Origin of the sequence: Streptomyces sp. NPDC094448 (assembly GCF_044763775.1) — a bacterium.
Taxonomy (GTDB): domain Bacteria; phylum Actinomycetota; class Actinomycetes; order Streptomycetales; family Streptomycetaceae; genus Streptomyces.
Genome location: NZ_JBIWGU010000008.1, coordinates 1 through 115343, shown reverse-complemented (window position 1 = coordinate 115343; position 115343 = coordinate 1). Strand labels below are relative to the sequence as shown.

Here is a 115343-nt window from a genome sequence, read left to right as displayed (position 1 = left end):
TGTCCCACTGGGCGGCGTCGTAGTGGGCGGAGTGGTCCGTGCCGGACTCGGGAAGAGCACCGAAGAGCGGGTCGGTGTCGTAGCTGCCGGTGGGGTAAGTCTCGTGGCCGACGTACCCGGCGTGGGCGTGCTGGTCGTTCACCAACTTCTCTCTCGCCTCGGCAACAGGACTGCTGGTCTGGGTCGTCGAGCGGTCGGAACCCAGGGGGAAACCAGTGGCGCGACTGTACCCGGCGGTATACGGCGTCGACAATCTTCCGCAGGTTTTACGCGGTCAGGAAAGGGGCATTCGAGCGTCTTTCGGCGAGGCGGCGGGAGAGCTTTGGCCGTACGTTCGAAATTCGTTCGACAAATCGTCACCGGGTGTGAGGCTCTGCGCCGATCCCGGGTGCGAGAGGAGCGGCGAAGGCCGCCCCGCCCCCTCTCGTCCGTCCCGCTCCGGCCGCGGGCGCGGGGGGGCGGCGGGCTCAGGCGACCGCCACCGGCTCCCCGGCGGCGGACCCAGGGCCGGGCGCGTCCTCCGCCGCGCCGAGAACCTCCCGGATCCGGGCGGCGACCGCGGGATGCACCGGCAGCGCGAGATGCCCGATCCCCGTCACCCGCACATTCTCCGTACGGAGATCGGCGTGGTCGATCAGGGCCGTCTCGACCGGGTCCATCCACTGGTCCAGCTCGCTCCAGAAGCTGGTGAAACGCGTACGGCAGCCGGGCGCCGGACGGCACAGCTCCTCGATGACCGGGGAATCCGGGCGCATCTGGCGCACGATCGGATGGGCGCTGGCGAGCGGTGCGACCCGGGTACCGGAGTGCGGGGTCCCCAGCGTGACCACATTCCGCACCCACAGGTCACCGCCCAGGCACTGACTGTAGTACCGGGCGATCAGACCGCCCAGGCTGTGCCCGACCAGATCCACCCCGTCCCGGCCGCTGCGGGCACAGACCTCCTCGACATGCCTCCCCAGCAACCGGGCAGCCGCCCGGATATCGCAAGTCAGCGGCGAGTAGTTCAGACACTGGAGATCCCGCCAGCCGTGCCGGGCCAGTGAGCGGCGGAGCAGTACGAACACCGACCGATTGTCCGCGAATCCATGAAGCATGATCACCGGCCGGGGCGGGGACCCGGCCGCGGGCGGCGCGGGCCGCTCGTCCGTCAGGCCCGAGGGGTAGAGCAGCAGATGCCCGGCGAGAATCGCCAGCTCCAAGGCGTGCGCCCGCAGGGCCGTTGACGGGAGCCGCAGCTCGCACAGCCCGCGGAGCTGCTCCACCGTGCGGCGGCTGGTGGCGAGAAGGCCGATGGGGTCGGGGCCCGGCAGCGGGCCGAGAGTCCGGGGGATGAAGGGCAGAGCCTGCATGGGCCGACCTCCGTACCGGCCTACGGGAGGCGACGCCGACTCCCGTACGCCCTCACGGAACCGCGTCCGGTCTCCCCGTCCCGCATCCGCGCGAGACCCCGGGCGGCTCCGTCGTACGGCTCTTCTGTGCGGCTCCGTCGTACGGACCCGGAAGCGGCTCCTTCGGCGGCGCGCCCGCACGGGAAGGCATGCGCGCCTTCCGCCGCGGGTACGCCGCATATCGAACGTGTCCCACATGTGATTTCCCCCTCCCGGTCCACCGTGAAACGGCCCCGTGCGGGATGCTGTGGATAACGATCGTTCACTCGGTGGTGCAGTGAGTGTGTGGAGGCGAAGATGGGTGTGACCGGTCCGATCCGCGTAGTGGTGGCCAAACCCGGCCTCGACGGGCACGACCGCGGGGCCAAGGTCATCGCACGGGCCCTGCGGGACGCGGGCATGGAGGTCATCTACACCGGTCTCCACCAGACCCCCGAACAGATCGTCGACACCGCGATCCAGGAGGACGCCGACGCGATCGGCCTGTCGATCCTCTCCGGCGCCCACAACACCCTCTTCGCCCGGGTGCTGGAACTGCTGAAGGAACGGGACGCGGAGGACATCCGGGTGTTCGGGGGCGGGATCATCCCCGAGGAGGACATCGCGCCGCTGAAGGAGAAGGGGGTGGCGGAGATCTTCACCCCGGGCGCGACGACGACGTCGATCGTCGAATGGGTCACCACGACGTTCGCGCCTCCCGCGGGGGCGCCTCCGGCTTAAGGGCTTCGGGGTGCGGGGTGCGCTGTTGGTGGCTTCGGCTGCGTGTCCGGCCGCGGGCCGGTGGGGGCTGGTCGCGCAGTTCCTCGCGCCCCTGAATACCTCCCGTGACGCAGGAGCCGCCCGCACCCCGCGGGAAACGCCACCCCGGGGGACCGGGGCCCGAGGCACCCAGCGGGACGCGCTCCCGCAGGCGGCCCCGGGTCGGAGCCCGAGGCTCACGGCGCAAGCTCGTCCCGCATCGCCGCGCGCAAGCGCAACGTCGAGACCAGGCGGTGGAACGCCTCCGACCAGTACGTGCCCGCTCCGGGAGACGCCGATTCCGACTCGGCGGGCGGGCCCGTGAGGAGGTCGAGGCGGGCGGCCTCCCCGGGGTCCAGGCAGCGTTCCGCGAGCCCCATCACCCCGCTGAAGCTCCAGGGGTAGCTGCCGGCCTCGCGGGCTATCTCCAGGGCGTCGACGACCGAGTGGCCCAGCGGCTCCGCCCAGGGGACCGCGCAGACCCCCAGGAGCTGGAAGGCGTCCGACAGTCCGTGCGCGGAGACGAAGTCCGCGACCCACAGGGCCCGCTCGCCTTCCGGAAGGGCGGCCAGCAGCTTGGCGCGCTCCGCGAGCGACGATGTCCCGGGGCCCGCCTCCGGCGGATTCGCGGGGGCGCCGAGGAGCGCGCGCGACCACTCCGCGTCCCGCTGGCGGACCGCCGCCCGGCACCAGGCCGCGTGCAGTTCCTCCGCCCAGCCGTCGGTGACGGACAGGCCGACGACCTCCTTGGCGGTACGGCGGCCGAGGACCTGGGGCCAGACCGTCAGCGGGGCGGCCTCCACGAGCTGCCCCAGCCACCAGGCGCGTTGGCCACGGCCGGTCGGCGGGGTGGGCACGACGCCGTCGCGCTGCATCTCCGCGCCGCAAGCGGCGGGCGGCTCGACCGCGATGGTGTCCCCGGCGGGTCCGGGGCGTACACAGGCCGCGGCGCGTTCCGCCATCCGCCGGGCGAAGGCCGAGCGGGGCAGCGCGGAGAGCAGTTCTGCGGCGGTGGCACGGACATTGCGGCTGCGGTCCGCGAGGGCCCGTTCCAGGAACATCTCGTCCGTGGGGGACAGCCCGGTGCGGAGGGTGTCGAGGAACATCAGCCGGTCTTCGGCGCGTTCCGTCGCCCAGGTCCCGGAGAGCAGGGCGAGCGCCCCCGCGGGGTCTTGGTGCCGGACCGCGTCCAGCAGTGCGACCCGTTCGGCGAACAGGCCCTCCTCCCAGAGGCGTTCCACCGCGGGGGCGTCGGTGGTGTCCGGGAGCAGTACCCCGCCGCCCGCCGCGCCCCGCAGCGCGAACTTCCACTCGGGGTTGAACCGGGCCAGCCACAGTCCGCGCACTCCGGCGAAGGCCAGTGCCTGGGGCCGCAGGTCGGCCCTGGCGCGGGCGGCGTCCAAAAGGGCGGGGAGCAGGGCCGCCGGGCTGCGGTAGCCGTGCCCGTTGGCGGTGGCGAGCCACTGCGGCAGCAGCTCCGTCAGATCCGGTGCGGCCCCCCGGCGGCCGCCCGTCGACGGTGCGGCCCGGTCCGCGAGGAGCTGTCCCAGTCTGCGGTGTGCCGCTTCGGGCAGCGCGGGCCGGGTGTCGGCGGGTGCGGGCTCCGGCGGTTCGGCCGGATGTGCGGGCCGCAGCCCGGCCCTGCGGCGGACGGTGAGGACCGCCGCCGCGTCGAGCAGGGCCGTTGGCGCGTCCCCGCCGGGCTTCGTCACGGCGGCCGGCGGCGGCCGGCGGTCCGTGCCGAGCAGGGCGGAGGTGACCAGCTCCTCCCAGAGAACGGTGCCGGTGCTGCGCTGCGACATGGGCCTCTCCTGCGGATGCGGAACAACAAGAAGAAAGGGGGTGCGGTCGGCGGGGCGGCCCGTGCGGGCTGTGCAACCGGCGGCGGCCGGATCGCTCCGGCCGTCCGGCCGGGGGGCGCGGGCCGCATGAACCGGATTCCCCCGGCGCGACCGACGGCCGGACTCCGGTGCAGGCAGGGCTTCCCGCCGCGCCGATGCCTCCATGGCCCGGCGCCGAGGAGCCGGGCGCCGGGCCGCCCGGGATGGACCGCCCCCGGTCAGACCAGGGGTATCGGCTCGGGCCCAGCGGCGGGCGACCACGCGGCGAGGGGGGTCGCCCCCGTATGGCCGCATTCGGCGAAGACCGTGACCGGGCCGCCGCCGGAGAGGGAGACGAGCTTCCACAGGCCGGGCCGGGAGAGCGCGGCGGGCGTCAGCGGGACGGCCGCTTCGCCGTTCGCGTCGGCCAGTTGCCAGTGCGGGCCGCTGCCGCCCGGGACCGGTACCGGGACGACGTCCGTGAGCGTCACCGGCCAGGACTCCAGCCAGGGGTCGTCGCACAGGGCCTGCCCGTAGGCATCGAGGGCGGCGGTCACCGAACCGCCCGGCGGCGGGGCGGCCGGGCCACCGGTGAGACCGGACTGCTCGCGGAGTTCGGCCCGGAGCTGTCCGGCGCCCGGATACGGCACCAGCACCCCCGACAGCTCGCCCCCGACCGGGAGTGCGAGCTGCGGCGACCGGCCCGCCGCCCCGAAGGACAGCAGCAGTGCCGTACGCCCCGACTCGGTGCCGTGCACCCAGATACGGCGGGTGGTGACCTTGCCGTCGGAGGAGTCGTACTGCGCGAGGATCCGCCAGCGGTCCCGTACCGGAGTGCCGTCGGCGGGCGCGTTGATCCCCACTCTGCTGCGGACGGTCGCGGCCAGCGGGCCGGGCAGTCGCTCCCGGCCCAGCCAGGCGGTATCCATCAGATGCAGCAACGCGCACTCCTCCAGCAGTCGCACCGGCCAGTCCCGCCCGGAGCCCGGGATCGCCCCCAGCTCCCGGACCCGGGCGGCCAGGCCCGGCGCCTGGGCGTCGACCATCCGGGCCGCCGTCTCCTCCCACAAGCCGTAACCCGCCTGCTCGGCCGAGGCGAGACCGCCGCGCAGCAGATCCGTCAGCCGCTGTTCCAGCTCGGTCGCGCCTGCCGAGATCCGGCCGGCCCGGCGCTCCGCCCGGCGGCGGGCGGCCTCCGCGTCGGCGGCCCCGGCGACGGGCTCCCCGCCGCTCTCGCCGCTCTCGCCGCTCTGGGCCTGCCGCGCCTCGGCGCGTTCGCGCCGGGGCTCCAGCCACTGCCCCGCCCACTCCGGGACGGTCTCGTCGGCCATCGCGCCGGCGTCCCCGGCCCAGAGCAGCAGCAGCCCCAGCGCGTGCTTGCACGGGAACTTGCGGCTGGGGCAACTGCACTTGTACGCCGGGCCCGTCGTGTCCACGACCGTCTGGTACGGCTTGCTGCCGCTGCCCTTGCACAACCCCCACACGGCACCGTCCCCGCTACCGGTGCCGGACCACGGCCCGGCCGTCGCCAGCCTGCCGCCCGCTTTCTTCGACACAGCGTCAGGAGCCAGTGCGAGCACCTGATCCGCCGTCCAACGAACCCCCGGTCCATTCATGTCTCCGACCGTAAGCGCCACCACTGACAATCCCCGGAAAACCCGTCCCGGCCTGCGACGACGGCCCGTTGTCAGTGGGGTGGTGCAGGGTGGAGAACAGCTCGGACCGACCATGCGGAACGAAGTCGAGGGGGAGTCATGTCCGTGTCCCAAGCCGTCGAGGAACCCACCGCGCCCACCAGGCCGGAAGCGCCGTCCGCCGACGTCCTGCGGCCCCATGCGGAACAGGCCTTCGCGGCCGAACTCGCCGCCCTGGCCGCCGCCGACGACCGGCCCCGTCCGGTCAACTGGCGGCTCTCGCCGTGGGCCGTATCGCTGTATCTGCTCGGCGGCACCCTGCCCGACGGCACGGTGATCACCCCGAAGTACGTGGGCCCGCGCCGGATCGTCGAGGTCGCCGTCACCACCCTGGCCACCGATCGCGCGCTGCTGCTCCTCGGCGTCCCCGGGACCGCGAAGACCTGGGTGTCGGAGCATCTGGCCGCTGCCGTCAGCGGGGACTCCACCCTGCTGGTACAGGGCACCGCCGGAACCCCCGAGGAGGCCATCCGCTACGGCTGGAACTACGCCAGACTGCTCGCCCACGGGCCCAGCCGGGAGGCGCTCGTGCCCAGCCCCGTGATGCGGGCCATGCGGGACGGTACGACCGCCCGGGTGGAGGAGCTGACCCGGATCCCCGCCGATGTGCAGGACACCCTGATCACCATCCTCTCGGAGAAGACACTGCCGGTCCCGGAGCTGGGCGAGGAGGTCCAGGCGGTCCGCGGGTTCAATCTGATCGCCACCGCCAACGACCGCGACCGGGGGGTGAACGACCTCTCCAGCGCCCTGCGCCGCCGTTTCAACACGGTCGTCCTGCCGCTGCCCGCGACGGCCGAAGCGGAGGTCGACATCGTCTCCCGGCGGGTCGACCAGCTGGGCCGGTCGCTCGACCTGCCCGCCGTGCCCGAGGGTGTCGAGGAGATCCGGCGCGTCGTCACCGTCTTCCGCGAGCTGCGCGAGGGCGTCTCCGCCGACGGCCGTACCAAGCTCAAATCCCCTTCCGGGACGCTCTCCACCGCCGAGGCGATCTCCGTCGTCACCGGCGGGCTGGCGCTGGCGGCGCACTTCGGCGACGGGGTGCTCCGGCCCGGTGACGTCGCCGCCGGGATCCTCGGCGCCGTGGTCCGCGATCCGGCCGCCGACCGGGTGATCTGGCAGGAGTATCTGGAGACCGTGGTGCGCGAGCGCGACGGCTGGAAGGACTTCTACCGTGCCTGCCGCGAGGCCGCCGTATGACCGGGGCGCCGCCGCCGCGCGGGACCGGTGAGCAGCCCGCCGCGGCCCGGAAACGGACGGCGGCGGGCCCGTCGCCCGCGCCGCCCGCCGTGCCGCTGCTGCTGGGCGTCCGCCACCACGGCCCGGGTTCAGCCCGTGCGGTCGGTGCCGCCCTGGCCGCCGCCGCGCCGGACGCCGTGCTCATCGAGGGCCCGCCCGAGGGCGACGCCCTGCTGGCGCTCGCCGCCCACCGCGGGATGCGCCCCCCGGTCGCCCTGCTGGCACATGCGGTCGACGATCCCGGCCGGGCCGCCTTCTGGCCCTTCGCCGAGTTCTCCCCCGAGTGGGTCGCCATCGGCTGGGCCCTCGACCATGACGTCCCGGTCCGCTTCATCGACCTGCCCGCCGCCCACACCCTCGCGCTCACCGGCGGCGGGGCACCGGCGGCCCCGGAAGCGGTTCCGGGGGGATCCGCATCCGGGGCCGCCGATGACCCCGATCCGAGCTGGGACGCCGTGCCCGGGGAGCCCGCCCACCGGGCCGACGTGAACGGCGCGGACGACGCGGCGGTCCTGCCCGGGGACGGGGACGGGGACGGGGCCGCCCCGGCCGTCGACCCGGAGCGGATGCGGATCGACCCGCTCGCCGTGCTCGCCGAAGCCGCCGGCTACGACGACGCCGAACGCTGGTGGGAGGACGTCGTCGAACACCGCGGCGACGGCGACCCGTTCGCCTCCTTCGCCGTCCTCGCCGAGGCCATGACCGCGCTCCGGGAGACCTACGGCCACGGAGGCCACGACCGGGATCTGATCCGCGAGGCCCGGATGCGGCTCGAACTGCGGGCTGCCCGCAAGGAGTTCGGCGACCGGATCGCCGTCGTCTGCGGCGCCTGGCACGTCCCCGCCCTCGCCGAACGCACCACCGTCGCCGCCGACAAGGCCCTGCTGAAGGGGCTGCCGAAGGTCAGGACCGAGACGACCTGGGTGCCGTGGACCCACCGCCGGCTCGCCCGGATCAGCGGTTACGGCGCCGGAATCGACTCCCCCGGCTGGTACGGCCATCTCTTCACCGCCCGGGACCGGCCCGTCGAGCGTTGGCTGACGAAGGTCGCCGGACTGCTGCGCGACGAGGACCTGCCCGTCTCGTCGGCCCATGTCATCGAGGCGGTACGGCTCGCGGAGACCCTCGCGGTGATGCGCGGCCGCCCGCTCGCCGGGCTCACCGAGACCACCGACGCCGTCCGGGCCGTGATGTGCGACGGCTCCGACATCCCGCTCGCCCTCGTCCGGGACCGGCTCGTCGTCGGTGATGTGCTCGGTGAAGTCCCGGACGAGGCGCCCGCCGTCCCGCTCCAGCGCGATCTGACCCGGCTCCAGCGCAGCCTCCGCCTCAAGCCGGAGGCCCTGGAGCGGGAAGTGGAGCTGGACCTCCGCAAGGAGACGGACACCGCCAAGAGCCGGCTGCTGCACCGGCTGCGGCTCCTCGGCGTCGACTGGGGCGAACCGGCCACCGGCCGCGGCAGCACCGGTACCTTCCGGGAGACCTGGCGGCTCCGCTGGGAACCCGAACTCCACGTCCGGGTCGCGGAAGCGGGCGTCTGGGGCACCACCGTGCTCTCCGCCGCGACCGCCCGCGCCGAACACCAGGCCCGCACCGCCGGCGAACTCATCGCCGTCACCGCCCTCGCCGAGCGGTGCCTGCTCGCCGAGCTGCCCGATGCCCTGCCCGTCGTGATGCGCGCCCTCGCGGACCGGGCGGCCCTCGACACCGATGTCGCCCGGCTCGCCCAGGCCCTGCCCGCCCTCGCCCGCGCCCTGCGCTACGGAGACGTACGGGCCACCGACACCAGCGCCCTCGCCGAGGTCGCCACCGGCCTCGCGGAACGGATCTGTGTCGGACTGCCGCCCGCCTGCACCGGCCTCGACGCCGACGGCGCCGCCGCGATGCGCCGCCACCTCGACGCCGTGCACGGGGCCGTCGGCCTGCTCCCCGGCGACGGCGGGCTCGCCGGCCGCTGGCGGACCGTCCTGCGCTCCCTCGCCGGCCGGAGCACCGCCGCCGGGACCATCCGGGGCCGGGCCGCCCGGCTCCTCCTCGACGACGGCGCCCTCGCCGAGGACGAGGCCGCCCTGCTGATGGGCTTCGCCCTCTCGCCCGGCACCCCGCCGGCCGAGGCCGCCGCGTGGATCGAAGGCTTCGTCGGCGGCGGCGCGGGCGGCGGAATGCTCCTGGTCCACGACGAACGCCTCCTCGGCCTCGTCGACGACTGGCTGACCGCGGTCCCGCCGGAGTCCTTCACCGATGTGCTGCCGCTGCTGCGCCGCACCTTCTCCGCCTACGAGCCGGGGGTCCGGCGCACCCTCGGTGAACTGGTCCGGCGCGGTGCCGCAACGGGCGTCCGGTCCGCCGCCGCCGGGTCCGCCACGGCGAGCGCCGGATCGCCCGGCTTCGGCCCCGGTCTGGACGGCGGGCGCGCCGATGCCGTGCTGCCGGTGCTGAAACTGCTGCTGGGCACCGCCGACGACCGTTTCGACAACCTCCTGGGGGTGGGGGCATGACCACCGACACCACAGCCGCCGATCCGACGGTCACCGGCATGATCACCGGTACGGACACCGGCCCCGCCGCCGGTACGGACACCGTCCCGGCCGCAGGCGCAGGCGCCGGGGCCGGTCCCGGGGCCGCGGCCGAGCGGCTGCGCCGCTGGCGGCTGGTGCTCGGCGGAGACTCCGCCGACGGCACCGGCTGTGCGCTCACCGGCCGCGACCAGGCCATGGACGCCGCCCTCGCCGCGCTCTACGGCAGCGGTGACGGCTCCGCGGGCGGCCGCAGGGGCTCGGGCCGGGGCGCCGGGCTCGGCGCCTCCGCGCCCTCCGTCGCCCGCTGGCTCGGTGATATCCGTACGTACTTCCCCAGCTCCGTCGTCCAGGTCATGCAGCGCGACGCCATCGACCGGCTGGACCTGTCGGCCCTGCTCCTGGAGCCGGAGATGCTGGAGGCCGTCGAGGCCGACGTCCATCTCGTCGGCACCCTCCTCTCCCTCAACCGGGCCATGCCCGAGACCACCAAGGAGACCGCCCGCGCCGTGGTCCGCAAGGTCGTCGAGAAGCTGGAGAAGCAGCTCGCCACCCGGACCAGGTCGACCCTGACGGGCGCCCTCGACCGCTCCGCCCGGATCAGCCGCCCCCGCCACCGGGACATCGACTGGGACCGGACGATCCGGGCCAACCTGAAGAACTACCTCCCCGAGTACCGCACGGTCGTCCCCGAGCGTCTCATCGGCTACGGGCGCGCCTCCCAGGCGGTCAAGAAGGAGGTGGTGCTCTGTATCGACCAATCGGGTTCCATGGCGGCGTCGGTGGTCTACGCGTCCGTGTTCGGTGCCGTCCTCGCCTCCATGCGCTCCCTCGCCACCCGGCTGGTCGTCTTCGACACCGCCGTGGTGGATCTCACCGACCAGCTCGACGATCCGGTCGACGTCCTCTTCGGCACCCGGCTCGGCGGCGGTACGGACATCAACCGGGCCCTCGCCTACTGCCAGGAGCGCATCACCCGCCCGGCCGACACGGTGGTGGTGCTGATCAGCGACCTGTACGAGGGCGGCATCCGCAACGAGATGCTGAAGCGGGTCGCGGCGATGAAGGCGTCCGGGGTGCAGTTCGTCGCCCTGCTCGCGCTCTCCGACGAGGGTGCCCCCGCCTACGACCGGGAGCACGCCGCAGCCTTGGCCGAACTGGGCGCACCGGCCTTCGCCTGCACCCCCGACCTCTTCCCCGGCATCATGGCCGCGGCCGTCGAACGCCGTCCGCTGCCGATACCGGCCCCGGGGCAGCAGCCGGCGGGCTGACGGCCCCGCCGGCCGCGCGCCGCCGCCCGCCCCGCTGCCCCGCGGCCCCCGGAGCGGGGACCGGGACCGCCCGGCCCGCCCTGTCCAGGGCGCGTGAACCCTCCAGTCGTTCGATCTGTGACTGTTCTCACCACCCAGGTGTGAGCTGCGATTTAGGAGGCCGCGTTCAGCGGGGATAACCTGCGAGACGGACATGCCGCGTGCCGGTCTCCGTGTGCGCCTCCCTTGTGACGATCGCAGTCACGTTGCCCTCCGCGGCACGCCCACGCCTACTAGGAACCGCGATCATCAGAAAAGGGACGGACGCGCGTGGACCTGTTCGAGTACCAGGCGAGGGACCTCTTCGCCAAGCACGGTGTACCGGTGCTGGCCGGTGAAGTCATCGACACGCCTGACGCGGCGCGCGCGGCGACCGAGCGGCTGGGCGGCAAGTCCGTCGTCAAGGCCCAGGTCAAGGTCGGCGGCCGGGGCAAGGCCGGTGGCGTCAAGCTCGCCATCAGCCCGGACGACGCGGTCGAGAAGGCCGGTCAGATCCTCGGTCTGGACATCAAGGGCCACACGGTCCACAAGGTGATGATCGCGGAGACCGCGCCCGAGATCGCCGAGGAGTACTACGTCTCGTACCTCCTCGACCGCACCAACCGCACCTTCCTGGCCATGGCCTCCGTCGAGGGCGGCATGGACATCGAGGAGGTCGCGGCCACCAAGCCCGAGGCCCTCGCCAAGATCCCGGTCGACGCCAACGAGGGTGTCACCGCGGAGAAGGCCGCCGAGATCGTCGCCGCCGCGAAGTTCCCGGCCGAGGTCGCGGACCAGGTCGCCGAGATCCTGGTGACCCTCTGGAAGACCTTCGTCGCCGAGGACGCGCTCCTCGTCGAGGTCAACCCGCTCGCCAAGGTCGCCGACGGCCGGGTGCTGGCGCTGGACGGCAAGGTGTCCCTCGACGCCAACGCCGACTTCCGCCAGCCGGAGCACGAGGCGCTGGAGGACAAGGACGCGGCCAACCCGCTGGAGGCCGCCGCCAAGGCCAAGAACCTCAACTACGTCAAGCTCGACGGCGAGGTCGGCATCATCGGCAACGGCGCCGGTCTGGTCATGTCGACCCTGGACGTCGTGGCCTACGCGGGCGAGTCCCACAACGGCGTCAAGCCGGCCAACTTCCTGGACATCGGCGGCGGTGCCTCCGCCGAGGTCATGGCGAACGGCCTGGAGATCATCCTCGGCGACCCGGACGTCAAGTCCGTGTTCGTCAACGTCTTCGGTGGCATCACCGCCTGTGACGAGGTCGCCAACGGCATCGTCCAGGCGCTGGAGCTGCTCAAGGCCAAGGGCGAGGACGTCAACAAGCCGCTGGTGGTCCGCCTCGACGGCAACAACGCGGAGCTGGGGCGCAAGATCCTCTCCGACGCCAACCACCCGCTGGTGCAGCGCGTGGACACGATGGACGGCGCGGCCGACAAGGCCGCCGAGCTGGCCGCGGCCGCGAAGTAAGGGACGAGGTACACCACCACCATGGCTATCTTCCTGACCAAGGACAGCAAGGTCATCGTCCAGGGCATGACCGGTGCCACGGGCATGAAGCACACCCGGCTGATGCTCGGTGACGGCACCAACATCGTCGGCGGCGTGAACCCCCGCAAGGCCGGTACGACCGTCGACTTCGACGGCACCTCCGTACCCGTCTTCGGTACGGTCGCGGAGGCGATGAAGGAGACCGGCGCCGACGTCTCGGTCCTCTTCGTCCCCCCGGCCTTCGCCAAGGCCGCCGTGGTCGAGGCGATCGACGCCGAGATCCCCCTCGCCGTCGTGATCACCGAGGGCATCGCGGTCCACGACTCCGCCGCCTTCTGGGCGTACGCGGTCGCCAAGGGCAACAAGACCCGGATCATCGGCCCGAACTGCCCCGGCCTGATCACCCCCGGCCAGTCCAACGCGGGCATCATCCCGGGCGACATCACCAAGCCCGGCAAGATCGGCCTGGTCTCCAAGTCCGGCACGCTGACTTACCAGATGATGTACGAGCTGCGCGATATCGGCTTCACGTCGGCGGTCGGCATCGGCGGTGACCCGGTCATCGGCACCACGCACATCGACGCCCTGGCGGCCTTCGAGGCCGACCCGGAGACCGAGCTGATCGTGATGATCGGCGAGATCGGCGGCGATGCCGAGGAGCGTGCGGCGGACTTCATCAAGGCGAACGTCACCAAGCCGGTCGTCGGCTACGTCGCGGGCTTCACCGCCCCCGAGGGCAAGACGATGGGCCACGCCGGTGCCATCGTGTCGGGCTCCTCCGGTACGGCGCAGGCCAAGAAGGAGGCCCTGGAGGCCGCGGGCGTCCAGGTCGGCAAGACCCCGACCGAGACGGCGAAGCTCGCGCGGGCGATCCTCTCGGCGTAAGCGAGTCCGCTGCGGTCGGGCGGTCCGCCTCGGGCCGCCGCCACGGCCGCCGGTTCACCACGGGTGGGCCCGTGTCCCTTTCGGGGGCGCGGGCCCACCCGCGTTTCCGGCCGCCCTCGCCGCCGTAGCGCCACCACCGGAGTCCGCCGGGTCCTCTCGCCCGCCGCGCCCGTCCCCGTGCGGCCCGGTCCCGTGCCGTGGCCTACGGAGCGGGCTACCGGGGCAGCGGGACCAGACGGCCGGGGCCCGCGGCCGGTCCGGCGCTGAGCAGCTTCCGGAGGGCCACGTCCCGCGGGGTCAGACGCTGGGGACCGGCATGGCCCGGAACCCCGCCGACCCGCTGGCCGGGCGCGACCTCCGGGACGTACCGGGTCGGCGCCGTCGCCAGCGTCATCCCCGTCGCACTCATGATCACCACGGTCGCGGTGAGCGCCAGCCGGGTCCAGAACCAGGCCCGTCGCTCGCCCGTCGACCGGACGTCCGCCGCCGGAGCGGGCTGCGGCACGGGCCCGCCGTCCGCGAGCAGCACGGCCAGCCGGTCGCGCAGCGCCTCGGGGTCGGCCAGTTCGGGCACCTCGGCGGCGACGGTCTCCCGGGCGTGCAGCAGCCGGTTGGCCGCGGCCGGGGTGCTGGCCTCGGTCTCGGCCGCGGTCTCCGGCAGGTCGAGCCCGAGGCCGTCGTAGAGCAGGACGGTCCTGCGGTACGGCGGCGGCAGACGCAGCAGTACGGCGAGGAGTTCCCGCCCCGCCCGGTCCAGCGGCGGACTGTCGGCGTGCCGGTGCGCGGGCCGCAGCCGGTGCCACGGCGAGAGCGCCAGCTCGTACGCCGCCGAACGCACCCAGCTGACCGGGTCCCGGTCCTGTGCGACGTCCGGCCACTGCTGCCAGGCGATGTGGAAGGCCCGCTCCACCGATTCGTGCGCCAGCAGGAGCCGCCCGGTGAGCAGGTACGTCTGCCGGACGAGCCCCGGTGCGCAGTGCGTGTACAGCACGTCGAACGCCTCGGCGGGGCTCCTGGCCGCGGCCAGCGCAGCGGCCCCGGCGGGCGAAAGCCCGGCGGCCGGTACGCGGCGGGGTGCCGGGGGCGCCGGCTCCGGTTCGGCGGCCGGTGCCTGGTCCGTAGCGGCAGCCGCGCCGGACGGACCACCGTCTGCCCTGTCTGCGCCTCCCGCCCCGGCCGCCCCCGGCCGGCCCGTCCCGCCCACCGCGCCGGTCGTCGCGGCACCGGAAGGCGGGCCGCCGGATCCCGCGGGGGCCGTCAGCGGCGCTTCCCCGCTCTGGTGTTCGTCCTGGGGCCGGGCGGGGGCGCTGGAGGCTTCCGGCGGCGCGAGCAGTTTGGCGTACGCCTCCCGCCGGCGCCCGCGCGGTTCGCCGCGGCCGGTCTCCCAGGCCCGTACCGTCGCCTTGGTCACGCCCAGCGCCCGGGCGATCTGCTCTTCGCTCATCGACCGCTCCTCACGGAGCCTGCGCCGCTCCTTCGGGGCGGGCAGCGGTGTTTGCGAAGGTGGCGGGGAGGGCGGCGGGGAGGAAGGGGACGACGAGGAAGAGGAGGGCGGTCTCCGGGTCATGGACGGCTCCCCGGGCCCGTCGTCGGTCCCCCCGGAGTCCCCACGGCCGTGCACTTTTCATAGAAGTACATAAACGTATATTGGGCGACACTACGGTCAATCTCCTGTTACGACGGGAAAGCGCGTGTCGTTGGGAGCATGGCCGGGTGACCCAGACGACCGATCACGGCCCCGCCCTCCCGCAGACCCCGGAACTCCCGGTCCCGGTGCAGGGCGGCCGGAGAGCGGCCCTCATGGCCTGTCTCGTCCGCGGCGCCACCGCCGCCGGGCTCGGACTCGGGGCGCTGACCGTCCTGGTGATGATGGTGTGGATCAGCTCTCCCTACCCGGACAGCGGACCGGACGGCGCCCTCCATGTCGCCGCCTCCCTCTGGCTGCTCGCCCACGGCACGGAACTCGTCCGCTCGGACACCCTCTACGGCACCGCCGCCCCCGTCGGACTCGTCCCCCTGCTGCTCGTCGCCCTGCCCGTCTGGCTGATCCACCGGGCCACCCGCGACGCCCTCGTCCCGGACGGCACCGGGCTGCGCCCCCGCCCGTCCCCGCGCGGCGCGGTGTGCGCGGTCACCCTCGGCTATCTGCTGGTCGGCACCGCCGCCGCGGTGTACGCCGCGGGCGGCCCGATCGCCCCCGGCCCGCTGAGCGCGGCCTGCCATCTGCCGCTCGTCGCCCTCGCCGCCGCGGCGACCGGGGTCTGGGCCGCGAACGGCCGGCCCCTCGGCCCGCCGCCCGCCCGGCTGCCCGCCCGGCTGCGGGAGCCCCTGATGCGCGCGGCCCTGCCCGGCAGCCGGTTCGAGACGGCCGCCCGGGCCGCGACGGCGGCGACGGCGGTCCTGGCCGGCGGCGGTGCGCTGCTGGTCGCCGCCGCACTGGTCTGGCACGCCGACGCGACCCAGGACTCCTTTCTGCACCTGGCCCGGATCTGGTCGGGACGGCTCGCGGTCCTGCTGCTCGGCATCGCGCTGGTGCCCAATGCGGCGGTATGGGCGGCGGCGTACGGGCTGGGCCCCGGATTCGCCCTCGGTACGGGGGCGACCGCAACGCCCCTCGCCCTGTCCGGGGATCCGGCGCTGCCCTCCTTCCCCCTGGTCGCGATCGTCCCCGCGCAGGGGCCCGGGACCCCGCTGAACTGGTCGTCGCTCCTGGTGCCGGTGGCGGCGGGGCTCGCGGTCGCGGTGTTCGCAGCAGCCCGCGCCGATGCCGTACGGCGCCGTGACACGGCCGCGGACGCCCTGCTCGCCGCCGCGTTCTGCGGCCTCGCGGTCGCGGTGCTCGCGGCGGCCGCGAGCGGTCCGCTGGGCACCGACCGGCTCGCGGAGTTCGGGCCGGTCTGGTGGTCGGCGGGGGCGGCGGCACTGCTGTGGACGGCGGGGATCGGGGTGCCGGGGGCGCTGCTGGTACGGGAGTGGCGGGGGAGGGGCGCAAGCGCGGGCGGGTTGTCGGCGGTACGCGCCGGGGCGAGGGCCCGAAGCGCCACCGCGGCACCGGAACCCCAGCCCCAGCCCCAGCCCCCGCTTCCGGTCCCGGCGAGAACGGCGACCTCGGCGGCTCTCGCGAAACCGGCCGGATCGGCCCCCGCGAAACCGGCCGGAGCAGTCACCCCGAAACCGGCCGGAGCGGTCGCCCCCGCGGCCCCCGAGGACACCGGCCGGCCGGCCGGCCGCGGCACCGCGCCGCCCGATATCCCGAAGGCCCCCGCGCAGGCGAAGGCCCTGGAGGTGCTGGACTCCCTGGACGCGGAGGCGGAGCCGTACGACTATCTGCCGCCGGACGGCTGGGCCGAGCGGCGGAGCCGTCGGACGGCGGACGGGAGCCCCACGCCTCCGCCGGCCGACCCGGCCCGCCCGTGGGCGGCCCCGCCGAGCCCGTGGCCGAGCGCCCCCTCGCCCGTACGGCCGCCGTCCCCCGCGAAACCCCGGAAGCCCGCCGCGCAACCGCCTGCCATCCCCGACGGGGACCCGCCGGGGACCTGACCCGACGAGGACCCGGGCCTGGGATGACCCGCCGGGGACCCCGGGGACCGGGACCGTACGGCGAAGGGGCCCGGCCCGGGATGCGCTCCCCGGGCCGGGCCCCTTCGCCGTACCGCTCCGGTCAGTCCTTGACCCCGTACACGCCCCGCAGCGGCTCCGGCAGCTTGCTGTTGCACGCCGACTGCGCGGTCTTCGTCAGCGCGTCCCGCTCACAGACGTAGAAATCGCGGTAGACGAGCTGAGCCGCGTACATCGAGCCCACCGTCAGCAGGGTGATCACGGACATCACCAGACCGGCGATGGCACTGGTCCGCTGGGTGCGCCGGACGGTCTGCGGCGACAGACCGCCCGCCTGGGACGCGGCGTCCGGCGGCTTCGGCGCCGTCCGCAGCGCGCTGATCGCCCAGTACAGGGCGGGGGCGCCGAGGAGCAGGCCGACCTCCGGGAGGTCGAGGAAGAGCGTGAAGAACAGCGCCCACAGGCCCGCGATCATGGCATAGCGGGCATGCCGCTGCGCCGGGTCGGTGGGGTCCCACCGGGGCCCGGGGCTCTGGGGGCCGTTCTCCGGGGAGTTGTTCGAGCCGGGGCGGCCGCCGAAGCCGCCTCCGGAGGAGCGGCCGGGCTGGCGGCTGCTCCACTGGCTGCCCCAGCCGGAACGGCCACCGGACGAACCGGAGCCCTCGCCGTCGCCGGAGCCGCCGTTGCCGCTGCCGTCGGCGTCCGATCCGCGGCCCTCGTCGGGACGGCGGGGCTGCCAGGGCTGGTCGGGCTTGCCCTCGGGCGGCGGCGCGAAGGGGTTGTTGTCGTCGGTGGACTGGCGCTCCCGCGGCAACAGGAGGTCCGTACGGCGGCGTCGGTCCCGCATCTGGTGAACGTCTTCCCCTCAGACCCGGTGCACCTGGGGTCTTGTCGTGGTCGGGTCTTGTGTTGTCGGGTTCATGTGGTCACCCGTCCGGGGACGGGTGGTTGTCCCCTGACGCTACCTCCCGGGCGCGCCCCCGTCCCGTGGGGGCCTTCCTGTGTGCCGGTATCGTTGCTGACGGTCGACCCTTTCGTAGAGTTCCCCGTATTGAGGGGCGCGATTCGTTTGTACGACCACACAAAGTCGAGCCGTACACGAAAGAGATCCCGCCGTGGCCCCCGCCCCTGCCCGCCCCGCGCGCATCGTCGTCCTCGTCTCCGGTTCCGGTACGAATCTCCAGGCCCTGCTGGACGCCATCGCCGAAGACCCGGACGGCTTCGGCGCCCGCATCGTCGCCGTCGGGGCCGACCGGACCGGAATCGCCGGTCTGGAGCGCGCCGAGCGCGCCGGGCTGCCGACGTACGTCTGCCGGGTCAAGGACTACGCGACCCGGGAGGCCTGGGACCGCGCCCTGGCCGAGGCCACCGCCGCGTACGAGCCCGACCTCGTCGTCTCGGCGGGCTTTATGAAGATCGTGGGCAAGGAGTTCCTCGCCCGTTTCGGCGGGCGCTGCGTCAATACGCACCCCGCCCTGCTGCCCAGTTTTCCCGGCGCCCACGGGGTGCGGGACGCACTCGCGTACGGCGCCAAGGTCACCGGGTGCACCGTCCACTTCGTCGACGACGGCGTCGACACCGGCCCGATCATCGCGCAGGGCGCGGTGGCGGTCCGGGACGAGGACGACGAAGCCGCTCTGCACGAGCGCATCAAGGAAATCGAGCGCGCGCTGCTCGTCGAGGTCGTCGGCCGACTGGCCCGTGACGGCTATCGCATCGAGGGACGAAAGGTTGTTTTCCCGTGACTGTTGAGGCTGCCCCGAGCGGCAAGCGGCCCATCCGGCGGGCGCTGGTCAGCGTGTACGACAAGACGGGTCTGGAGGAGCTCGCCCGCGGTCTGCACGGAGCGGGCGTCCAGCTCGTCTCCACCGGCTCGACCGCCGGGCGGATCGCCGCGGCCGGGGTGCCGGTCGTCAAGGTCGAGGATCTGACCGGTTTCCCCGAGTGCCTGGACGGCCGGGTCAAGACGCTGCATCCGCGCGTCCACGCCGGAATCCTCGCCGATCTGCGCCTCGACGCGCACCGCGAGCAGCTGGAGGAGCTGGGGGTCGAGCCCTTCGACCTGGTCGTGGTGAACCTCTACCCGTTCCGGGCGACCGTCGCGTCCGGCGCCGGCTACGACGAGTGCGTCGAGCAGATCGACATCGGCGGCCCTTCGATGGTCCGCGCCGCCGCCAAGAACCACCCCTCGGTCGCGGTCGTCACCAGCCCCGGCCGGTACGCGGACGTGCTCGCCGCGGTCGCGGACGGCGGCTTCGACCTGGCCGCCCGCCGCGGTCTGGCCGCCGAGGCGTTCGCCCACACCGCCGCGTACGACGTGGACGTCGCCAACTGGTTCGCGGCCCAGGCCCCGGCGGCGGAGTCCGGCGCGGAGTTCCCCGAGTTCCTGGGGGCGGCCTACCGGCGGGCCGGTGTGCTGCGGTACGGCGAGAATCCGCACCAGGGAGCCGCGCTGTACGTCGACGGCACGGGCGGTCTGCCCGGCGCCGAGCAGTTGCACGGCAAGGAGATGTCGTACAACAACTACACGGACACCGAGGCCGCCTGGCGCGCCGCCTTCGACCACACCGAGCCGTGTGTCGCGATCATCAAGCACGCCAATCCGTGCGGGATCGCGATCGGCGCGGACGTTGCGGATGCGCACCGCAAGGCCCACGCCTGCGACCCGCTGTCCGCCTTCGGCGGTGTGATCGCGGTCAACCGTCCGGTGTCGGTGGCGATGGCCGAGCAGGTCGCGGAGGTCTTCACCGAGGTCATCGTGGCCCCGGGGTACGAGGACGGCGCGGTCGAGGTGCTCGCCAGGAAGAAGAACATCCGGGTCCTGCGCTGCGCGGACGCGCCCTCCTCGCCGGTCGAGCTGAAGCTCATCGAGGGCGGCGCGCTGCTCCAGGCCGCCGACCGGCTCCAGGCCGACGGCGATGCCCCGGAGAACTGGACCCTGGCGGCCGGCGAACCGCTGTCGGAGGCCGGGCTGGCGGAGCTGGCCTTCGCCTGGCGGGCCTGCCGCGCGGTCAAGTCGAACGCGATCCTGCTCGCCAAGGACGGCGCGTCCGTCGGCGTCGGCATGGGCCAGGTCAACCGGGTCGACTCGGCGAAGCTGGCGGTCGAGCGGGCGGGGGAGGAGCGGGCCCGGGGTTCGTACGCCGCGTCCGACGCGTTCTTCCCGTTCCCGGACGGGGCGGAGATCCTGATCGCCGCCGGGGTGCGGGCGATCGTCCAGCCGGGCGGCTCGGTCCGCGACGAGCTGGTGGTCGAGGCGGCCCGGAAGGCGGGCGCGACGATGTACTTCACCGGGACGCGCCACTTCTTCCACTGACCCCCGCCACCGGCGGCCGCGCGGCCGGCCGTGGACATACGGAAGGCCGCACACCCCGGGGAGGGTGTGCGGCCTTCCGCTTTCGGGCGCGCGATCCGGCGGCCGCCGTCCGGCGTGCGGCGGTCCGGGGCGAGCGGTGCCCCGGACGGCACGCGGCGGACGGTGCGGCGCCCGGCCCCTCGGGGGCGGTGCGCCGGGCCTTCGGACGCGGTCACCCGGCTTCGGACGCCGTCCGCCCGTACCCGGCCCGACGGCCCTGGCACGGGCCGACGGGGTTCAGGCCTTGATGACGACGGTGGCGCAGACCTTGTCGGCGAAGGTCTGCTTCTTCTCGTCCCACAGCGGCCACAGATAGCCGAGGTAGCAGGGCAGCATGTCCAGGATGTGGGCGAGCTGGCGGACGATGGCCATCCCGAAGCCGATGGTCGCGCCGTCGCTCTGGCGGAGCACCTTGATGCCCACGGCCTTCTTGCCCGGGGTCTGGCCGGTGCTGCCCTCCTGCACCCGGAGCCAGAGGAACATCCCGATACCGACCACGAAGGACGCCGCGATCAGGGCCACCGAGTTGGTGGCGGTACCGACCGTATTGAGGATGACGTACGGGAGCGAGCTGATCAGTCCGTCGATCACCGCGGCACCGAAACGCAGCCCCCAGTGCGCGAACGGCGGCATACCGCCGTAGCCCACGTCCCCGGGGTAGCCGCCGTAGGGCTGGACAGGCGTGGTCGGGGGCTGCGGATAGCCGTACTGCGGCTGGTCGTACGGCTGCGGGGGCTGCTGGCCGTACGGGGACTGACCCTGCTGCGGATAGCCGTAACCGGGCCGGTCGGCCGAGGGCGGGCCGTAATCCGGATTCTGCCCGTAGCCCTGATCCTGCCCGTAGCCCTGACCGGGCTGCCGGCCGTAGGGATTGTTGGGGTCGCCGAAACTCATGGCGGAATTCCTCCGTTGAACAGGCGCCGGGACGGCGCGGTCCGTGCGGGAGGAAGCACGGGCAAGCACATGAAGAACCACGGAGCCCATGACGGGCATGGAGTGGGTTGCGGATATCCCCCCGAATCCGCCGCGACACGTTAACCCCATCATCGTGCTGTTCGTCTCGACGCCTTGTCCAGCCTGATCACCCAGTGTTGTGCAAGTGCAATATCGGTTTCCGGGGCAATCCGGACACGGCGGGCCGGCCGGGCCCGCGCAACGATTCCGTACCGATGCGCCGGGGCCCCGGCGGCCCTCCCGTGCCGGGCGGTGGGGACTCCCTGCCCGCCGCCGGACGCGGAGCTGCCCGTCCCGGGCCGGTACGGGGCGGTCCCGCATGCGCGGGCGGCCGTCCCGTGCGGACACCGGACCGTCCGCTCCCCGGACCGGAATTGGAACCGGGCAGGGTCCATCCGCGAGGATGGGGGTATGACCGCCCAGATTCTCGATGGCAAGGCCACCGCAGCAGCGATCAAGTCCGAACTGACCGCCCGCGTGGCGGCGCTCAAGGAGAAGGGGGTGGTCCCGGGGCTCGGCACCCTCCTCGTCGGAGACGATCCGGGCAGCCGCTGGTACGTCAACGGCAAGCACCGTGACTGCGCCCAGGTCGGCATCGCGTCGATCCAGCGCGAACTGCCCGAAACCGCCACCCAGGAAGACATCGAGGCGGTCGTCCGGGAACTCAACGAGAACCCCGAGTGCACCGGTTACATCGTCCAGCTCCCGCTCCCCAAGGGCATCGACACCAACCGGGTCCTGGAGCTGATGGACCCGGCGAAGGACGCCGACGGGCTGCACCCGACCAGCCTGGGCCGGCTGGTCCTCGGCGTACCCGGGCCGCTGCCCTGCACCCCGTACGGCATCGTGCAGCTGCTGCGCCGCCACGGTGTGGAGATCAACGGCGCGAACGTGGTGGTCGTCGGCCGCGGCATCACCATCGGGCGGCCCATGCCGCTGGTGCTCACCCGCAAGTCGGAGAACGCGACGGTGACGCAGTGCCACACCGGTACGCGTGATCTGTCCGCGCATCTGAAGCAGGCGGACATCATCGTCGCCGCCGCCGGGGTGCCGCATCTGGTGAAGCCGGAGGACGTGAAGCCGGGCGCTGCGGTGCTCGATGTCGGCGTCAGCCGCGACGAGAACGGGAAGATTGTCGGAGATGTCCACCCCGGGGTCGCGGAGGTCGCGGGCTGGGTCGCCCCGAACCCGGGCGGTGTCGGCCCGATGACCCGCGCCCAGCTGCTGGTCAATGTGGTCGAGGCGGCGGAGCGCGCGGCCGGCGCGGGGAACTGAGAGCGGAGGAGACCGGCCATGGCCGTACGGACGAACGACGACCGGGAGACGGGCGCCGGCACCGGCGACGGTGAGCGGCCGCCCGCGGCCGCCGACGGCCCGGCGGGTCCCGCGGACGGGACCTCCGGCGGGGCGTCCGCCGCTGTCTCCGGGAGCGGTACGGATCCGGCTCCCGGCCCGGATCCGGACCGGGACGCCGCTACGGCGGCGGACGGGGACGGGACCTCCGGCGGGGCGTCCGCCGCCTCGGGCGCCGATCCCGATCCGGATTCCGGCTCTGCCTCAGGGGCCGGGGCCGAGACCGGCACCGACAGCGGCGGGGGCGACAGCACCGGCGGCGGTACGGGCTCGTCCCGGCGCCCGCCTGCGCTGACCACGGACACCGCACGGCCGGAGGGCGGCGGCCGGGCCGCACCCGGCGACGCTCCCGCGCCCGCCCGGCAGTGGCCGCTGCTCACGGTGCTCGGTCTTGTCGGTCTGGGCCTGGTGATCGTGGGGACCGACCCGTTCCCCGAGGCCGCCCGGGTCGGCACGCTGCTGATCGGTCTCTCCCTGATCGCCGCAGCCGTGATGCGGCGGATGATCCCGTCGGTCGGCATGCTGGCCGTACGGTCCCGTTTCACGGACATGGCCACATACGGCCTGCTGGGCACGGTCATTTCGCTGCTCGCGCTCATGGTGCAGCCCGAGCCGTGGCTCCAGATCCCCTTCCTGGAGGACGTGGTCCACTTCCTCGTCGGCCGCGAGACCGACTGACCGGAAGCCGCCGCCCGACGCAGCCTTGCGGAGCGGTCCCACGGCGCCCGCCGGCCTCGAACGCGAGGCCGGCGGGCGCCGCCGCGTTCACCGCCTCCCGGACCGTCGCGACCTGTGGCAGGGCCGTGACCGTTGCACCCCGGTGTGATCGTCGGTCCGGGATGGGAGACTGGAGCGCCGGACCGGAGGGCGCGCGGTACGGGGAGCCGCGCCGTCGCCGCGGGCGAGCCGCCGCCCGTTCCGGACCGCTACCGGGCGGGAGTGCCGGGGAGTAGGGGGTAGGACATTGCCTCAGTGGAAGGCGCTGCCGGAGGGGCTCGACCCGGATATCCGGGAGCTGACCGAGCAACTGCGCCGGATCGTCGACGGCAGCGGGCTCGATATGGCCGGGCTCTCCGTGGCGACCGGCTTCGGCGTCACGTCGTGGGAGCGGTATCTCGACGGGCGGATCCTGCCGCCGCAGCGGGCCGTTGCCGCGCTCGCGGAGCGGACCGGAGCCGGGGTCCACGAGCTGACCTCCCTGCGGTCACGGGCCGAGCGGGCCTGGCGCCGGCTGGAGGCGGGCCGCGACCGGGCGACGGAGCAGTTGAGGGTGGCCAGGACCCGGGAGTGGGCCTCGGTCCCCAAGGCCGGGCCGGAGGCGATATCGCCGTCCGTACCCGGGGCCGCCGGGGCGCCGGCCGACCCCGCCCCGGCCCCCGGCCCGACCGGCCCGGATCCACTCGGCCCCGACCCCCTGGGCCCGCGGTACCCCGGCGCGGATCCGCTGGGCGGGGACCCGCTCGGTCCGGGGACTCCCGGTCCGGGTTCCACCGGCCCGGAGTCGGCCGGCCCGGAGTCGGCCGGCCCGGCGACGGCGGCTGCCGCCCCGCCCCCCGCGCGCGCATCGTCCGTCGAGCCTTCCGGGGCTCCGGGGGGTGCCGGTGCGGACTCCGGGCCGTCCCTCTGGAACGCCGTACTGATCGACGACGGCGGGCCCGCGACTCCGCCGCAGCCCTTCGTCGTGCCCGAGGGGGGCGGCCGGGCGGCGGCCCGCCGGGCCCGGCGGGCCGCGGAAGCCGCGGCGGCGGCGGCCGCCGGAGGCCCCCCGCCGTCCGATGCCGAGCCCACCGCGCCCACCGCCTCCACCGGCGACGCCTCCGGTTCCGGTCCCCGGCCGGGCTCCGGCTCCGCCGGGCTCGGCAAACGGCGGATCGTGCTGTTCCTGTCCGGGGTCGCCGGGGCGCTCGTACTGATCGTGGCGGCCGTCCTGTTCACCGATCTCGGGGCGACCGGCGGCGAGCCCACCGCCCGGGACCGCGACCGGACCGAGCCGGTGGCCAAGGTTCCGCCGGCGCCCTCCCGCAGCACCGGCGGCGGCAGCCCGTCCGCGCCTCCGGCGGGCGTCAAGTGCACCGGTGCGGAGTGCACGGGCAAGAACCCCGAGGACATGGGGTGCGGCGGGAACTACGCGCGGACGGTCTCCCAGGCGACCGTGGGCAAGGCCCGTATCGAAGTCCGGTTCAGCCAGGTCTGCCAGGCGGCCTGGGCCCGGCTGGTGGACGCGTCGACCGGCGACTCCGTCAATATCAGCGTCGGCGGGAAGGGCCGCCAGACCGGCACGGTCAACGGCGAGAGCGACGCGTACACCCCGATGACGGCGTCCGGCAGGGGCTCGGACGCGAAGGCGTGCGCCGAGCTGACGAACGGCACCACGGCCTGCACGGTCGTCCAGTAGCCCGGCCGGGGCCGCCGGCTTGCGGCCCCGGCCGGGCCTGCCTGCCGGGGCAGGCCCTTCCCCGGTGCCCTCCGGGTGCGGGTGGGGGCCCGGGGCGGCAGTCCGGGCAGTCCAAGGTAGTTCGGGCAGTCCAGGGGGGTTGCACCCCCGCCCGCTGATCCGGCCTGGTCCACCAGAGACCCCGATCCGGGGCGGAGCCCGACCGGCAGGGAGTGAGCAAGGCAACGAGGGGCTGGCGGATCGCGGCGGCACGGGTCGGATAGCCTGACCGCGGAGATGTCTCTTCACATCAAGATTCGTGCGGAGCGGCCCCGGCGGACCCCGGTCCGGTGCGTGCCGCCGGTGCGGAGAAGGGTGTCGGGGAGGGATCCGACCCAGGGGCAGGACCCCTCACCGCCAGATGTCTTACGGAGATCGCCATGACCCGCACTCCCGTCAACGTCACCGTGACCGGCGCGGCCGGCCAGATCGGCTACGCGCTGCTGTTCCGCATCGCCTCCGGCCACCTGCTCGGCCCGGACGTGCCGGTCAAACTGCGCCTTCTTGAGATCACCCCGGCCCTCGGCGCCGCCCAGGGCACCGCGATGGAGCTGGACGACTGCGCGTTCCCGCTGCTGCGCGGTATCGACATCACCGACGACCCCAACGTCGCCTTCGACGGTGCGAACGTCGCCCTCCTCGTCGGTGCCCGCCCCCGTACCAAGGGCATGGAGCGCGGCGACCTGCTGGAGGCCAACGGCGGCATCTTCAAGCCCCAGGGCCGGGCGATCAACGACCACGCCGCGGACGACATCAAGGTCCTCGTGGTCGGCAACCCGGCCAACACCAACGCGCTGATCGCCCAGGCGGCGGCGCCGGACGTACCGGCCGACCGCTTCACCGCGATGACCCGCCTCGACCACAACCGGGCGATCTCGCAGCTCGCGGCGAAGACCGGTGCCGCGGTCTCCGACATCAAGCGCCTGACGATCTGGGGCAACCACTCGGCCACCCAGTACCCGGACATCTTCCACGCGGAGATCGCCGGCAAGAACGCGGCCGAACTGGTCGACGACGAGGCCTGGCTGGCCGGCACCTTCATCCCGACCGTCGCCAAGCGCGGCGCGGCGATCATCGAGGCCCGTGGTGCGTCCTCCGCGGCGTCCGCGGCGAACGCGGCCATCGACCACGTCCACACCTGGGTGAACGGCACCGCCGACGGCGACTGGACGTCCATGGGCATCCCGTCCGACGGCTCGTACGGCGTCCCGGAGGGCCTGATCTCCTCCTTCCCGGTCACCACCAAGGACGGCCGGTACGAGATCGTCCAGGGTCTGGAGATCAACGACTTCTCCCGCGGCCGTATCGACGCTTCGGTGCAGGAGCTGGCGGAGGAGCGCGACGCGGTCCGCGCCCTCGGCCTGATCTGAGTCTTCCCGCTCGCGAACGGACCCCGGGTCCGGCACCCCTGACGGTGCCGGACCCGGGGTCCGCTGCGTACGGCTCCGCCCCCGTCGCGGCGGCGATCCGGGGCCGTACTTCAGGCCCTGTCCGGGCGATGCACCGCATCCGGGGCCTACCCGGCCGCAGGGCCGGGGGAGCCGCGGGCTGATCCTCGAAGACCGCCCGGACAGGGCTTACGCGCCATAGCCCTCGGGTGCCGGTACGGCGCATTCCGCCGCGCGGCTCGTGGTCTCCCAGGCCCGCCAGGTCTCCAGACGGGCCTCCGTGGCGCTCATGGCCACATCGAACGCCAGGCCGCCCAGCAGCAGCCGCAGCGGCGGATCGTCGGACGCGACCAGCTCCATGACGGCCGCCGCGGCGAGTTCGGGCAGGCTGTCGCGGGAGGCCTCGGCGAACTGCTGCTGGAGTTCGGTACGGAGGTCCGCATAGGCGTCCAGGGGCTCCGTCATGGTCAGGCCCCTGGTGTAGAGGCCGGTCCAGTAGCCGCCGGGTTCGACGATCGTCACCTTGACGCCGAACTGCGCGGCCTCGGCGGCGAGGGATTCGCTCAGTCCTTCCAGCGCGAATTTGCTTGCGCTGTACAGGCCGGTCAGGGGGAAGCCGCCGAGGGCGCCGATGCTGGAGATCTGGAGGATATGCCCGCTGCGGCGGGCCCGGAGCCGGGGCAGGACCGCCTGGCTGACCCAGAGCGCCCCGAAGAAGTTGGTCTCCAGCTGGGCGCGGGCCTGGTCCTCGGTGAACTCCTCGACCATGCCCATCGCCAGGAAGCCGGCGTTGTTGACGACCACGTCGAGCCGGCCGAAGTGGGCGGCGGCGCGGTCGACCGTCGCCATGACGGCGGCGCGGTCGGTGACGTCGAGGGAGAGGGCGAGGAGACGGTCCGGCCCGTACTTCTCGGCCAGTCCGTCCAGCGGTGCGATATCGCGGGCGACGGCGGTGACCCGGTCGCCGGCGGCCAGGGCGGCCTCGGCGAAGGCCCGGCCCAGGCCGCGGCCGGCACCGGTGACGAACCAGACGCGGTCGGGGGAAGTGGTCACAGCGGGCTCCTTCGCGGTTCGCGATCCGATACCGAGACGGGTCGTCTCGTTTCGTGGGGACGACGGTACGCCGCGGTCGGGAAGGATGCAAGACGGAGCGTCTCGTCTCGCCGTACCGGATGGATGTGGACCACTCCCGGGAGGTGAAAGTTCTTTCATCGGGAGGCGGTGAGGGGGTGATCGGGCCGCGCTTTGTGGCCGGTCAGGCCCCCTGGCGTGCCCAAATGCCCCGGGACGGCAGAGAGGTGGGAATCACGGAGTAAAGGTCCAGACCTATTGACGGGTTGGTCTAGTCCTCTTAATGTCTCGTTCACCTCTACGGATCCGGCCCCGGTGCCGTGTGCACCCCGGGGCCAACGAGCCCACCCCCCATGCGAGTTGTGCAAGGCCGAACACCCTGCGTCCCCCCGGCGGGATGCGGGCCCCCCACCAGGAGGATCCGAACGTGCTGTCCCCCCGACGAACGAGAGCGACGCTGTTCGCTGCCGGCGCCGCCGCCGTCGGCGGCCTGCTGGCGACGACGCTCTCGTCAGGCGTGTCCCAGGCCGCCTCACAGGAGAACTGTCGCCCCGAAGGGCTGTACTCGACGCCCGGTGTCAACGTCCCGTACTGCACGGTGTACGACACCGAGGGACGCGAGAAGATGGGCGCGGACCACCAGCGCCGCATCATCGGCTACTTCGCCAACTGGCGTACCGGCCAGGACGGCAGGCCCGCCTACCTCGCCAACAACATCCCGTGGGACAAGATCACCCACATCAACTACGCCTTCGCCGGTATCGACTCCGCCAACAAGATCAACATTGGCGCGGCCGGACCGACGAACCCCAACACCGGGATGACCTGGCCGGGTGTGGCCGGTGCCGAGATGGACCCGGCGCTGCCCTACAAGGGCCACTTCAACCTGCTCAACAAGTTCAAGAAGCTCCACCCGAACGTCAAGACGCTGATCTCGGTCGGCGGCTGGACGGACAGCGGCGGCTTCTACAAGACCACCACCAACGCCGACGGCACGGTGAACACGGCGGGGATCAACACCTTCGCCGACTCCGCCGTCGAGTTCATCCGCACGTACGGCTTCAACGGCGTCGACATCGACTACGAGTACCCGACATCGATGAACGACGCGGGCAACCCGGCCGACTGGACCGTGGCCAACGCCCGCCGCGCCGGGCTCAACAAGAGCTACAGCGTGCTGATGAAGACGCTGCGCGAGAAGCTCGACCGGGCCAGCGCCGCCGACGGCAAGCACTACCTGCTGACCATCGCAGCGCCGTCCTCCGGCTATCTGCTGCGCGGTATGGAGACGTACGAGACCGCGAAGTACCTCGACTACGTCAACATCATGTCGTACGACCTCCACGGCACGTGGAACGAGCACGTCGGCCCGAACGCCGCGCTGTACGACGACGGCAAGGACACCGAGCTGGCGCCGATCTACGGCGCCGCCCAGTACGGCGGCATCGGCTATCTGAACACCGACTGGGCCTACCACTACTTCCGTGGTTCGATGCCGGCCGGCCGGATCAACATCGGTGTGCCGACCTACACCCGCGGCTGGAAGAACGTCCAGGGCGGTACCGACGGCCTCTGGGGCAAGTCGGTCGCGAACTCCTGCCCGCCCGGCTCCGGTCTGACCAAGTGCGGTGACGGTGCCGTCGGCATCGACAACATCTGGCACGACAAGGACACCAACGGGCAGGAGGCGCCGGCGGGCTTCAACCCGATGTGGCACGCCAAGAACCTGGAGAAGGGGATCGTCCCCGACTACCTCCCCAAGTTCGGTCTGCCCGCGAACTCCTCGCTGACCGGCACCTACGTCCGCAAGTACGACTCGACCCTGGTCGCGCCGTGGCTGTGGAACGCCCAGAAGAAGGTCTTCATCTCCACCGAGGACGAGCAGTCGATCGGCGCCAAGGCCGACTACGTCGTCAACAAGGGCCTCGGCGGCACGATGATCTGGGAGCTGGCGGGTGACTACGACTACAACACCGCCAAGGGCCAGTACGAGCCCGGCTCGTCGCTGATCTCGCTGATGTACAACAAGTACAAGGCGGCCACCCCGTACGGGGTGAAGAAGTCCAACACCGCGCTTCCCACCGAGGCGATCAACCTGGGCGTCGAGTTCGGCGGCTTCCAGCTCGGGGACAACAACTACCCGATCAGCCCCAAGCTGAAGATCACCAACAACACCACGGCCACGCTGCCCGGCGGTACGGAGTTCCAGTTCGACTACGCGACCTCCGCGCCGAGCAACGCCAAGGACCAGTCCGGCTTCAACTCCCGGATCGTCAAGAGCGACCACACGGGCAACAACGTGGGCGGTCTGAAGGGTGACTTCCACCGGGTCGCGCTGAAGCTCCCGGCCTGGCAGACGGTGGCCCCCGGCGCCTCGGTCGAGCTGGACTTCGTCTACTACCTGCCGACCTCGACGCCGTCCAACTGGACCGTCACCTTCGGCGGCAAGACCTACGCGATCGCGGCCGACCTGGCGCGCGGGACGACCGTCGTCGACCCGGGCAGCGGCGGCACGACGGGCACCACGGGTACGACCGGTACCACGGGTACCACGGGCACGACCGGTACCACGGGCACGACCGGCACCACCGGTACGACGGGTTCGACCACCGGCGGCTGCACCGCTCCGGCGTGGGACCGGAACACCGAGTACCCCGCCAATTCGCAGGTCTCCCACCAGGGCAAGAACTGGAAGTCCAAGTGGTGGACGAAGGGCGACGAGCCCGGAACCAGCCAGTGGGGCCCCTGGCAGGACCTGGGTGCCTGCTGAACCCCTCCCCGTATGACAACTGAAGAGTTCCACTGATCAGCCCGGCGGCGCAGTCCCTGACCCTGCGCCGCCGGGTCTTTTCCTGCCCGTTTTCCCGGGGCGGGGATCCGGGCGGGAACGGGCCGCCGGAGCCGCACGGAAGGTCAATCATCTGTGCACAAAAAGTCAAGTCCGCGATGCGTATAGTCCGTAGACTGTTTTCCGAACGGATCTCCACTGTTCGCCCGGGGAGTATCGGCCGTTCCCGGTTCCGGTCACCCGTCGACCGGAACCGGTTCCGCGGCCGGTGTTCCACGGTCCCCGTTCTCCGCCGACCGCGTTCGGCGGAGAACGGGCCACCGGGCAGCGGGATCCGGGACAGGGCCCCCGTCCCGGGCGGGGCATCAGCCGGAGAGCACCGACCTGAACTGGTCGAGACCCCAGTCGAGATCCTCCTTGGTGATCACCAGGGGCGGGGCGATCCGGATCGTCGAACCGTGGGTGTCCTTCACCAGCACACCCCGTTCCATCAGCTTCTCCGAGATTTGCCGGCCGGTGCCGTGGGCCGGGGCGATATCGACGCCCGCCCAGAGTCCGCGGCCGCGCACCGCCTCCACCGCGCCGCCGCCGGAGAGCAGCCCCAGCTCGTGATGGAGGTGCTCGCCCAGTTCGGTGGCGCGCTGCTGGTACTCGCCGGTGCGCAGCATGGCGATCACCTCCAGCGCCACCGCGCACGCCAGCGGATTGCCGCCGAAGGTCGAACCGTGCTCGCCGGGGCGGAACACCCCGAGGATCTCCCGTGACGACACCACCGCCGAGACCGGGACGATGCCGCCGCCCAGTGCCTTCCCCAGGATGTACATATCGGGGACGACACCCTCGTGCTCACAGGCGAAGGTCCGGCCCGTGCGGCCCAGACCGGACTGGATTTCATCGGCGATGAACAGCACGTTCCGTTCGCGGGTGAGCCGGCGTACGGTCGGCAGATAGCCCGGCGGCGGGACCAGTACCCCGGATTCGCCCTGGATGGGCTCCAGCAGAACGGCGACGGTGTTCTCCGTCAGGGCGTTCTCCAGCGCGGTCGGATCGCCGTACGGGACGATTTCGAAGCCGGGGGTGTACGGGCCGTAGTCCGCGCGGGCCTCGGGGTCCGTGGAGAAACTGATCACCGTGGTGGTCCGGCCGTGGAAATTGCCGGCGGCCACGACGATCTTCGCCCTGTTGTCGGGGACGCCCTTGATCCGGTAGCCCCATTTACGGGCCGTTTTCACCGCGGTCTCCACGGCTTCCGCGCCCGTGTTCATCGGCAGCACCATTTCCATATCGCACAGTTCCGCCAGGCCGGTGCAGAAGTCGGCGAACCGGTCGTGGTGGAAGGCCCGGGAGGTGAGCGTGACCCGTTCCAGCTGGGCCTTGGCCGCATCGACCAGCCGGCGGTTGCCGTGGCCGAAATTGAGCGCGGAGTACCCGGCGAGCAGGTCCAGATAGCGGCGGCCTTCCACATCGGTCAGCCAGACGCCGTCCGCGGTCGCCACGACGACGGGAAGGGGGTGGTAGTTGTGCGCGCTGTACGCCTCCGCGGTGGCGATGGCGGTCTCCGAAGCGGTCACGGGATCTCCGTTCTCCTGGCGAGCCGGGCGGCAGTACATCCGGACTTCCGGTACATCCGGTGGCGGGTGGGGTCGCCACCCCTCCTTTCTATGGTCGCTCGCCGGTCGCCCCGGGAAACCTTTCGCCGGGGCTGCCCCGCGGCGGCGTCCGCCGGGCCCGGCCGCCGCCGCCCGGCGGGTGCTCCGGCATAGGCTGGCGGTACGCGCGGCGACTGGCGTACGGGGAGCTCACCCCGAGGGAGCCGGGCGCGCAGGAGCATCACGAGGGTGCCGACCGCCTGGGCACCCCGGACCACTCGTGAGCCCGGAGGACACCATGACTCTTCCCCTGCCCCATCCCGCCCTCGCCGCGGCCGATCCGGAACTCGCCGGACTCGTCGCCGACGAGGAACTGCTCCAGGCCGCCACCCTGCGGATGATCCCCAGCGAGAACTATGTCTCCGCCGCGGTCCTGGAGGCCTGCGGCACCGTGCTCCAGAACAAGTACAGCGAGGGCTATCCGGGCCGCCGCTACTACGAGGGCCAGCAGATCATCGACCGGGTCGAACGGCTGGCCGTGGACCGCGCCAAGGCCGTCTTCGGCGTCGACCACGCCAATGTCCAGCCCTACTCCGGCTCCCCGGCCAATCTCGCCGTCTATCTCGCCTTCGCCGAGCCCGGCGACACCGTGATGGGCATGGCCCTGCCGATGGGCGGCCATCTGACCCACGGCTGGGGTGTCTCCGCCACCGGCACCTGGTTCCGCGGAGTCCAGTACGGAGTGCGCCGGGACACCGGGCTCGTCGACTACGACGAGGTCCGCGAGCTGGCCCTCAGGGAACGCCCGAAGATCATCTTCTGTGGTGGTACGGCTCTGCCGCGGACGATCGACTTCGCGGCCTTCGCGGAGATCGCCAGGGAGTCCGGGGCGCTGCTGGTGGCCGATGTCGCCCATATCGCCGGGCTGATCGCCAGTGGGGCGCACCCTTCGCCCGTGCCCCATGCGGATGTGATCTCCACGACGACCCATAAGACCCTCCGCGGTCCGCGCGGGGCGATGCTGATGTCCCGTGAGGAGCACGCCAAGGCTCTGGACCGCGCGGTCTTCCCCGGACTCCAGGGCGGCCCCCACAACCAGACCACCGCGGCGATCGCGGTCGCCCTCCACGAGGCGGCCCAGCCGTCCTTCCGCGACTACGCCCATGCCGTGGTCGCCAACGCCGGGGCGCTTGCCGACGCCCTGCTCGCCCGGGGCTTCGATCTGGTCTCCGGCGGCACCGACAACCATCTGATCCTGATGGACCTGACCGGCCGGGCCGTGCCCGGCAAGGTCGCGGCCAAGGCCCTCGACCGGGCGGGGATCGTCGTCAACTACAACACCGTCCCCTACGACCCGAGGAAGCCCTTCGACCCTTCCGGGATCCGTATCGGTACTCCTTCCCTGACCTCCCGGGGCCTGGGGACCGCGCATATGGCGACGGTCGCCGGGTGGATCGACCGGGGGGTGGCCGCGGCCGGGTCCGGGGACGAGGCCGCGCTGACCGCCGTCCGCGCGGAGGTCGCGGAGCTGATGTCGGCCTACCCCGCGCCGGGCCTGACCGTCTGATCCCGGCCACCCCGTACCGCCGAGGGGCGGCGGGGCACGGCGGCCGTCCGGTTCACGGGCCGGGCGGCCGCCCGCACCCCTTCACGCACAGCGCACGGCGCACAGCGCGCAGGGCCCTGGCCGAGCCTCGGCGGCAGCGCAGCAGCCGACGCGGCCCGTCCCCCCTCCCGTACGGTCACATTTTTGATACACCGGCGGCCGGAGATCGGTTCCACACCTGAGAGAATGAACGGCATGGCATCCGTCCGACCTCGCGCCCTGTCCGGGATCCAGCCCACCGCAGGCTCGTTCCACCTCGGGAACTACCTCGGGGCGATCCGCCAGTACGTGGCGCTGCAAGAGACCCACGACGCCTTCTACATGGTCGTCGACCTGCACGCGATCACGGTCCCGCAGGATCCGGCCGAGCTGCGGGCGAACACCCGGCTCGCCGTGGCCCAGCTGCTGGCCTCCGGCCTGGACCCCGACCGCTGCACCCTCTTCGTGCAGAGCCACGTCCCGGAGCACGCCCAGCTGGGCTGGGTGATGAACTGCCTGACCGGCTTCGGCGAGGCGTCCCGGATGACGCAGTTCAAGGACAAGTCGGCCAAGCAGGGGGCCGACCGGGCCACGGTCGGCCTGTTCACGTACCCGATCCTCCAGGTCGCGGACATCCTTCTCTACCAGGCCGAGGCCGTCCCGGTCGGTGAGGACCAGCGGCAGCACATCGAGCTGACCCGCGATCTCGCCGAGCGTTTCAACGCCCGTTTCGGCGAGACGTTCACCGTCCCCGCGCCGCATATCGTCAAGGAGGTCGCCAAGATCTACGACCTCCAGGACCCGACCAGCAAGATGAGCAAATCGGCCTCCACCCCCAAGGGCCTGGTCAATCTGCTCGACGAGCCGAAGACCACCGCGAAGAAGATCCGGAGCGCGGTCACCGACACCGGGACGGTCATCGCCTTCGACCCCGTCGAGAAGGCGGGCATCAGCAATCTGCTGACCATCTACGCCACGCTCACCGGCCGGTCGATCCCGGAGCTGGTGAAGGAGTACGAGGGCCGGATGTACGGGGCCCTGAAGACGGACCTCGCCGAGATCGTCGTGGACTTCGTCACGCCCTTCCGTGAGCGTACGCAGGCATATCTGGACGATCCGGAAACCCTGGACTCGATTCTCGCCAAGGGTGCGGAGAAGGCCAGGGCGGTCGCTGCGGAGTCGCTGGCGACGGCGTACGACCGGATCGGTCTTCTGCCCGCAAAGCACTAGCGGGCACCGACGGGCAGGTACCGACGGGCAGGTACCGGCGGGCAGGTACCGGCGGGGCCGACCGGCACCGGCCGGCACATGGAGGAAGCGCCGGCCGGCTCGGACGGCCGCCGCCACCCGGGCCGGGTCCGTCGGGACCGGCCCGGGTGGAGCGCGGACGGGCCGGTACGGACGACCGGAAACGGGCCCGGGGACGGGGGCGCCGAGCAGGCGGGGACCGTCTTCGGGGCCGTTCGGCCCAATCGGTGGTGTGTTCTGCGTCTCTGGCCACATCCGCCGCGCACCGGCCACACTGGCGGCGGAAACCACCGTGCCCACAGCGGTACGAAGCAGACACACAGACATACAGGCACTCAGAGACGCAGCCACGCAGTCACGAGGCGACGATGGACGGGAGAAAGACGTGGGGACCGTAACGCTCGGCGTTTCGATCGCGGTCCCGGAGCCGTACGGCAGCCTCCTCCAGGAGCGGCGTGCGGGCTTCGGGGACCCCGTCGCGCACTGCATTCCCACCCATGTCACCCTGGTCCCGCCGACCGTGGTCGACCGGTCCGCGCTCCCCGCGGTGGAGGCGCATCTGCGCGAGGCCGCGGCGGCGGGCCTGCCGTTCCTGATGCGGCTCTCGGGGACGGGCACGTTCCGCCCGGTGACTCCGGTCGTCTTCGTCCGGGTCGTCGAGGGCGCGGCGGCCTGCACCCGGCTCCAGGAGCGGATCAGGGTCGGTTCCGGCCCGCTGGCCCGTGAGCTCCAGTTCCCGTACCACCCGCATGTCACGGTCGCCCATGCCATCGACGATCCGGCGATGGACCGGGCCCACGAGGAGCTGGCCGCCTTCGAGGCGTCGTGGACCTGCGGTTCGTTCTCGCTGTACGAGCAGGGCGGGGACGGGGTCTGGCGTCAGCTCCACGAATACGCGTTCGGCAGCGGCATCGGATCGGTGCCGGCGCAGGGCTCGCCGGTGGACGAACCACAGCACATCGAGCCCGCGTCCAGCTCCTGAATCCAGGGGGGAGGCGGACCGAGCCCCCCGATCACACGGACAGCCGGCGGAACAGCGGTCGGGGTACGTGCCGGAGCGCCGACATCACCACACGGAGCGTCCCCGGCACCCACACCAGCTCCGATCTGCGCCGCAGCCCCTGTTCCACGGCGAGCGCGACCGCTTCGGGCGTGGTCGACAGGGGTGCGTCCGGCAGTCCCGCCGTCATCCGGCTGCGGACGAACCCGGGGCGGACGACCATCACATGCACGCCCGTGCCGTGCAGCGCGTCCCCCAGCCCCTGGGCGAACGCGTCCAGCCCTGCCTTGCTGGAGCCGTAGATGAAATTGGTGCGGCGGGCGCGCTCCCCGGCGACGGACGAGAGCACCACCAGCGATCCGTGCCCCTGGTTCTGGAGCGCGGTGGCGCAGACCAGTCCGGCGGAGACGGCCCCGGTGTAGTTGGTCTGGGCGACCCGGACGGCCGCCGCGGGGTCGCCCTCGTCGTTGGCCTGGTCGCCCAGCACCCCGAAGGCGAGCAGGACCAGGTCGATATCGCCGTCCGCGAAGACCTTGCCGAGGGTCTCCTCGTGCGCCGCCGGGTCCAGGGCGTCGAAGGGGACCGTGCTGACGTCGGCGCCGAGCGCCCGCAGCGAGTCCGCCGCCGCTTCAAGGCCGGGGGAGGGACGGCCGGCCAGCCGGACGGTCCGGGTACGGCGGGCGATCAGCCGCCGGGCGACGGCGAGACCGATCTCCGACGTACCGCCGAGGACCAGCAGGGACTGAGGGGCGCCGAAGGCGTCTTTCACGGGCGTGCTCCTTGAGGTGCGGTGCGCTCTCGTCGGCAAGGACGGTTGTGGCGGGGCTCGGTGAGCGGGTTCAGAGGGAGAGGCGGCGGGACAGGTCGGAGGTGAAGACCCGGTCCGCTCCGGTACGGGCGCGCAGCTCGCGGAAGTCGTCGAGCCGCGGGTACATGGCCGTGAGCGCCTCGGGCCGCAGCCGCGCGTCCTTGGCCAGGTACACCCGGCCGCCCGCGCCCACCACCTCCTCGTCGAGTTCGTCGAGGAACGCGCCGAGCCCCGGCAGTCCGGCCGGGATGTCCAGCGCCAGCGTCCAGCCGGGCACCGGGAACGACAGCCAGCCCGGGTCGGACGCGCCGAACCGCTTGAGTACGGCGAGGAACGACGGGCAGCCGCGGCGCGCGATCCGCCGGACGATCCGGCGCAGCGTCTCCTCCTGTCCGTGTCCGACCACGAACTGGTACTGGACGAAGCCGTCCCGGCCGTAGACCCGGTTCCAGTGCGGCACCCCGTCCAGGGGGTGGAAGAACGCCGTGAGCCGCTGGAGCCGGCCGCTGCCCGCGCGGGGCGAGGTGCGGTACCAGAACTCGTTGAACAGCCCGACGGTCGCCCGGTTCAGCAGTCCGGGCGGTACGGCGGCCGGGGCCGGGGGCAGGGTCCCGGGGCGGAAGGCGAGCGGGGCGCGCCGGGCCCGGGCGGGCAGCGCGGCGCGCGGCGCGTGGTCGCCGCGGGTGATCACCGAGCGGCCGGTGGACCGGCCGCGGGCGAGCAGGTCGATCCACGCGACCGAGTAGCGGTGCCGTTCGGCGTCGGCGGCGAGCCGGGCGAGGACGTCGTCGAGGTCGGTGGCGCGTTCGGTGTCGACGAGCATGTACGAGGTCTCCACCCGGTGCAGCCGGATCACCGCGGCGAGCACCACCCCGGTCAGCCCCATTCCGCCGGCGGTGGCGTCGAACAGGTCGGTGCCCGGGGTGACGGTCCGTACGCTGCCGTCGGGCAGCAGCAGGTCGAAGGCGCTGACGTGCCGGGTGAAGGCGCCGCTGACATGGTGGTTCTTCCCGTGGACCGCGGCGCCGATGGCACCGCCGACGGTGATGTAGCGGGTGCCGGGCGATACCGGTACGAACCAGCCGAGCGGCAGCAGCACCTCCATCAGCCGGTGCAGGCTGACCCCCGCGTCGCAGACGACGGTGCCGTCCGTCACGTCGATGGAGTGGATGCGGTCGAGGCCCGTCATATCGAGGACGCAGCCGCCCGCGTTCTGCGCCGCGTCGCCGTACGCCCGGCCGAGTCCGCGGGCGATCCCGCCGCGCGCGCCCCAGTCGCGGACGGCGGCGGCCGCCTGCTCATGGGTGCGGGGGCGCCAGAGATAGGCCGTGGAGGGGGCGGTGCGGCCCCAGCCGGTGACGGACACGAACGGGTCGTCGGCGTCGGTGGTGGGGGCGGTACGGGTGTCGGCAGCCATACTCGTGACCGTATCGCCGCTTATGCCCGCATATTTGGAGTGCCTCGGGGACTCGCCGGAACGGGTGATTAAACGAGTGTCAGCTCAGATTGACGTGAAAGTCGGCCCGCGGCCCAGAAGAGTCCCCCGTGCCTGCTGCGGCTCACGGGACCAGGAAGACAGGACCACGGGACGAGCGACGGGAAGGGGCGGCGGAGATGCGGTACGGGGACTCCCGGGCGGACGGTACGGACGGTGAGGCGGCCGCGGACCGCGCGGACGGTGGAACGGCCGCGGACCGCAGGCTGCTGGCCGTGCTGCGCGACTGCGGTGACCGGCCGGCCGTCGCCGCCGCGGCCCGCTCCCTCTCCTACGCGGGCGAGCACGCGGCGCTCTGGCTGGCCGCCGGCCTGACCGGCGCCGCGGCCGACCCGGCCCGCCGCTCCGCCTGGCTCCGGGCGACCGCCGCCGTCGCCGGGGCGCATCTGACGAGCATGGCCGTGAAGCGGGTGGTACGGCGGCCCCGGCCGCCCGACGGCGGCGGCCGCCCGGCCCTCGTCCGTACCGCGGGACGGCACTCCTTCCCCAGTTCGCATGCCGCTTCGGCATCGGCGGCAGCGGTCGCCTTCGGGGCGCTGCTGCCCAGGGACGGCGGACGCCGGCTGCTCCCGGCCGCCGTGGCGGCGGCGATGTGCGTGTCCCGGGTCGTCGTCGGTGTGCACTATCCGACCGATGTCCTCGCGGGTGCCCTGCTCGGCGGTCTCACGGCCCGCGTGCCCACCGTCACCCGCCCGCGTACCCGCAGCAGCCGGAACGGGAGGCCCGTGTGACGACCGAACAGCAGGCCGTACCGGTGGCGAGGCCGGAGCCGCCACGCGGCGTACCGGGTCCTTCCGCCCCCCGCGCGCCGGGCGCGCGCACCGGACCCGCCATCGGACTTCTGCGGACCGCGCGCCCCCGCCAGTGGGTCAAGAACGTGCTGGTGGCCGCCGCGCCCGCAGCCGCCGGGCAGCTCGCATCGCCCCGTACCGCCGGACAGCTCGTCATCGTCTTCACCCTCTTCACGGCCGCCGCCGCTGCCGTCTACCTGGTCAACGACGCCCGCGACGCCGAGGCCGACCGGGCGCACCCGGTCAAACGCCTCCGGCCCGTCGCCGCCGGAGAGGTCCCGGTCCCCCTCGCCTATGCCACCGGCGGGGTGCTCGCGGCCCTCGCCGTCACCGGGGCGGCCGCGCTCTGCAATCCGATGACGAGCGCCCTGCTGGTCGCGTACCTCGCCATGCAGCTCGCCTACTGCGTCTGGCTGAAGCATGTCCTCGTCGTCGATATGACCGTGGTGACCACCGGTTTCCTGATGCGGGCGATGATCGGCGGGGTCGCGCTCGGCATTCCGCTCTCCCGCTGGTTCCTGATCACCACCGGTTTCGGCGCGCTGTTCATGGTCGCGGCCAAGCGCTACTCGGAGGCCGTGCAGATGGAAGGGGCGGAGGGCGGCCGGGGGGCTTCGCGGGCCCTGCTGGGCGAGTACACCACCGGCTATCTGCGGTTCGTCTGGCAGCTGGCGGCCGGGGTCGCCGTACTCGGCTACTGCCTGTGGGCGCTGGAGAGCGGCGGGGTCGCGCACTCGGCGCTGCTGCCGTGGCGCCAGCTGTCGGTGATCGCGTTCATTCTGGCGGTGCTGCGGTACGCCGTCTTCGCGGACCGGGGCGCAGCGGGGGCGCCCGAGGACGTCGTGCTGCGGGACCGGGCGCTGGCCGTCATCGGGCTGGTCTGGGCCGCGATGTACGGGCTTGCGGTCGCCGACCTGTGACGGGGTAGGCGTAGCCCATGGATTGGTTGATCAGGCTTCCCGTCATCGGCCCGCTGGTCGTCCGGCTGATGCGGACGCATACGTGGCACACCTACGAGACCCTGGAGCGGGTGCACTGGACGCGGTTGGCCGCTGCCATCACCTTCCTCAGCTTCCTCGCGATGTTTCCGCTGATCAGCCTGGCGGTGGCGATCGGTGCCGCACTGCTCAGCCAGGACCGGCTGACCCGTCTCGAAGAGCGGATCGGCGATCAGGTGCCGGGTATCTCGGAGCAGCTCGACATCGGGGCGCTGGCCGCCAACGCGGGTACGGTCGGGCTGGTCTCCGGTGCCCTGCTGCTGTTCACCGGCATCGGCTGGGTGACGGCGATACGGGACTGCCTGCGGGCGGTGTGGGCGCTCGACGACGAGGACGAGGGCAATCCGTTCGTACGGAGGGCGAAGGACGCCGTCGTCCTCTTCGGGCTCGGCGCCACGGCCCTCGCGTCCTTCGCCGCCTCCGCGCTGGGAGCCTCGGCGGTCGGCTGGTCGGCGGACCGGCTGGGACTCGACGGGGGCGGCCCCGGGGGCGTGCTGCTGCGGATCGCGGCCATCGCGGTCGCGGTCGCCGCCGACTTCCTCATCCTGCTCTATCTGCTGACGCTGCTGCCGGGGGTACAGCCGCCGCGCCGCAGGCTGGTGGTGGCCGGACTGATCGGGGCAGTCGGTTTCGAGGCGCTGAAGCTGCTGATCGGCGGGTACATCAGGGAGGTCGCCGGGCGGAGTCTGTACGGCGCGTTCGGGGTGCCCGTGGCGCTGCTGCTCTGGATCAACCTGACGGCGAAGCTGCTGCTGTTCTGCGCGGCGTGGACCGCGACGCGGGAGCCGGGCGAGGCGGGCGAGGCGGACGGCGCGGACGAGGGCAGCGAGGCAGACGAGGCAGACGAGGCAGGCGAGGCAGGCGAGACGGACGGCGCCGACAAGGGCGCCGACTCGGACGAGGCGGACGGCACGGATGAGCGGGCTGGGCCGGACGAAGGGGCTGAGCCGGACGAGCGGGCTGGGCCGGAGGGGCCGAAGACCTGATCCTCCGGTGGTTCTCCGTCCCCGGGGAGTCCGGTCTCCGGACTCCCCGCGGGCCCGACCGGACCCGTTCAGGCCCGGCGGCGCGGCCAGCGGCGGTTCACCACCAACGCGCCGAAGGCCAGTACGACGAGGACCCCGCCCGCGATCGCCAAGGCCGTGCCCACACCCCCCGACGACTCCTCCTTGGCCTTCGCCTTCTCCGCCGCGGCGGTCCGAGCCCGCTCGGTCTGGTCGGAGTGCTTGTCGGGGCCGGCACCCACCGGCGGTTTGGCCGACCGGGGTGCGACCAGTTCACCGACCGGAGTGACCTTGCCCGCCGCCGCGAAACCCCAGTCCAGCAGGCGCGAGGTCTCCTTGTAGACGGCGTGCCGCTCACCGGAATCCGGATTCATCACGGTGACGAGGAGCACCTTGCCGTTGCGTTCCGCGACTCCGGTGAAGGTCGCGCCCGCATGCGACGTATTACCGTTCTTGACCCCCGCGACACCCGGGTACGGGGCGACTCCGTCACCCGTGAGCAGCCGGTTCGTATTGGCGATTTCGAAGGTCTCGCGCTTTCCGCCGGCCATCCTGCCCGGGAACTCGGCCTCGGAGGTCGCCGCGTACTCCCGGAAGTCCTTCTTCTGCAGACCGCTGCGGGCGATCAGGGTGAGGTCGTACGCGGACGACACCTGGCCCGCCGCGTCATAGCCGTCCGGCGAGACCACCTGGGTGTCCAGCGCCTGGAGTTCCTCGGCGTGCTCCTGCATCTCCTGGACGGTCTTGTCGATACCGCCGTTCATCGCGGAGAGCACATGCACGGCGTCGTTGCCGGAGACGAGGAACACCCCGAGCCACAGATCGTGGACGGAGTACGTCAGCTCCTCCTTGACCCCCACCGCGCTGCTGCCCGAGCCCACACCCTCCAGGTCCTGCCAGGTGACCTTGTGGGTGTCGGTCTTCGGCAGTTTGGGCAGCAGGGTGTCCGCGAAGAGCATCTTCATCGTCGATGCGGGCGGCAGCCGCCAGTGGGAGTTGTGCGACGCGAGAACGTCACCGCTCTCCGCGTCCGCCACGATCCACGACCGGGCGCTCAGCCCGGACGGCAGGACGGGGGCGCCCGCGCCCAGCCTCACCTGGGTGCCCGGCTTGCCGAGAAGGGCGCCGCCGACCGTGGACATCGCGGCCGGGGGAGGGGGCTGCTTCCTGACCGGCTTGCCCTTCAGCCCCTTGCTGCCCTGCTGTCCCGTCCGGTTCTTCTGGTCCGTCCGGTCCATCCGGTCCATCGGGTCCATTGGGTTCGACCGTTCCGAGACGGACCGTTCCCCGACCGCGGCGCCGGCGGCGGAGTGCGCGGTCGCGGACGCCGGAGCGGCGATGAGCGCGGGCAACAGCGTCGCGGCGGCGGCCGTCAGGGCCGTCTTCTTCAGAACAGACACGGACGAGAAGTTACCTGTCAGACGGGAAAATATGCTTGTCGGGCCGGTGAGTCGCCGGTACGGCCCCGGATCCGGCGCACCTGCGCGTGCCACCCGGTCGGGCGCGCCGCGACCCCGGAGGTCCGCCCCGGCGGGCGCTCCGGATACTGGTCGTATGAAGCTCAGCCGCCGCGCCTCCTGGTTCCTGCTCGCCTTCGGCGCGTGGAGCTGGTTCATCTGGGTCTCTTTCGTCCGCAATCTGTGGAAGGACGGCAGCGGGCTCGCCTTTGACGACGCCGGTGATCCCACCGGCTACTTCTGGGTCCATCTGGTGCTTGCCATCACGTCGTTTCTTCTGGGGACGGCCGTGGGAATCATCGGGTTCCGCGGGGTCCGGGCGGTACGGCGGGATCCGGACAGCACCGGAACCGCCGACCGGACCGAGCCCCGGACCCCCGCCGCGGCGCCGTCCGCACCCGGGTCCGGCGACGGCCGCTGACGACGACCGACGGTCCCCGTGCGGCTTCCCGCACGGCCTCCGGTGATGATCATCTTCGGTGATGGCCACCGCCGGGCACCAGAGGCGCCCGCGGCGCGTTGAGATGCCCGGAGGGGCCACCGGAGCCGACCGGCCCCCCGGGGGCCTGCGAAGCACGTCGGAACATGTCGGCACACGTCGGAAAGCAAGGGGAGCAGTCTGTGATCGTGGTCGTCCTGCTCGCGGTGGTCGCCGTGATCACCGTGCTCGCGGCAGCGCACTGGTACGTCTGGCGGAGACTGGTCCGCGATCTGACCACCGGCCGGAAGGCCAGGATCGCCGGGGCGGTGGTGCTGACCGCCCTGCCGCTGATCTCCGTCGCCGCCCAGTTCTCGGCCCGCTCCGGCGTCCCGTTCACGGTGCAGCAGATCCTCGCCTGGCCCGGCTTCCTCTGGCTGGCGGTGCTGCTGTATCTGGTGCTCTTCCTGGTGGCCGGGGAGGTCGTACGGTTCGTCTGGCTGCGGATCGCCGCGCGCCGCGACGCCCGGAGCACGACCGGCGAACCCGCGACCGGCGAACCCGCGACGGCCGAATCGGTGACGGTTGAACCGGTGACCGCCCCGGTCCCGGCCGCCGCCCCCGAGCAGCCCGCCCCCGAGCAGCCCGCCCCCGGGCCCGTCACCACGGCCGCAGCGGTGGAAGCGCCGGCCGCCGGGATCCTGACCGCCGAGGCACCGGCTGCGGCGCCCGCCTCCCCGGAGGGGGCCACGGACCGGTCCGCCGCGCGCCCGGGCGGTGTGTCGCGGCGCATGTTCGTCTCCCGGGTCGTCGGCGGGGGAGCGGCCGCCGCTGCCCTGGGGACCGTCGGCGTCGGTACGTACAGCGTGCTCAACGGTCCGACCCTGAAGCGAGTCACCGTTCCGCTGGCCAAGCTGCCCCGCTCGGCCCACGGCTACCGGATCGCCGTGGTCAGCGATATCCACCTCGGTCCGATCCTGGGCCGGGCCCACACCCAGCGGATCGTCGACACCATCAACTCCGCGAACCCGGATCTGATCGCCGTCGTCGGCGATATGGTCGACGGCAGCGTCGCCGACCTCGGCCCCGCTGCCGAACCGCTGACCCAACTCCGCGCCCGGCACGGATCCTTCTTCGTCACCGGGAACCACGAATACTTCTCCGGCGCCGAGCAGTGGGTGGACCACGTCCGGGAGCTGGGACTGCGGCCGCTGGAGAACGAGCGGGTGGAGATCGCGGCCGGGTTCGACCTCGCCGGGGTCGACGATCCGGAGGGCGAGCGCGAGGGCAAGGGACCCGACTTCGGCCGGGCGCTCGGCGACCGCGACCGCGGCCGTACCGCCGTACTCCTCGCCCATCAGCCCGTCGTCATCCACGACGCCGTGAAGCACGGGGTCGACCTCCAGCTCTCCGGCCACAGCCACGGCGGCCAGCTCTGGCCCGGCGAGTATCTGGCCGCGCTGGCGAACCCGACCGTCGAGGGGCTGGAGCGGTACGGCGACACGCAGCTGTACGTCACCCGGGGCGCGGGCGCCTGGGGTCCGCCGGTCCGGGTGGGCGCCGATTCCGATATCACCGTCGTCCAGCTCGCCTCCCGCCAGGCCTGACGGGGGCGGCGGGGGCCACCGTCACCTGCGGGCCGGTCCTCCGCCGGTACGGGCCGGGGCCGCCGGGAGGGTCACCGTCACCGCCAGGCCCGCTCCTGGGGCGGTCCGGATCCGTACCGTACCGCCGTGGACCTCGGCCACCGCCGCGACGATCGACATGCCCAGACCGCTGCCGGGTCCGCCCGTCCCGGCCCGGAAGAAGCGGTCGAAGATCCGTTCCGCGTCGGCCGGTGCCATCCCCGGGCCGTCGTCCGCCACCACCAGCCGTACCGTGCCGTCCGGACCCGGCCCCGCAACCACCCGTACCGGCGTTCCTTCGGGTGTGTGGACCCGCACATTGACCAGCAGATTCCCGACGAGCTGACGCAGCGACGGCTCATCACCGAGAACCACCGCGCCGCTTCCGCCCCCGGTGGCCACCGTCACCGGCCGCAGCGGCTGCTGGGCCCGGAGATCACCGGCCGCGTCGTGCGCCAGCTGCCCCAGGTCCACCGGCCCGAACCGGACCTCGGGCCGCTGGTCCAGCCGGGCCAGCATCAGCAGCTCCTCCACCAGCTTCGCCATCCGGTCCGCCTCCGTATGCATCCGGGACAGCGCCCGCATCCGGTCCTCCGGCGCCCGCAGCATCCCCCGCTCGTGCAACTGGAGATAACCCCGGATCGACGACAGCGGTGTCCGCAGCTCGTGCGAGGCGTCCGCGACGAACTGCCGCAACTGCGCCGCACTGCGCTCACGCGTCTCGAACGCCGACTCCACCTGGTGCAGCATCGCGTTCAGCGCCGTCCGCAGCTGTTCGATCTCCCCGACCGGATGCCGGCCCGGCGGGACCCGCCGGGTCAGATCGCCCTCCGCGATCGCCGACGCCGTCTCCACCATGTGCTCCAGCGGACGCACCAGATGCTTCGTACTCATCATCGTGGCCAGCGCGAGCACGACCAGCAGCACCGCCCCGGCCGCGGCGTCCACCTTCAGCGCCCGGCGGGTCGCGTCCTTCAGGGACTCGACGTCGGACGCGAAGAGCAGCACGGAATCGTCCGGGAGCCGGGCGGCGACGACCCGGTAGTCGGCGCCCGCGACCTCCACCCCGACGACCCTCTTCTCCGAGGCGAGCCCGGCCGGGTCCCGCACGGCCGCCGCCAGATCCAGCTGACGGCCGGTCGGCGGGTGCCGGGCGAACTTCGTGGGCCGCAGCTCCGGGTCCAGCGCCACCAGAACGGTGTTCGGCACCGGCAGCAGGGAGTTCGACTTCCCGGCCCCGGCCACATGCTCCAGCAGGGTCGACATCTCCTGGAACGACTCGATCTCCGCCCGGGTGAGACCGGTGCTCAGGATGGCTTCCCGGCCGGCCATCAGCTCCTGGTCGACCCGCTGGAGGAGATAGTGCTGCATCGCCAGCAGGCTGACCCCGGTCGCCACCACCACCCCGATCAGCAGCAGACACAGCGTGACCTTGGTCAGCTGGGTGCGCAGGGAGTGCCGCCAGTCGCGCCCGGCCCCGTCCCGGCTCCGCCCCGGCCGCCGCCCGGCGGCCCACCTCCGGACCCGCGCCGGATGCTCTATCCGCTCCCACTGGTCCTCTTCGGGTCCGGTCCTCATGCCAGCCCGTACCCGAGACCGCGCCGGGTGATGATCAACGGCGGTCCGAGCGGCGCCAGTTTCCGCCGCAGATAGCTGATGTACGTCTCGACCACCGTCGACTCCGCCGGATGCTGGTACTGCCACACATGCCGCAGCAACTGCTCCTTCGGTACCACGCGCCCCGCGTTGCGCACCAGGAAGCGCAGCAGGGCGTATTCGGTCGGGGTCAGCCTGACCGTGCGGTCGCCGCGCCGGACCGTGTACGTGGTCTCGTCCAGCTCCAGATCCCGGTAGCGCAGCGGCGGCGGCACCGGCAGCAGATCGGCGGGCCGGGTCCGGCGCAGTACGGCCCCGATCCGGGCGACGACCTCGTCGACGTTGAACGGTTTGGTGATGTAGTCGTCGCCGTACCGCAGCGCGCCCACGATCTCCGCGGACGCGTCACGGGCGGTGAGGAAGAGCACCGCCGTCTCGGGACAGCGGGTGCGCAGCTCGCCGCCGAAGGTCCGGCCGTCGCCGTCCGGCAGCATCACGTCGAGCAGGGCCGCGTCGGGCCGGGTCCGCTCGGTCAGCTGCCGGGCCTGCCGGAGGCTGCCCGCTGCCATCACGGCGAATCCGTGGTGGCGCAGGGCGATCGACAGGACGTCGGCGATGCCCGGCTCGTCCTCCAGGACCAGCACGGTCGCCCCGCCCACCGCCCCCGTCCGCTGCGCGTTCATGCCGTACGCCCCCTTCCGCCGGTACCAACCGCCCTCAGTATCGGCGCGGACGGCCCCCGGCGGGGGCGCACAGTCTTGGAGTTGCTTGAGAGTCGGGGCCGTACGCCGCCGCGGGCCCGCGCTCCGTCCGATGCTGAAGCCACCCGGAGGCCGACAGCGGGCCGACGGGCCAACTGGCCAACGGACCGACGGGGCAACGGACCGACGGGGCAACGGACCGACGGGGCAACGGGAACAGAACGGCGGAGGGAAGAACATCGTGGAGTCTCTGGCACGCTGGTGCTACCGGCACAGGCTGGTGGTTCTGGTGCTGTGGGTGGTGGCGCTGCTCGGACCGGGAGTACTGAGCAGTGTGAAGGGGTCGGACTACACCAACGACTTCAGCCTCCCGGACACCGACTCCCGGCGGGCGTACGACCTGATGGTCTCCGCGTTCCCGCATGCTTCGGGCGATCCGACGACGATCGTCTGGCGCACCGACGAGGGGTCGGCCCGCGATCCCGCGGTACGGGAGAAGCTGGAGCCCGCGCTGGCGGAGATCGCGGGCATGGAGGGCGTCGGCAGGGTCGTCAGCCCCTACACTCCGGCCGGGGCGGGCGCGATCAGTGCGGACGGCCGTTCCGCGTACGCCACCGTGGTGTTCACCGAGCGCGCCGAACAGGTGCCGAAGGAACTCGTCGAAGCCGTCATGGAGCGGGCCGAGGACGCCCGCGGCGACGGGCTGCGGGTCGAACTCGGCGGCCAGCCCATCGTGCACGCGGCCGGACCGCCGGGCGGCACCGCCGAGCTGGTCGGCATCGTGGCCGCCGCGATCGTGCTCTTCCTCGCCTTCGGTTCGCTGTTCGCGATGCTGCTGCCGCTGGTCACCGCCCTGTTCGGGGTCGGCATCGGGCTGATACTCACCGGGCTGATCAGCAACGGCACCGAACTGGCCACCGTCGCACCGCTGATCGGCTCCCTCGTCGGCCTCGGTGTCGGGATCGACTACGCCCTCTTCATCGTCACCCGGCACCGCCGGGGGCTGCTGAACGGGCGGCCGCCGGAGGAGTCGGCGGTCACCGCGCTCAACACCTCGGGCCGGGCCGTGCTGTTCGCGGGCGCCACGGTCTGCATCGCGCTCGCCGGAATGCTGGTCACCGGCATCGGCTTCCTCAACGGCATCGTCATCGCCGCGTCCCTGACGGTCGTGCTGAGCGTGCTGGCCGCCGTCACGCTGCTGCCCGCGCTGCTGGGGCTGCTCGGCATCCGGGTGCTCAGCCGCAAGCAGCGGCGGGCGCTTCAGGACACGGCACCCGCCGCTGCCCGGTCCGCGTCCGGTTCCGCCGGGGAAGAGGCCGAAGAGGCCCCGAGCGGTGGTGCCGCGGCCCGCTGGTCCGCGTTCGTCGAGCGGCGGCCCCGGGCCGTCGGAGCGGTGGCGCTGCTGGTCATGACGGTCCTCGCGCTGCCGGTGCTCTCCCTCCGCCTCGGCGCGACCGACCACGGCAACCACCACGAGAGCACCACCACCCGGAAGGCGTACGACCTGCTCGCCGACGGCTTCGGACCGGGCTTCAACGGCCCGCTCCAGATCGTCGTCGAGGGTGCCGCGCCCGCCGAGGTGACCGAGCTGGCCGAGCGGACCAAGGCGATGAAGGGGGTCGTACGGGCGGAGATCATGCCGGTTCCGCCGGGTACGGGGGTCTCGGTGATCGGGGTGGTCCCGGCCACGGCGCCGCAGGACGAGGCGACCTACCGGCTGATCGACGATTTGCGGTCCGACGTCGTCGCACCGTCCGGGCTGACGGGCCATGTCGGCGGAGTGACCGCCGTCTTCAAGGACTTCGCGGAGATCACGACGGACCGGTTGCCGTACTTCGTCGTCACCGTCGTGGCCCTGGGCTGTCTGCTGCTGCTGATCGCGTTCCGCTCACTGGGCGTACCGCTGCTGGCCGCCGTGATGAACCTGATCGCCGCGGCCGCGTCCTTCGGTGTGCTGGTCGCGGTCTTCCAGTGGGGCTGGGGCTCGGAGCTGATCGGCTTCGGCAAGGAGGGCCCGATCTCCGCCTTCCTCCCCGCGATCATGCTGTCGCTGCTCTTCGGCCTCTCGATGGACTACCAGGTGTTTCTGGTCAGCAGAATGCACGAGGAGTGGGTACGGACCGGGGACAACGCCAGGGCGGTACGGACCGGACTCACCGAGACCAGCCGGGTCATCAACTCCGCGGCCCTGATCATGATCTGTGTCTTCGCGGCGTTCGTCTTCAGCGGTGATACGGAGGCCGCGATGGTCGGTGCCGGACTGGCCGCCGCCGTCGCCCTGGACGCCTTCGTCCTGCGGACGGCCCTGGTCCCGGCCGCCATGCAGCTGCTCGGACGGGCCAACTGGTGGCTGCCCGGCTTCCTCGACCGGATTCTGCCGCAGTTCTCCGTGGAGCCGGCGGAAGACCCGCTTCCGGTGCCGCCGCCGCGGCAGGGGCAGGATGAGGCCGCGGCGGCCGGGCCGATGACCGCGGTGGGCGCCGAACGGCGGTAGCGGACGATCCGGTTCACCGCCGGTACGGGGGGACGGGGCTACGGGGACGGGGGCGCGGCCCGGCCGGGAGCGCCCCCGTCCCCGTACCCCCGTACGGAGGGCCCGGCCCTCCAAGCCCCCGCAGCCCCGTCCCGTACCGCCTCCGCCTCCGCTCCCGCTTCCGTGCTCTCGCCCGTACCCGCTTCCGCCGTGCGCTTCGCTGCCGTCTTCCGCGGCGACTTCTTCCGGTCCGCGGCCTCCCTGCGCGCCGCCACCCCCTGCGCCATCCCCGGCAGCAGATCCGTCAGCATCTCGTGCAGGTCGACCACCAGACCCCGCAGCACCCGGAAACGGGCCAGGACGATCCCCCGCGTGGTCAGCCGCGCCCCCTGGTCCGCCAGCCGCCTGCTCCGCTCGTGGCCCTCGGAGCGGTCGAAGACCCAGCACAGCACCAGGCCCATCTGCGAGAGCCACATCATCTCCGGAAGCAGGTCCTTCAGCTCGGCCGGGATCTTGGTCTTCGCCCCGGCCAGCACCTCCCGGTGGACCGCGATCGCCGCCTCCCGCGCATCCTCGGACTCCGGCGAGAAGGGGCTGAGCGGGGAGTCCGGATCGGCCGCGTTCTTGAAGAACTGGGCCGCGAACTCGTGGTACGGCTCCGCCACGTCCAGCCAGGCGTTCAGCACTCCCGACAGCCGGGCCGCCAGATCGGTCTCGGTGTCCAGCAGCGGGCGTACGGCGGCCCGGTGCTCGGCCCCGATCCGGTCGTAGAACCCCTGGACCAGGTGCTCCTTGGACGCGTAGTAGTAGTACGCGTTCCCCACCGAGACCCCGGCCTCCTTGGCGATGGCCCGCATCGTGGTCCGGTCGTAACCGCGCTCCTGGAAGAGCCGCAGCGCGGTTTCGAGGATCAGGGTGCGGGTCTGTTCGCTCTTGGGCGCGGCGCTGGGGGAGTTCTTCCGGTCGGTCACGCTGCCCGAGCCTAACCGGGTGGCGGACAGCGGTCGTCACAGGGCGACCCCTCGTCCGGGCTCCCGGCAGGCTCCCCGGACGTTCCGCCGAGCCCCCGGCCGGCCGCCCCCGTGGACTCCCGGTAGGCGGAGGCGGCGAGCACGGCGGCCCGGATGAACGGCTTCCCGGCGGGGGACACCAGCCAGGCCGCCTTGTCCCGGTGGTCGGCCAGCGCCCACAGGCAGACCAGGAACGCGGCGTCGTCCGTATAGACCTGCCCCCGGTCGCCGACGACCGTGATCCGGCGCAGGGTGGCCTGGTGGTCGAGGCCGGGGAACAGCTCCCGCGCCAGGGCCGATCCGGCGGGCACCAGGTCCAGCGGTACGAGTTGGCGCTGCCGTGCCAGCCAGTCCCGGACGTGGGCGCAGAGTCCGCACTCCGCGTCGAAGAGGACGGTGAGCCGGTGGACCGGGAGCCGGTGGACCGGGCCGCCCCGGCCGTCCCGGCGGCTCACCGCCCGGCCGGGGGCACCGGCGGCGCGTCCTCGGGTCCGGCCGTGGGCGGCCTGCCCGGGGCCTGGGGCCGGGGCTGCTCCTGCGGTCCGGGCCCGCGGTAGTGCGCGGCACGGCCCGGTGCCGCTCCGGCGGGTACGGGCGGCCCCCAGCCCATGGGCCGGTTGCCGTAGCCCGTCCAGCCCTGGGCGGCGACCGGCGGGACCGAATCGCGTTCCATCAGCCCGCGCCGCCGGATCCTGTTGAGGACGTAGACATTGGTCAGATGCAGCACGCCCAGGGCGAGCAGCACCACACCGAGCTTCACCGACAGGGCGTCGAACAGTTCCCTGGCATCGCGCACGGTCTGTCCGATCTTCAGATAGAGGGCGACGAAACCCAGGTTGACCAGGTAGAAGCCGACCACCAGCAGATGGTTGACCGCCTCGGCCAGCTTCTCGTCGCCGCCCATCACATCCGAGAGGAAGATCCGGCCGTTGCGGCTGAGGGTGCGGGCGACCCAGATGGTCAGCGCGACGCTGATGGGCAGGTAGATCAGGTATCCGACGACGTTGAGGTCCATCCCCCGACCCTTCTGAACGTGTTCAAAATTGCGGACGATGAAAAGATAGCCCTCTTTTTGAACATGTTCAACGCGGAATGAGTGCTTCCGGAAAGGGGGTTGGGAGCGGCCCGGCGGGAGGGCGCAGGACCGCGGTAAATCCCCGGGACCGCGGGCGCGGGCGCCGGGTAGAGTCCGGCGCGATGATCACCTATGACACGGCCGGTGCCCCGGGCTCCGCACAGAACGTCGTCCTGCTGCACTCGACGGTCTGCGACCGCCGGATGTGGGACGCCCAGTGGGCAGCCCTCGCGGCGGCCGGACACCACTTGGTCCGCGGAGACTTCCGCGGCTACGGCGACAGCCCCTGCGCGGACGCGCCCTACAGCGACGCGGAGGACGTACTGGAACTGATGGACGCCGTGGGCATGGACCGGGCCGTCCTGGTCGGCTCTTCCTACGGCGGCCGGACCGCGCTGGAGATCGCGGTCCGCGCGCCCGGCCGGGTAGCCGCCCTGGCGCTGCTCTGCGCCGGACTGCCCGGAGTCCCGGACAGTCCGGAGACGACCCGGTTCGAGGAGCGGGAGGCCGAACTCGTCGAGCGGGGCGATCTGGAGGAAGGCGCCCTCCTGGCCGCCCGGACCTTCCTCGGCCCCGAAGCGGACGAGGCGACCGTCAAGGCCGTGGCGGCGATGCAGGAGCACGCCTATGGGATGCAGCTCGCCTCGGGCAGTGAGCACTGGGGCGCCGGCGACTACGATCCGGGGGCGCTGACGGCCCTGGAGACCCCCGCCCTGGTGGTCTCCGGCGCCCACGATCTGCCCGAGTTCCTGGAGGCGGCGGACCGGCTGACGGCGCTGCTGCCGCTCGTCCGCCGGGAACATCTGCCGTGGGCGGGGCACCTTCCGGGCCTGGAGCGCCCGGACGAGATCACGGCCCTGCTGGCGGGATTCCTCGCCGAGACCGCCCGCCGGACGGACTGAACCCCCGGGCCCGCCGCATCAGGGCGGGGCGGCCGGACCGTCGGTGCCCCGGCCCCCGGCCCCGGTGCCCCGGCCCCGCTGTCCCGGTCAGATCGCGCTGATCGACCGCGCGTAGTTCACCTGGCTCATGACGTGCTGGATGGTGTGGGCGTTGTAGGCCGGGACCACCGTGGCGTGGTGCAGACCGCCGCCGGTGACGGTGGCCTGGATATAGCCGGTGGTCTTCTTCTCCTTGATGAGCAGGAAGAACAGCGACAGCAGACAGGTGAAGAGGGAGAGGACGACGGCCAGCGCGATGGCGTAGGGCGGGATCTTCTCCTCCGTCCGGGACAGGTCCGTGACGTTCCAGACCGAGCCCCGCAGCGGCATGCTCCCCGACGGAGTGACGATCGTGTCGTGCAGGACCGTGATGTCACCGATCGACACCAGGGGCATTCCGGCGCCGGCCATCCCCGCCGCGGCCACCCCGGCGCCCGGGGGCGGCCCGGCCGGAACCGGCATACCGGGCTGCGTCGGGTCGTAGCCGAAGGGGCCCGGATAGCCGTAGCCGGGGGCGGGATAGCCGTAGGCCGGTGTACCGGGTGGGGTGTCCGGACCCCAGTGGTACTCCGGCTCGCCCGATACGGGTGCCGGGCCGGGGTACGGCTGCGGATCCGGGACCGGGCCCGGGTGCTGGTTCGGATCGGGCAGGTTCATGCCGGTTCCCCGCTTCCCAGTGTTCGACTCGGTGAATCCTCTCAAGGCCTCCCCTCCGGGTGAAGGCCGTCCGGGCAACATCGGGGACATTTCCGGGACATTTCCGGGACGGGTACGACGGAAGAGGTACGGCCGAACGGGTAGGCGGACGCGTCCGGCGGGCCCGCCCCCATCGCCCCGACCGGCCGACGCTCCCCCCGCACCGCCCGGCCCGGCACGATCCGGCCGGGATACGGCAGAGGCCCCGTACCGCCCGCGGAAACGGGGGTACGGGGCCTCTGCCCGGACACGCTGTCAGTAGCGGCGGGTGATCAGCGCCCGCTTCACTTCCTGGATCGCCTTGGTGACCTCGATACCGCGCGGACAGGCGTCCGTGCAGTTGAAGGTCGTACGGCAGCGCCAGACGCCGTCCTTGTCGTTGAGGATCTCCAGCCGCTGCTCCCCGGCCTCGTCACGCGAGTCGAAGATGAAGCGGTGCGCGTTGACGATCGCCGCCGGGCCGAAGTACTGCCCGTCGTTCCAGAACACCGGGCACGACGTGGTGCACGCCGCGCACAGGATGCACTTGGTGGTGTCGTCGAAGCGCTCCCGGTCCTCGGCGGACTGGCGCCGCTCCCGGGTGGGCTCGTTCCCCTTGGTGACCAGGAACGGCATGACGTCCCGGTACGCCTGGAAGAACGGCTCCATGTCCACGACCAGGTCCTTGAGGACCGTCAGGCCCTTGATGGCCTCGACCGTGATCGGCTTCTCGGGGTTGATGTCCTTGATCAGCGTCTTGCAGGCGAGCCTGTTCTTGCCGTTGATCCGCATCGCGTCGGAACCGCAGATGCCGTGGGCGCACGACCGGCGGAACGTCAGCGTGCCGTCGAGGTCCCACTTGATCTTGTGGAGCCCGTCGAGGACCCGCTCCTTGGGGTCGATCTCCAGCTCGAAGTCCTCCCAGACCGCGTGCTCGGAGATCTCCGGGTTGAACCGGCGGATCCGGAACGTGACGGTGATGAGGTCCGTGGAGGCCGCCTCCGCCTCCACCTTGTCCAGGGTCGGGGTAGCCATCAGTACTTACGCTCCATCGGCTGGTAGCGGGTCTGGACGACCGGCTTGTAGTCGAGCCGGACGGTCTCGGAGCCGTCCTCGCCGACCTCGCGGTACGCCATGGTGTGACGCATGAAGTTGACGTCGTCGCGGTTGGGGTAGTCCTCGCGGTAGTGACCGCCGCGGGACTCCTTGCGCGCCAGCGCGGACACGGCCATGACCTCGGCCAGCTCCAGCAGGTTGCCCAGCTCCACGGCCTCCAGCAGATCCGTGTTGAAGCGCTTGCCCTTGTCCTGGACGGACACGTTCTTGTAGCGCTCGCGCAGCTCGGCGATCTTCTCGACGGCCGTCTTGATGGTCTGCTCGGTGCGGAACACCATGACGTTGGCGTCCATGGTCTCCTGCAGCTCGCGGCGGATGTCCGCGACCCGCTCGTTGCCCGTGGACTCGCGCAGGCCCTCGATCAGGCCCTCGACCAGTTCGGCCGGGTTCTCCGGCAGCTCGACGAAGTCGGCCTTCGCCGAGTACTCGGCGGCGGCGATACCGGAGCGGCGTCCGAAGACGTTGATGTCGAGCAGCGAGTTGGTGCCCAGGCGGTTGGCGCCGTGCACGGAGACGCAGGCGACCTCGCCGGCGGCGTACAGGCCCGGCACGACGGTGGTGTTGTCGGCCAGCACCTCGCCCTCGACGTTGGTCGGGATGCCGCCCATCGCGTAGTGCGCGGTCGGCTGGATCGGAATCGGGTCCGTGTAGGGCTCGATACCGAGGTAGGTCCGCGCGAACTCCGTGATGTCGGGCAGCTTGGCGTCGAGCTGCTCCGGCGGGAGGTGCGTCAGGTCGAGGTAGACGTGGTCGCCGTCGGGACCGCAGCCGCGGCCCTCGCGGATCTCCGTGTAGATGGAGCGGGAGACCACGTCGCGGGAGGCGAGGTCCTTCATGACGGGCGCGTACTTCTCCATGAAGCGTTCGCCGTCCTTGTTGCGCAGGATGCCGCCCTCACCGCGGGCGCCCTCCGTGAGCAGGATGCCCATGCGCCAGATGCCCGTCGGGTGGAACTGGAAGAACTCCATGTCCTCCAGCGGCAGCCCGCGCCGGTAGCAGGCCGCCTGGCCGTCGCCGGTGAGGGTGTGCGCGTTGGAGGTCACCTTGAAGAACTTGCCGGTGCCGCCGGAGGCGTAGATCACGGCCTTCGCCTGGAAGACGTGGATCTCGCCGGTCGCCAGCTCGTAGGCCACCACACCGGCGGAGTGCTTGACCCCGTCGACCTCGGTGATGAGCTGGTCGAGCACGTAGAACTCGTTGAAGAACTCCACGCCCTCCTTGACGCAGTTCTGGTACAGCGTCTGGAGGATCATGTGGCCGGTGCGGTCCGCGGCATAGCAGGACCGGCGGACCGGGGCCTCGCCGTGGTTGCGGGAGTGCCCGCCGAAGCGGCGCTGGTCGATGGTGCCGTCCGGGGTCCGGTTGAACGGCAGGCCCATCTTCTCCAGGTCGAGGACGGCGTCGATGGCCTCCTTCGCCAGGATCTCGGCGGCGTCCTGGTCGACCAGGTAGTCACCGCCCTTGACCGTGTCGAAGGTGTGCCACTCCCAGTTGTCCTCCTCCACGTTCGCCAGCGCGGCGGCCATACCGCCCTGCGCGGCGCCCGTGTGGGAGCGGGTGGGGTAGAGCTTGGTCAGCACCGCCGTACGGCTGCGCTTGGTGGCCTCGATGGCCGCGCGCATGCCCGCGCCACCGGCGCCGACGATGACGGTGTCGTACTTGTGGATCTTCATGAGGTGTCGTCAGCCCCGGCTCTAGCGGATGTTCGGGTCGAAGGTGAAGATCACCAGCGTGCCCAGCAGGATGGTGAACACCGTGGCGGTGTACAGCAGGCCCTTGAGCCACAGTCGCGTGTTCGGGCGCTCGGCGTAGTCGTTGATGACGGTACGCAGGCCGTTGGCGCCGTGCAGCATCGCGAGCCAGAGCATCAGCAGGTCCCAGACCTGCCAGAACGGGGACGCCCAGCGGCCCGCGACAAACGCGAAGCCGATCTTGGAGACGCCGCCGTCGAGGACCAGCTGGATGATCAGGTGGCCGATGACCAGGACGACGAGCACCACGCCGGACAGGCGCATGAACAGCCAGGCGGCCATCTCGAAGTTGCCGCGGGTGGAGCGCGGGGTCCGCCCGGTCCGCTTGCGCGGCGGTTCGATCAGCGGCGCCGGGTTGTCGACGTCGTACCCGTCGGACTGCGGACCGGTCTCGACGGGACCGATCGCGGAAGAGGTGTCAGCAGACATACCGGCGTCAGCCTCCGAAGACTTCGCGTGCGGCGTGACCGAGGACGGGGTACAGGGCGCCCGCCATCAGCACGATCCAGATGCCCATCACGGTCCAGAGCATCTGCTTCTGGTAGCGCGGACCCTTCGACCAGAAGTCCACGGCGATGACCCGGAGGCCGTTGAGCGCGTGGAAGAGGACGGCGGCCACCAGGCCGTATTCGAGCAGGGCGACGATCGGCGTCTTGTAGACGGCCACGACCTTGTCGTAGTCCTCTGGCGAGACGCGGACGAGAGCGGTGTCCAGCACATGAACGAACAGGAAGAAGAAGATGAGGACGCCGGTGACTCGATGAGCCACCCAGGACCACATTCCTTCCCGGCCGCGGTACAGCGTTCCAGCCGGCACGGAAGAACCCTCCGGGAGCGGGGACTGGGGCCTGCCGGCTTGGGTTGTCGGTCTGGCCCGGCCGGGTACGGTCCACCGGCCCCGGCCATCGTAGCGACGCTTTGTCGGTTCGTTCGCGCGGGGTCCTCCGGTGTGATCAAACCGGCAATCAAAGAGCCACGGACGGACTACGCAGGAGGGGGGTGCGGAACGGCCCCGGAAGCCCTCTCCGGGCGGGTGGCCGGGGGCGCGGGGCCGCGCCGGACGGCGGGTTGCCGGACACCTGCGGCCCGGTCGGGCGGAGTGCGTCCGTCCGGGGGAGGGGCAGGGGCGGACCGGTCCACCGGGCGCGGCGGGTTGCCGGCGGGCACTGGTGCACCGGGCGCGGCAGATCCACCGGACTCGCCACTCGCGGGGCTTATGGAACTCACCGGACTTATGCGGCTCAAGGAACCAATGCGACTTACCGGGCGCGGCGGCCCGGTGCCGCGGGACCGTTCCACGGCCGCGGCTCCGGTTCCGTACCCACGGCGGCGAGCTGCCGCAGCCGCGTCCGGGCGAGTCTGCGGAGCTGCTCGGCTGCGATCTCCCGCTCGTGTTCCGGTTCATGGGTCAGCCGCAGCCGGATGTCCGCGAGGACCTGGTCCACCTGCTCGTCCGGCCGGTAGCCGTCGAAGCTGATCACGAACGTGTGCCCGAACCTGGCCTCGTAGGCGTCCTGCGCGGCGGCCAGCGCCCTCAGGACGTGCGGACCCGGGGCGGCGTCCGGATGCGGGCCGGCGGGGTACTCGTCGGCCAGCGCCTCGGTCAGATCGCCGGGGCCGAGGTCGTAGCTCGCCTCGTCGGCGGCGGCCAGCAGGGCGCCGGTGTCCGGGTACGGGCGGTGGGCGGCCACCCGCTCGGCCCAGCGGGTGCTGCCGCAGCAGGCGAGCAGCGCGGCGACGGCCTCCTCCTGCGGTGCCTGGTTGAGCCGGGTCACCCCCGCCGGGGTCCGGTGCCCGTCCGGCGCGCTCTCCGGTGGCCGTACGCCCCCGGCCGTCCGAATCTGGTGCGGAGCGCCGCCCGTGCACCGGGGCGCCCCGGTGTCCCGCGGTCCGCCCGTGGCCCGGGGGCTGCCGGTGGCCTGGGCGGGTAAGACCGCCCGGGGCCCCCGCAGGGCATCCGGCAGACCGGTCCCGGTTTCGGCGTCGCTGAACAGCGTGGGCTCCTCGGGGCGGAGAACGGCAGGGGGTGCCGTGAGCGTCATCGAGTGCTGGTGAGGGAGGGGCGAATGGGACACAACGCTATCCAGGTGTACGAGTGGACGTCCGACGGATGCGCGATTTTCACCCGGACGGGAGGGTTTCAGACCATGTGATGGACGGAACATGGGCAGATCTTGACGCTCCTGACCGAATGGGCGACGAGGAATGAACGGTCGTGGGACGCACGGGCGACCGGACGGCCGAGCGGGGTGCGGACGGATGAGGCAGGAGGCGGCGGAGTGATAGGCAACGCGGTATCCGTGGAGCGACGGCGGGGCCGACCGATCCGGGACACGGCCCTCGGGGCCGTACTCCTCGCCCTCGCCTTGGGCGGGTGCACGGAATCCGGGGCAGGCGGCCCGGATTCCGGTGCCGGATCCGCACGGCCCTCCGTTTCACCGTCCCCGTCGCCGACCGTGCCGGGGCCGCCGTCGCCCGGTACGGACTCCCGCCGGCCGCTGTCGACGGCGCCCGCGACCGTGCCCGCGGTCGCCCGGCACGACCCCGGCCGCGGCCCCGGCTGGAAGCCCGGCCCCGGCTCCCGGGTCGTCGTCGCCCCGGGGGCCGGGCGGCTCGCCGACGAGGCCGGACTGCTCGCCCGGGAGCTGGGGATCCCCTACGCGGGCACCGCCCCCGTACGGACCGGTGATATCGAACTCGCGGTGGACGCGGGAGCCGCGGGCGGACCCGAGTCGTACACCATCACGACCGGCAGCGGCCGGACCCTGATCACCGGCCGCGACGAGGCCGGGGTCTTCTACGGCACCCGGACCGTGAAACAGGCGCTGCGCTCCGGGGGAGTGGTCCCGGAGGGCACCGTCACCGACGCTCCTGCCCGGCCCCAGCGCGGGCTGATGGTGGACATCGCCCGCAAACCGTTCAGCGCGCAATGGATAGAGGACCGGCTGCGCGAGGCGGCGGATCTGAAGATCAACCAGTTCGGGCTCCACTTCTCCGACGACCAGGGGTTCCGTATCGAGTCCACGACCCACCCCGAGGTCGTATCGGCGGAGCGGCTGATCAAGGCCGAGGTACGCCGGATCCTGGCGCTCGCCGCGTCCCTCCACATCACCGTGATTCCGGAGATCGACTCCCCCGGCCATCTCGGCGCGGTGCTGAAGGCCCATCCCGGACTCCGGCTCAAGGACGCGGCCGGACGGCCGGTGCCCGGGGCCGTCGATATCGGGAACCCGGCGTCCGCCCGGCTCGTCGACGAACTCCTCAGGGAGTACGCGGAGCTGTTCGACGGCCGCTACTGGCATCTCGGCGGTGACGAATACCAGGCGCTGACCAGGAAGAACCCCGAGGCGTCCTTCCCGGCGCTGGCGGCCCTGGCCCGGGAACGGTACGGCCCGGCGGGACGGGTGGCGGATCTGGCCACCCAGTGGGTGAACGACCGGGCGGCCGTGGTGCGCTCCCTCGGCCGGGTGCCCAAGGCGTGGAACGACGGCTTCTTCCGCGGCGGCCGGGTCGCCGTCGACCAGGATGTCCAGGTCGAGTACTGGACGGGCAAGGAGATCGGGGCCCGGCCGCCGGAGGAGTATCTGGAGGAGGGACGTCCGGTGGTGAACCTCAACGACGAGTACCTCTACTACGTCCTCGGCGAGCCCAACGACTTCACCTATCCCACCGGCCGCCGGATCTACGAGGAGTGGACCCCGCTGGTGCTGCGCGGCACCCGGCCGGTGCCCGGACGGTACGAGGAGCGGATACTCGGCGCCCGGTTCGCCGTCTGGTGCGATCTGGCGGGCGCGCAGACAGCGGAACAGGTGGCCCGCGGAATCGCGCTGCCGCTGGCGGCGACCGCCCAGAAGGTATGGGACGAGCGGGCCCCGGCACGGAGCTGGCCTGAGTTCGAGGCACTGGCCCGACGCGTGGCCGGATCCTGACACTGCCGCGGTTGTCGGTTCTGTTTTCATGCGCCTCCGAGGGCGGCCGCGTTCTCGGGAGGCACCGGTCCCGGGCCGCCGTATCACGGCGCGGCGGGGATTCCGTTTGGACGCCGAGCCGCTCCGGGGCGTACCGTCCGCACACGCCCGTGGCCGGAAGACAGCGTGTCGTCCGGGGGAAACGGCCTTGGCGTTCGGCTGGTGCCGTCCGCGTACCGCTCCCGTTCCCGGCGCTCCTTGTCGTACCGCTGTTGCTCTCTGGGGGGCCGGAGCCATGACTCTCTGTTCCATCTGCCAACGGAATACCGCCGCGACCGGGCAGGGGTTGTGCGCGCAGTGCGCGGCCGGCGCCACGATCGCCGGACAGTCCGGCCCCGCGCAGCCGGGGCCCGGCTACGGCGGCGCTCCCGTGCCGCCCCCGCCCGCGGCCCCCGGATACGGCGCTCCGGCCTACCCCGCCCCGCCGCAGTACGGAACCGCCCCCGCCTTCGTCCCGCCGGCCCGCCCGGTCAAGGCGCCCTGGGGGCTCGCGTACGCGGTGATCGTGCTGCTCTGCATCGGCGCCCTCGTCGACCTCTTCGCGATCGGTGCCTCGTTGGGCATGCAGGAGCTGGCGGACGACTTCCGGAGTTCGCCGTTCTCCGTCACCCAGGCCGAGGCCGACGACGCGGACGACATGATGATGATCGCGACCCTGCTCAAGGGGCTGGCGCTCCTGGTCACCGGTGTTCTCTTCATCATCTGGTTCGCCGTGGCCCGCGGCAACGCGGCCGTCTTCGCACCCGATGACACGAAATGGGGCCGTGGCTGGGCGGTCGGCGGCTGGTTCATCCCCTTCGCCGGCCTGGTGATTCCGCGTCTGGTCGCGGGAGCCGTCTGGAACGGGAGCCGGCGGAGCCTGCCCGAGGGCGGCGCCGCGCAGCGGCCCACGATTCTCACCGTCTGGTGGATTTTCTATGTGCTCGGACTGCTGACCTGGCAGGTCGGCTTCCAGCGCTACGACGAGGCGAAGACGCACGACGAACTGGCCTCCGGCGCCGGATGGCTGATGACCGCCGACATCGTCAATATCGCCGCGGCCGTCCTGGCGATCCTCGTCGTACGGAAGATCACGGGTATGCAGGCGGAAAAGGCGGCCGCGGGAGCCATGGCTCTGCATTCCCCTATGCCGCCGGTGCCGCCGATGCCCGGGATGCGCTGACGCACCGCCGCGAGGCCGGGGCGGGCCCGGCAGTGCGGGCCCGCCCGGGGGAGTGCGGGCCCACACCGCGTCCCCGGGGGCTCGAACGGAGTGTCACAAGGCATCCGCAAGCCACTCTCCGGGTGGCCCGAATGTAACAGAGGCCCGGCGTAAGTGTGTACGATCCGGGCCGAGTTGGCGGAGGAGCAGCGGGGTACGCCATCACCCCGCCCCCGCCGGACGACCGCCCCGGCCCGTTCGGGCCATGGCTTTTCCCCCTCCGGAGAGAGTAGTTTGCGCCACCAGTGCGCTGATGGAGTGAGCGGCCGATGCCGCGATGGGAGGCGTCCGGTGACGTCCGAAGACCTGAGTGACCTGAGAGAACTCATGGTGCGTGCCGATGAACGCGCCCTGGCCGCGAGCGGGGTGGCCTGTCTGGAACGCTGCCTTCCGCTCCTCGGTGACGAGGTCGCGGGTCCGGAGGCGCTGCGCCCGCTGTGGGCCGGCCTCGCCAACGGCCCGGCCCACTGGGCCGTACGCCTCGCGGAAGCGCGGGAGCTGCTGAAGGGCCCGCCGGAGCGGGACACCGGGGCCGGTGCGGACCCGGCGGAGGCGGACGGCGCGGCGGGTCTCGACGCGGCCGACGCCGTACGCGCCATGCTGGACACCGCCCCCGCGGCCTGGTCGGCGGCCCCGCTGCGGGCCTGGGCGGGCGACTGCTCCGTCACCGCCCTCGCCCTCCACCGCCGCCTCGGCGCCGGCCCCCTCGACGACCCCGCGACCCCGGCCGTCGACCCGCTCTCCACGGGTGAGCTGCGGCGGCAGATCCGGATGCTGGAACTGCTGGCCGCGGGCGAGGGCCCGTCCGGACTCCGCCAGGCCCTGAACGCGGCCACCGAGGGCCGCCGCGTCCTGTCCGCCGCCCTCTCCCGCCGCGCCCGCGGCACCGGCCGCGCCTGAACCGGAGCGGGGTGCGGGATTCCCAAGGCTGGGACTGGCTCCCGGCGAGTAACTCCAGTACGACGGAATCCGTCTAAGTCCACTTCGACGGAATCCGTCGCAGTCGATGTGTACAGAAGAGTCAGGGAGGCCTGCTGGGTAAGCCGGATGACGTCGATGGGCCTCTTACCGGCCTGGTCGACCGCAGTGACGACCTCCTCGTCGTCGATCTCTTCACCCTCTGCAGCATCTGATTCACAGCTCTCTGCGGTGCCTGAGCCAGGCTTGGGCCGCTGCGTCTACCCGTGCTGTCCAGGGGTCGGACTCCCCGGCGGTGATCTCGGACCAGAGGTTGGCGTTGGCCACGGCGAAGGCAGTGACGGCAGCATCCGGTGCATTACGGAACGCGGGAATCCGCTGGGCCGTCCGTTCCGCCGCGAATGGTCGGTGTCGGCCAGCCGCGATGAGCCAGATGACCCAGTACGCGGCATCCAGCCAGGCGGCTCCGCGGGTGGCCCAGGCCCAGTCGACCAGTCGGGCCCGTCCATCGGCGACGATGACGTTCTCGTTGTTGAGGTCGGTGTGGCACAGGGTGTTCCCGCGGAAATATTCGAGGTCCGAGGTCGATTCCACGTAGCTGCCGAGCCGTTGCTCGGCGAGACGCAGCTCAAGCCCCTCGTCGGCCTGCACGGTGGACAGGTGGGTCAGGAGACGAGCCACCAAGGGGAGGTCGACCGAGCCTGGACGGTAGTCGGCATGGTGTCCGTCGATCGCGTCGAAAACGTTCAGGTCCCAGCCGTCCGCGACCTCGCGCCAGCGGAGGGTCGGCCCGGCCGATTCGGCAACCAGTGAATTGACCGACGCTTCACGGGCCTGGGTCCATACCCGTGGATGGTCCGTACGCATTCCCTTGACATAGAAAGCGCCTTGGGATGTGAGGACGCGGGCAGCGACATCGGAGTTGAGCCCGCCCGAGGCGTTGGTGATGCCGATGATGGGCCCGAGCCGCTGGGCGAGCGCGGTCACACGGCCGGCGGGCAGATCTTCGAGAGGGATGCGCGCGGTAGCCACAGAGGCACCGTGTCATAAAGAGGGGCGCCGGGCCCGCCTTCCTGACGGGCCCGGCGCCGGTTGTCACATTTCAGTTGTAGGGGTTGTCGTCGCCACAGCCGGTGGCCGCGTCGGAGGCAAGAGCTTCGAGATCGTCGACAACGACGGCCTCAAGCGGTTCTCCGGCCGGGGCCGGAGAAATGCTGATCTCGACGGGGAACGTCATGCTTGGTTGTCCTTCCTTCCGTGTTGGCAGTACCTTTCGAGTGGTGCCTTCGCTGCCTGGAAAGCCTTGGCCATGGGGCGGCAGACCCGGCAGGTTCCCGAGAGCGTGCAGCCCCGGCACTCTCCGGTGCGAAGCATTTGGGCATCAGCGATGCCGGGAAGGCGCATGAGGCCGTGGACGCCTTCGCACATGAGGTCGATCGGATTCTCGCGTCCGACCTTGCACATGGTGGCCTTGCCCCAGGGGTCGGCATGGAAGAAGGTGCGCCCTGCCGGGCAGCCGGTGAAGACGGGAGTGCGGTCTCCATGACCGGGAGCCTGAGTAGCCAGCGGATCGGGTCGGCCGTCGTAGGTCGGCGAAATGCTCGCGTACTCCTTGTACGACCGTGCGTATTCATGGGCGATCTTGCGCATGGCATCGAGTTCGTGGGTGTTGTCCTTGGTGACGACGAGCGCGATCTCGACGGCGATGCCCGCGTTCCGTACTGCGCTCAGCCCGCGCATGACCAGATCGAACGCTCTGGGTGTGCGGGTGACCGCTCCTGCGGATTCCTTGCTCGCGCCGTAGAGGGAGACCACGACCTTCTGCGGAGGATGGGAGCACAGGAGGTCGATGATCCTTGGATCGTGAAGCCGCGATCCATTCGTGAGCAGGTCAAGGAGCAGGCCGAGCCGAGACGCGTACGCCCAGGCGCGGTGGAAGTCACGGTCGATGGTGGGTTCGCCGCCGGTGAACTGGAGCCATAGGGCTCCCGAGTCCCGAATGATGTGCAGGAGCCGCTTCTTGTCGTCCCAATTCAGGCCCTCGAAGGTGCGCTGCGCGAGATAGCAGTGCTCGCAGTTGAAGTTGCAGCCCTTGTTGATCTCCCATGTGGCCCGGCTGTACCCGAGCATGGAGACGGGCCGGATGAGGACGGTCTCGACGGTTGCCTGCCCGCCGATGTCGAGTCCCCAGGCGGCCTCGGCCTTGTCGCACAGCCATGCCGGGACCGGAGCCCGGCTCTCCGCTGCTGACTTCAGCGTGTGGAACTGTGCGGCGGGAATCAGAACACCGCCGGGCGCTCCGGGGCGAGCCACGATGTACCGAGGGCCCTGCTGGGCCGCTATGAGCTGATGCACCGTTCGGACTTCCTCTCGTGCGGGTACGGGCGGTTACACGTTGCTGCACGCAGGTTCGGAAACTGTGGTGGCAGGGGATGGGGTCAAGAGTCGAGGGAATCGGTGCGCTCGACCTCGCGGTCCACCATGAACTCAATTTCGGCAATGCAGTGTCGGCATGCGTACATAGCGGATGTCCTGCCTGCTGCAGACACGGGACCTATCCAGATCACGGGTACGTCCGGACGGCGGCAATAGAGCCAGCAAAGTCCTGATTCCCAACGGCGGCCGTCGAAGTTCCGAGAATTGCCCGGCGGATCCAGGGCGGTTGCTTCCAGTTCCTTCGAGCTGTCGTGAGGCGGCACGATCAGCTTTCATGCTCAGTGGTAGGGGACGCGACCAGATCCGCCCACACGATCTTTCCCCAGTGCTTCTTCTCGCAGCCCCAGGCGCGGCTCAACTCACCAATGATGCGGAGGCCGCGGCCTGTCACATCGGTCTCGCAGGAGGGGCGCTCCTTCGGTAGAGCGTGGGACTCGTCGGCCACGCCGATCCTTACGGTGTCCCCGCCACGCCGTTCCACGCCGAGTGTCAACTGAAGGCATCTCGTGTGACGGACGACGTTCGCCACGAGCTCGGTAACGACTTGCGTCCCGTCTTGCTCCAGCCCTGACAGACCCCATGCGCTCAAGGCGGTGGAGACCAGGGAACGGGCCTGGTGCGCAACGGCCGGCGAGAGGGGAAGGCGCCGGGTGTAACCGTGAGTGCCCACCGCTTTGGCGCGGATGGAGTCGGTGGCCCCCTCGCCTAACGGTGTCAGTGGGGTGCTGCTTTGGCGTGTTGTCATGTCGGCCTCGGAAAGGGTCGAAGGGGTTTTCGCTCTCAGATGCGGCCGGGACCAGGGCCTGCCGGGAGGGCACCCGGGATGCGGGAGGTTGCCCACGCAGGGGAATCCGGCGATTCCGCAGAGTTACGGACCGTCATGACGAGTGTGCATGCGCAGAACGAAGGTTGCAAGCTTGGGGTGTCAATCCCCAAGTGAAGTATGGTTGTTCGCATTCATGGGGTGCCCGAATGGTCGAGCTCCCCACCCGAGTGGGAGAGTGCCGACCCCGATTGCCCGTCGCCCGCACCCGGATGAGGACGTTCCACACCCTCAAGGGGGTGCGATACACCCGCCGGTTGAGAGACCATCAATCAAGCGAGAGAGTGAGTCCGCGATGCCGACCATCCCCCTGGTTCCAACTGTTCGCAGGCGAAGGCTCGGAAGCCAGGTTCGGCGCTACCGCAACGACGCCGGCATGAGCGCAGAGGCGGCGGCCAGGGCCATGGGCTGGGACCCGGGCAAGCTGTCGCGGATCGAGCATGCCAAGGCGGCGCTTCAGCCGAAGGATGTTGCACCTCTGCTCGCGCTCTACGGGGTGACCGAGGAAGCGGCGGTTGTCGCATTGGTGGCAATGGCGAAGGATGCAGGCAGAAAGGGTTGGTGGACCTCGTACAGCGATGTGGTGGCATCGTCCTATGCGGACCTCATCGCCCTGGAGGCGGATGCCGAGGGCATTCGAGAGTGGTCGCCCTATCTCGTGCCCGGGCTACTCCAGACCCCTGCTTACGCTCGCGAAACCATTGCGGCGCACGCTCTCACCCGGACTCCGCAAGAGGTTCATGCCCTCTCGGAGGTCCGAGTGGCCCGGCAATCGGTCCTCAGCCGTCCGGGCGGCGAGCCCCTGCGCTACGTTGCGGTCATCGGTGAGGCGGCCCTGCATCAGAGGTTTGCCAGTCGGCCGGAGACGATGCGAGACCAGATCCGGCGCCTCATCGAAACGACCGAGGTCCCCGGAATCACCCTTCAGGTCATGCCGCTCGATGCCACGCCGCACCCGGGTGGAGCGGGCGGCTTCAGTCTCTTCGGGTTCGCCCAGCCCCTGCCCGGGGTCGTGCAGATTGAGAATCTGAAGGGAACCAGCTACGCCGAAGGTGACGAGATCCGGTTGTTCGACGACGCCTTCGGACGCATCGTTGGTGCCGCGTTGTCAACCGATGATTCGCTGGCTTTTCTGCAAGGAATGGAGAAGAGGTACTACAGATGAACAAGTCCAGGCCGGTGCTCCTCGCGAAGGATTTCCCCGGAGTCAAGTGGCGCAAGGCGAGTGCCAGTGCCGGTGAGGGAAACTGTGTGGAGGTTGCGGAGTGTTCGGCAAGCGGCATCGACCTGAACGGTGTCATAGTTCGCGACTCGAAGAATGCGACCGGCCCTGTGCTTCTTTTTGATTCCGTCGCCTTCTCGGCCTTCATTGCCGGTTTCGCTCAAACCGACTGCTGCTCGGTTCCGCGCTCGTAGACCGTCCGGTTCGTCGCCGAGGCTGCTGGTGGTGCACCCGTGATACCGGGTGGGCCACCGGCAGCGGCATCACGCGGTGCAAGCCGACCGGTCCGTGCCGGGCGGCATCGCCGGACCGTCCGGCGGGGAGAGCTGAACCATGCTCAGACGAACCCTCCTTGCCACCTCCGGCGCCGCCGCCTTCGTGGCCGTCGTGCCCTCTGCCACCGCGAATGCCGCCGCGCCCCCGATCAGCCCGGAGCTCACCACCCGCGACCCCCAGGCATCACTGAACGCCCGCGCCGTGTACGCCCACCTGGTCGCCTCGGAGAACGCCGCGCGCGCCGGAAACGCACCGAGGACGATCATCGGGCAGCACATAGAAGCCCAGAACGAGCTCTACAACCCGCAGTACGGCGACACCGGCGGTGCCACCTTCGTCGGCTACTACTACAACAAGGCGCGGGCCGTCACCGGCAAGCTGCCGGGTTTCGTCGAGATCGACCTGGGACCCGGATACGGCAGCGGCAACGGCTGGGGCATCCACACCCCGCGCTCCTACAACCAGCACCTGGACCTCCCCTCGGGGCAGCGGCAGTGGCGGTACGTCGACGACGCCGTCGACCTCGCCTTCGGCATCTGGAAGGGCCTGCCCCGCCCCGCGGACGGCACCTACAACCCCAGCGGCACCATGACCGGTGTCGACGGCCGGGCCTTCCAGATCGCCAACGGCGGGGCCGCGGCCGGAATGGTCGGACTCAGCTTCCACCAGCCCTATCCGGGTTCGTCGCTGAAGGACTTCAGCCAGGTCCTCACCCAGGTCGCGGGCCGGCGCCCCGGCGACGTCGCCGGCTACCCGCCCGCCACGATCACCACCGACCAGGCGTGGTTCGACCTGGTCGTCGACTGGGCCGCCGACACCCCGCAGTACCGGGCGCTCCTGGCCGACCTGGAGATACTCGCGGCCAACCTCTCCTACTTCGCCGCTTACGACATCCCGGTGCTGCTGCGCCCGTACCACGAGATGAACGGCGCCTGGTTCTGGTGGGGCGGCAAGACGCCGGCCTCGTACAAGAAGCTGTGGGCGATCACGTACGACTACCTCGTCAAGACCAGGGGCCTCCACAACCTGATCTTCGTATGGTCCCCCAACGCCTGGACCCCCAACGGCAGCAACGTGCCCTGGAGCTACTACCCGGGCGCGGATCGGGTGGATGTCGTCGCCGTCGACGACTACAACGCCCGGTACGGCTCCGGGGGCGGTACGCCCGAGAGCCCGGACTACACCAACATCTACTACCGGGGGCTGGTCGACTACGCCAAGCCCCGCATGCTCGCCGAGACCGGATACGTCCCGATCACCGCCCGTACGGACACCGCCCCCGCCACCAACGCGCTCGACGCCAGCCCATGGGTGATCTGGAACGTCTGGGGGGATCGGCTCACCTCAAGGAACTCGAACGCGGACGTCAAGGCCACCTACTACGCCGGCGGCCAGGTCTGGACCGGGGGGTCCGGCACGGGCTACGGCCAGAACTTCGACTGGGGTTCGATCCACGGCCACTGACCCGGTCCGGGCGCCCGTACCCGTGAGACACCCCTCACGCGGTCGCGCCGCCGAGCGCCCCCCGGGGATCGCGTCGGGCGCGGTCGGGAGCAGCGGTCCCGGGAAGGCCGCGGACAGCGCTCGGCGCACGGGCCACACGGTTGTCGCCGGGCCGCCGGACAGGGCATCGCCGCAGCTCGCAGCCGTAGAAACACGGAGACGACCGGGACCACCACCCCCCACAGGAGAGGCCCCGGCCGTCGTCCGCAGGGTCCGCGGTACGGCCCCGTAACCCACTCTGCGCCGGGCGGGCCATTTCTGTCACAGCCCTTCCGTACAGACTCGTCCGGAATATTGTTGCAAGTTGTACAAACCATGGACGGGGCGCCTTGCCACGACGTAGCGTGCTGGTCTCGTAGGAGTGCTCAGGGCAGAGCGGTACAGCACTGACCAGCGAATCCGAACAGGTACAGGTAGAGGTTGTGCTGGGGGACGACGCGGAGCTGACCACCGCGGTGCTCGCGGCACAGAACGGGGACGAGTGCGCGTTCCGTTCTGTGTACCGTGCGGTGCACCCGCGGCTGCTCGGTTATGTACGGACGCTCGTCGGCGAGCCGGACGCCGAAGACGTGACATCCGAGGCATGGCTCCAGATAGCCCGTGACCTCGGACGGTTCAGCGGCGACGCGGACCGGTTCCGCGGCTGGGCCGCGCGGATCGCCCGCAACCGGGCGCTCGACCACATCCGGATGCGGGGCCGCCGCCCCGCCGTCGGCGGCGACGAGTCCGAGCTGACCGGCCGGGCCGCCGAATCCGACACCGCCGGCGAGGCGATGGAGGCGCTCTCCACCGGGACCACCATGGCGCTCATCGCCCAGCTGCCCCAGGACCAGGCCGAGGCGGTGGTGCTGCGGGTCGTCGTCGGGCTCGACGCCAAGAGCGCCGCACAGACCCTCGGCAAACGCCCGGGGGCCGTCCGTACCGCCGCTCACCGCGGGCTGAAGCGGCTGGCCGAGCTGCTCGGCGCCGACGATGCGGAGGGCGTCAGTCCGGACCCTTCGGGGCAGTCGTCCAGTCCGCCCCGCCACCCCGGGAGACCGTCCCGCGGCGCCGCGCGCGCTCCCGCGGACCCGGCCGGGGCCGACGGGCTGAGCGACTCGGCCCGCCCCGCGCCCGGCCCCGCCGACCGGGCTGCCCGCAGCCTCGACGGCGTACCTCCGCAGCGCAGCCGGGACCAGGGGGCCACGGCGTCCGCCGGTGTGACGCATTCCTGGTGGCGGACGCAGAAGGACATGTGATGGCCGACGACCGGAACGAGTGGCTCGACCAGGTGACGGCGGAGCGTCTGATGCGCGGCGAACCGGTCTGTGACTTCGGCGAACTCGGCGAACCCGCACGTGCCGAGGCCGCCCGGCTGGCCGGGGCGCTGCGTTCGGTCGCCGCCCCGGAGGCCGGAGGCGCACAGCATCCCGGGGGCGAACTGCCCGGTGAGGCCGCCGCGTTGGCCGCCTTCCGTGCCGCGGCCGCCGGTGGGGCCTCCGAGCCGGGAGTCGTCCGGCTGGCACGCCGAGCCCCCGGGGCCGTCCGGGAATCGCGCCGGCCCCGCAGGGGTGGATACCGGGGGAAGCTGAGCGCCCCGTTCCGGCTCGGGGTCGTGGCCGTCGTGGCCGGATTCGCCTTCGGCGGGGTCGCCGTCGCGTCGGGCGCGGACTTCCTGCCCTCCCCCTTCGACGGAGCCGGTCCTTCGGCGACGGGTACGTCCGTCTCCGCCGGTCCCGGCGAGCTGCCTGACGCCACCCCCCGTACTCCCGCCGGCCCGGCACCCGAGGTGGCGCCGCCCGGTATGACCGGAACACCCAGTTCATCCTCCGTGCGGCCGGTCGAGGGCACAGGCATCGGCGCCCCGCCGAAGCCCGGGGTGAAGGGTGTCTTCCCCCAGCGGCTGTTCAAGGCCTGCCGCGAGTACCGGGCCGGGGCGCCCCGGCCCCAGGTGCGGGCGCTGCTGGAGCGGATGGCCAAGGGCCCGGCGCAGGTGCCGGCGTACTGCGGGGCGGTACTGGGCGCGGGCACGGATACCCATCCGGGGGCGGGCGGCGGAGTGAGCCGCGGCAGCCAGGGCCAGGCCAACGGCGCCGGAAACGGGAAGGGCAAGGGGAACGGAGCCGGTAACGCCAACGGCGGCGGTACGGGCAAGGGCAAGGGGAACGGGAAGGGCAAGGGCAAGGGGAACGGCGGTCCGGGCGGTGCCCGGGGCGGCCTCCAGGGAATCCAGGGCGGTGGCGTCGGCGCCCAGGACTCCCGGCCCGGACTGGGCAACGGAAACGCCAACGGACACGGCCGCGGCGGACCGCCCCACCACCGCGGCGGCGATCTCAAAGCCGGGCAGGGCCGGGGCGCACAGAGCACCACGGAGCAGTGGGGCAGGATCCCCGGCCGGACGGACACGACGAGCGGATCCGGTACCGGTACGGGCGCGACCGGCAGCACCGGCATCACCATCGCCCCCGCCGAACTGCCGCCGACGATGCTGGTCTGACGGTCCGGGGCGGCCGCGCGCGACGGCCGCCACCCCCGGGCAGGACCCCAACAGCCCCACTCCCCAACGGGAGTGATCGCCCCTCCCGCCCGCCCCGGAGCTGCGATTTTCCGATGATGTTCGTGGTGCTGTGACATTTCCGAGCACCGTGGCGCTGTAGAGAGTGAGCCGACTGGTCATCGGCGAGCGCCATAAAGCCGGGGGTTCCCCCCGTACCTACGGCTTGGCGCACCGGCGCGGGCGGGACACGTTCCCCCGGTCCCGCCCGCGCCCCTTCTTCCGCCTCCCCGGCCGACGGTCACCGGTTGTTCGTCACCAGTGGACGACGACCTTGTCACCGGTGCGGACCTGGTCGAAGAGCGCGGCGACGGCCGCCCGGTCCCGGACGTTGACGCAGCCGTGCGAAGCGCCCCGGTAGCCGTCGGCGGCGAATTCGGCGGAGTAGTGGACCGCCTGGCCGCCGCTGAAGAAGAGGGCGTACGGCATCGGGGTGTCGTACAGGGTCGAGACGTGGTCGCGGGACTTCAGGAAGACGCTGAACACGCCTTCACGGGTCGGGGTGTACTGCGAGCCGAAGCGGACGTCCATCGTCGACCGGACCGCGCCGTCCACGATCCACGACAGGGTGCGGGTCGTCTTGCTGATGCAGAGCACCCGGCCGTCGAGGCAGCGCGGGTCCGGTTTTGCCTTCGGCTTGTCGACGGTCCTGCCGTCGAGTTCGGCCCGGGTCGGCCGTTTGGTCATACCGAGCAGCCTGTCCCAGGTGACCGTGGTGACGGAGCCGGTCGACGGCAGTCCCCGCTTGTCCTGGAAGCCGCGGACCGAGGCGGCGGTGACCGTTCCGTAGAAACCGCTGGGGTTGGTGTCGAACCAGCCGATCTGCGCCAGCCGGGCCTGAAGCTCGCGTACCCGCTCACCCTGGTCGCCCTGCCGCATCAGCACCGCGGCGCCCGACTCCCGTACCTCCGCTTCCCCCTCCTTCTCCTTCGCCCCTTCCTCCTCTTCCTTCTCTTCCTTCTTCACCTTCGTCGTCCCGGGGGCCGGAGCGGGCCGTTCGGACGGTGCCGTGCGCTCGTCTCCGGTGCGGCCGTCGTCCGACGGTGACGGTACGGCGGAGACCGCGTCGCCCGGCCCGGGGCCGGCCGCACCGGGTGACCGGTCCGCGGCCCGCGCCGAGCAGCCTGTGGCGAGCGCCAGTACCGCGGCCGCGGCCAGTGTCCTGCGTACAACGGCCCTGCTCGTCATCCCGTCCCCCTGCGTCGCCGTACCCGCCGTACCCCTGGGTTTTCCTCTTCCGAGGATGCCCGCCCGGCCTGCCGGGTTGCGGGTTCCTCAGCATCATGGGGACGACGGGACGAAAACGACACCCCGCGACCACTGAGGAAGCGACTCCGACCGAATCCATTCGGAATTCGATCGCATCAGGACGGTGGCGGTGGTGAACGGACGACCGGACCGGAGGCGAGACGGACCATGGCACCTGCACGCGAATCGGAGTCCGGGCTGCCGTTCGAGCCGGTGTACGGCCCCGAGGACCTGGCGGACTGGGACCCGGCGGCCAGACTCGGCGTTCCGGGCGGCTACCCCTTCACCCGCGGGGTGTACCCGACCATGTACACCGGCCGCCCCTGGACCATGCGGCAGTACGCGGGCTTCGGCACCGCCGCCGAGTCCAACGCCCGCTACCGGCAGCTGATCGCCGACGGCACCACCGGCCTGTCCGTCGCCTTCGACCTGCCCACCCAGATGGGCCATGACTCCGACGCCCCCCTCGCGCACGGCGAGGTCGGCCGGGTCGGGGTCGCCGTCGACTCCCTCGACGATATGCGGGAGCTGTTCGCGGGCATCCCGCTGGACCGGGTCTCCACCTCCATGACGATCAACGCCCCGGCCGCACCGCTGCTCCTGCTGTACGAACTGGTCGCGGAGGAGCAGGGCGTGTCCGGTGACCGGCTCGACGGCACGGTCCAGAACGACGTGCTCAAGGAGTACATCGCCCGGGGGACGTACATCTTCCCGCCGGAGCCTTCGCTGCGGCTGACCGCCGACACCTTCCGCTACTGCAGCGACCGGCTGCCGCGGTGGAACCCGATCTCGGTCTCCGGCTACCACATGGCGGAGGCCGGGGCCTCGCCCGTACAGGAGGTGGCGTTCACCCTGGCCAACGCCGTCGCCTACCTCCGTACCGCGCTCGACGCCGGACTCACCGCGGACGGGCTCGGACCCCGGCTGTCGTTCTTCTTCGTGGCCCGCACCACCTTCTTGGAGGAGGTCGCCAAGTTCCGGGCGGCCCGCCGGATCTGGGCCCGGATCATGCGGGACGAGTTCGGCGCCCGGCAGCCGAGGGCCTGGACGCTGAGGTTCCACACCCAGACGGCGGGCGTCCAGCTCACCGCCCAGCAGCCGGAGGTCAATCTGGTACGGGTCGCGGTCCAGGCGCTCGGGGCCGTACTCGGCGGCACCCAGTCGCTCCACACCAACGCCTTCGACGAGGCCATCGCCCTGCCCACCGCCCACGCGGCACGGCTCGCACTCCGGACCCAGCAGGTGCTGGCGTACGAAACGGACGTGACCGCCACGGTCGACCCCTTCGCCGGCTCGTACGCGGTGGAGAGCCTCACCGACGCGGTGGAGGAGGCCGTCGTGGCCCTGATGGGCCGCGTCGAGGAGCTGGGCGGGGCGGTCGCGGCCCTCGGACAGGGCTTCCAGACCGGGGAGATCGAGCGGAACGCGTACCGCATCGCCCGCGAGACCGACAGCGGGGAACGGGTCGTCGTCGGCGTCAACCGCTTCCGCGTCGGGACGGCCGACGAGGAGCGGTCGTACGAGCCGCTGCGCGTCGACCCGGCCATCGAGACCCGGCAGAAGGCCCGGCTGGCAGCGCTGCGGGCGGCCCGGGACGGCAGGGCGGTCACGGAGTCCCTGACGGCGCTGCGCGCGGCGGCGGAAGGTTCCGCGAACGTGCTGTACCCGATGAAGGAGGCGCTGCGGGCGCGGGCGACGGTGGGGGAGGTCTGTGACACGCTCCGGGAGGTGTGGGGAGTCCACCGCCCGGCCGCCGGGTCCTGAGCCCGGGTCCTGAGCCCGGATCCTGAGCCCGGGTCCTGACTTCGGATCCTGCCCCGGAGCCCGCTCCCGACCAGCCCCCGACCAGTCCGAAGAGAGTTGTCCACAGCCCTGACCGAATTTCGGACCCGTGTGCGAAACTGCTCGGCATGCTGGGTGTAACCGATCTTCCGACCTTCCTGGCGGGACTCGTCCTGATCGTCCTCCTCCCGGGGCCGAATTCGCTGTACGTGCTCTCCGTCGCGGCCCGCCGGGGCGTGCGTACGGGCTACCGCGCCGCGGCCGGAGTCTGGGCCGGGGACGCGGTGCTGATGGTCCTCTCGGCGGCGGGCATCGCGTCCCTGCTGAAGACGAACGACCTGCTGTTCGGCATCGTGAAGTACGCGGGCGCGGGCTATCTCACCTGGCTGGCGTTCGGCATGCTGCGGGCCGCCTGGTCGATGTGGCGCGGCCGCTCCGAGGCTTCTCCGGAGGAGACCCGCGAGGAGGCGTCCCCCCAGCCCGCGGAGCGCCCGTTCCGCCGGGCCCTGCTGATCAGCCTGCTCAACCCCAAGGCGATCCTGTTCTTCATCGCCTTCTTCGTCCAGTTCGTCGACCCCGGCTACGCCTATCCGGCGCTCTCCTTCGCGGTCCTCGGGGGACTGGTGCAGATAGCCAGCTTCCTCTACCTCACCCTCCTGATATTCACCGGCACCCACCTGGCGGACGCCTTCCGCCGCCGCCGCAGACTCTCCGCGGGCGCCACCTCGGCGGCGGGCGCACTCTTCCTGGGCTTCGCGGTGAAGCTGACACTGAGCAGCGCCTGACCCGGAGGGCCGGTGGAGGTCCGGCCTACGGCGAGTGCGGTCCGGCCGCTGTCCCGGCCGCCGCTCGCGTGGCGGGGTCCGGTGGGCGCCGGAGCAGCCGCCCTCGGGACTGCGGTCGTCTCGCGCAACGGCATCTGTTCCCCCTGTCGGTGGTGGCGCACTGTGAGCGTGAGGCACAGGAGAAACACGGACGGGGGAGCCGGGAACAAACGAACGGCGGGAAGCCGGTCAGCCGTCGAGGCGGGCGCCCAGGTGGAGGACCTGATCCGGGAGGTACGGCGAGGAGACCGGGACCCGCCAGCCCATCCGGCGGACATGGCAGACCAGGGCCAGTGCGTCGAGGTCGAGCACCGCGTGGTTCGTCCCGGCCCGGTCGCCCGTCGTATGACGCTCGCGATGCGCCTCCAAGGTGTCCGCGAGGGCCAGGGCAAAGCCCTCGCGGTCGCCCTCCACCACCTGGGAGAGCAGGACCACGGGCGGTGCGGCCCAGTGGTACGGGGCGTGGCCGCCGGACGACAGGGCCCGGTCCATCGCCGGGACCGGGTCCGCGCCCCGCAGATAGTCGTGGAGCGCGGCCCCGTACGCCGCGACCGCCGTCACGGGCTCCGCCCCGGTGAGGAACCCGGGCTCCACCAGCACACAGGCCGCCAGCGCCGCACGGTCGCCCGTGACCAGCGCCAGCGCCACCGCCTGCTTCCAGAACGCGGGCTCCCCGGCCGCGTCGGGCCGGGCGGGCAGCAGCCGGGTCGTCCCCGCGACGGTGACCGGCAGTTCGCTCCCCTCCGGCGCCCGCGCCAGCCGGAACGCCGCCGCGCCCGCCTCCGCCGCGATCCGCAAGGCCCCCGGAAGACCCGGATGCCGGCCCGAGGCGTCGGCCGCGACCCGGTGCAGGAAGACCGAGAGGAAGCCGTGCGTCAGATGCTTCAGCACCTGTGCCGCCTCCGCCGGATGCTCCCGGGGGTCGCGGAAGCGGGCCAACTCCCGCCCCAGATAGTCCTCGAAGGCCGAGATGTCCTCGTTCCGCGCGTACGGATGCTCCGGCCGGTCCACCACCAGGGGCCCGGCGGCCAGTGCCGCCACCGTTTCGGCACCTTTGTCCCGCCCGTACGCCGCCACCCGCCCCCGCCGCGGTCGGAAGCCCGAAACCGGCCCGTACGGCAGATAGGCCGAGTCCACCCCGGGCACCCAGCCCTTCCGGCGGACCGCCATCGCCGCGAGCGCGATCGCCTCCAGCGGAAGCAGCCCGGCGAGCGTGGGGCTCGCGTACGACGCCTCCACCGCCCGGTGCTCCAGCAACTGCGCCGCCAGCGCCCGGCCGAACCCCGCCTCGTCGTCCGCGGCCAGCGCCCGCAGCGTCACCAGCGCCGCCCGGTACTGACGGCCGAGGGCGGGGTCCGGATCGAGCCGGTCGCAGAGCGCGGCGACCAGCCGGGCCCGCTCCGGTCCGGGTCTCGCCTCCGGCCCGCCCTCCACCTGCCCGTGGACATGGATCAGCAGGGCATGGGCCAGCGCCACGTCCGGCCGGGCCTCGTGACCGGCCAGCGGGGCGGCAGTGGCGACGAAGAGCGGGCCGTGCTCGTCGGCGGTGCCCGCGATGTACGAGAGCAGGAACGCCGTCAGCCAGGCACCGGGCCGCACCGCCGCCGGGCGGCCGAGACCGGGAGCGGGAGCCGGGCCGGGTCCGGGTCCGGGAGCCGGATCCCCGATCACCGAACCCGTGTAGCCGATCCGGAACCCGCCGCCCCGGCCCGAGGCCAGCGCGACCGACCCGACCGCCGCGGCCGCCGCCGACTCGAAGGCGGACCGGGCGTCCCGGTCGGTCAGCCCCGGATGGGCGACCGAACGCGCCGCCGCATAGCCGAGCAGCGATCCGGCGACCAGCCGCCAGCCGTCCGCCGGACGCGGACCGTGCTCCACCGCCTCTGCCTCGCGGGCTATCCGCTCGGTGAACCCGTTGAGCACCCCGGCCACCGCCGCCGGCTCGACCTCATGACGCTCGATGCGCATGGCCGCCGCCCCCCTGGCCTCCCGGCCCTCTGCCCCTGTGCGTGCCGTGCTGCCCGCCGCGCTTAGTGGATCTTGGTCAACAGCATAGGAAAGCAGCCGGATCCGGTCTCATCACGGGTGGTTCCACGGTCCGCACCGGCCCCTCCGGTCGCGGTCCGGGCACGATTCGGCCGCAGGTCGTACGGGCGTCACCACGGCGCTGTCCGGACCCGGACAGCCGGGTCATCCTGGGCGTTCCGGTGCGAGCGTCGAGGAGGACGGTATGAAGGTACGGCGGGGAATCGCCGCACTGTGCCTGGTCATCGGGGTGGGACTGACGGCGGGCGGCTGCTCGGGGCCGTTCAGGTTCCTGGTCGCCGTGTGGATCGGCGAGGACGGCAAGCCGGTTGCGGAGATCCGGCCGTGCGAGGGGGACCGGGCGTACGCCCTGGGCCTGAAGGGCCGTCCTGCCGCCGATCCCGCCACGGCGGGAAAGCCCTCCCGGCCGGTCCCGGACACCCTCAGGGAGACGTCCTGGCAGGTGGACCACCGGGACGGCGTCACCGCCGCCGTCTTCCCGCTGTTCTCGCCCCCGGCCGCCTGGCAGGTGACCGCGCGAGGGCCGCAGGAACTGCGGCCGGGCTACCGCTACTCCCTGGACTTCCGGACCGTCGAGGGGCGCGAGACGAGGTACGAAGCCGGAGCCCGCTTCACTGCCGAAGACCTCGCCACGCTGAAGCCGGGAGAAGTCTGGGACGGCGACGCGGTCACCCGGAAGGAATTCGATGAGCGGGCCGAGGAGTCGTGCTGACCGACCCCGCTGCCGGACCCGCCGACCGGCCGTCCGGTCCGCTCCCGCCGGTATCACGTGATCACCGGCCCGTGGAGCCACCCACCGCCCGCAGCCGTGTCACACTCCGGCCCCGCCCGGCGGCTGCCGGGTTCCGGTCCGAGCAGAGAAGTCCGAGCAGAGAAGAGTGAGAAACATCGCCGGACCCGCCCTCAGCCCTCCTGCCCGGCCACACCCCACCCCACCGCATCCACCAGCGTCGCGTTCCCCCCGCACACCACCAGGCCGATCCGGGCCTCCGCGCCGACACGGTCGACGACCCGGCGGGCCGCGGGCAGCAGACAGCCCGCCGCCGGCTCCGTCCACAGCTTGGCGTGCTCTGCCATATCGGCGACGCCCCGCACCGCTTCCGCGTCGGAGACCACGATCACGTCCTCGACCAGCGCGGCCGCATGGTCGTAGGTCAGCCGGGAGACCGAAGGCGCGCTGAGCGTCGTCACCAGCGACGACAGCTCGACCGGCACGGGGCCGCCCGCCGCCAGCGCCCGGGACATCGACTCGGCACCCGCCGTCTCGACGCCCCATACCCGGACCTCCGGCAGCAGCGCCTTCAACGCCACCGCGACACCCGAGATCAGCCCGCCGCCGCCGATGCTCACCAGGACGTCCGTCGGGGCCTGCGCACCGCTCGCCGGAAGGTCCTCGGCGAACTCCAGCCCGACCGTGCCCTGGGCCGCGATCACCAGCGGATCGTCGAAGGGGTGCACCAGGGTCATCCCCTCCGTGCGCAACCGCTCCATCAGCGCGAAGGCCTCCGGCATCGTCTCCGTGAGCCGGATCTGCGCGCCCGCCGCCTCCGCGGCCGCGACCGAGCGGGCCGAGGCCGTACGGGCCATGCAGACCGTTGCCTTGATATCGAGCATCCCGGCCGCCACGGCCACCGCGACCCCGTGGTTGCCGCCGCTGACCGCGACCACACCCGCCGCACGCTGCGCGGCATCCAGGGACAGCAGCTTCGCCAGTGCCCCGCGTGCCTTGAAGGAGCCGGTGCGCTGGAGGAGTTCCAGCTTCGCGACGACGGGGACCCCGAGCAGATCCGAGAGCCCGGGGGAGACCAGGGTCGGCGTGCGGACCAGACGCCCCTCGACGAGCCGGGCCGCCGCGCGTACATCCTCGATGCCAATCATGGCGCCATCCTCGCACCGTCCATCTGAACGGAACCTGTCCGTCCGGGGCAAGCGGGCCGTTACCGGGCATTCCGGGGTACTTCGAGGCCGTTCCCGAGCCGCTTACCGGACCATGCCCGTACCGTCCCGTTCCCGGCGCATTCCCCGAGGGCCGCGAGGGCCCCGTACCGCCCCCTGACCGTCTCCGGAGGCGGTACGCCTCGCCCCCCGGTACCTTCGGAAAGAGGCGTGACCTTACCCATACGAGTGCGTAACCATGCGCGCGCGACTGTTTTTTCTTCCCCTAACAGGTTGAACTTTTGTTGATCAGTGGTCAGTTGACCCCCTGCTGGGCCTACTCTTCAACAGGTGAACCAACTGATGTCCCGAGAGTCCGAAGCCGATCTGCCCGGGAGCGTCTCACTGCCCGGCACGCTGCCCGAAGCCCTGCGCGCCGAGCTGATCGCGTTCCGCCGCGACCTCCATATGCACCCCGAGCTGGGCAACCAGGAGTTCCGCACCACCACCGCGATCAAGAACCGGCTGGAACAGGCCGGACTTGCGCCGCGCGTCCTGAGCATGGGCACCGGACTCGTCTGTGACATCGGCTCCTGGGACGGCGTGACGCCGATGCTGGCGCTGCGCGCGGACATCGACGCACTGCCGATCCCCGATACCAAGACCTCGGTGGCGTACCGCTCCACGGTTCCGGACCGGGCCCACGCCTGCGGCCACGACGTCCACACCACGACGGTCCTCGGCGCCGGGCTCGTCCTCGCCGAACTGGACCGCGCCGGGCTGCTGCCCGCACCGGTCCGGCTGCTCTTCCAGCCCGCCGAGGAGGTACTGCCGGGCGGTGCGCCGGACGCGATCGCCTCCGGGGTCCTGGACGGCGTCGGGCGGATCATCGCGGTCCACTGCGATCCCAAGGTCGACGCCGGATACATCGGTCTGCGGCCCGGACCGATCACCTCCGCCTGCGACCGGCTGGAGATCACCCTCGACGGGCCCGGCGGCCACACCGCCCGCCCCCATCTGACCACCGACCTGGTCACCGCCGCCGCGAAGATCGTCACCGAGGTTCCGGCCCTGGTGGCCCGCCGGATGGACGCCCGCTCCGGACTCGCCGTGACCTGGGGCCGGATCGAGTCCGGCCATGCCTGCAATGTGATCCCGCAGCACGCCGAGCTGTCCGGAACCGTACGGTGCCTGGACCTCACGGCCTGGCGGGAGGCGCCCGATCTGGTGCACGCGGCGATCGACGAGGTCGCCACGCTCCACCGGGCCAAATCGCAGATCGACTACATCCGCGGGGTCCCGCCGGTGGTGAACGACCCGGCGGTCACCGACCTCCTCCGGGCCGCCCAGTCCGCCCGCCGCGGCGCCCACACGGTCGAGGACACCGAGCAGAGCCTCGGCGGCGAGGACTTCTCCTGGTATCTGGAGCACGTACCGGGCGCGATGGCCCGCCTCGGCGTCCGCCGCCCCGGCGATACGGTCCGCCGCGATCTGCACCGGGGCGACTTCGACGTCGACGAGGAGTCGATCCGGGTGGGCGTCGAGCTGTTCACGGCGGCGGCCCTGCTGAACGCGCGCGGGGACAAGGACGAGGAGAAGGACGCGGAGAAGGGCTGAGAGCAGGACGAGGAGAAGGGCTGAGAGAAGGGCGAGGAGCAGGAGGAGCAGGGGCGACCGAGCCCCGCCGGGGAGGCCGGAGGTCGTCGATTTCCGGACACATCGCGATGTGCGTACCACCGGCCCCACCGGCCCCCGGGACCCGTACACCCCCTGTCACTCCCCGGGCGCTCGCCGCTCCCCCGTACCCCGCTCCGTCACCGCTCCGTCACCCTCCAGACCGGTGAACGCGACGATCCGATAACGACTCATGAACGGGTCTTTAACTGACATCTACGCGCGTTACGATCGCGGCGAAACCAGCGCCGGAAGAGGCGCTTTCGGTCAGTCTCGAAGGGACCCTCCTCTTGCGCCGGGTATCCAAGATCACCGCCGCGGGCATCACGGCCGCGGCCCTCGCCCTCACGGCCACCGCGTGCGGCGAGTCCTCCACCGATTCCAGCTCCTCCAGCTCGTCCTCCAGCGGGACCGCGGGCAAGCTGAAGGTCGGCGCGGCGTACGACGTCGGCGGCCGCGGTGACAACTCCTTCAACGACTCCGCCGCGCGCGGTCTGGACCAGGCCAAGGCCGATCTGGGCGCCGAGGTCAAGGAGCTGACCGCCAAGCACGGCGAGACCCCCGCCGACCGCGAGGCGCGTCTGGTTTCGCTGGCCGAGGGCGGCTTCAACCCGGTCATCGCCGTCGGGTTCGCCTACAAGGACGCCGTCGACAAGGTCGCCGCCAAGTTCCCGAAGACCACCTTCGGTCTGGTCGACTCGGTCTCCGAGGCCAAGAACGTCGACAGCATCGTCTTCACCGAGGAGCAGGGCTCCTACCTCGCGGGTGTCGCCGCGGCGCTGAAGTCGAAGGACGGCAAGGTCGGCTTCATCGGCGGTGTCGACCTTCCGCTGATCAAGAAGTTCGCGGCCGGCTTCGAGCAGGGCGTCAAGGAGACCAAGCCGAGCGCCTCGGTCCAGATCCAGTACCTGACCACCGGCACCGACCTCTCCGGCTTCGGCAGCCCGGACAAGGGCAAGGCCGCCGCGCAGGGCATGCTCGACAAGGGCATCGACGTGATCTACGCGGCCGCGGGCGGCTCCGGCGCCGGCGCCATCGAGGCCGTCGCCGCCAAGAAGGGCACCTGGGCCATCGGCGTCGACTCCGACCAGGCCAAGGACCCGGCCCTGTCGAAGTACGCCGGTTCCATCCTGACCTCGGTCGTCAAGAACGTCGACACCGGTGTCTTCGAGCTGGCGAAGTCCGTCAAGGACGGCAAGCCGCTGGTCGGCGTCCACACCTACTCCCTCGCGGAGAACGGTGTCAGCCTCACCACCACCGGTGACCACCTGAAGGACATCCAGGCCCAGCTCGACGCCGCGAAGAAGAAGATCGTCGACGGCCAGATCAAGGTCAAGACCACCATCTGACCGAAGCCGTCCGATCAGGGTCCGGGGGATGCGGCCGTACCGTTCCTCCGGGCCCTGATCCACGCGGTGTCCCATGATCTCCACGGTGCTTCCGGCCCCTCCCGGGAGCACCGCCCAGGGGCCCTCGGCGATGTGATGGCGCTACGCGCGTAGCATCGACCGGCCGCCGGGAAACACGATCGACCGGCCGCCGTGAGGCAGTGCGATCGACCGGCCGCCGTAAAGCACGGTAGTTTTCGCCACCACACCCCCGCCCGTCCCGCCCCAGCTCCTCCTCCGCTCCTGCCCAGGGAGAGTGCGCCATCAACGCGTCCAGCAGCCCCCATGCCGTAGAGCTCCGCGGCATCACCAAACGATTCCCCGGAGTCGTGGCCAACCACGACATCGACATCACCGTGCGCCGCGGTACCGTCCATGCCCTCGTCGGCGAGAACGGTGCCGGAAAGTCCACCCTGATGAAGATCCTCTACGGCATGCAGAAGCCGGACGAGGGCACCATCACCATCGACGGCGAGCAGGTCTCGTTCCACAGCCCCGGCGACGCGATCGCCCGCGGTATCGGCATGGTGCACCAGCACTTCATGCTTGCCGACTACCTGACCGTGCTGGAGAACGTGGTCCTCGGCTCCGAGAAGCTGTACGGCATCGGGGACCGGGCGCGTGCCAAGATCAAGGAGATCTCCGACGCCTACGGCCTCGGGATCCGCCCCGACGCGTATGTCGAGGACCTCGGCGTCGCCGACCGGCAGCGGGTGGAGATCCTCAAGGTCCTCTACCGCGGCGCCCGCACCCTCATCCTCGACGAGCCCACCGCCGTCCTGGTGCCGCAGGAGGTCGACGCGCTCTTCGACAATCTGCGGGAGCTGAAGGCCGAGGGCCTGACCGTCATCTTCATCTCGCACAAGCTGGGCGAGGTGCTCTCGGTCGCCGACGACATCACTGTCATCCGGCGCGGCACCACCGTCGGCACCGCCGATCCGGCGAACACCACCTCCAAGCAGCTCGCGGAGCTGATGGTCGGCAGCGAGCTGCCGTCGCCGGAGACCCGGGAGTCGACCGTCACCGACGTCCCGATGCTCACCGTGGACGGGCTGCGGCTGACCGCCACCGACCCGGACGGTGTCGTCCGTGCCGTCCTCGACGGCATCGGCTTCACCATCCACAAGGGCGAGGTGCTCGGCATCGCCGGGGTGGAGGGCAACGGCCAGTCCGAACTGGTCGAGGCGGTCATGGGCATGCGGACCGCCGACACCGGCACCGTCACCCTCGACGGCGCCGATATCTCCCACACCCCGACCCGCAAGCGGCGCGAGGACGGCATGGCCGTCATCCCCGAGGACCGCCACCGCCACGGACTGCTCCTCGAAGCACCGCTGTGGGAGAACCGGATCCTCGGCCATGTCACCGAGAAGCCCAACAGCAAGGGCCCCTTCCTCGACCTCAAGGCCGCCCGCGCCGACACCGAGCGGATCGTGCGCGAGTACGACGTCCGTACGCCCGGTATCGATGTCACGGCCGCCTCCCTCTCCGGCGGCAACCAGCAGAAGCTGATCGTCGGCCGCGAGATGAGCCACGACCCCAAGCTGCTGATCGCCGCCCACCCCACCCGTGGTGTGGACGTCGGTGCGCAGGCCCAGATCTGGGACCAGATCCGGGCCGCCCGCCGGGAGGGCCTCGCGGTGCTCCTGATCTCCGCCGACCTGGACGAGCTGATCGGCCTCTCCGACACCCTGCGGGTGATGTACCGCGGCCGGCTCGTCGCCGACGCCGACCCCGCGACGATCACGCCGGAGGAGCTGGGCTCGGCCATGACCGGTGCCGCCACCGGCCGTCTGGAGCACTCCGAAGACGGCGGCGACCAGACCCCCGCCGACGACACCCCCAGCGCCGGGCGCGACACCGACGGGGGAGAGGACCGATGAAGAAGTTCGACAAGGAGCGGGTGCTCCTGGGGCTCGCCGCCCCCCTGCTGGCGATCGTGGTCGCCTTCCTGGTCACCGCGCTGGTGCTGGCCGCGACCGGCAAGGAGCCGTTCAACGCCTTCAGCATCATGTTCGACTACGGCTCGAAGTCGGACAGCCAGGTCTACATCATCAACAAGGCCACGACGTACTACCTCGCGGGCATCGCGGTCGCCGTCGGCTTCCGGATGAACCTGTTCAACATCGGTGTCGACGGCCAGTACCGCCTCGCGGCCTTCTTCGCCGCGGCCCTCGGCGGCGCCCTGACCCTGCCGGGTCCGGTGCAGATCCCGCTGATCATCCTCTGCGCGATGCTCGTCGGCGCCATGTGGGCCGGTATCGCCGGTCTCCTCAAGGTCACCCGCGGCGTCAGCGAGGTCGTTTCGACGATCATGCTGAACGCGATCGCCACCGCGATCATCGGCTATCTGCTCCAGCAGGGCCGGCTCGGCCACCTCGACCAGGCCGGTACCAAGGTCTCCACCAAGCCGATCCCGGAGTCCTCCCGTTTCTTCGAGTTCCCGACCCAGCCCGCACCCGTATGGGGCTTCATCGTGGTCGCCGTGATCGTCGGTGTGGCGTACTGGTTCACCCTCGCCCGTACCCGCTTCGGCTTCGACCTGCGCACCGTCGGCCAGTCCGGCTCGGCCGCCCAGGCCAGCGGTGTGAACGTGAAGAAGATGGTCATCACGTCCATGCTGATCTCCGGCGCCGCCGCCGGTCTGGTCGGTATGCCGACGCTGCTCAACGACAGTCACGAGTACAGCGGCGACTTCCCGGTCGGCATCGGCTTCACCGGTATCGCCATCGCCCTGCTCGGCCGCAACCACCCGGTCGGCATCGCGCTCGGCGCCCTGCTCTGGGCGTTCCTGGAGCGCGGCAGCGGCCAGCTGGAGTTCCAGGGGTACGACAAGGAGATCGTCGGCGTCATCCAGGGCGTCATCGTCCTGTGCGTGGTCATCGCCTACGAAGTCGTACGGCGCTACGGCCTCAAGCGCCAGCAGCGGCAGGTCGGCGCCAAGCTGGCCGCCCAGGCCCGGGCCAACGGCACCGGTAACAACGGCAACGGCAACACCGACAAGCAGGAGGTGTCGGCGTGACCGCCACGGCGACCACGACTCCGCCGCCCGCCGCCCCCCGGGTGAGCGGCGGCAAGGGCGGGCGCACCCGCCTCTCCTTCCCCATGATCCTGCTGATCATCGCGGGCGCGCTGGTCGCGATCTCCGCGGTACGGGTCATCACCGGGGCCGACGACATCACCTCCTCCGGCCTGATCAGCGCCTCCCTCGCGCTCGCCGTCCCGATCGGCCTCGCCGGTCTCGGCGGACTCTGGGCCGAGCGGGCGGGCGTCGTCAATATCGGCCTCGAAGGAATGATGATCCTCGGCACCTTCTTCGGTGCCTGGGCCGGCTGGCAGACCGACCCGTGGATCGGCGTCCTCGCCGGTGTGCTGGGCGGAATGTTCGGCGGACTGCTGCACGCGGTCGCCACCGTCACCTTCGGCGTCGACCACATCATCTCCGGTATCGCGATCAACATCCTGGCGCTGGGCATCACGACCTACTTCGCCAAGCTCTGGTTCAACAGCGGCGAGGCCGCGGCCAAGGGCGGCAGCCCCAAGCAGTCGCCGCCGTCGGACGATATCGCCACGGTGACCCTTCCCGGCCTCTCGGACCTCTTCAAGAACATCGAGAACCACGAGTGGTTCTTCGTCTCGGACGTGGCGGGCATCCTCGGCGGTCTGGTCACCGATGTGTCGCTGCTGACGATCGTCGCGATCCTGCTCTTCGTCGGCACCTTCGCGGTGCTCTGGAAGACCGGCTTCGGACTCCGTCTGCGCTCCTGCGGCGAGAACCCGATCGCGGCCGAGTCCCTCGGCGTCAACGTCTACAAGTACAAGTACATCGCCGTGATCATCTCCGGTGGTATGGCCGGTCTCGGCGGCGCCTTCCTCTCCCTGGTCACCTCGCACATCTACAACGAGGGCCAGACCGGCGGCCGCGGCTATATCGGCCTCGCGGCGATGATCTTCGGCAACTGGCGGCCCGGCGGGCTCGCCATGGGCGCCGGTCTCTTCGGCTACGCCGACGCCCTCCAGCTCCGCAACGGCGGCCAGTCCGTCCACGCGCTGCTCCTGCTGCTCGTGGTCGTCCTCGTCGGCCTCGCGATCTGGAAGTACTACCGCAAGGCGTTCGTCCCGGCCGCGGTCAGTGCGGTGATCGGCGCGGCGGTCCTGGTCTGGTACCTGGGTACGGACACCGTCCCGACCGAGTTCGTCACCGCGACCCCGTACATCGTGACGCTGCTGGTCCTCTCGCTCTCCGCGCAACGGCTGAGAATGCCCAAGGCGGACGGTATGCGCTACCGCAAGGGGCAAGGCAAATGACGGCCCCGGCCGCCGGGCCGGACACCTTCGACTGGGAGCCCCTGCGGGTGCGGGCGCGTGAGGCGATGGCCCATGCGTACGTCCCGTACTCGGACTACCCGGTCGGTGTGGCCGCCCGCGTCGACGACGGCCGCACGGTCACCGGCTGCAATGTCGAGAACGCCTCCTACGGCCTCTCGCTCTGCGCCGAGTGCGGGCTGATCTCCCAGCTCCAGCTCGGAGGCGGCGGCAGACTGACCCACTTCACCTGCGTCGACGGCCGGGGCGAGAGCCTCGTACCGTGCGGCCGCTGCCGTCAGCTGCTGTACGAGTTCGGGGGCCCGGAGCTGCTGCTCGACACCCCCGGGGGCATCGTGACCATGGCCGAGCTGCTGCCGCAGCCGTTCGGCCCGGCCCATCTGGCCTGAAGGCGGGCGCGGCCCCTTCCCCGGAGAACCGGAGAAGGGGCCGCGCGGCCTTTCCGGCCCGTACCGACGCCCGTGACATCCGGCCCCCACACCCCCGGCCGTCCATCACGGGCGGAACCCCACCTCCCCCAACACCCTCGCTCCCCCCGCACCATCCGCACCACAGGAGGAACACCATGGACGCCATCTCCGTCATCCGCACCAAGCGCGACCGCGGCGAACTCTCCGGTGAGCAGATCGACTGGGTCATCGACGCCTACACCCGCGGTACGGTCGCCGACGAGCAGATGTCGTCCCTGGCGATGGCGATCCTGCTCAACGGCATGAACCGGACCGAGATCGCCCGCTGGACCGCCGCCATGATCGCCTCCGGCGAGCGGATGAGCTTCGACTCCCTCAGCCGCCCCACCGCCGACAAGCACTCCACCGGCGGCGTCGGCGACAAGATCACCCTGCCACTGGCCCCGCTGGTCGCCGCCTGCGGCGCCGCCGTACCGCAGCTTTCGGGCCGCGGCCTCGGCCACACCGGCGGCACCCTGGACAAGCTGGAGTCCATCCCGGGCTGGCGGGCGCTGCTCTCCAACGAGGAGATGCTCCGGGTCCTCGACTCCACGGGCGCGGTGATCTGCGCGGCCGGCGACGGGCTCGCCCCCGCCGACAAGAAGCTGTACGCGCTCCGCGATGTCACGGGCACCGTGGAGGCCATCCCGCTGATCGCGTCCTCCATCATGTCCAAGAAGATCGCCGAGGGCACCGGCTCCCTGGTCCTCGATGTCAAGGTCGGCTCCGGCGCCTTTATGAAGAACCTGGACGACGCCCGGGAGCTGGCGTCCACCATGGTCGCCCTCGGCACCGACAGCGGTGTCCGCACGGTCGCCCTGCTCACCGATATGTCGACCCCGCTGGGCCTGACCGCGGGCAACGCCCTGGAGGTCCGCGAGTCCGTCGAGGTCCTCGCGGGCGGCGGCCCGGCCGATGTCGTCGAGCTGACCCTCGCCCTGGCGCGGGAGATGCTCACCGCCGCCGGACTGCCCGACGCCGACCCGGCGAAGGCCCTGGCCGACGGTTCCGCGATGGACGTCTGGCGCCGGATGATCAGCGCCCAGGGCGGTGACCCGGACGCGGAGCTGCCGGTCGCCCGGGAGCAGCACATCGTCACCGCCCCCGCCTCGGGCGTCCTCACCCGTCTCGACGCCTACGACATCGGCCTCGCCGCCTGGCGTCTGGGCGCGGGCCGCGCCCGCAAGGAGGACCCGGTGCAGGCGGGTGCCGGTGTGGAGCTGCACGCCAAGCCGGGCGACACCGTCACCGCGGGGCAGCCGCTGCTGACCCTGCACACGGACACCCCGGAGAAGTTCGGCTGGGCGCTGGAGCCCCTGGCGACGGCGTACGACATCGCCCCGGCGGGCACGGCCTTCACCGCGGGCCCCATCGTGCTGGACCGCATCTCCTGACGGCCGATGAATCCGGGCACGGTCTCCGGTCCATACCAGCGTGAAAGCGCCGGCTATCGACGGATCGGGGACCGTGACCCATGTGCCCAAGCACCTCCACCACCAGCAGCGCCGAAGGCCCGGTGACCGTGCGGATCGCCGGGCGGGTGCTCCCCGCCGACGTACCGAGGCTCTGTACGGAGCTGAGCACGAAGCTCGGTGACGGGACGGCGGGGGAGGCGGTGTGCGACGTACGGGAGCTGACGGGCGCCGATCTGACCACGGTCGACGCCGTCGCCCGGCTCCATCTCACCGCCCGCCGCCTCGACTGCCGGCTGATCCTGCGGGGCACCCCGGCCGAACTGCGGGCACTGCTGCACCTGGTCGGCCTGGGCGCCCTCGCGGAGACGGTCTAATCCTCCTGCGCGGGCTCCGGCTCCAGCCGGGCCGGGAGGTCGAAGAGGGGGAACCAGCGGTCGGTGTCGAGGAAGGAGTTGATCCCCGCGATCTTGCCGTCCCTGATGTCCATGACCATGAGCGCCCACGGCACATGCCCGCTGCCGTCCTCCGCCTCGTGGTAGTGGGCGAAGGCGGGCATGCCGTTGGCCACGGTCGGAACGAGCCGGGAGCCGCGGCAGACCGAGCCGACACCGAGCATCCAGCCCACGATGTTCTCGTGGCCCTGGAGCCAGAGGTCGTACGGCGGCATGGAGAGCGTGGCGTCGTCGTGGAGGACTGCGGTCAGCGCCTCCATGTCGTACCCCTCGAAGGCGGCGACATAGCGCTCCAGCAGCTCCCGCTGCTCCTCGTCGAGCGGGTCGGCGGGATCGGAGGCCGCGGGCGGGGATTCGGCGAGTGTGGCCCGGGCCCGCTGGAGCGCGCTGTTCACCGAGGCGACCGAGGTGCCGAGCAACTCGGCGACCTCGGACGCCTTCCAGGACAGCACTTCGCGCAGGATCAGCACGGCACGCTGCTTGGGCGGCAGATGCTGGAGGGCGGCGACGAACGCCAGCCGGATCGTCTCCCGCTCGACGGCGGTGTCCGCCGGGTCCCCGGCGGCGGGCAGCACCCGCCCGTCCGGCACCGGCTCCAGCCAGGTGGCTTCGGAACGGGCGGTGAGCTGCGCCTGGGCCACGGGCGTCGGACCCGACAGGTCCATCGGCCGGGCCCGGCGATTGCCCGCGTTCAGCATGTCGAGGCAGACGTTCGTCGCGATCCGGTACAGCCAGGACCGCAGTGACGAACGTCCTTCGAACTTCCCGACGCTCCGCCAGGCGCGGACCATCGTGTCCTGGACGGCGTCCTCCGCCTCGAAGGAGGAGCCGAGCATGCGATAGCAGTAGCCGGTCAACTCCCGGCGGTACCGCTCCAGATCCGCTTCCAGGGTCTCCGTCCCACCCCGGGAGCTCTCTCCGTCGCCCTTGTCCGTCGTTGCCAGATTACTCATCGGGTCCACCCCTGTACCCATCGGCTCCAGTACTGCGGAACCTACAGGAGGGCACCGACATCGCGGCTCAGGTTCCGGGCTTCTTGCCCCAGACGAAGACGTCGTCGCCGTTCCTCAGCATGGTCCAGTACTTCTTCGCGGCGGCCGGGGTCATATTGACGCAGCCGGCCGAGCCGGGCGGGCTGTGGACCGGCTTGGTGACGGAGTGGAACGCCTGCCCGCCGTCGAAGAACTGGGCGTACGGCATCGGCACCTTGTAGAGGCTGGAGAAGTGGTCGATGTTCCGCCAGTAGATCTTCTTCAGACCGGTACGGGTCTCGGCGCCGTCCCGGCCGGTACGGATCGGAACCGGGCCGTACGCCAGCTTCTTGCCGTCCTGGATCCAACTGAGCTGACGGGTCAGGTCGACACAGGCGATCCGGCCCTTGTTGGTCGGGCAGGCACCGGCCTTGTTCGGGTTGCTGCCCGCGGTCTGCTGCGCCAGCATCGTGCTCATCGTGCGCCAGGTGACCGGGCCCGCGACCCCGTTGTTCGGGGTGATCCAGTGCTTCTTCTGGAAGGCGGTGATCGCCTTGCAGTCCGCCGACGACTGCTTCCCGTCGACCTTCAGCTTGAGGAACTTCTCGACCTGCTTCTGGTACGGCCCCGGCTTCGTCGAACACGAAGCGGCCTGGGCACTGCCGGTCCCCATCACCATCGTCAGCGGAACGATCATTCCCGCGAGTCCCAGTGCGACGCCCGCGCGCCTGCGTGTCCGGGCCATGGTTGGTCCCCCTCGAAATCCTTTGCAGCCGGCCTTTGTGGGCGGCTCGCCTGGTATGACGAGGACCAAGGGGCAGTAGTTGTAGGGAAAATGTCTCGGTTCGGGTACAGCGGGAGGTTTGGGCCCGGCTGCTGCGTCCACGGCCCGCCGGGCCGACGCCCGTTCACCGCCCGTTCAGCACCCGCTCAGTGCCGGTCAGCGCCCGCCGCCTGCGACCACCAGCGTGCGCCGGGTGGCCACCCGCGCCGCCCAACTGCCGTACGCGGTGAGCGAGACGACCCCGGTGACCGCGAGCAGCCCGAGGGCGACCGTGCCCGCCCAGCCCCCGGAGTGGAAGGCGATCGCACCCAGGGTGCCGCCGACGCTGCTGCCCAGGTAGTACGCCGACTGGTAGAGCGCCGACGCCTGCGCCCGGCCCGTGGTCGCGGTCCGGCTCACCGCGGACGAGGCGACCGCGTGGCCCGCGAAGAACCCGGCGGTGATCAGCACCAGCCCCAGCAGTACCGCCGCCGGCGAGGCGGAGAGCGAGAGCAGCAGCCCGCCCGCGGTGGTGACGACCGCGAGGTACAGGGCCCCGCGCCGCCCCAGCCGGGCGACCAGCCGTCCGGCGCCCGCCGACGAGACCGTACCGACGAGATAGACCAGGAACACAGAGCCCACGACGCCCGGCGGGAGACCGAACGGCTCCTCCGTCAGCCGGAAGCCGATCATCGTGTAGACCGCGCCGAACACGGTCATGAAGAGCGCGCCGATCACGTACAGCCGCAGCAGCAGCGGGTTCGCCAGATGCCCGCGGACGGTCGACGCCAGGATCCTCGGACTCACCGGGGACGGGGTGAAGCGCCGCGGCCGGGGGAGCAGCACCCGGAAGACCACCGCGGCGATCAGCGCCAGTACGCCCACCGCCGCGAGTCCGGCCCGCCAGCCGCCGAACTGGGCGGCCCAGCCGGTCACGATCCGGCCGCTCATCCCGCCGATGCTGTTGCCCGCGACGAACAGCCCGATCGCGCCGATCAGCGCCCGGGGCCGTACCTCCTCCGCCAGATAGGCCATCGCGGCGGCCGGAACACCCGCCAGCGCGGCGCCCTGGAGGGCCCGCAGCGCCACCAGCACCTCCAGGCTCGGAGCCAGCGGCACCAGCAGACCGAGGACGACGGCGACCGTCAGCGAGACGGTCATCAGGGTGCGCCGCCCGAAGCGCTCGGAGAGCGCGCTGAGCGGCAGGACGAAGAGGGCGAGCGCGCCGGTCGCGGCCGAGACCGTCCAGCTCGCGGCCGACGCCGTCACGCCGAAGTCGGCGGAGACGGCCGGCAGCAGTGCCTGCGTGGAGTAGAGGAGTGCGAAGGCCGCGACCCCGGCGGCGAAGAGCGCGAGGCTCATCCGGCGGTAAGCGGGCTCTCCGGGGGAGAGGGGCTCGGGGGACGGCGGCTTCGGGGGCGACTGGGGGTCGAGGGCGCCCGCTACGGGAGCGGACGCCTCGGTACTGGCAGCAGGCATGCCCCGAACCTACGGCCGTGGATTTCATGCGTCCAATGCATGAAACACCGATAATCGTTCCTATGGTGCATGACCGCAGTTCAGAGCAGTGGCTGTCACAGGGCAGTGACACAGACGACATCTCGACGCTACTCGTCCGGCTGGTGCCGAGACTCGCGTACTTCGCGGAGGTCGCCCGCCACGAGCATGTGACCCGGGCCGCGCAGGAGATCGGCGTACCGCAGTCGACGCTGTCGCGGGCGGTGGTCCGCCTCGAACACGATCTGGGCGTCACGCTGTTCGCCCGTACCGGCCGCACGGTCTCCCTCACCCCCGCCGGGCGGACCTTCTTCTCCTCCGTCGAACGGGCCCTCGCCGAGGTCGAGCGGGCGGCCGAGTCGGTACGCGCCGACGCCGACCCCCGCGCGGGCAAGGTCGCCTTCGGCTTCCTCCACACCATGGGCTCGGAGACCGTACCCGGCCTGCTCCGGGCCTTCCGCGCCGACCATCCGATGATCCGGTTCACCCTGGTGCAGAACTACGGCGAGGCGATGCTCGGCGGGCTGCGCACCGGCGAACTGGACCTCTGTCTGACCTCCCCGGTACCCGACGCGCCCGATCTCGTCAGCCGCCGCCTCGACGAACAGCGGCTGCGGCTGGTCGTCCCCGACGACCACCGGCTGGCGGGCCGCCGCCGGATCCGCCTCGCCGAGGCCGCGGACGACGTCTTCGTCACCCTCGAACCGGGGTACGGGCTCCGCCGGATCACCGACGACCTCTGCGCGCAGGCCGGGTTCACCCCGAAGGTCGCCTTCGAGGGCGAGGAGGCCGAAACCCTGCGCGGTCTGGTGGCGGCGGGCCTCGGGGTGGCCCTGCTGCCGCCGCCCGCGGTACCGCGCCCGGGTGTGGTCGAACTGACGGTCACCGCACCGCGCGCGGCCCGCGAGATCGGCCTCGCCTGGCTGGACGGCCACCCGGACACCCCGCCGGTGGCCGCGTTCAAGAAGTTCCTGCTCTCCCGCCGCGGCCGCCTCATCCCGACGACGGAACCGTGACAGCCCCGGCGCCCGGGGGGCGTTATGGGGGGCGCTGGGGGTATAGGGGCGCGAGGAACTGCGCGCTCAGCACCGGGCGGCCGGCGGTCCGGTACGAAACCGGTTCCGGCAGACGTGACCGCCGCAGCGCAGGGTGCTGGGGGGTATAGGGGCGCGAGGAACTGCCCGATCAGCACCGGGCGGCCCGCGGCCCGACCCGAGGCCGACCCCGGCAGACGCGACCGTCCCCGGAGTCCCCGGCGCCCCGGCACGGCACGGCGCCCCGGCACGGCGTGCCGCACACACGGGGGCCGTGGGCCCGAGGCCCGTACCCCCTCCGCCGCCGGAGGCTACGGTCGCAGCGATTTGCCGAAGCCCGCCGCCAGCGGCATCCGCAGGCCCAGCGGCGGCGGAGCCGCCAGCGCGTCCGCGACCGGGCGCGAGTACGGCTGCGGGAACAGCGACCCGATCACGAAGTCCACCGCCAGCGCCAGCACCTCCGCATGGTGCTGCCGCAGCGCATGCCCGTCCGTATGCACCTCGAACCGGCATATGTCCCGGTTCACCTTCTTCGCCCGCTCGGCGAGCCGGTACGACAGATCAGGGCACGACCGCTCGTCGTTCGTCCCGTGCACGATCATCACCCGCCGCCCCACCAACTGCTTCACCGGCTCGGGCTCCGGCGTCGCGCAGGATTCCGCAACCGGCAGCCACGGTGCCATCGCCAGCACCGAGGAGACCGCGGAGTGCCCCGCCGCCCGCAGCGCCGCCCGCCCCCCGAGCCCGTGCCCCACCAGGCACACCGGTACGTCCCCGTACTCCCGTACCACCTCGTCCGCCGCCTGGGCCGCGTCCACCGCCAGCCCCGCCCGGTCACCGTTCCAGCCCCGGCAGCCGTAGCGCACCGGCAGCACCAGCAGCCCCTCCGCCCGGCCCGCCCCGGCCAGCGCCCGGCCCAGCGGCAGCGTCGACAGCCGCGCCCACGGCGAGTGGCCGCGCTCGGACTCCGGAACGCCGTCGGGCAGGACCAGCGCCACCCCGCCGACCGTCGGGGGGACGGCCCGCCGTCCCCCGTACGCCCGGCCGAGCCGCGCCGTCCGCCTCGCCGCGGCCGATTCACGGCCGCCCGTGAGCCCCCGCTGGAGGGGCTGTGCGTGGTGTGTCACGGCAGAACAGTCTCAGAAGCCCAGGTGTACGCCACCCGTCCGCGCGATCACTGTTACATATCGGCCCGCAGGCCTCTACGCGCGTAGGACATCAGGCCGTACAGTGCCTGGATGACGAGCCAGCCCCTTACCACGCCCACCGCGGACCAGATCCGCCGCGCTCCGAAGGTGCTCCTCCACGACCACCTCGACGGCGGGCTGCGTCCCGGCACGATCATCGACATCGCCCGGGAGACCGGCTACACGCAGCTCCCCGAATCCGAGCCCGACAAGCTCGGCACCTGGTTCCACGAGGCCGCGGACTCCGGCTCCCTGGAACGCTATCTGGAGACCTTCGCCCATACCTGCGCCGTCATGCAGACCCGGGACGCCCTGGTCCGCGTGGCCGCCGAATGCGCCGAGGACCTCGCCGAGGACGGCATCGTCTATGCGGAGGTGCGCTACGCCCCCGAACAGCACCTGGAAGCCGGGCTCAGCCTCGAAGAGGTCGTCGAAGCCGTCAACGAAGGCTTCCGCCAGGGCGAGCGGACCGCCCGCGCCGCCGGACGGCGGATCCGGGTCGGCGCCCTGCTCACCGCCATGCGGCACGCCGCCCGCGCCCTGGAGATCGCCGAACTCGCCAACCGCTACCGCGACCACGGCGTCGTCGGCTTCGACATCGCGGGCGCCGAGGCCGGCTATCCCCCCACCCGCCACCTCGACGCCTTCGAATACCTCAAGCGAGAGAACAACCACTTCACCATCCACGCCGGAGAGGGCTTCGGACTGCCGTCGATCTGGCAGGCCCTCCAGTGGTGCGGCGCCGACCGGCTCGGCCACGGCGTACGCATCATCGACGACATCAAGGTCGAGGCCGACGGCACGGTCCAGCTCGGCAGGCTCGCCGCGTACGTCCGCGACAAGCGGATCCCGCTCGAACTCTGCCCCTCCTCCAACCTCCAGACCGGCGCCGCGGCCTCCTACGCCGAGCACCCCATCGGACTGCTCCGCCGACTTCAATTCCGCACCACCGTCAATACGGACAACCGGCTGATGTCCGGCACCAGCCTGAGCCGCGAATTCGAGCTGCTGACCGAGGCATTCGGATACACGCTCGACGATCTCCAGTGGTTCACCGTCAACGCGATGAAGTCCGCGTTCATCCCTTTCGATGAACGCCTGGCGATGATCAACGACGTCATCAAGCCCGGCTACGCCGAGCTGAAATCCGAATGGCTGTTCCGGCAGACCGCCACGACCAGCGAATCCGCCCCCGGCACCGACTGACCCGGCCTCGGACCCGGCGGCCGGACCCGACCGCCGACAGGGTGCCCGCCACTCGCCGCACGGCATAACCAGGCCGCGGAGCCGCTCGTTCTCGTCGGCGTGCGGAACGACCGGAACGACCGGGCCCAACCGCCCGGCCCCACCCGGCCGGCCGCACATCCCCGTACATCCATCGCGAGGACACCCCAATGAAGCAGTCCGCCGTCAAGACCCTCGGTGCCGCCGCGCTCGGCGTCGCCTTCGCCGCGGCCGCCGCGGGCACCGCCTCCGCGCAGCCCGCACTGTCCGACTCGGCGACCTCCCTCGACAGCATCACCGGCACCCTGCCGGTCCAGGAGGCCCTCACCAAGCTGCCGACCGGGGCGCCCGAGTCCCTCAGCGGCGCCCAGGGCGCCCTCACCGAGAGCGCGAGCACCCTCCCCGGCACCCTCCAGGGCGCGGGCCAGCGGGTCCTCGCCGGGGACATCGTCGGCGGCGACCCGCTCTCCGGCCTCCTCGGCGGTCTGCCGATCGGCAAGGCCCTGCCCGGCGGCGGCCTCCCCGGCCTCAGCTGACCGGACCGCCACCCTCCGCCCGCCTCTTCCCCCTCGTACGGCGCGGCAACAGGGGCGCACCTTCCGCCACGGCGGAGGTGCGCCCCTGAGGTTTGTCACCAGGAGGTGGTGGCCGACGCCTTCGAACCCGGCAGGAACAGCCAGAGCGCCAGATAGACCAGGATCTGGGGGCCGGGCAGCAGACACGACGCCACGAAGATCACCCGCATGGTCGTCGCCGAGGTACCGAAGCGCCGGGCCAGCCCCGCGCACACCCCGCCGATCATGCGGCCCTCTCGCGGGCGGACCAGTGCGGACATGGTGGGCTCCTTCACAGCCGGAGAACGTTCCTTCTGCTCACCATCGTCACCCGGCAACAGGGACAAAGCGTCGCTCTACGGGGCGATCCCGACCCTGGGAATCTTCGGGGTCGCCCCCTGCTGGGCCTCCTCCACAGGTACCGGAGCCCCGACGGCCGGCCGCCGGGCCGCCGCCCGCTCCCGCCGGCGCCGCAGCCCGGCCCGGCACGCCGGAACCACCAGCAGATGCGCCAGCGCCACTCCCGCGGTGTTCAGCAGCAGCGAGTCCACGTCCATCACCCGGCCCGCAACCCCCGTCTGGAGCAGCTCGATGCCCAGCGAGATCAGCGCCCCCGCGGTGACGGTACGGATCAGCGACCCCAGGGTCGATGCGGTGATGCTGCCGCCCGCCATCGGGAGCAGCACGCCCAGCGGCGCGAGCAGCAGCAGACCGCCGCCGATCCGGCGGGTGGCCTCGGCAGCGCCCAGCTCCAGATCCGCCCTGATCCCGGCGAACACGTCCAGGTTCGCGGCGGCGACGAAGGGCACGTCGAGCGGGCGCAGAGCCAGCCAGCCGACGATCAGCAAATGCGCGACGAGGAGGATGCCTCCTGCGACACGAACGCGAACCCCGGCGCTACCTTGACGCTCCACACCTCCCAAGACGCGCACACCCCGCGCAACGGTTCCCCGCCAAGGGGGGGCCTCGGGGTGCGGGGTGCGCCGTTGTTGGTTTCGGTTGCGTGCCCGGCCGCGGGCGGCGTGTGGCTGGTCGCGCAGTTCCGCCCCCTATGCCTTCGGCAATGGGGGGACCCCCAGCGCCCCTAAAACCCCCCCCGTGACGCGCGACTTCACCAGAGGGTTCGCGGCCTGATCATGCTGGGATCACGTGGGAGGGGGGTGCAGGGTCGCCCCCGCTGGGGGTACCCCCAAAGGCAGCTTTGGGGGAGTTTGAGGCGCAGGAGCCGCCCGCACCCCGCGGGCAACGCCCACCCCGGGCCGGGGCCCGGGGACTCAGCGCCCCTCAGCGGGAGGCGACCCCGCGTGAGGCGACTCCGGGACCCGGCCCGGGGCCGGGGTCTTCGGGTGGGACTTCGTCGTCGCCGCGCAGTCGTACACCCGCGGCGCGTACCCGCCCGGCCCGCCCAGGACCACCCCGCCGTTCCCCGCCGCCGCCCGGCTCTCCGCCAGGGTGCACACGAGCTGCGACAGCGCCTCCGGAGGCAGATCCTCCGGCAGACGGTTCAGCCGGTACGTGCCCTCGGGGTCGCCGTCCCGCGGCGCGGAGACCGTGACCTGCGGCCGGACGAAGGTCTGGAAACCCGCATCCCGTTCGGCCTGCGACGGTTCCTTCTGCAACTCCGCCACCAGCGCGCGCGCCACCTGGAGCCCGCTGTCCGAACTTCTCGCCGTGGGCAGTTCCGCGGTCCGGTCGACGGCGACCAGCTGGGAGGCGCAGACCAGGTAGATCCGCACCGGCACGGACTGCGGCCGGGTCTGCGAGCTGCCTTCGCCGGTGACGGCGCACGGCATCCGGGAGGGGGCCGGCCCCCCGTCCACCGGCACCTGGGTGGGCCGGATCCCGCAGCCGCCGAGCAGCAGCGCGACCGTCATGGCGGCGAGGAGGGCGGTGGTGCCCCGCCGGGTACCCGTACGCGTCACCGTCCGCCGTCCTCTCCCGTGTCCGTACCGTCCGCGCGCTCCGGCGCGGCGCCCGTCGTCTCCGACGCATCCCTCGGCAGCCGCAGCACGAACACCGCGCCGTCGCCGTCCGGCGAGTTCGCCGCGGTGATCGTGCCGCCGTGGATATGCGCGTTCTCGACGGCGATGGACAGCCCGAGCCCGCTCCCTTCGGATCTCGGCCGGGACGCGCTCGCCTTGTAGAAGCGGTCGAAGACGTGCGGCAGGACGTCCTCGGGGATACCGGGCCCGTGGTCGCGGACCTCGAAGACGAGTTCCGCGCCGGTGCCGTCGGGGACTTCCGCCCCGGACCCGGGGTCGACGGTGCGGATGGCGACCCGGACGGGCGATCCGCCGTGTTTGAGGGCGTTGCCGATGAGGTTCGCGAGGATGACGTCGAGCCGCCGCGGGTCGAGCCGGGCCATGATCCCGCGCTCGGCGTCGAGTTCGACGGCGTCCAGCCAGGCGCGGGCGTCGATGCAGGCCGTGACCTGGTCGGCCACATCGACCAGATCGAGGACGACCTTGACCGTACCGGCGTCGAAGCGGGTCACCTCCATGAGGTTCTCCACGAGGTCGCCGAGCCGCCGGGTCTCGCTGACGACCAGGTTCACGGCGGGCGCGATCATCGGGTCGAGGCTGTCGACCTCGTCCTCCAGCACCTCGGTGACGGCGGTCAGCGCGGTCAGCGGGGTGCGCAGTTCATGGGACATATCGGCGACGAACCGCCGGCTCGACTCGTCCCGCGCGCTCATGTCCGCGACTTTCTTCTCCAGCGATTCCGCGGTCTTGTTGAACGTCCGGGCGAGTTCGGCCAGCTCGTCCGAGCCCGATACTTCGAGCCGGGTGTCCAGTTTGCCCTCGCCGAGCCTGCGCGCCGCGTCGCCGAGGCGCCGTACCGGCTTGAGCACCGTCGTCGCCGCGGCCTGCGCCAGCAGTGCGGAGCCCACGAGTGCGAGTGCGGTGGCGATCCCCAGCGACCAGGCCAGGGTGTTGAGGTCCTTGCTCTCCGATTCGAGGGATTTCAGCATGTAGCCCGTCGGCCCGCCGTTGGCGATCCGGCTGCCGCCGACCAGATACGGCTTGCCCTCGTGGACGATCCGCTGCCAGTACAGGTGGTACTGGGTGGTGCTGCCGCTCGTCGTCTGACGCTTGTTGACCTGCTCCCGCAGCCGTTCGGGTACGTCCTCGTAGGCGAAGACGCCCGGATCGGAGGCGCCCACCAGCACCGGGTCGCCGTCGCCCCCGGAGACCAGCAGCACGCTGTAGCCGGCCTTGCCCTGGCTCATCTGCTCGGCGGTGCGCCGCAGATCGGGCTGGCCGGCGTGGAGCGGCAGGGAGGCCGCCCGGCTCTGGAGCTGTGCCCGGAAGTCGTCGATCGTGGAGTTCTGCGTACGGCTCAGTACGGCCTCGCGGTTGAGCCAGTACGCGATGCCCGACGCCGAAACCGCCGCGGTCAGGGCGACCACGGCGAAGACGACGACCAGGCGCAACCGCAGACTGGTCCAGCGCAGACCGGCGACTATCGCACGCTTCGCGGCACCGGTCACCGCGCGGTACCCCCGCTCACCGGCGTCACTGCGGGGCGTCCAGCCGGTAGCCGACGCCCCGGACGGTACGGATCAGCGTCGGCGAGGACGGTACGTCCTCCACCTTCGCCCGCAGCCGCTGCACACAGGCGTCGACCAGCCGGGAGTCCCCGAGATAGTCGTGCTCCCACACCAGCCGCAGCAGCTGCTGCCGGGAGAGGGCCTGCCCCGGCCGCCGGCTCAGTTCCAGGAGGAGCCGCAGTTCCGTGGGGGTGAGCTGGAGGTCCTGACCGTTCTTGGTCACGGTCATCGCGGAGCGGTCGATCACCAGCGACCCGAAGGTCGCGGAGTCCGTCGACTCCCGCTCTCCGCGCCGCAGCACCGCCCGGATCCGGGCGTCCAGCACCCGGCCCTGGACCGGCTTCACCACATAGTCGTCGGCTCCTGACTCCAGTCCGACCACCACGTCGATATCGTCGCTGCGCGCGGTGAGCAGGATGATGGGCAACTGGTCGGTGCGGCGGATACGGCGGCACACCTCGAAGCCGTCGATCCCGGGCAGCATCACATCCAGCACGATCAGATCGGGCCGCTGCTCACGGAGCAGTTTCAGGCCGTCCTCGCCCGTCGCCGCGGTGGCCACACGGTGGCCCTGGCGCGTCAGGGAGAGTTCGAGGGCCGTGCGGATGGCGTCGTCGTCCTCGATCAGCAACAGGAAAGGCACCGGGCCATTCTGGCCCATGGCGGTCCCGGAGTTCGACCGGCACCGTACGCCCCCGCTTCCGGACCCGCGCCCCTGCTCCCGTCCGGGCCTCCGTACGCCCTCGGACGCGCCGTCGGCGCCCCCGTAACCCCTGTGACAGGCCTGTGACAGTCGACGGACACCCTGATGAAGTCGCCTGGGCAAGCTTGTGCCCATCGGACGGAAGCCCGATCAGCGAACGGAACACTGACTCCATATCGACGGGGGGCGCGAGATGACGGCACTGCACGGAAGCACCGCCAGCGCAGTCACGACGCGCCTGCACGACGTCGTGATCCGGAGCGGTGAGAAGACCGGCGCGGTGAACGGACGGGGGTGTGTTCGCGGCGCCGGACGGCAGCACAAGCCGTCGTATATGACGGTCGTGGGGGACACCGCGCCCGCGGCGAGCGGCCCCTCCCTGTCGGAGGCCGAGTTCACGGCGTACGTACAGGAGCGCCGCTCCTCCCTCTACGCCACCGCCTACCACCTGACCGGTGACCGCTTCGAGGCGGAGGACCTGCTCCAGAGCGCGCTGTTCTCCACCTACCGGGCGTGGGACCGGATCAGCGACAAGGCCGCGGTCGGGGGCTACCTCCGCCGCACCATGACCAATCTCCACATCAGCGCCTGGCGCCGGCGCAAGCTCAACGAGTACCCCACGGAGGAGCTGCCGGAGACGGCGAGCGACACCGACGCGATGCGGGGCACCGAGCTGCGGGCCGTGCTCTGGCAGGCGCTGGCCAGGCTCCCCGAACTCCAGCGCACGATGCTGGTCCTCCGCTACTACGAGGGCCGCACCGACCCGGAGATCGCAGACATCCTGGACATCAGTGTCGGCACGGTGAAGTCCAGCATCTGGCGGTCGCTGCGGCGGCTGCGCGAAGACCAGGCGCTGAGCTTCGGCCGTGACGAGGAAGAGTCCTTCGGCGAGCTGGTGGCCTGAAGGCACGGGGGAACGAGGGGGGGCCGCCGGGTCGGGGGACGCGGCGGTGCCGGGGGGCCGCGGAGCCGGGGGGCTCTGCGGAGATACGGGGTACGGGGGTACCACGGGGGAGAGCGGGGCGTCGTGAAGAGCCCCGGAGCAACGGGATCGGACAGGCCGGGGGGTCTTGTCCGGTCCCGTTCGCGCGTTCCGGCGCCCCCGGACCGGGGAAGACCGGCCGGGCCACCCCTGTACAGGTCGCTACGCGCGTAGATATGCTCTGGTGGTGACCATGCCCCGTATCCATCCCGCCCTCGCCGACGTCACCGCGTCCGACCAGGCGCTCCGCAGGTTCCTGCACGGGCTGCCCGGAGTCGACCCCGTCGGGCTCGAAGCGCGCGCCGCCGCGCTCGGGACCCGGTCCATCAAGACGACGGCCAAGGCGTACGCCATCGACCTGGCCATCTCCATGATCGACCTGACGACCCTGGAAGGCGCGGACACCCCGGGCAAGGTCCGGGCGCTGGCCGCCAAGGCCGTCCGTCCCGACCCGACGGACCGCGGGACCCCCGCGACCGCCGCCGTCTGCGTCTATCCGGACATGGTGGCCACCGCCAAGGCCGCGCTGAACGGTGCCGACGTCAAGGTCGCCTCCGTCGCCACGGCCTTCCCCGCGGGCCGTGCCGCCCTCGAAGTGAAGCTCGCGGACACCCGGGACGCCGTCGCCGCCGGGGCGGACGAGATCGATATGGTCATCGACCGGGGCGCGTTCCTCTCCGGCCGGTATCTGAAGGTCTTCGAGGAGATCGTCGCGGTCCGGGAGGCCTCGGGCCCGGCCCGGCTGAAGGTGATCTTCGAGACCGGTGAGCTGTCGACGTACGACAACATCCGCCGCGCCTCCTGGCTGGGGATGCTCGCGGGCGCCGACTTCATCAAAACCTCGACGGGCAAGGTCGCGGTCAACGCCACCCCGGCGAACACCCTCCTGATGCTGGAGGCGGTCCGCGACTTCCGCGAGCAGACCGGTGTGCAGATCGGGGTGAAGCCCGCGGGCGGCATCCGCACCACCAAGGACGCGGTCAAGTTCCTGGTCCTGGTCAACGAGACCGCGGGACCGGACTGGCTGGACCCGCACTGGTTCCGCTTCGGTGCCTCCAGCCTGCTCAACGATCTGCTGATGCAGCGCCAGAAGCTGGCGACCGGCCGCTACTCCGGCCCCGACTACGTAACGGTGGACTGAGCCCGATGACGAACCCCTTCAGCTACGCACCGGCTCCCGAGTCCCGGTCGATCGTCGATATCGCCCCCTCGTACGGCCTGTTCATCGACGGCGAGTTCACCGAAGGCTCGGGCGAGGACCGCAACAAGACCCTCTCTCCGGCGACGGAGGAGGTGCTCGCCGAGTACGTCCAGGCCAATGAGGAGGACGTCGACCGCGCGGTGCGCGCCGCCCGCAAGGCGTTCGAGAAGTGGTCGGCGCTGCCGGGCGCGGAGCGCGGCAAGTACCTCTTCCGGATCGCCCGGATCATCCAGGAGCGCAGCCGTGAGCTGGCGGTCCTGGAGACCCTGGACAACGGAAAGCCGATCCGGGAGACCCGGGACGCCGATCTGCCGCTGGTCGCCGCGCACTTCTTCTACTACGCGGGCTGGGCGGACAAGCTCGGCCACGCGGGCTTCGGCCCCGACCCGCGGCCGCTGGGCGTCGCGGGCCAGGTCATCCCGTGGAACTTCCCGCTGCTGATGCTGGCGTGGAAGATCGCCCCGGCGCTGGCCACCGGCAATACGGTCGTCCTGAAGCCGGCCGAGACCACCCCGCTCTCGGCGCTGTTCTTCGCGGACATCTGCCGGCAGGCCGGGCTGCCGAAGGGCGTCGTCAACATCGTGACGGGCGACGGCCGTACCGGGGCCGCGCTGGTGGACCACCCGGGCATCGCCAAGGTCGCGTTCACCGGTTCGACCGCCGTCGGCAAGGCGATCGCCCGCCGGCTCGCCGGGACGGAGAAGAAGCTCACGCTGGAGCTGGGCGGCAAGGGCGCCAACATCGTCTTCGACGACGCCCCGATCGACCAGGCCGTCGAGGGCATCGTCAACGGCATCTTCTTCAACCAGGGCCAGGTCTGCTGCGCCGGATCCCGGCTGCTGGTGCAGGAGTCGATTCAGGAGGAGCTGCTGGACTCCCTGAAGCGGCGGCTGGCCACGCTCCGCCTCGGCGACCCGCTGGACAAGAACACCGACATCGGCGCGATCAACTCGGCGGAGCAGCTCGCCCGGATCACCGCGCTGGCCCGGACCGGCGAGGCGGAGGGCGCGGAACGCTGGAGCGCGCCCTGCGAGCTGCCCGCGTCCGGCTACTGGTTCGCCCCGACCCTGTTCACCGGGGTCACCCAGGCGCACACCGTGGCCCGGGACGAGATCTTCGGCCCGGTGCTGTCGGTGCTGACGTTCCGTACCCCCGACGAGGCCGTCGCCAAGGCCAACAACAGCCAGTACGGCCTGTCGGCGGGGATCTGGACGGAGAAGGGGTCGCGGATCCTGGCGGTCGCGAACAAGCTCCGGGCCGGGGTCGTCTGGGCCAACACCTTCAACAAGTTCGACCCGACCTCGCCCTTCGGCGGCTACAAGGAGTCGGGCTTCGGCCGCGAGGGCGGTCGCCACGGCCTGGAGGCTTACCTCGATGTCTGACCGTCTGAGCGTTTTCAAGACCTACAAGCTGTACGTCGGGGGCAAGTTCCCCCGCTCCGAGAGCGGCCGGGTGTACGAGGTGACCGACGCAAAGGGCAAGTGGCTGGCGAACGCCCCGCTCTCCTCCCGCAAGGACGCCCGGGACGCGGTCGTCGCCGCGCGCAAGGCGTTCGGCGGCTGGTCGGGAGCCACCGCGTACAACCGCGGCCAGATCCTCTACCGGGTCGCGGAGATGCTGGAGGGCCGCCGGGAGCAGTACGTCCGCGAGGTCGCGGAGGCGGAGGGCCTGTCGAAGTCCAAGGCGGCGGCCGTCGTCGACGCGGCGGTCGACCGCTGGGTCTGGTACGCGGGCTGGACCGACAAGATCGCCCAGGTGGTGGGCGGGGCGAACCCGGTCGCGGGCCCCTTCTTCAACCTCTCCACCCCGGAGCCGACCGGTGTGGTCGCGGTCGTCGCCCCGCAGGAGTCGTCGTTCCTCGGGCTGGTGTCCGTGATCGCGCCCGTGATCGCCACCGGCAATACCGCGGTCGTGGTGGCGAGTGAGAAGGCCCCGCTGCCCGCGCTCTCCCTCGGCGAGGTGCTCGCCACTTCGGATCTGCCGGGCGGCGTGGTCAATATCCTCTCGGGCCGTACGGCGGAGCTGGCGGCGCCCCTCGCCGCCCATCAGGACGTCAACGCCATCGACCTGACCGGCGCGGACGCGGCGCTCGCGAAGGAGCTGGAGATCGCGGCCGCGGACAATATGAAGCGGGTGTTCAGGCCCGGTCCGGCCGATTTCACGGCCGACCCGGGCACGGGCCGGCTCACGGCCTTCCTGGAGACCAAGACGGTCTGGCACCCGACGGGTTCGCTGGGCGCCTCGGGCTCCGCGTACTGAGCCGGGCAGGGCCCCGGCACCAGCCGGGGCCCTGCCCGTGTGGTTCAGAGCGGCAGGACCTTGACCAGCTTGCCGACGATGGGCAGGTCCTGGAGTGCGGCGCCGTCGGCCAGCGGCCCGGTGACCAGATCCGTACCGATCGGCTTGAAGTCGGCGATCTGGGTGGCGACCCCGTTCGCCAGCGGGTCGGTGCCCGTGCCCGCCAGCGGGTTGAGCTGGTGCTCTTTCAGATAGGCGATGCCCTGGACGGAGTTGGTGAGCGCGTCGGTGACCCCGGCGCCGGGTCCGGACAGGGCGCTGCCGAGCGCCTCGCCGCCGACGGGAAGGGTCACCGGGGCCGCCTGGGCGGCGCTGCCCGTGCCGAGCGCGGCTGCGAATGCGGCGACGGTCAGCCCGGCGCTCACGGCGAGGCGCCGGGAGGTGGTCGAGTGGGGGGTCTGGGATGTCATGGATTCCTGCCTGCGATCGCCTTGGGTGACGGTATCAGCACACAGCGTATTTGAAGGTGTGATTCCGGTTCCACCGCCCGCCCCGTGGGTCCCCTTCCCGGGGCAATGCTTCACACTGGTGTTCCGTGACTGCCATCCCCGCCCAACCCTCGCCGACCACCCGGGTCCTGCTGCTCGCGGGCCCTTCCGGCTCCGGTAAGTCGTCCCTGGCCGCCCGGACCGGACTGCCGGTCCTCCGTCTCGACGACTTCTACAAGGACGGCGACGACCCCACCCTCCCGCTCGTCGAGGGCAGCGACGACATCGACTGGGACTCGCCCCGGTCGTGGGACGCGGACGCGGCGGTGGCCGCCATCCGGGAGCTGTGCCGGACGGGGCGGACGGCCGTACCCGTCTACGACATCTCCATCAGCGCCCGGGTCGGGCAGGACGCCTTCTCCGTGGGCCGGACGCCCCTGTTCCTCGCGGAGGGCATCTTCGCGGCGGATATCGTGGCCCGCTGCCAGGACCTCGGCCTGCTCGCGGACGCGATCTGCCTGCGCGGGCGCCCCTCCACGACCTTCCGCCGCCGGCTGCTGCGCGATCTTCGCGAGGGCCGGAAGTCGGTGCCGTTCCTGCTGCGGCGGGGCTGGCGGCTGATGCGCGCCGAGCGGGGCATCGTCAGCCGCCAGTCGGGGCTCGGCGCCCACCCCTGCGGCCGGGACGAGGCCCTCGGGCGGGTCGCCGCGGCCGCCGCGGGCCGCCACCGCCCGGCGGCGGGCCCCGCCGGAAAGGCCGGTGCGCCGGTTCCGCCGCCCGCGGGCGCCGCCCTCACCCCTCGTACGGCAGAATCGGACGTATGAGCAAGTCCGAGACTCCGACGCCCGCCGAGCCGACCTACGCCGACCGCGTCTTCCGGTCGCCCGCGGGCCTGGCCGGCGGGGTGCTGCTGCTGGCGCTGACGGGCTGGCTGGGCGTCGACGCCGTGATCCGGGGCTCCGGGCTGACACCGCTCTTCGCCATCGCGGTCGTCCTCGTCATCGTCCCGGTGGTCGTCGCCTTCACACTGCGCCCCGCGGTCTTCGTCAACGACGACCGGATCCGGATCCGGAACCCGTTCCGGACGGTCAACGCGCCGTGGGGGCAGGTGGAGGGGGTCCGCTCCTCGTACTCCACGGAGATCGTCACCAAGGACGGCACCAAGTACCCGATGTGGGCGGTGCCGGTCTCGCTGCGCCAGCGCAAGCGCGCCACCCGCCAGCAGGAGAAGCGCGACCGCGATCTGAGCCGCGGACGCTCGGTGGACCCGGCCAACCCGGTCACTCCCGCCCAGGCCGACCGCACGGTCGCGGAACTCCGCGATTTCGTCACCGCCCGCGGTGCCGCGCCGACCGCCCAGGGCGAGACCTCGGTGACCTGGGCCTACGAGCTGCTCCTCCCGCTGGCGGCGGGCGCGGTGATGCTGGTCGTCCTGTTCGCGGTGCGGTAGCTCTCCCACCTGTACGGCGAGGTCCCCGTCCGGTCCTCCGGGCGGGGACCGTGCCTTTTCCCGTGCTGCTTCTCAGGCGCCCTCCGGCTGGGCGTGGCGGTGGGGCTTCCGGACGCCGGCCCGCCCCCGGTCGGCCGCCCAGACGGCCAGCGCGCAGGCCGCGAATCCGGCGCCGAGGAGGCTGGAGCCCGGCCAGCCGTGGGCGGTGAAGACCGCGGTGGTCGCAGCCGCGCCGAGGGCGGAACCGAGTGCGTAGAAGACCATGTAGCCGCCGATGACGCCGCTGAGGCGGTCCGGATGCGCGGCCGTCAGCAGATGCTGGTTGCTCACATGCACGGCCTGGACCGCGAAGTCGAGGAGCACGACCCCGGCGACCAGGAGCCACAGCGACCACGGCAGTTGCGCGATCGCCGCCCAGGAGAGGACGAGCAGGGCGAGCGCGAGCCCGGTGACCGGCGCCGCCCGGCCCGCGTCCGCCCACCGTCCCGCGCGTGCCGCGCCGAGTGCGCCGACGAGACCGGCCAGGCCGAACAGCCCGATCCCGCTCTCGCCCAGCCGCCACGGCGCGTCCGTCAGCGGCAGGGACAGCCCGCTCCACAGGGTGCCGAACGACGCGAACAGGAAGAACGCGATGAGCCCGCGGCTCAGGAAGACGCGCTCCCGGAACAGTCCGCCCAGTGAGGCGACGGCCCGGACGTATCCCGTGGGCCGTCCGGGGCGCTCCTCCGGCGGCAGTACGGCGAGGACGAGGGCGGCGAGCCCGAGCGACAGGGCCGCCAGTACGGCGTAGACGCTCCGCCAGCCCCAGGCCTCGGCGAGCCCGCCGGTCACGAACCGGGCGCCCAGGATGCCGACCACCACGCCCGAGGTGACGACGCCGATGTTCCGTCCGCGTTCGGCGGGCGGTGAGACCGAGGCGGCGTACGCCACCGTGGTCTGGACGACGACCGCGAACAGCCCGGCCGTCGCGAGCCCCGCGAACGCCGTGCGGGCGCCGGGCGCCGCGGCCGTCAGGGCCAGGCCCGCCGCGGTGACCGCCAGATGTACGGCGATCAGCCGCCGCCGGTCGGTCGTATCGCCCAGTGGCACCAGCAGGATCAGCCCGGCGAGATAGCCGAACTGGCCGGTCGCGACGATCCACCCGGTGAACTCCGCCGGTACGCCCAGATCGCGTCCCATCGGCCCCAGAACCGGCTGCGCGGCATAGATGCTCGCCACCGCGACACCGCACACCACCGCGAGCAGCAGTCGCCGCCATGCGTCCATGTGCCCACCCCCCAAATCAGTAGCAGAATGCAACTCATTGACCGTAGGGCATGATGGTTTCAATCCGCAACCGACCTGTGGTTCGTCCGCGGCTCGGCCGCGGCTCGTCCGCGACCCGACGGGAGTGTCATGCCGACCGACGGCACACGTGCCTCGAACCCCGACTGGACCGACCCCGACTGCCCCGTCGCCCGCACCCTCGACCTCGTCGGCGACCGGTGGAGCCTGCTCGTCGTCCGTGACGCGATGGACGGGGCGCGGTCGTTCACCGAGTTCCAGCGGCGCACCGGCATCGCCCGCAATATCCTCAGCGACCGCCTCCGCAAGCTCACCGCCCACGGGCTGCTCACCCAGCGCACCGCGCCCTCGGGCCGCCGTCAGGAGTATGTGCTCACCGAAGCGGGACGCGACCTCTTCCCGGTCGTCCTCACCCTCCGGCAGTGGGGGGAACGCCATGCCTTCGCCCCTGGCGAGAGCCGCTCCACCCTGGTCGACCGGCACGGCACCCCCGTGCCGGAATTGGTGCCGGCCGGCGCCGACGGCACCCCCCTCGACGCCGGCACCACCGAGGTGCGGAAGGCCCGGTAAGGGGGAGACGGAGCACCGGCTACGGCGGGCCCGGCCAGATCAGCAGCATGTAGGCGCTCAGCCAGGTCGACAGCAGACCCGCCGAGACCAGGACCACCACCAGCCGGGCGCGCGTCGCGCGGGCCAGGGAGACCGCCAGGGGCAGCAGCAGCGGGAAGGCCGGGAGGAGGAAGCGGGCGCGGGGGAAGTAGACGCCCGCACTGCCCAGCACGACCACCAGCATCCCGCCCGTGAAGACCAGCAGCGCCAGAGGCTGACGGTCCGCCAGAGAGAGGGCGTACATCACCACCGCCAGCACCAGGCAGGCCGAGACCGCCAGCACGAACAGCTGGGGGCGGGGCTCGTAGACGAGCTGCTGGCGCAGTTCCAGCAGGGTCGCCCGGCCGCCGTCCCATTCGTTCTTCCAGAGCCGCTGGACCGCGAAGTAGCCGTCGGGGCGGCCGACCCGGGCACCCACCCAGGCGACAAAGCCCAGCCACCCCACGGGAGCCAGGAGCGCCCCCGCGAACGCCCGTGAGCACCGGGCGCGGCGGGCCGCCAGCAGGCCCGTCAGGGTGATCGCCGCCGCCAGGGCGATGCCCGTGGGGCGGGTGAGGCCCGCAAGGGAGGCGAGCAGCCCGGCGGCGACCCAGCGGTCGGTCAGCGCGGCATACAGCGACCAGGCGCACAAGGCCGTGAACAGCGACTCCGTATAGCCCGTCCACTGCACCGCCGCGACCGGCAGCAGCCCCCACAGGACCGCCAGAAGCGTGCCCGTCCGATGGCCGTGCAGCCGTGCCCCGACCTCGTACACCCCCCATACGGCGACGAAGGAGCAGCCGACCGCCAGCAGCAGTCCCGCCGATGCCGGGGAGCCGGGCGCGACCGCCGCGAGCCCCTTGACCAGCAGCGGGTAGAGGGGGAAGAAGGCGAGGTTGTTGGAGTTGACCGCGGTGCCCAGCTCGTCCGCGTAGCCGTGCGCCGCGATGCCCAGATACCAGTTGGAGTCCCAGGACGCCGCCAGCGTCGGCCACACCCCGTGCCCCTTGGCGTGCGCCAGCTGTGCCAGGAACGCCAGCCCCACCAGCCGTACCAGCAGATATCCCGCGAGCGCCGGAGCCGCCGCCCGCAGCGAGCGGAGCACCGAACGCAGCACCGGACCGCCGCGGGCCCCCGGCCCGGGGCCGCGGCCGGGCGCGGGCGGCGGGCGGGAGGCGGGGACGTACGCGCGCGCGGTCGCTGCGGAGGACAACGGCACTGCTCCTGGTGGCTCGGCGCGCCCCGGCGGACGCTACCGGCCCACCATTGCCCGGAGCGCGCCGACCCGGGTGCGGTCCGCCGCGACGGCATAACAGGAATCACCCGTGCGGGGCAGCACGGGTGATTCCTGTACGAAATATGTTCCCTTACGGGGTCCTTGACGGGGTCCTTGACCGGTCAGATGCCCGCGGCCGTCGCAAAGTCCGCCTTCAGCGCCGCCAGCACCTCCGCCGCCCGCTTCCGTGCCGAGTCCAGGCTGTCGTGGTCCGCGACCGGGACCACGACCTCCAGGTAGCACTTCAGCTTCGGCTCCGTACCGCTCGGGCGGACGATCACCCGCGCCCGGTAGGCGCCGTCGAGGTGGTAGCGGAGCCCGTCCGTCGGCGGCAGCGCCTCGCTGCCCACGGCCAGATCCTCCGCCCGGGTGACCGCCAGACCGGCCAGCTCCGCCGGGGGCGCCGTCCGCAGCCGGGCCATCGCGTCCGCGATCACCCCGAGGTCCTCCACCCGGACCGAAAGCTGGTCCGTCGCGTGCAGCCCGTGTTCGACCGCCAGATCGTCCAGCAGGTCGGTGAGGGTGCGGCCTTCCTCCTTGAGGACGGACGCCAGCTCGGTGATCAGCAGCGCGGCGGTGATGCCGTCCTTGTCGCGGACGCCCTCCGGGTCCACGCAGTAGCCGAGGGCCTCCTCGTAGCCGTACCGCAGACCGTCCACCCGGGCGATCCACTTGAAGCCGGTCAGCGTCTCCTCGTAGGGCAGCCCCGCCGCCTCGGCGATCCGGCCCAGCAGCGACGACGAAACGATCGACTCGGCGAAGGCGCCGCGCGCGCCGGAGCGGACCAGATGCGCCGCGAGCAGCGCCCCGACCTCGTCGCCGCGGAGCATCCGCCAGTCGCCCTCATGGGGGACGGCGACGGCGCAGCGGTCGGCGTCCGGATCGTTGGCGATCACCAGATCGGGCCGCTCCCGGCGGGCGGCCGCGAAGGAGAGATCCATCGCGCCCGGCTCCTCCGGGTTGGGGAACGCGACCGTCGGGAACGCCGGGTCGGGATCGGCCTGCTCGGCGACGGGTACGGGGGCGGGGAAGCCCGCCCGCGCGAACGCCGCCTCCAGCACCGGCCGGCCCACGCCGTGCATCGCCGTGTAGACCGTCCGGGCGGTGCGCGGCGAGCCGGGCGTCAGGACCGCGTCCGTACGCTCCAGATACGCGGCGAGCACCTCGTCGCCCAGGGTCTCCCAGCCGGAGCCCGCGAGCGGTACGTCGTGCAGGCTCGCCACCGCGTCGATCCCGGCCGCGATCCCGCTGTCCGCGGGCGGCACGATCTGCGAACCGTCGCCCAGGTACACCTTGTAGCCGTTGTCGCGCGGCGGGTTGTGCGAGGCCGTGACCTCCACCCCGGCGACCGCGCCCAGCTGCCGTACGGCGAAGGCGAGGACGGGCGTCGGCAGCGGCCGCGGCAGGACGGCGGCCCGCAGGCCCGCCCCGGCCATCACGGCCGCCGTGTCCCGGGCGAAGTCGGCGGACTTGTAGCGGGCGTCGTAGCCGACGACGACCAGCCCGTCGCCCTGCCCCTGCCCCCGGAGGTACGCGGCGAGACCGGCGGCCGCGCGGATCACGACCGCCCGGTTCATCCGCATCGGCCCGGCGCCCAGCTCGCCCCGGAGCCCGGCGGTGCCGAACTGGAGCGTGCCGGAGAAACGCGCCGCGAGGGCGGCCGGGTCGCCGCCCTCCCTGACGCCGTCGACGAGCTTCGCCAGCTCCTCGCGGGTGTCGGGGTCGGGGTCCTCGGCGAGCCACCTCTCGGCCCGCCCGATCAGGTCCTCAAGGTCCCGGTCGAGATCCTGCTGCACGGTCGGATCAGCCTCTCGTCGCGTCGGTCGCGTCGGTCGTATCGGTCGGGCTCAGATCCGGGACAGGACCCGGGTCAGCAGCTCGCCCATCCGGGCCGCCGAGTCACGGCCTGCCTGGAGGACCTCCTCGTGGTTGAGGGGCTCGCCCGACATACCCGCCGCCAGATTGGTGACCAGGGAGATGCCCAGCACCTCGGCGCCCGCCTCACGGGCCGCGATGGCCTCCAGGACCGTCGACATGCCGACCAGGTCGCCACCGATCGTCCGGACCATCCGGATCTCGGCGGGGGTCTCGTAGTGCGGGCCGGTGACCTGCACATAGACACCTTCCTCCAGAGAGGGGTCGATCTCCTTGCAGAGCGACCGCAGGCGCGGCGAGTACAGGTCGGTGAGGTCGACGAAGTGCGCGCCGACGATCGGGGAGGTGGCGGTGAGGTTGATGTGGTCGCTGATCAGGACCGGCTGGCCGGGGCGCATGCCCTCGCGGAGCCCGCCGCAGCCGTTGGTCAGGACGACCGTCTTGCAGCCCGCGGCGACCGCGGTCCGCACCCCGTGGGCGACGGCGGCGACGCCCCGGCCCTCGTAGTAGTGCGTACGGCCGAGGAAGACGAGGGCGCGCTTGTCGCCGATGCGGTACGAGCGGACCCGGCCGCCGTGCCCCTCGACGGCGGGCGGCGGGAAGCCCGGCAGCTCGGTGACCGGGAACTCGGCCTCCGGCGCGCCGAGCGCCTCGGCCGCCGGGGCCCAGCCGGAGCCCATCACGAGGGCCACGTCGTGGGACTCGGCACCGGTCAGCTCGCGCAGCCGCGCGGCGGCGGCGTCCGCCAGATCGTGGGGGGCGGCGGCACCGCCGTTGAGGTCCGGATTCACATGTGCGTTCACGCGAATGAGGGTAGCCGCAGATTCCCTACGCGCGTAGATGATGGAGGTACGGACACCCGGATCGTTGTCTTGTCGTTTCCGACGAACGGACGACGAACGGACGGCGAACGGGTGCCGAACGGGTGCCGGGGCGGCGGCGAACGGGGGACGAACAGCCCCCCGGCCGTCAGCAGGGGCGCTTGCGCAGCTCCATCACATAGTCGTGCGGCGCGCCCGCCGACTCCGCGGCATCCGCCAGCTCCCCCAGATAGCGGGCCGACGGCAGACCGCCCTCGTAGCCGTTGAGCACATAGATCCAGGCCGGCTCCTCGCCGTCCAGGGTGTGCACCCGCACCCGCATCCGCCGGTAGATGTCGAGGCCGACGCCCTCCCAGCGGTCCATCGAGTCCTCGTCCATCGGGGCGATGTCGTAGAGCGCAACGAAGACCTGGGACCGCGGGGCCTCCACGATCGTGGCCAGCGCCCCCTCCCAGCCCATCTGCTCGCCGCCGAACGTGAGCCGCCAGCCGTTCAGCCAGCCCGTACCGCGCAGCGGGGAGTGCGGGGCGCGGCGGGTCATCAGCCGCGCGTCGAGGTTGCCGGCGTACGCGGCGTAGAGCGACATGGGTTCGAGGGTACGGGAGGGGCGCGGGTGGCCGCTTTTCCGAACGGGCACGGGTTTTCCCGGACGGCTTCCCGCACTGGAGTCCGGGCGGGGTTCCGGGCGGGGTTCCGTGGAGGCCCGGGGCCCCCGGCCCCGCCGCGCCGCCGGGCCTTTCCAGGGCGTTCCCGGGCCTTTCCGGCAGTCGGGGGAGCGCTGGCGGGACAACCCGTGGCCCGGGCACGGAGCTGGTTGAAGCGTGCGGGACAATGGGGTACGTACTCCAGTCCGGCGGGACGCACCACGGGGCCCGCCCGGCAGGCGCACCGGCCCACCCACCCGTACCCGGCAGCAACGAGAGCGCGAGGCGTAACCCCAGTGACCCGGATCGTGATCATCGGCGGCGGACCCGGCGGATACGAGGCGGCCCTGGCGGGCGCCCAACTCGGCGCGGAGGTGACCGTCGTCGACTGCGACGGCCTCGGCGGCGCGTCCGTCCTGACCGACTGCGTGCCTTCGAAGACCCTTATCGCGACCGCCGAGGTGATGACCACCTTCGACTCGTCGTACGAGGAACTCGGCATCATCATCGCCGACGACACCCCGCCCATGGAGCAGTCCGCGCGGGTTACCGGCGTCGACCTCGGCAAGGTCAACCGGCGGGTGAAGCGCCTCGCGCTCGCCCAGTCCCACGACATCACCGCCTCCGTCACCCGCGCGGGCGCCCGGGTGCTGCGCGGCCGGGGCAAGCTGGAGGGCCGGCAGGCCGCGGACGGCTCCCGTACCGTCGTCGTCACCGCGGCCGACGGCAGCGAGGAGCGGCTCACCGCCGACGCCGTGCTGATCGCCACCGGCGGCCACCCGCGCGAGATCCCCGACGCCCTCCCCGACGGCGAGCGGATCCTCAACTGGACCCAGGTCTACGACCTCGACGAACTCCCCGAGGAACTGATCGTCGTCGGCTCCGGTGTCACCGGCGCCGAGTTCGCCGGCGCCTATCAGGCGCTGGGCTCCCGGGTCACCCTGGTCTCCTCCCGCGACCGGGTGCTCCCGGGCGAGGACCCCGACGCGGCGGCCGTCCTGGAGGACGTCTTCCGGCGCCGCGGTATGAACGTCATGGCCCGCTCCCGCGCCGAGTCCGCCAAACGCGTCGGCGACCGGGTGGAGGTGACCCTCGCCGACGGCCGGGTCATCTCCGGTACGCACTGCCTCATGGCGGTCGGCGCCATCCCCAACACCGCGGGCATGGGCCTGGAGGAGGCGGGCGTACGGCTCAAGGACTCCGGCCACATCCTGACCGACAAGGTCTCCCGTACCAGCGCCCCCGGCGTCTACGCGGCCGGCGACGTCACGGGCGTCTTCGCCCTCGCGTCCGTGGCCGCCATGCAGGGCCGGATTGCGATGTACCACTTCCTCGGGGACGCGGTGCAGCCGCTGAACCTGAAGACCGTCTCGTCGAACGTCTTCACCGACCCCGAGATCGCGACCGTCGGCTACACCCAGGCGGACGTCGACGCCGGGCTGATCGACGCCCGGGTGGTCAAGCTGCCGCTGCTGCGCAACGCCCGGGCGAAGATGCAGGGCATCCGGGACGGCTTCGTCAAGATCTTCTGCCGGCCCGGCACCGGGATCGTGGTCGGCGGCTGTGTCGTCGCCCCCCGCGCCAGTGAACTGATCCACCCGATTTCGATCGCGGTCGACAACAATCTGACCGTCGAGCAGATCGCAAATGCGTTCACCGTCTACCCCTCGCTGTCGGGGTCGATCGCCGAGGTCGCGCGCCAGCTCGCCACCCGCAAGGTGTCGGGCGAGAGCTGACGGCCCGCCGTCACGGGCAGGTGCCGGGCCCTCCGGGGCCCGGTTCCGCCCCCGGCGCCGATCAGCTTCCGACCAGCGGGCGGTCAAGTGCGGGCCGCCCTATACCACTTATCGGCACAGCGCGAGCGCAATACTTGGCAATCGGTGCATAGAGCTGAAAATCGTCGGCGCGGCACGTTACTGTCAGTTCTGTGTTCGCTGCTGAACGTCGCCAACTGATCCTTGAAATGGTGCGGGCCAACGGAGCCGTGTCGCTCCGGGAACTCGCCCGGGTCGTCCAGACCTCCGAAGTCACCGTCCGCCGGGACGTCCGTGCGCTGGAGGCCGAGGGCCTCCTCGACCGCCGCCACGGCGGAGCGGTACTGCCGGGTGGATTCACCCGCGAATCCGGCTTCCCGCAGAAGTCCCTCTCCGCCACCGCCGAGAAGACGGCCATCGCCGATCTCGCCGCGAGCATGGTCGGCGAGGGCGAGGCGATCGTCGTCGGCGCGGGGACCACGACCCAGGAGCTGGCCCGGCGGCTCGCCCGGGTACCGGGGCTGACCGTCGTCACCAACTCCCTGCTGGTGGCCCAGTCGCTGGCCCACGCCAACCGGGTCGAGGTCGTGATGACCGGCGGCACCCTGCGGGGCTCCAACTACGCGCTCGTCGGCAGCGGTGCCGAGCAGTCCCTCCAGGGGCTGCGGGTCTCCCGGGCGTTCCTCTCCGGCAGCGGTCTGACCGCCGAGCGCGGGCTGTCCACGTCCAATATGCTCTCCGCCAGCGTCGACCGGGCGCTGGTCCAGGCGGCGGCGGAGGTCGTGGTCCTCGCCGACCACAGCAAGCTCGGTGCCGACACCATGTTCCAGACCGTGCCGACGGACGTCATCACCCGGCTGGTCACGGACGCACCGCCCGAGCACGACGAACGCGCCGCGACGGAGCTTCAGGCGCTGGCGGACCAGGGCGTCCAGATCGCGGTCGCGGGCTCGCCGTCCGGCGCGGGCACCGACACCGAACGCGGCCCCCGCCGTGATGTTCCGCTCCCCGGCCAGCGCAGGACGCGCGGCGGCGCGGGCCCGACGAGGTTCACGGCGGCGGCGCTGGAGCGGGATGCGCTGGGCGGGGGCGGGGGAATGGAACGCAGCGCACGCGTCGCCGACCTGCGCCGCCGTTAGGGCCTTGGGGGTTCGGGGCTGCGTCTGCCGGGTGCGGCGCGGTTGTGGTCCGTGGGGGTTCGGCGCTGCGTCTGCCGGGTGCGGTCCCGTTGCCGACCGCGCGCCGTCGGTGCTTGCTCGCGCGGTTCCTCGCGCCCCTGGTGTGGCTGACCTTGCGTCTTGTTCTTACGCCGGGTCTTGTCTTACGCCGTAAGGCGGTGCCCCGCAGACGAACGACTCGGGCAAGTAGATCAGGGGCGCGAGGAACTGCGCGACAAGCCATCCGCGGTCCGGGGACAGGGACGGCCCCAGCCACGCCCCCACCTTTCCCCCGGTACGGGAAGAGCCCGCCAGGTCGCATGAACCGACGCTGTTGGCGAATTCTTCGGGCCTTGGCTTCGCCCCGCTGGTTATCCGGCGGGGCGAAGTGCTGCCAGGTGGGAGGTTCGGGTGCGGGCT

General features: G+C 72.0%; 98 protein-coding genes and 2 pseudogenes (1 of these 100 running past the window's edge). 55 read left to right on the top strand and 45 right to left on the bottom strand.

All coding sequences use genetic code 11. From position 1 onward, the window contains the following. Together ACIQ9E_RS17035 and ACIQ9E_RS17030 are read right to left on the bottom strand one after the other, a co-directional pair. Positions 1–142, bottom strand: the 5' portion of a protein-coding gene (locus ACIQ9E_RS17035) for a M23 family metallopeptidase (protein ID WP_403707602.1). The gene continues 1448 nt to the left of window position 1, outside the view; the window shows 142 of its 1590 coding nt (coding positions 1–142); its start codon is at positions 140–142; its stop codon lies off the left edge, out of view. Positions 143–467: 325 nt separating this feature from the next. Then, positions 468–1352, bottom strand: coding sequence for an esterase/lipase family protein (locus tag ACIQ9E_RS17030; RefSeq protein WP_403707600.1), 885 nt, complete (start codon positions 1350–1352; stop codon positions 468–470). A 336-nt stretch (positions 1353–1688) separates the two neighbouring features. Between ACIQ9E_RS17030 and ACIQ9E_RS17025 the strand changes: the two genes are divergently transcribed. Next, a complete protein-coding gene (locus ACIQ9E_RS17025; RefSeq protein ID WP_403708130.1) occupies positions 1689–2111 on the top strand; it encodes a cobalamin B12-binding domain-containing protein in 423 nt (140 codons plus the stop codon). A gap of 215 nt (positions 2112–2326) precedes the next feature. On the opposite strand, the gene ACIQ9E_RS17020 is transcribed toward ACIQ9E_RS17025, so the two are convergent. Both ACIQ9E_RS17020 and ACIQ9E_RS17015 read right to left on the bottom strand, forming a co-directional pair. After that, positions 2327–3931 carry a DUF5691 domain-containing protein gene (locus ACIQ9E_RS17020; protein WP_403707598.1) on the bottom strand — a complete coding sequence of 535 codons (1605 nt, stop codon included), beginning with the start codon at positions 3929–3931 and terminating at the stop codon, positions 2327–2329. A 257-nt stretch (positions 3932–4188) separates the two neighbouring features. Next, positions 4189–5565 carry an SWIM zinc finger family protein gene (locus tag ACIQ9E_RS17015; protein ID WP_403707597.1) on the bottom strand — a complete coding sequence of 459 codons (1377 nt, stop codon included), beginning with the start codon at positions 5563–5565 and terminating at the stop codon, positions 4189–4191. Positions 5566–5703: 138 nt separating this feature from the next. On the opposite strand from ACIQ9E_RS17015, the gene ACIQ9E_RS17010 reads away from it, so the two are divergent. From ACIQ9E_RS17010 to sucD, 5 genes are all read left to right on the top strand, one after another. After that, a complete protein-coding gene (locus ACIQ9E_RS17010; RefSeq protein ID WP_403707595.1) occupies positions 5704–6843 on the top strand; it encodes an AAA family ATPase in 1140 nt (379 codons plus the stop codon). Beyond that, positions 6840–9380 (top strand): DUF5682 family protein, encoded by a 2541-nt coding sequence (locus ACIQ9E_RS17005; RefSeq protein ID WP_403707593.1) that lies wholly within the window; start codon positions 6840–6842, stop codon positions 9378–9380. The genes ACIQ9E_RS17010 and ACIQ9E_RS17005 overlap by 4 nt, the downstream gene beginning before the upstream one ends. A 38-nt stretch (positions 9381–9418) precedes the next feature. Further along, complete coding sequence (locus ACIQ9E_RS17000; protein ID WP_403708127.1) at positions 9419–10669, top strand: vWA domain-containing protein; 1251 nt, start codon at positions 9419–9421, stop codon at positions 10667–10669. Positions 10670–10978: 309 nt separating this feature from the next. Further along, a complete protein-coding gene (gene sucC, locus ACIQ9E_RS16995; RefSeq protein WP_403707591.1) occupies positions 10979–12160 on the top strand; it encodes an ADP-forming succinate--CoA ligase subunit beta in 1182 nt (393 codons plus the stop codon). A gap of 21 nt (positions 12161–12181) precedes the next feature. Further along, the gene (gene sucD / locus ACIQ9E_RS16990; protein ID WP_403707589.1) at positions 12182–13066 is read left to right on the top strand and encodes a succinate--CoA ligase subunit alpha; all 885 of its coding nucleotides are present in this window, start codon (positions 12182–12184) and stop codon (positions 13064–13066) included. Between the two features lie 214 nt (positions 13067–13280). On the opposite strand, the gene ACIQ9E_RS16985 is transcribed toward sucD, so the two are convergent. Beyond that, entirely contained in the window at positions 13281–14633 is a 1353-nt protein-coding gene (locus ACIQ9E_RS16985) for a sigma factor-like helix-turn-helix DNA-binding protein (RefSeq protein WP_403707587.1), read from the bottom strand. Positions 14634–14779: 146 nt separating this feature from the next. Here ACIQ9E_RS16985 and ACIQ9E_RS16980 point away from each other — a divergent pair, with 146 nt between their 5' ends. After that, positions 14780–16606, top strand: a complete 1827-nt coding sequence (locus ACIQ9E_RS16980; RefSeq protein WP_403707585.1) for a DUF6350 family protein — start codon at positions 14780–14782, stop codon at positions 16604–16606. Positions 16607–16727: 121 nt separating this feature from the next. Here ACIQ9E_RS16980 and ACIQ9E_RS16975 read toward each other — a convergent pair whose 3' ends face one another. Beyond that, positions 16728–17471 (bottom strand): hypothetical protein, encoded by a 744-nt coding sequence (locus tag ACIQ9E_RS16975; protein ID WP_403707583.1) that lies wholly within the window; start codon positions 17469–17471, stop codon positions 16728–16730. 268 nt (positions 17472–17739) lie between these two features. Between ACIQ9E_RS16975 and purN the strand changes: the two genes are divergently transcribed. Then, on the top strand, positions 17740–18369 hold the full coding sequence (gene purN, locus ACIQ9E_RS16970; protein WP_403707581.1) for a phosphoribosylglycinamide formyltransferase: 630 nt from the start codon (positions 17740–17742) through the stop codon (positions 18367–18369). Further along, complete coding sequence (purH, locus tag ACIQ9E_RS16965) at positions 18366–19940, top strand: bifunctional phosphoribosylaminoimidazolecarboxamide formyltransferase/IMP cyclohydrolase (protein ID WP_403707579.1); 1575 nt, start codon at positions 18366–18368, stop codon at positions 19938–19940. Before purN ends, purH begins: the two co-directional genes overlap by 4 nt. Positions 19941–20216: 276 nt before the next feature. On the opposite strand, the gene ACIQ9E_RS16960 is transcribed toward purH, so the two are convergent. Continuing rightward, positions 20217–20873, bottom strand: a complete 657-nt coding sequence (locus ACIQ9E_RS16960) for an RDD family protein (RefSeq protein ID WP_403707577.1) — start codon at positions 20871–20873, stop codon at positions 20217–20219. 471 nt (positions 20874–21344) lie between these two features. On the opposite strand from ACIQ9E_RS16960, the gene ACIQ9E_RS16955 reads away from it, so the two are divergent. From ACIQ9E_RS16955 to ACIQ9E_RS16940, 4 genes are all read left to right on the top strand, one after another. Continuing rightward, positions 21345–22208, top strand: a complete 864-nt coding sequence (locus ACIQ9E_RS16955) for a bifunctional methylenetetrahydrofolate dehydrogenase/methenyltetrahydrofolate cyclohydrolase (protein WP_403707575.1) — start codon at positions 21345–21347, stop codon at positions 22206–22208. 18 nt (positions 22209–22226) lie between these two features. Then, positions 22227–22964 carry a DUF3017 domain-containing protein gene (locus ACIQ9E_RS16950; RefSeq protein ID WP_403707573.1) on the top strand — a complete coding sequence of 246 codons (738 nt, stop codon included), beginning with the start codon at positions 22227–22229 and terminating at the stop codon, positions 22962–22964. A gap of 286 nt (positions 22965–23250) precedes the next feature. Next, positions 23251–24681: a DUF2690 domain-containing protein gene (locus tag ACIQ9E_RS16945; protein WP_403707571.1), complete on the top strand. Its 1431-nt coding sequence runs from the start codon at positions 23251–23253 to the stop codon at positions 24679–24681. A 419-nt stretch (positions 24682–25100) separates the two neighbouring features. Continuing rightward, positions 25101–26090, top strand: coding sequence for a malate dehydrogenase (locus ACIQ9E_RS16940; protein WP_403707569.1), 990 nt, complete (start codon positions 25101–25103; stop codon positions 26088–26090). A 207-nt stretch (positions 26091–26297) separates the two neighbouring features. Here the strand turns inward: ACIQ9E_RS16940 and ACIQ9E_RS16935 are convergent, their stop codons facing one another. Next, a complete protein-coding gene (locus ACIQ9E_RS16935; RefSeq protein WP_403707567.1) occupies positions 26298–27161 on the bottom strand; it encodes an SDR family NAD(P)-dependent oxidoreductase in 864 nt (287 codons plus the stop codon). Between the two features lie 445 nt (positions 27162–27606). On the opposite strand from ACIQ9E_RS16935, the gene ACIQ9E_RS16930 reads away from it, so the two are divergent. Beyond that, on the top strand, positions 27607–29949 hold the full coding sequence (locus ACIQ9E_RS16930) for a chitinase C-terminal domain-containing protein (RefSeq protein WP_403707565.1): 2343 nt from the start codon (positions 27607–27609) through the stop codon (positions 29947–29949). Between the two features lie 383 nt (positions 29950–30332). Here the strand turns inward: ACIQ9E_RS16930 and rocD are convergent, their stop codons facing one another. After that, positions 30333–31577, bottom strand: coding sequence for an ornithine--oxo-acid transaminase (gene rocD, locus ACIQ9E_RS16925; protein ID WP_403707564.1), 1245 nt, complete (start codon positions 31575–31577; stop codon positions 30333–30335). 277 nt (positions 31578–31854) lie between these two features. On the opposite strand from rocD, the gene glyA reads away from it, so the two are divergent. The 3 genes from glyA (at position 31855) to ACIQ9E_RS16910 (ending at position 35371) form a co-directional block, all read left to right on the top strand. Beyond that, complete coding sequence (gene glyA / locus ACIQ9E_RS16920) at positions 31855–33123, top strand: serine hydroxymethyltransferase (protein WP_403707562.1); 1269 nt, start codon at positions 31855–31857, stop codon at positions 33121–33123. Positions 33124–33357: 234 nt separating this feature from the next. After that, positions 33358–34371, top strand: coding sequence for a tryptophan--tRNA ligase (gene trpS / locus ACIQ9E_RS16915; protein WP_403707560.1), 1014 nt, complete (start codon positions 33358–33360; stop codon positions 34369–34371). Between the two features lie 403 nt (positions 34372–34774). Next, a complete protein-coding gene (locus tag ACIQ9E_RS16910) occupies positions 34775–35371 on the top strand; it encodes a 2'-5' RNA ligase family protein (protein WP_403707558.1) in 597 nt (198 codons plus the stop codon). 31 nt (positions 35372–35402) lie between these two features. On the opposite strand, the gene ACIQ9E_RS16905 is transcribed toward ACIQ9E_RS16910, so the two are convergent. After that, positions 35403–36158 (bottom strand): decaprenylphospho-beta-D-erythro-pentofuranosid-2-ulose 2-reductase, encoded by a 756-nt coding sequence (locus ACIQ9E_RS16905; protein ID WP_403707556.1) that lies wholly within the window; start codon positions 36156–36158, stop codon positions 35403–35405. Between the two features lie 70 nt (positions 36159–36228). Continuing rightward, positions 36229–37614 carry an FAD-binding protein gene (locus tag ACIQ9E_RS16900; RefSeq protein ID WP_403707554.1) on the bottom strand — a complete coding sequence of 462 codons (1386 nt, stop codon included), beginning with the start codon at positions 37612–37614 and terminating at the stop codon, positions 36229–36231. A 197-nt stretch (positions 37615–37811) separates the two neighbouring features. Between ACIQ9E_RS16900 and ACIQ9E_RS16895 the strand changes: the two genes are divergently transcribed. Genes ACIQ9E_RS16895 through ACIQ9E_RS16885 form a run of 3 tightly spaced genes read left to right on the top strand, consistent with a single transcriptional unit; the run spans position 37812 to position 40467 of the window. Continuing rightward, positions 37812–38423, top strand: a complete 612-nt coding sequence (locus ACIQ9E_RS16895; RefSeq protein WP_403707552.1) for a phosphatase PAP2 family protein — start codon at positions 37812–37814, stop codon at positions 38421–38423. After that, positions 38420–39403, top strand: coding sequence for a decaprenyl-phosphate phosphoribosyltransferase (locus tag ACIQ9E_RS16890; protein ID WP_403707550.1), 984 nt, complete (start codon positions 38420–38422; stop codon positions 39401–39403). Before ACIQ9E_RS16895 ends, ACIQ9E_RS16890 begins: the two co-directional genes overlap by 4 nt. Before the next feature lie 17 nt (positions 39404–39420). Then, complete coding sequence (locus ACIQ9E_RS16885; RefSeq protein ID WP_403707549.1) at positions 39421–40467, top strand: YhjD/YihY/BrkB family envelope integrity protein; 1047 nt, start codon at positions 39421–39423, stop codon at positions 40465–40467. Positions 40468–40535: 68 nt separating this feature from the next. Here the strand turns inward: ACIQ9E_RS16885 and ACIQ9E_RS16880 are convergent, their stop codons facing one another. Further along, positions 40536–41885: a D-alanyl-D-alanine carboxypeptidase family protein gene (locus tag ACIQ9E_RS16880; RefSeq protein ID WP_403707547.1), complete on the bottom strand. Its 1350-nt coding sequence runs from the start codon at positions 41883–41885 to the stop codon at positions 40536–40538. A gap of 154 nt (positions 41886–42039) precedes the next feature. On the opposite strand from ACIQ9E_RS16880, the pseudogene ACIQ9E_RS16875 reads away from it, so the two are divergent. Together ACIQ9E_RS16875 and ACIQ9E_RS16870 are read left to right on the top strand one after the other, a co-directional pair. Further along, positions 42040–42270: pseudogene (locus ACIQ9E_RS16875) on the top strand (SCO4848 family membrane protein); the annotation flags it as partial. 293 nt (positions 42271–42563) lie between these two features. After that, the gene (locus tag ACIQ9E_RS16870; protein WP_403707546.1) at positions 42564–43967 is read left to right on the top strand and encodes a metallophosphoesterase; all 1404 of its coding nucleotides are present in this window, start codon (positions 42564–42566) and stop codon (positions 43965–43967) included. A 21-nt stretch (positions 43968–43988) separates the two neighbouring features. Here the strand turns inward: ACIQ9E_RS16870 and ACIQ9E_RS16865 are convergent, their stop codons facing one another. Both ACIQ9E_RS16865 and ACIQ9E_RS16860 read right to left on the bottom strand, forming a co-directional pair. Further along, positions 43989–45563, bottom strand: coding sequence for a sensor histidine kinase (locus ACIQ9E_RS16865; protein WP_403707544.1), 1575 nt, complete (start codon positions 45561–45563; stop codon positions 43989–43991). Continuing rightward, positions 45560–46264: a response regulator transcription factor gene (locus ACIQ9E_RS16860; RefSeq protein ID WP_403707542.1), complete on the bottom strand. Its 705-nt coding sequence runs from the start codon at positions 46262–46264 to the stop codon at positions 45560–45562. Before ACIQ9E_RS16860 ends, ACIQ9E_RS16865 begins: the two co-directional genes overlap by 4 nt. A 259-nt stretch (positions 46265–46523) precedes the next feature. On the opposite strand from ACIQ9E_RS16860, the gene ACIQ9E_RS16855 reads away from it, so the two are divergent. Further along, positions 46524–48776 carry an MMPL family transporter gene (locus tag ACIQ9E_RS16855; RefSeq protein ID WP_403707540.1) on the top strand — a complete coding sequence of 751 codons (2253 nt, stop codon included), beginning with the start codon at positions 46524–46526 and terminating at the stop codon, positions 48774–48776. Positions 48777–48814: 38 nt separating this feature from the next. Here the strand turns inward: ACIQ9E_RS16855 and ACIQ9E_RS16850 are convergent, their stop codons facing one another. From ACIQ9E_RS16850 to ACIQ9E_RS16840, 3 genes and pseudogenes are all read right to left on the bottom strand, one after another. Next, positions 48815–49726, bottom strand: coding sequence for a TetR/AcrR family transcriptional regulator (locus tag ACIQ9E_RS16850; RefSeq protein ID WP_403707538.1), 912 nt, complete (start codon positions 49724–49726; stop codon positions 48815–48817). An 11-nt stretch (positions 49727–49737) separates the two neighbouring features. After that, on the bottom strand, positions 49738–50220 hold the full coding sequence (locus ACIQ9E_RS16845) for a thiol-disulfide oxidoreductase DCC family protein (protein ID WP_403707536.1): 483 nt from the start codon (positions 50218–50220) through the stop codon (positions 49738–49740). A gap of 125 nt (positions 50221–50345) precedes the next feature. Next, positions 50346–50780: pseudogene (locus ACIQ9E_RS16840) on the bottom strand (hypothetical protein); the annotation flags it as partial. A 182-nt stretch (positions 50781–50962) separates the two neighbouring features. Between ACIQ9E_RS16840 and ACIQ9E_RS16835 the strand changes: the two are divergent. Beyond that, on the top strand, positions 50963–51742 hold the full coding sequence (locus ACIQ9E_RS16835; RefSeq protein WP_403707534.1) for an alpha/beta fold hydrolase: 780 nt from the start codon (positions 50963–50965) through the stop codon (positions 51740–51742). An 87-nt stretch (positions 51743–51829) separates the two neighbouring features. Here ACIQ9E_RS16835 and ACIQ9E_RS16830 read toward each other — a convergent pair whose 3' ends face one another. The 6 genes from ACIQ9E_RS16830 to ACIQ9E_RS16805 form a co-directional block, all read right to left on the bottom strand. Next, on the bottom strand, positions 51830–52438 hold the full coding sequence (locus tag ACIQ9E_RS16830; protein ID WP_403707532.1) for a hypothetical protein: 609 nt from the start codon (positions 52436–52438) through the stop codon (positions 51830–51832). 294 nt (positions 52439–52732) lie between these two features. Continuing rightward, the gene (locus ACIQ9E_RS16825) at positions 52733–53491 is read right to left on the bottom strand and encodes a succinate dehydrogenase iron-sulfur subunit (protein ID WP_403707530.1); all 759 of its coding nucleotides are present in this window, start codon (positions 53489–53491) and stop codon (positions 52733–52735) included. Then, a complete protein-coding gene (gene sdhA, locus ACIQ9E_RS16820) occupies positions 53491–55245 on the bottom strand; it encodes a succinate dehydrogenase flavoprotein subunit (protein ID WP_403707528.1) in 1755 nt (584 codons plus the stop codon). The genes ACIQ9E_RS16825 and sdhA overlap by 1 nt, the downstream gene beginning before the upstream one ends. A gap of 21 nt (positions 55246–55266) precedes the next feature. Continuing rightward, positions 55267–55752 carry a succinate dehydrogenase hydrophobic membrane anchor subunit gene (locus ACIQ9E_RS16815; RefSeq protein ID WP_006347092.1) on the bottom strand — a complete coding sequence of 162 codons (486 nt, stop codon included), beginning with the start codon at positions 55750–55752 and terminating at the stop codon, positions 55267–55269. A gap of 7 nt (positions 55753–55759) precedes the next feature. Continuing rightward, positions 55760–56140, bottom strand: coding sequence for a succinate dehydrogenase, cytochrome b556 subunit (gene sdhC / locus ACIQ9E_RS16810; RefSeq protein WP_078902167.1), 381 nt, complete (start codon positions 56138–56140; stop codon positions 55760–55762). Between the two features lie 442 nt (positions 56141–56582). Continuing rightward, positions 56583–57365 carry a 2-oxo-4-hydroxy-4-carboxy-5-ureidoimidazoline decarboxylase gene (locus ACIQ9E_RS16805; RefSeq protein ID WP_403707526.1) on the bottom strand — a complete coding sequence of 261 codons (783 nt, stop codon included), beginning with the start codon at positions 57363–57365 and terminating at the stop codon, positions 56583–56585. 258 nt (positions 57366–57623) lie between these two features. Here ACIQ9E_RS16805 and ACIQ9E_RS16800 point away from each other — a divergent pair, with 258 nt between their 5' ends. From ACIQ9E_RS16800 to ACIQ9E_RS16790, 3 genes are all read left to right on the top strand, one after another. Next, positions 57624–59252, top strand: a complete 1629-nt coding sequence (locus ACIQ9E_RS16800; protein ID WP_403708124.1) for a glycoside hydrolase family 20 protein — start codon at positions 57624–57626, stop codon at positions 59250–59252. 274 nt (positions 59253–59526) lie between these two features. After that, positions 59527–60453: a DUF4328 domain-containing protein gene (locus tag ACIQ9E_RS16795; protein WP_403707524.1), complete on the top strand. Its 927-nt coding sequence runs from the start codon at positions 59527–59529 to the stop codon at positions 60451–60453. 330 nt (positions 60454–60783) lie between these two features. Beyond that, complete coding sequence (locus tag ACIQ9E_RS16790; protein WP_403707522.1) at positions 60784–61392, top strand: hypothetical protein; 609 nt, start codon at positions 60784–60786, stop codon at positions 61390–61392. 234 nt (positions 61393–61626) lie between these two features. On the opposite strand, the gene ACIQ9E_RS16785 is transcribed toward ACIQ9E_RS16790, so the two are convergent. The 4 genes from ACIQ9E_RS16785 to ACIQ9E_RS16770 form a co-directional block, all read right to left on the bottom strand. Continuing rightward, positions 61627–62442, bottom strand: a complete 816-nt coding sequence (locus tag ACIQ9E_RS16785) for an aminoglycoside phosphotransferase (protein WP_403707520.1) — start codon at positions 62440–62442, stop codon at positions 61627–61629. 70 nt (positions 62443–62512) lie between these two features. Next, on the bottom strand, positions 62513–62647 hold the full coding sequence (locus tag ACIQ9E_RS16780) for a hypothetical protein (protein ID WP_403707518.1): 135 nt from the start codon (positions 62645–62647) through the stop codon (positions 62513–62515). Beyond that, on the bottom strand, positions 62644–63765 hold the full coding sequence (locus tag ACIQ9E_RS16775; protein ID WP_403707516.1) for a radical SAM protein: 1122 nt from the start codon (positions 63763–63765) through the stop codon (positions 62644–62646). Before ACIQ9E_RS16775 ends, ACIQ9E_RS16780 begins: the two co-directional genes overlap by 4 nt. Before the next feature lie 346 nt (positions 63766–64111). Further along, positions 64112–64291 (bottom strand): hypothetical protein, encoded by a 180-nt coding sequence (locus ACIQ9E_RS16770; protein ID WP_403707514.1) that lies wholly within the window; start codon positions 64289–64291, stop codon positions 64112–64114. Between the two features lie 673 nt (positions 64292–64964). Here ACIQ9E_RS16770 and ACIQ9E_RS16765 point away from each other — a divergent pair. From ACIQ9E_RS16765 to ACIQ9E_RS16745, 5 genes are all read left to right on the top strand, one after another. After that, complete coding sequence (locus ACIQ9E_RS16765) at positions 64965–65834, top strand: helix-turn-helix domain-containing protein (RefSeq protein WP_403707512.1); 870 nt, start codon at positions 64965–64967, stop codon at positions 65832–65834. Next, the gene (locus tag ACIQ9E_RS16760) at positions 65831–66085 is read left to right on the top strand and encodes a DUF397 domain-containing protein (RefSeq protein ID WP_403707510.1); all 255 of its coding nucleotides are present in this window, start codon (positions 65831–65833) and stop codon (positions 66083–66085) included. The genes ACIQ9E_RS16765 and ACIQ9E_RS16760 overlap by 4 nt, the downstream gene beginning before the upstream one ends. Before the next feature lie 139 nt (positions 66086–66224). Further along, on the top strand, positions 66225–67631 hold the full coding sequence (locus tag ACIQ9E_RS16755; RefSeq protein WP_403707508.1) for a glycoside hydrolase family 26 protein: 1407 nt from the start codon (positions 66225–66227) through the stop codon (positions 67629–67631). Between the two features lie 461 nt (positions 67632–68092). Next, on the top strand, positions 68093–68908 hold the full coding sequence (locus ACIQ9E_RS16750) for an RNA polymerase sigma factor (protein ID WP_403707506.1): 816 nt from the start codon (positions 68093–68095) through the stop codon (positions 68906–68908). Continuing rightward, a complete protein-coding gene (locus tag ACIQ9E_RS16745) occupies positions 68908–70146 on the top strand; it encodes a hypothetical protein (protein WP_403707504.1) in 1239 nt (412 codons plus the stop codon). Before ACIQ9E_RS16750 ends, ACIQ9E_RS16745 begins: the two co-directional genes overlap by 1 nt. Positions 70147–70458: 312 nt before the next feature. Here the strand turns inward: ACIQ9E_RS16745 and ACIQ9E_RS16740 are convergent, their stop codons facing one another. Beyond that, positions 70459–71391: a L,D-transpeptidase family protein gene (locus ACIQ9E_RS16740; RefSeq protein ID WP_403707502.1), complete on the bottom strand. Its 933-nt coding sequence runs from the start codon at positions 71389–71391 to the stop codon at positions 70459–70461. A gap of 228 nt (positions 71392–71619) precedes the next feature. On the opposite strand from ACIQ9E_RS16740, the gene ACIQ9E_RS16735 reads away from it, so the two are divergent. Continuing rightward, positions 71620–73215, top strand: a complete 1596-nt coding sequence (locus ACIQ9E_RS16735; protein ID WP_403707500.1) for a methylmalonyl-CoA mutase — start codon at positions 71620–71622, stop codon at positions 73213–73215. A gap of 146 nt (positions 73216–73361) precedes the next feature. Further along, entirely contained in the window at positions 73362–74018 is a 657-nt protein-coding gene (gene leuE, locus ACIQ9E_RS16730) for a leucine efflux protein LeuE (protein WP_403707498.1), read from the top strand. A gap of 228 nt (positions 74019–74246) precedes the next feature. On the opposite strand, the gene ACIQ9E_RS16725 is transcribed toward leuE, so the two are convergent. Next, positions 74247–76025, bottom strand: coding sequence for an Imm49 family immunity protein (locus tag ACIQ9E_RS16725; protein ID WP_403707496.1), 1779 nt, complete (start codon positions 76023–76025; stop codon positions 74247–74249). 262 nt (positions 76026–76287) lie between these two features. On the opposite strand from ACIQ9E_RS16725, the gene ACIQ9E_RS16720 reads away from it, so the two are divergent. After that, positions 76288–76815, top strand: coding sequence for a hypothetical protein (locus tag ACIQ9E_RS16720; RefSeq protein ID WP_403707494.1), 528 nt, complete (start codon positions 76288–76290; stop codon positions 76813–76815). Between the two features lie 191 nt (positions 76816–77006). On the opposite strand, the gene ACIQ9E_RS16715 is transcribed toward ACIQ9E_RS16720, so the two are convergent. After that, positions 77007–77981 carry a pyridoxal-phosphate dependent enzyme gene (locus tag ACIQ9E_RS16715; protein WP_403707491.1) on the bottom strand — a complete coding sequence of 325 codons (975 nt, stop codon included), beginning with the start codon at positions 77979–77981 and terminating at the stop codon, positions 77007–77009. Between the two features lie 360 nt (positions 77982–78341). Here ACIQ9E_RS16715 and ACIQ9E_RS16710 point away from each other — a divergent pair, with 360 nt between their 5' ends. The 8 genes from ACIQ9E_RS16710 to ACIQ9E_RS16675 all read left to right on the top strand — a co-directional run bounded on the left by ACIQ9E_RS16710 (position 78342) and on the right by ACIQ9E_RS16675 (position 87604). Beyond that, positions 78342–79595: an amidohydrolase gene (locus tag ACIQ9E_RS16710; RefSeq protein ID WP_403708122.1), complete on the top strand. Its 1254-nt coding sequence runs from the start codon at positions 78342–78344 to the stop codon at positions 79593–79595. Between the two features lie 347 nt (positions 79596–79942). Further along, the gene (locus tag ACIQ9E_RS16705; protein ID WP_403707489.1) at positions 79943–81001 is read left to right on the top strand and encodes a BMP family protein; all 1059 of its coding nucleotides are present in this window, start codon (positions 79943–79945) and stop codon (positions 80999–81001) included. A gap of 302 nt (positions 81002–81303) precedes the next feature. Then, the gene (locus tag ACIQ9E_RS16700; protein ID WP_403708119.1) at positions 81304–82923 is read left to right on the top strand and encodes an ABC transporter ATP-binding protein; all 1620 of its coding nucleotides are present in this window, start codon (positions 81304–81306) and stop codon (positions 82921–82923) included. Next, positions 82920–84062 carry an ABC transporter permease gene (locus ACIQ9E_RS16695; protein ID WP_403707487.1) on the top strand — a complete coding sequence of 381 codons (1143 nt, stop codon included), beginning with the start codon at positions 82920–82922 and terminating at the stop codon, positions 84060–84062. The genes ACIQ9E_RS16700 and ACIQ9E_RS16695 overlap by 4 nt, the downstream gene beginning before the upstream one ends. Beyond that, the gene (locus ACIQ9E_RS16690; RefSeq protein WP_403707485.1) at positions 84059–85348 is read left to right on the top strand and encodes an ABC transporter permease; all 1290 of its coding nucleotides are present in this window, start codon (positions 84059–84061) and stop codon (positions 85346–85348) included. The genes ACIQ9E_RS16695 and ACIQ9E_RS16690 overlap by 4 nt, the downstream gene beginning before the upstream one ends. Beyond that, a complete protein-coding gene (locus ACIQ9E_RS16685; RefSeq protein WP_006347067.1) occupies positions 85345–85755 on the top strand; it encodes a cytidine deaminase in 411 nt (136 codons plus the stop codon). Before ACIQ9E_RS16690 ends, ACIQ9E_RS16685 begins: the two co-directional genes overlap by 4 nt. Before the next feature lie 176 nt (positions 85756–85931). After that, positions 85932–87209: a thymidine phosphorylase gene (locus ACIQ9E_RS16680; protein WP_403707483.1), complete on the top strand. Its 1278-nt coding sequence runs from the start codon at positions 85932–85934 to the stop codon at positions 87207–87209. Between the two features lie 80 nt (positions 87210–87289). After that, on the top strand, positions 87290–87604 hold the full coding sequence (locus ACIQ9E_RS16675; RefSeq protein WP_403707481.1) for an STAS domain-containing protein: 315 nt from the start codon (positions 87290–87292) through the stop codon (positions 87602–87604). Here the strand turns inward: ACIQ9E_RS16675 and ACIQ9E_RS16670 are convergent. The 3 genes from ACIQ9E_RS16670 to ACIQ9E_RS16660 form a co-directional block, all read right to left on the bottom strand. After that, a complete protein-coding gene (locus ACIQ9E_RS16670) occupies positions 87601–88635 on the bottom strand; it encodes a sigma-70 family RNA polymerase sigma factor (protein WP_403707479.1) in 1035 nt (344 codons plus the stop codon). The genes ACIQ9E_RS16675 and ACIQ9E_RS16670 overlap by 4 nt on opposite strands. 67 nt (positions 88636–88702) lie before the next feature. Continuing rightward, a complete protein-coding gene (locus tag ACIQ9E_RS16665; protein ID WP_403707477.1) occupies positions 88703–89398 on the bottom strand; it encodes a L,D-transpeptidase family protein in 696 nt (231 codons plus the stop codon). Positions 89399–89593: 195 nt separating this feature from the next. After that, positions 89594–90895 carry an MFS transporter gene (locus ACIQ9E_RS16660; RefSeq protein WP_403707475.1) on the bottom strand — a complete coding sequence of 434 codons (1302 nt, stop codon included), beginning with the start codon at positions 90893–90895 and terminating at the stop codon, positions 89594–89596. A gap of 62 nt (positions 90896–90957) precedes the next feature. On the opposite strand from ACIQ9E_RS16660, the gene ACIQ9E_RS16655 reads away from it, so the two are divergent. Further along, the gene (locus ACIQ9E_RS16655) at positions 90958–91929 is read left to right on the top strand and encodes a LysR family transcriptional regulator (RefSeq protein WP_403707473.1); all 972 of its coding nucleotides are present in this window, start codon (positions 90958–90960) and stop codon (positions 91927–91929) included. Positions 91930–92258: 329 nt separating this feature from the next. Here the strand turns inward: ACIQ9E_RS16655 and ACIQ9E_RS16650 are convergent, their stop codons facing one another. Then, complete coding sequence (locus tag ACIQ9E_RS16650; protein WP_403708116.1) at positions 92259–92945, bottom strand: alpha/beta hydrolase; 687 nt, start codon at positions 92943–92945, stop codon at positions 92259–92261. 240 nt (positions 92946–93185) lie between these two features. Between ACIQ9E_RS16650 and ACIQ9E_RS16645 the strand changes: the two genes are divergently transcribed. Together ACIQ9E_RS16645 and ACIQ9E_RS16640 are read left to right on the top strand one after the other, a co-directional pair. Then, positions 93186–94340, top strand: coding sequence for an adenosine deaminase (locus tag ACIQ9E_RS16645; protein ID WP_403707471.1), 1155 nt, complete (start codon positions 93186–93188; stop codon positions 94338–94340). 188 nt (positions 94341–94528) lie between these two features. Beyond that, complete coding sequence (locus ACIQ9E_RS16640) at positions 94529–94894, top strand: ATP-binding protein (RefSeq protein WP_403707469.1); 366 nt, start codon at positions 94529–94531, stop codon at positions 94892–94894. 95 nt (positions 94895–94989) lie between these two features. Here ACIQ9E_RS16640 and ACIQ9E_RS16635 read toward each other — a convergent pair whose 3' ends face one another. The 5 genes from ACIQ9E_RS16635 to afsQ1 form a co-directional block, all read right to left on the bottom strand. Continuing rightward, positions 94990–95193 (bottom strand): PspC domain-containing protein, encoded by a 204-nt coding sequence (locus tag ACIQ9E_RS16635; protein WP_403707467.1) that lies wholly within the window; start codon positions 95191–95193, stop codon positions 94990–94992. A 75-nt stretch (positions 95194–95268) separates the two neighbouring features. After that, positions 95269–95826 (bottom strand): VanZ family protein, encoded by a 558-nt coding sequence (locus tag ACIQ9E_RS16630; RefSeq protein ID WP_403707465.1) that lies wholly within the window; start codon positions 95824–95826, stop codon positions 95269–95271. A gap of 360 nt (positions 95827–96186) precedes the next feature. Further along, positions 96187–96834 (bottom strand): hypothetical protein, encoded by a 648-nt coding sequence (locus ACIQ9E_RS16625; RefSeq protein WP_403707463.1) that lies wholly within the window; start codon positions 96832–96834, stop codon positions 96187–96189. After that, complete coding sequence (locus ACIQ9E_RS16620; RefSeq protein WP_403707461.1) at positions 96831–98402, bottom strand: ATP-binding protein; 1572 nt, start codon at positions 98400–98402, stop codon at positions 96831–96833. The genes ACIQ9E_RS16625 and ACIQ9E_RS16620 overlap by 4 nt, the downstream gene beginning before the upstream one ends. A 25-nt stretch (positions 98403–98427) precedes the next feature. Continuing rightward, positions 98428–99105 (bottom strand): two-component system response regulator AfsQ1, encoded by a 678-nt coding sequence (gene afsQ1 / locus ACIQ9E_RS16615; RefSeq protein WP_006347054.1) that lies wholly within the window; start codon positions 99103–99105, stop codon positions 98428–98430. A gap of 253 nt (positions 99106–99358) precedes the next feature. Here afsQ1 and ACIQ9E_RS16610 point away from each other — a divergent pair, with 253 nt between their 5' ends. The 4 genes from ACIQ9E_RS16610 (at position 99359) to ACIQ9E_RS16595 (ending at position 103607) form a co-directional block, all read left to right on the top strand. Beyond that, positions 99359–100069, top strand: a complete 711-nt coding sequence (locus ACIQ9E_RS16610) for a SigE family RNA polymerase sigma factor (protein ID WP_403707459.1) — start codon at positions 99359–99361, stop codon at positions 100067–100069. Positions 100070–100340: 271 nt separating this feature from the next. Beyond that, entirely contained in the window at positions 100341–101288 is a 948-nt protein-coding gene (gene deoC / locus ACIQ9E_RS16605) for a deoxyribose-phosphate aldolase (protein ID WP_403708113.1), read from the top strand. A 5-nt stretch (positions 101289–101293) separates the two neighbouring features. Beyond that, entirely contained in the window at positions 101294–102730 is a 1437-nt protein-coding gene (locus ACIQ9E_RS16600) for an aldehyde dehydrogenase family protein (protein WP_403707457.1), read from the top strand. Then, positions 102723–103607 (top strand): aldehyde dehydrogenase family protein, encoded by an 885-nt coding sequence (locus ACIQ9E_RS16595; RefSeq protein WP_403707455.1) that lies wholly within the window; start codon positions 102723–102725, stop codon positions 103605–103607. Before ACIQ9E_RS16600 ends, ACIQ9E_RS16595 begins: the two co-directional genes overlap by 8 nt. Before the next feature lie 44 nt (positions 103608–103651). On the opposite strand, the gene ACIQ9E_RS16590 is transcribed toward ACIQ9E_RS16595, so the two are convergent. Next, positions 103652–104056: a hypothetical protein gene (locus ACIQ9E_RS16590; RefSeq protein ID WP_403707453.1), complete on the bottom strand. Its 405-nt coding sequence runs from the start codon at positions 104054–104056 to the stop codon at positions 103652–103654. 125 nt (positions 104057–104181) lie between these two features. Between ACIQ9E_RS16590 and ACIQ9E_RS16585 the strand changes: the two genes are divergently transcribed. Together ACIQ9E_RS16585 and ACIQ9E_RS16580 are read left to right on the top strand one after the other, a co-directional pair. Then, on the top strand, positions 104182–104898 hold the full coding sequence (locus tag ACIQ9E_RS16585) for an ATP-binding protein (protein WP_403707451.1): 717 nt from the start codon (positions 104182–104184) through the stop codon (positions 104896–104898). Then, on the top strand, positions 104895–105524 hold the full coding sequence (locus tag ACIQ9E_RS16580; RefSeq protein ID WP_403707449.1) for a PH domain-containing protein: 630 nt from the start codon (positions 104895–104897) through the stop codon (positions 105522–105524). Before ACIQ9E_RS16585 ends, ACIQ9E_RS16580 begins: the two co-directional genes overlap by 4 nt. A 72-nt stretch (positions 105525–105596) precedes the next feature. On the opposite strand, the gene ACIQ9E_RS16575 is transcribed toward ACIQ9E_RS16580, so the two are convergent. After that, positions 105597–106790, bottom strand: coding sequence for an MFS transporter (locus ACIQ9E_RS16575; protein ID WP_403707447.1), 1194 nt, complete (start codon positions 106788–106790; stop codon positions 105597–105599). Between the two features lie 129 nt (positions 106791–106919). On the opposite strand from ACIQ9E_RS16575, the gene ACIQ9E_RS16570 reads away from it, so the two are divergent. Beyond that, entirely contained in the window at positions 106920–107378 is a 459-nt protein-coding gene (locus tag ACIQ9E_RS16570; protein ID WP_403707445.1) for a winged helix-turn-helix transcriptional regulator, read from the top strand. Positions 107379–107397: 19 nt separating this feature from the next. Here ACIQ9E_RS16570 and ACIQ9E_RS16565 read toward each other — a convergent pair whose 3' ends face one another. From ACIQ9E_RS16565 to ACIQ9E_RS16550, 4 genes are all read right to left on the bottom strand, one after another. Beyond that, positions 107398–108609, bottom strand: a complete 1212-nt coding sequence (locus ACIQ9E_RS16565; protein ID WP_403707443.1) for a hypothetical protein — start codon at positions 108607–108609, stop codon at positions 107398–107400. A 185-nt stretch (positions 108610–108794) separates the two neighbouring features. Continuing rightward, a complete protein-coding gene (locus ACIQ9E_RS16560) occupies positions 108795–110468 on the bottom strand; it encodes a phospho-sugar mutase (RefSeq protein ID WP_403707441.1) in 1674 nt (557 codons plus the stop codon). Between the two features lie 51 nt (positions 110469–110519). Continuing rightward, on the bottom strand, positions 110520–111338 hold the full coding sequence (locus ACIQ9E_RS16555) for a purine-nucleoside phosphorylase (protein ID WP_366259171.1): 819 nt from the start codon (positions 111336–111338) through the stop codon (positions 110520–110522). A gap of 178 nt (positions 111339–111516) precedes the next feature. Next, positions 111517–111954, bottom strand: coding sequence for a gamma-glutamylcyclotransferase (locus ACIQ9E_RS16550; protein ID WP_362073199.1), 438 nt, complete (start codon positions 111952–111954; stop codon positions 111517–111519). A gap of 354 nt (positions 111955–112308) precedes the next feature. Here ACIQ9E_RS16550 and ACIQ9E_RS16545 point away from each other — a divergent pair, with 354 nt between their 5' ends. Both ACIQ9E_RS16545 and ACIQ9E_RS16540 read left to right on the top strand, forming a co-directional pair. Beyond that, positions 112309–113748, top strand: a complete 1440-nt coding sequence (locus ACIQ9E_RS16545; RefSeq protein ID WP_403707439.1) for an NAD(P)H-quinone dehydrogenase — start codon at positions 112309–112311, stop codon at positions 113746–113748. 227 nt (positions 113749–113975) lie between these two features. Next, a complete protein-coding gene (locus ACIQ9E_RS16540) occupies positions 113976–114905 on the top strand; it encodes a DeoR/GlpR family DNA-binding transcription regulator (RefSeq protein ID WP_403708110.1) in 930 nt (309 codons plus the stop codon). Positions 114906–115343 lie beyond the last annotated feature (438 nt).

Bases quoted from the DNA above. Each gene is read 5' to 3' on its own strand.
- ACIQ9E_RS16710 (WP_403708122.1), top strand. From the start codon at position 78,342: ATGTCCCGAGAGTCCGAAGCCGATCTGCCCGGGAGCGTCTCACTGCCC.
- ACIQ9E_RS16955 (WP_403707575.1), top strand. From the start codon at position 21,345: ATGACCGCCCAGATTCTCGATGGCAAGGCCACCGCAGCAGCGATCAAG.
- ACIQ9E_RS16805 (WP_403707526.1), bottom strand. From the start codon at position 57,365: ATGACGCTCACGGCACCCCCTGCCGTTCTCCGCCCCGAGGAGCCCACG.
- ACIQ9E_RS16960 (WP_403707577.1), bottom strand. From the start codon at position 20,873: ATGAGTTTCGGCGACCCCAACAATCCCTACGGCCGGCAGCCCGGTCAG.
- glyA (WP_403707562.1), top strand. From the start codon at position 31,855: ATGACTCTTCCCCTGCCCCATCCCGCCCTCGCCGCGGCCGATCCGGAA.
- ACIQ9E_RS17025 (WP_403708130.1), top strand. From the start codon at position 1,689: ATGGGTGTGACCGGTCCGATCCGCGTAGTGGTGGCCAAACCCGGCCTC.
- deoC (WP_403708113.1), top strand. From the start codon at position 100,341: ATGCCCCGTATCCATCCCGCCCTCGCCGACGTCACCGCGTCCGACCAG.
- ACIQ9E_RS17000 (WP_403708127.1), top strand. From the start codon at position 9,419: ATGATCACCGGTACGGACACCGGCCCCGCCGCCGGTACGGACACCGTC.
- ACIQ9E_RS16660 (WP_403707475.1), bottom strand. From the start codon at position 90,895: ATGCCTGCTGCCAGTACCGAGGCGTCCGCTCCCGTAGCGGGCGCCCTC.
- ACIQ9E_RS16780 (WP_403707518.1), bottom strand. From the start codon at position 62,647: ATGACGTTCCCCGTCGAGATCAGCATTTCTCCGGCCCCGGCCGGAGAA.
- ACIQ9E_RS16865 (WP_403707544.1), bottom strand. From the start codon at position 45,563: ATGAGGACCGGACCCGAAGAGGACCAGTGGGAGCGGATAGAGCATCCG.
- ACIQ9E_RS17005 (WP_403707593.1), top strand. From the start codon at position 6,840: ATGACCGGGGCGCCGCCGCCGCGCGGGACCGGTGAGCAGCCCGCCGCG.
- ACIQ9E_RS17020 (WP_403707598.1), bottom strand. From the start codon at position 3,931: ATGTCGCAGCGCAGCACCGGCACCGTTCTCTGGGAGGAGCTGGTCACC.
- ACIQ9E_RS16900 (WP_403707554.1), bottom strand. From the start codon at position 37,614: ATGGCTGCCGACACCCGTACCGCCCCCACCACCGACGCCGACGACCCG.
- ACIQ9E_RS16715 (WP_403707491.1), bottom strand. From the start codon at position 77,981: ATGATTGGCATCGAGGATGTACGCGCGGCGGCCCGGCTCGTCGAGGGG.
- ACIQ9E_RS16685 (WP_006347067.1), top strand. From the start codon at position 85,345: ATGACGGCCCCGGCCGCCGGGCCGGACACCTTCGACTGGGAGCCCCTG.
- ACIQ9E_RS16665 (WP_403707477.1), bottom strand. From the start codon at position 89,398: ATGGCCCGGACACGCAGGCGCGCGGGCGTCGCACTGGGACTCGCGGGA.
- ACIQ9E_RS16570 (WP_403707445.1), top strand. From the start codon at position 106,920: ATGCCGACCGACGGCACACGTGCCTCGAACCCCGACTGGACCGACCCC.
- ACIQ9E_RS16815 (WP_006347092.1), bottom strand. From the start codon at position 55,752: ATGTCTGCTGACACCTCTTCCGCGATCGGTCCCGTCGAGACCGGTCCG.
- ACIQ9E_RS17030 (WP_403707600.1), bottom strand. From the start codon at position 1,352: ATGCAGGCTCTGCCCTTCATCCCCCGGACTCTCGGCCCGCTGCCGGGC.
- ACIQ9E_RS16655 (WP_403707473.1), top strand. From the start codon at position 90,958: ATGGTGCATGACCGCAGTTCAGAGCAGTGGCTGTCACAGGGCAGTGAC.
- ACIQ9E_RS16725 (WP_403707496.1), bottom strand. From the start codon at position 76,025: ATGCGCATCGAGCGTCATGAGGTCGAGCCGGCGGCGGTGGCCGGGGTG.
- ACIQ9E_RS16735 (WP_403707500.1), top strand. From the start codon at position 71,620: ATGGCACCTGCACGCGAATCGGAGTCCGGGCTGCCGTTCGAGCCGGTG.
- ACIQ9E_RS16740 (WP_403707502.1), bottom strand. From the start codon at position 71,391: ATGACGAGCAGGGCCGTTGTACGCAGGACACTGGCCGCGGCCGCGGTA.
- ACIQ9E_RS16835 (WP_403707534.1), top strand. From the start codon at position 50,963: ATGATCACCTATGACACGGCCGGTGCCCCGGGCTCCGCACAGAACGTC.
- ACIQ9E_RS16695 (WP_403707487.1), top strand. From the start codon at position 82,920: ATGAAGAAGTTCGACAAGGAGCGGGTGCTCCTGGGGCTCGCCGCCCCC.
- sdhA (WP_403707528.1), bottom strand. From the start codon at position 55,245: ATGAAGATCCACAAGTACGACACCGTCATCGTCGGCGCCGGTGGCGCG.
- ACIQ9E_RS16645 (WP_403707471.1), top strand. From the start codon at position 93,186: ATGACGAGCCAGCCCCTTACCACGCCCACCGCGGACCAGATCCGCCGC.
- ACIQ9E_RS16675 (WP_403707481.1), top strand. From the start codon at position 87,290: ATGTGCCCAAGCACCTCCACCACCAGCAGCGCCGAAGGCCCGGTGACC.
- ACIQ9E_RS16635 (WP_403707467.1), bottom strand. From the start codon at position 95,193: ATGTCCGCACTGGTCCGCCCGCGAGAGGGCCGCATGATCGGCGGGGTG.
- sucD (WP_403707589.1), top strand. From the start codon at position 12,182: ATGGCTATCTTCCTGACCAAGGACAGCAAGGTCATCGTCCAGGGCATG.
- leuE (WP_403707498.1), top strand. From the start codon at position 73,362: ATGCTGGGTGTAACCGATCTTCCGACCTTCCTGGCGGGACTCGTCCTG.
- rocD (WP_403707564.1), bottom strand. From the start codon at position 31,577: ATGTACTGCCGCCCGGCTCGCCAGGAGAACGGAGATCCCGTGACCGCT.
- ACIQ9E_RS16540 (WP_403708110.1), top strand. From the start codon at position 113,976: ATGGTGCGGGCCAACGGAGCCGTGTCGCTCCGGGAACTCGCCCGGGTC.
- trpS (WP_403707560.1), top strand. From the start codon at position 33,358: ATGGCATCCGTCCGACCTCGCGCCCTGTCCGGGATCCAGCCCACCGCA.
- ACIQ9E_RS16755 (WP_403707508.1), top strand. From the start codon at position 66,225: ATGCTCAGACGAACCCTCCTTGCCACCTCCGGCGCCGCCGCCTTCGTG.
- ACIQ9E_RS17010 (WP_403707595.1), top strand. From the start codon at position 5,704: ATGTCCGTGTCCCAAGCCGTCGAGGAACCCACCGCGCCCACCAGGCCG.
- ACIQ9E_RS16550 (WP_362073199.1), bottom strand. From the start codon at position 111,954: ATGTCGCTCTACGCCGCGTACGCCGGCAACCTCGACGCGCGGCTGATG.
- ACIQ9E_RS16765 (WP_403707512.1), top strand. From the start codon at position 64,965: ATGCCGACCATCCCCCTGGTTCCAACTGTTCGCAGGCGAAGGCTCGGA.
- ACIQ9E_RS16640 (WP_403707469.1), top strand. From the start codon at position 94,529: ATGAAGCAGTCCGCCGTCAAGACCCTCGGTGCCGCCGCGCTCGGCGTC.
- ACIQ9E_RS16590 (WP_403707453.1), bottom strand. From the start codon at position 104,056: ATGACATCCCAGACCCCCCACTCGACCACCTCCCGGCGCCTCGCCGTG.
- ACIQ9E_RS16940 (WP_403707569.1), top strand. From the start codon at position 25,101: ATGACCCGCACTCCCGTCAACGTCACCGTGACCGGCGCGGCCGGCCAG.
- ACIQ9E_RS16745 (WP_403707504.1), top strand. From the start codon at position 68,908: ATGGCCGACGACCGGAACGAGTGGCTCGACCAGGTGACGGCGGAGCGT.
- ACIQ9E_RS16720 (WP_403707494.1), top strand. From the start codon at position 76,288: ATGAAGGTACGGCGGGGAATCGCCGCACTGTGCCTGGTCATCGGGGTG.
- ACIQ9E_RS16760 (WP_403707510.1), top strand. From the start codon at position 65,831: ATGAACAAGTCCAGGCCGGTGCTCCTCGCGAAGGATTTCCCCGGAGTC.
- ACIQ9E_RS17015 (WP_403707597.1), bottom strand. From the start codon at position 5,565: ATGAATGGACCGGGGGTTCGTTGGACGGCGGATCAGGTGCTCGCACTG.
- ACIQ9E_RS16860 (WP_403707542.1), bottom strand. From the start codon at position 46,264: ATGAACGCGCAGCGGACGGGGGCGGTGGGCGGGGCGACCGTGCTGGTC.
- ACIQ9E_RS16825 (WP_403707530.1), bottom strand. From the start codon at position 53,491: ATGGCTACCCCGACCCTGGACAAGGTGGAGGCGGAGGCGGCCTCCACG.
- ACIQ9E_RS16680 (WP_403707483.1), top strand. From the start codon at position 85,932: ATGGACGCCATCTCCGTCATCCGCACCAAGCGCGACCGCGGCGAACTC.
- ACIQ9E_RS16895 (WP_403707552.1), top strand. From the start codon at position 37,812: ATGCGGTACGGGGACTCCCGGGCGGACGGTACGGACGGTGAGGCGGCC.
- ACIQ9E_RS16600 (WP_403707457.1), top strand. From the start codon at position 101,294: ATGACGAACCCCTTCAGCTACGCACCGGCTCCCGAGTCCCGGTCGATC.
- ACIQ9E_RS16885 (WP_403707549.1), top strand. From the start codon at position 39,421: ATGGATTGGTTGATCAGGCTTCCCGTCATCGGCCCGCTGGTCGTCCGG.
- ACIQ9E_RS16575 (WP_403707447.1), bottom strand. From the start codon at position 106,790: ATGGACGCATGGCGGCGACTGCTGCTCGCGGTGGTGTGCGGTGTCGCG.
- ACIQ9E_RS16950 (WP_403707573.1), top strand. From the start codon at position 22,227: ATGGCCGTACGGACGAACGACGACCGGGAGACGGGCGCCGGCACCGGC.
- ACIQ9E_RS16795 (WP_403707524.1), top strand. From the start codon at position 59,527: ATGACTCTCTGTTCCATCTGCCAACGGAATACCGCCGCGACCGGGCAG.
- ACIQ9E_RS16610 (WP_403707459.1), top strand. From the start codon at position 99,359: ATGACGGCACTGCACGGAAGCACCGCCAGCGCAGTCACGACGCGCCTG.
- ACIQ9E_RS16580 (WP_403707449.1), top strand. From the start codon at position 104,895: ATGAGCAAGTCCGAGACTCCGACGCCCGCCGAGCCGACCTACGCCGAC.
- ACIQ9E_RS16830 (WP_403707532.1), bottom strand. From the start codon at position 52,438: ATGAACCTGCCCGATCCGAACCAGCACCCGGGCCCGGTCCCGGATCCG.
- ACIQ9E_RS16975 (WP_403707583.1), bottom strand. From the start codon at position 17,471: ATGCGGGACCGACGCCGCCGTACGGACCTCCTGTTGCCGCGGGAGCGC.
- ACIQ9E_RS16985 (WP_403707587.1), bottom strand. From the start codon at position 14,633: ATGACCCGGAGACCGCCCTCCTCTTCCTCGTCGTCCCCTTCCTCCCCG.
- ACIQ9E_RS16595 (WP_403707455.1), top strand. From the start codon at position 102,723: ATGTCTGACCGTCTGAGCGTTTTCAAGACCTACAAGCTGTACGTCGGG.
- ACIQ9E_RS16670 (WP_403707479.1), bottom strand. From the start codon at position 88,635: ATGAGTAATCTGGCAACGACGGACAAGGGCGACGGAGAGAGCTCCCGG.